Origin of the sequence: Variovorax sp. J22G73 (genome assembly GCF_030317035.1) — a bacterium.
Lineage (GTDB): Bacteria > Pseudomonadota > Gammaproteobacteria > Burkholderiales > Burkholderiaceae_C > Variovorax.
Window position 1 is genome coordinate 1 of sequence record NZ_JASZYK010000012.1, and the last position, 115343, is coordinate 115343.

Annotated in this window: 89 protein-coding genes, 3 tRNA genes and 1 pseudogene (1 of these 93 running past the window's edge); 28 read left to right on the forward strand and 65 right to left on the reverse strand. The window is 69.1% G+C overall.

Translation table 11 applies throughout. The features are described from left to right. From QTI51_RS30740 to trpE, 12 genes are all read right to left on the reverse strand, one after another. Nucleotides 1-106, reverse strand: a 106-nt coding sequence (locus QTI51_RS30740; protein ID WP_007829589.1) for a GTP-binding protein, incomplete at its 3' end; no start/stop codon positions are given. 73 nt (nucleotides 107-179) lie between these two features. Then, nucleotides 180-254 (reverse strand) — tRNA-Thr (locus QTI51_RS30745). Nucleotides 255-305: 51 nt separating this feature from the next. After that, a tRNA-Gly gene (locus QTI51_RS30750) sits at nucleotides 306-379 on the reverse strand. Between the two features lie 65 nt (nucleotides 380-444). Further along, nucleotides 445-530 (reverse strand) — tRNA-Tyr (locus QTI51_RS30755). Between the two features lie 107 nt (nucleotides 531-637). After that, on the reverse strand, nucleotides 638-1345 hold the full coding sequence (locus tag QTI51_RS30760; RefSeq protein ID WP_286517242.1) for a uracil-DNA glycosylase: 708 nt from the start codon (nucleotides 1343-1345) through the stop codon (nucleotides 638-640). Continuing rightward, nucleotides 1342-2142: an indole-3-glycerol phosphate synthase TrpC gene (gene trpC, locus QTI51_RS30765; protein ID WP_286517241.1), complete on the reverse strand. Its 801-nt coding sequence runs from the start codon at nucleotides 2140-2142 to the stop codon at nucleotides 1342-1344. Before trpC ends, QTI51_RS30760 begins: the two co-directional genes overlap by 4 nt. A 26-nt stretch (nucleotides 2143-2168) precedes the next feature. Continuing rightward, nucleotides 2169-3191, reverse strand: coding sequence for an anthranilate phosphoribosyltransferase (gene trpD, locus QTI51_RS30770; protein ID WP_286517240.1), 1023 nt, complete (start codon nucleotides 3189-3191; stop codon nucleotides 2169-2171). A gap of 23 nt (nucleotides 3192-3214) precedes the next feature. After that, nucleotides 3215-3874, reverse strand: coding sequence for a LysE family translocator (locus QTI51_RS30775; RefSeq protein WP_116913994.1), 660 nt, complete (start codon nucleotides 3872-3874; stop codon nucleotides 3215-3217). A gap of 16 nt (nucleotides 3875-3890) precedes the next feature. Then, nucleotides 3891-4949 carry a low-specificity L-threonine aldolase gene (gene ltaE / locus QTI51_RS30780; protein ID WP_286517239.1) on the reverse strand — a complete coding sequence of 353 codons (1059 nt, stop codon included), beginning with the start codon at nucleotides 4947-4949 and terminating at the stop codon, nucleotides 3891-3893. A gap of 6 nt (nucleotides 4950-4955) precedes the next feature. Further along, complete coding sequence (locus QTI51_RS30785; protein WP_286517238.1) at nucleotides 4956-5540, reverse strand: aminodeoxychorismate/anthranilate synthase component II; 585 nt, start codon at nucleotides 5538-5540, stop codon at nucleotides 4956-4958. Continuing rightward, nucleotides 5537-5929 carry a GxxExxY protein gene (locus QTI51_RS30790; protein ID WP_116913991.1) on the reverse strand — a complete coding sequence of 131 codons (393 nt, stop codon included), beginning with the start codon at nucleotides 5927-5929 and terminating at the stop codon, nucleotides 5537-5539. Before QTI51_RS30790 ends, QTI51_RS30785 begins: the two co-directional genes overlap by 4 nt. 2 nt (nucleotides 5930-5931) lie before the next feature. Further along, on the reverse strand, nucleotides 5932-7434 hold the full coding sequence (gene trpE, locus QTI51_RS30795) for an anthranilate synthase component I (RefSeq protein ID WP_116913990.1): 1503 nt from the start codon (nucleotides 7432-7434) through the stop codon (nucleotides 5932-5934). 340 nt (nucleotides 7435-7774) lie between these two features. On the opposite strand from trpE, the gene QTI51_RS30800 reads away from it, so the two are divergent. Continuing rightward, nucleotides 7775-8386 (forward strand): chalcone isomerase family protein, encoded by a 612-nt coding sequence (locus tag QTI51_RS30800; protein WP_503011556.1) that lies wholly within the window; start codon nucleotides 7775-7777, stop codon nucleotides 8384-8386. 43 nt (nucleotides 8387-8429) lie between these two features. Here the strand turns inward: QTI51_RS30800 and gph are convergent, their stop codons facing one another. After that, a complete protein-coding gene (gene gph, locus QTI51_RS30805; RefSeq protein WP_286517237.1) occupies nucleotides 8430-9137 on the reverse strand; it encodes a phosphoglycolate phosphatase in 708 nt (235 codons plus the stop codon). 197 nt (nucleotides 9138-9334) lie between these two features. Between gph and QTI51_RS30810 the strand changes: the two genes are divergently transcribed. Both QTI51_RS30810 and QTI51_RS30815 read left to right on the forward strand, forming a co-directional pair. Further along, nucleotides 9335-9874, forward strand: a complete 540-nt coding sequence (locus QTI51_RS30810) for an Rrf2 family transcriptional regulator (RefSeq protein WP_116913987.1) — start codon at nucleotides 9335-9337, stop codon at nucleotides 9872-9874. A gap of 13 nt (nucleotides 9875-9887) precedes the next feature. Next, a complete protein-coding gene (locus QTI51_RS30815) occupies nucleotides 9888-10055 on the forward strand; it encodes a hypothetical protein (protein ID WP_165840545.1) in 168 nt (55 codons plus the stop codon). A 31-nt stretch (nucleotides 10056-10086) separates the two neighbouring features. Here the strand turns inward: QTI51_RS30815 and QTI51_RS30820 are convergent, their stop codons facing one another. Beyond that, entirely contained in the window at nucleotides 10087-11478 is a 1392-nt protein-coding gene (locus QTI51_RS30820; protein ID WP_116913986.1) for an aminotransferase-like domain-containing protein, read from the reverse strand. 410 nt (nucleotides 11479-11888) lie between these two features. On the opposite strand from QTI51_RS30820, the gene QTI51_RS30825 reads away from it, so the two are divergent. From QTI51_RS30825 to QTI51_RS30855, 7 genes are read left to right on the forward strand one after another with little or no spacing between them, the layout of a single operon-like run. Further along, on the forward strand, nucleotides 11889-12371 hold the full coding sequence (locus tag QTI51_RS30825; protein ID WP_093126909.1) for an MSMEG_0572/Sll0783 family nitrogen starvation response protein: 483 nt from the start codon (nucleotides 11889-11891) through the stop codon (nucleotides 12369-12371). 13 nt (nucleotides 12372-12384) lie between these two features. Further along, nucleotides 12385-13458 carry a Nit6803 family nitrilase gene (locus QTI51_RS30830; protein WP_286517236.1) on the forward strand — a complete coding sequence of 358 codons (1074 nt, stop codon included), beginning with the start codon at nucleotides 12385-12387 and terminating at the stop codon, nucleotides 13456-13458. Next, nucleotides 13421-14503, forward strand: a complete 1083-nt coding sequence (locus tag QTI51_RS30835; RefSeq protein WP_286517246.1) for an MSMEG_0568 family radical SAM protein — start codon at nucleotides 13421-13423, stop codon at nucleotides 14501-14503. The genes QTI51_RS30830 and QTI51_RS30835 overlap by 38 nt, the downstream gene beginning before the upstream one ends. A gap of 2 nt (nucleotides 14504-14505) precedes the next feature. Further along, nucleotides 14506-15066 carry an MSMEG_0567/Sll0786 family nitrogen starvation N-acetyltransferase gene (locus QTI51_RS30840; RefSeq protein WP_286517235.1) on the forward strand — a complete coding sequence of 187 codons (561 nt, stop codon included), beginning with the start codon at nucleotides 14506-14508 and terminating at the stop codon, nucleotides 15064-15066. Continuing rightward, on the forward strand, nucleotides 15063-16076 hold the full coding sequence (locus QTI51_RS30845) for a sll0787 family AIR synthase-like protein (protein WP_116913982.1): 1014 nt from the start codon (nucleotides 15063-15065) through the stop codon (nucleotides 16074-16076). The genes QTI51_RS30840 and QTI51_RS30845 overlap by 4 nt, the downstream gene beginning before the upstream one ends. Beyond that, nucleotides 16067-16351 (forward strand): MSMEG_0570 family nitrogen starvation response protein, encoded by a 285-nt coding sequence (locus tag QTI51_RS30850; protein ID WP_286517234.1) that lies wholly within the window; start codon nucleotides 16067-16069, stop codon nucleotides 16349-16351. Before QTI51_RS30845 ends, QTI51_RS30850 begins: the two co-directional genes overlap by 10 nt. 30 nt (nucleotides 16352-16381) lie before the next feature. Next, entirely contained in the window at nucleotides 16382-17713 is a 1332-nt protein-coding gene (locus tag QTI51_RS30855) for an MSMEG_0569 family flavin-dependent oxidoreductase (protein ID WP_286517233.1), read from the forward strand. A 90-nt stretch (nucleotides 17714-17803) separates the two neighbouring features. On the opposite strand, the gene QTI51_RS30860 is transcribed toward QTI51_RS30855, so the two are convergent. After that, entirely contained in the window at nucleotides 17804-18508 is a 705-nt protein-coding gene (locus tag QTI51_RS30860) for a response regulator transcription factor (RefSeq protein ID WP_116913979.1), read from the reverse strand. A gap of 242 nt (nucleotides 18509-18750) precedes the next feature. Here QTI51_RS30860 and QTI51_RS30865 point away from each other — a divergent pair, with 242 nt between their 5' ends. After that, nucleotides 18751-20079 (forward strand): DotU family type IV/VI secretion system protein, encoded by a 1329-nt coding sequence (locus tag QTI51_RS30865; protein ID WP_286517232.1) that lies wholly within the window; start codon nucleotides 18751-18753, stop codon nucleotides 20077-20079. A gap of 38 nt (nucleotides 20080-20117) precedes the next feature. Beyond that, entirely contained in the window at nucleotides 20118-21311 is a 1194-nt protein-coding gene (locus QTI51_RS30870) for a type VI secretion system protein (protein WP_286517231.1), read from the forward strand. A gap of 59 nt (nucleotides 21312-21370) precedes the next feature. Here the strand turns inward: QTI51_RS30870 and tssJ are convergent, their stop codons facing one another. Next, nucleotides 21371-21883, reverse strand: coding sequence for a type VI secretion system lipoprotein TssJ (gene tssJ / locus QTI51_RS30875; protein ID WP_116913976.1), 513 nt, complete (start codon nucleotides 21881-21883; stop codon nucleotides 21371-21373). Nucleotides 21884-21954: 71 nt separating this feature from the next. Here tssJ and tssA point away from each other — a divergent pair, with 71 nt between their 5' ends. From tssA to QTI51_RS30905, 6 genes are all read left to right on the forward strand, one after another. Beyond that, entirely contained in the window at nucleotides 21955-23001 is a 1047-nt protein-coding gene (tssA, locus tag QTI51_RS30880; RefSeq protein ID WP_286517230.1) for a type VI secretion system protein TssA, read from the forward strand. A gap of 88 nt (nucleotides 23002-23089) precedes the next feature. After that, entirely contained in the window at nucleotides 23090-23605 is a 516-nt protein-coding gene (gene tssB / locus QTI51_RS30885) for a type VI secretion system contractile sheath small subunit (RefSeq protein ID WP_116913974.1), read from the forward strand. A 43-nt stretch (nucleotides 23606-23648) separates the two neighbouring features. Then, entirely contained in the window at nucleotides 23649-25142 is a 1494-nt protein-coding gene (gene tssC, locus QTI51_RS30890; protein ID WP_116913973.1) for a type VI secretion system contractile sheath large subunit, read from the forward strand. A 179-nt stretch (nucleotides 25143-25321) separates the two neighbouring features. Then, complete coding sequence (locus QTI51_RS30895; RefSeq protein ID WP_116913972.1) at nucleotides 25322-25795, forward strand: Hcp family type VI secretion system effector; 474 nt, start codon at nucleotides 25322-25324, stop codon at nucleotides 25793-25795. Between the two features lie 170 nt (nucleotides 25796-25965). After that, nucleotides 25966-27120 carry a peptidoglycan-binding domain-containing protein gene (locus tag QTI51_RS30900; protein WP_286517229.1) on the forward strand — a complete coding sequence of 385 codons (1155 nt, stop codon included), beginning with the start codon at nucleotides 25966-25968 and terminating at the stop codon, nucleotides 27118-27120. Nucleotides 27121-27161: 41 nt separating this feature from the next. Further along, nucleotides 27162-28022, forward strand: a complete 861-nt coding sequence (locus QTI51_RS30905) for a hypothetical protein (RefSeq protein WP_286517228.1) — start codon at nucleotides 27162-27164, stop codon at nucleotides 28020-28022. 87 nt (nucleotides 28023-28109) lie between these two features. Here QTI51_RS30905 and QTI51_RS30910 read toward each other — a convergent pair whose 3' ends face one another. The 40 genes and pseudogenes from QTI51_RS30910 to phnD all read right to left on the reverse strand — a co-directional run bounded on the left by QTI51_RS30910 (nucleotide 28110) and on the right by phnD (nucleotide 81087). Continuing rightward, a complete protein-coding gene (locus QTI51_RS30910; RefSeq protein WP_286517227.1) occupies nucleotides 28110-28985 on the reverse strand; it encodes a PP2C family protein-serine/threonine phosphatase in 876 nt (291 codons plus the stop codon). A 14-nt stretch (nucleotides 28986-28999) separates the two neighbouring features. After that, nucleotides 29000-30778: a type VI secretion system-associated FHA domain protein TagH gene (gene tagH, locus QTI51_RS30915; protein ID WP_286517226.1), complete on the reverse strand. Its 1779-nt coding sequence runs from the start codon at nucleotides 30776-30778 to the stop codon at nucleotides 29000-29002. An 89-nt stretch (nucleotides 30779-30867) separates the two neighbouring features. Further along, nucleotides 30868-31035, reverse strand: a complete 168-nt coding sequence (locus QTI51_RS30920; protein ID WP_286517225.1) for a hypothetical protein — start codon at nucleotides 31033-31035, stop codon at nucleotides 30868-30870. 13 nt (nucleotides 31036-31048) lie between these two features. After that, complete coding sequence (locus QTI51_RS30925) at nucleotides 31049-32338, reverse strand: TIGR02270 family protein (protein WP_286517224.1); 1290 nt, start codon at nucleotides 32336-32338, stop codon at nucleotides 31049-31051. A gap of 16 nt (nucleotides 32339-32354) precedes the next feature. Then, on the reverse strand, nucleotides 32355-33236 hold the full coding sequence (locus QTI51_RS30930) for a beta propeller repeat protein (protein ID WP_286517223.1): 882 nt from the start codon (nucleotides 33234-33236) through the stop codon (nucleotides 32355-32357). 19 nt (nucleotides 33237-33255) lie between these two features. After that, nucleotides 33256-34392 carry a PAAR-like domain-containing protein gene (locus QTI51_RS30935; protein WP_286517222.1) on the reverse strand — a complete coding sequence of 379 codons (1137 nt, stop codon included), beginning with the start codon at nucleotides 34390-34392 and terminating at the stop codon, nucleotides 33256-33258. Nucleotides 34393-34397: 5 nt separating this feature from the next. After that, nucleotides 34398-35456 carry a hypothetical protein gene (locus QTI51_RS30940; RefSeq protein WP_286517221.1) on the reverse strand — a complete coding sequence of 353 codons (1059 nt, stop codon included), beginning with the start codon at nucleotides 35454-35456 and terminating at the stop codon, nucleotides 34398-34400. After that, a complete protein-coding gene (locus QTI51_RS30945; RefSeq protein ID WP_286517220.1) occupies nucleotides 35453-36577 on the reverse strand; it encodes a DUF2169 family type VI secretion system accessory protein in 1125 nt (374 codons plus the stop codon). The genes QTI51_RS30940 and QTI51_RS30945 overlap by 4 nt, the downstream gene beginning before the upstream one ends. Nucleotides 36578-36618: 41 nt before the next feature. After that, the gene (locus tag QTI51_RS30950; protein WP_286517219.1) at nucleotides 36619-37119 is read right to left on the reverse strand and encodes a DUF6484 domain-containing protein; all 501 of its coding nucleotides are present in this window, start codon (nucleotides 37117-37119) and stop codon (nucleotides 36619-36621) included. 19 nt (nucleotides 37120-37138) lie between these two features. Beyond that, a complete protein-coding gene (locus tag QTI51_RS30955; protein WP_286517218.1) occupies nucleotides 37139-39523 on the reverse strand; it encodes a type VI secretion system Vgr family protein in 2385 nt (794 codons plus the stop codon). Between the two features lie 27 nt (nucleotides 39524-39550). Continuing rightward, a complete protein-coding gene (locus tag QTI51_RS30960) occupies nucleotides 39551-39946 on the reverse strand; it encodes a DUF4150 domain-containing protein (RefSeq protein WP_286517217.1) in 396 nt (131 codons plus the stop codon). A gap of 30 nt (nucleotides 39947-39976) precedes the next feature. Continuing rightward, a complete protein-coding gene (locus tag QTI51_RS30965) occupies nucleotides 39977-40636 on the reverse strand; it encodes a DUF3540 domain-containing protein (protein ID WP_286517216.1) in 660 nt (219 codons plus the stop codon). 31 nt (nucleotides 40637-40667) lie between these two features. Beyond that, nucleotides 40668-41744 carry a pentapeptide repeat-containing protein gene (locus QTI51_RS30970; RefSeq protein ID WP_286517215.1) on the reverse strand — a complete coding sequence of 359 codons (1077 nt, stop codon included), beginning with the start codon at nucleotides 41742-41744 and terminating at the stop codon, nucleotides 40668-40670. After that, complete coding sequence (locus QTI51_RS30975) at nucleotides 41741-44335, reverse strand: DUF2169 family type VI secretion system accessory protein (protein ID WP_286517214.1); 2595 nt, start codon at nucleotides 44333-44335, stop codon at nucleotides 41741-41743. The genes QTI51_RS30970 and QTI51_RS30975 overlap by 4 nt, the downstream gene beginning before the upstream one ends. An 18-nt stretch (nucleotides 44336-44353) precedes the next feature. Continuing rightward, nucleotides 44354-47293: a type VI secretion system Vgr family protein gene (locus tag QTI51_RS30980; protein WP_286517213.1), complete on the reverse strand. Its 2940-nt coding sequence runs from the start codon at nucleotides 47291-47293 to the stop codon at nucleotides 44354-44356. A gap of 75 nt (nucleotides 47294-47368) precedes the next feature. Next, entirely contained in the window at nucleotides 47369-50098 is a 2730-nt protein-coding gene (gene tssH / locus QTI51_RS30985; RefSeq protein WP_286517212.1) for a type VI secretion system ATPase TssH, read from the reverse strand. 61 nt (nucleotides 50099-50159) lie between these two features. After that, a complete protein-coding gene (gene tssG, locus QTI51_RS30990; protein WP_286517211.1) occupies nucleotides 50160-51272 on the reverse strand; it encodes a type VI secretion system baseplate subunit TssG in 1113 nt (370 codons plus the stop codon). After that, nucleotides 51269-53164 (reverse strand): type VI secretion system baseplate subunit TssF, encoded by a 1896-nt coding sequence (gene tssF, locus QTI51_RS30995; protein ID WP_286517210.1) that lies wholly within the window; start codon nucleotides 53162-53164, stop codon nucleotides 51269-51271. Before tssF ends, tssG begins: the two co-directional genes overlap by 4 nt. 10 nt (nucleotides 53165-53174) lie before the next feature. Further along, nucleotides 53175-53690 (reverse strand): type VI secretion system baseplate subunit TssE, encoded by a 516-nt coding sequence (tssE, locus tag QTI51_RS31000; RefSeq protein ID WP_116913954.1) that lies wholly within the window; start codon nucleotides 53688-53690, stop codon nucleotides 53175-53177. Continuing rightward, nucleotides 53683-54519 carry a type VI secretion system accessory protein TagJ gene (locus QTI51_RS31005; RefSeq protein ID WP_286517209.1) on the reverse strand — a complete coding sequence of 279 codons (837 nt, stop codon included), beginning with the start codon at nucleotides 54517-54519 and terminating at the stop codon, nucleotides 53683-53685. The genes tssE and QTI51_RS31005 overlap by 8 nt, the downstream gene beginning before the upstream one ends. A 70-nt stretch (nucleotides 54520-54589) precedes the next feature. Continuing rightward, nucleotides 54590-55147, reverse strand: a complete 558-nt coding sequence (locus QTI51_RS31010) for a type VI secretion system tube protein Hcp (RefSeq protein ID WP_116913952.1) — start codon at nucleotides 55145-55147, stop codon at nucleotides 54590-54592. A 51-nt stretch (nucleotides 55148-55198) separates the two neighbouring features. Further along, nucleotides 55199-57232 (reverse strand): caspase family protein, encoded by a 2034-nt coding sequence (locus QTI51_RS31015; RefSeq protein ID WP_286517208.1) that lies wholly within the window; start codon nucleotides 57230-57232, stop codon nucleotides 55199-55201. A gap of 254 nt (nucleotides 57233-57486) precedes the next feature. Next, nucleotides 57487-58668, reverse strand: coding sequence for a hypothetical protein (locus QTI51_RS31020; RefSeq protein WP_286517207.1), 1182 nt, complete (start codon nucleotides 58666-58668; stop codon nucleotides 57487-57489). Between the two features lie 27 nt (nucleotides 58669-58695). Further along, nucleotides 58696-59478 carry a hypothetical protein gene (locus tag QTI51_RS31025; RefSeq protein ID WP_116913949.1) on the reverse strand — a complete coding sequence of 261 codons (783 nt, stop codon included), beginning with the start codon at nucleotides 59476-59478 and terminating at the stop codon, nucleotides 58696-58698. A 25-nt stretch (nucleotides 59479-59503) separates the two neighbouring features. Next, entirely contained in the window at nucleotides 59504-61099 is a 1596-nt protein-coding gene (mltA, locus tag QTI51_RS31030; protein WP_286517206.1) for a murein transglycosylase A, read from the reverse strand. 55 nt (nucleotides 61100-61154) lie between these two features. Beyond that, nucleotides 61155-63152 carry a serine/threonine-protein kinase gene (locus tag QTI51_RS31035; RefSeq protein ID WP_286517205.1) on the reverse strand — a complete coding sequence of 666 codons (1998 nt, stop codon included), beginning with the start codon at nucleotides 63150-63152 and terminating at the stop codon, nucleotides 61155-61157. A gap of 703 nt (nucleotides 63153-63855) precedes the next feature. After that, nucleotides 63856-64494 (reverse strand): type VI secretion system-associated protein TagF, encoded by a 639-nt coding sequence (gene tagF / locus QTI51_RS31040; protein WP_286517204.1) that lies wholly within the window; start codon nucleotides 64492-64494, stop codon nucleotides 63856-63858. Then, nucleotides 64491-68102: a type VI secretion system membrane subunit TssM gene (gene tssM / locus QTI51_RS31045; protein ID WP_286517203.1), complete on the reverse strand. Its 3612-nt coding sequence runs from the start codon at nucleotides 68100-68102 to the stop codon at nucleotides 64491-64493. The genes tagF and tssM overlap by 4 nt, the downstream gene beginning before the upstream one ends. Then, complete coding sequence (locus QTI51_RS31050; protein ID WP_286517202.1) at nucleotides 68099-69481, reverse strand: DotU family type VI secretion system protein; 1383 nt, start codon at nucleotides 69479-69481, stop codon at nucleotides 68099-68101. The genes tssM and QTI51_RS31050 overlap by 4 nt, the downstream gene beginning before the upstream one ends. Before the next feature lie 31 nt (nucleotides 69482-69512). Beyond that, nucleotides 69513-70844 carry a type VI secretion system baseplate subunit TssK gene (gene tssK / locus QTI51_RS31055; protein ID WP_116913942.1) on the reverse strand — a complete coding sequence of 444 codons (1332 nt, stop codon included), beginning with the start codon at nucleotides 70842-70844 and terminating at the stop codon, nucleotides 69513-69515. A 186-nt stretch (nucleotides 70845-71030) separates the two neighbouring features. Further along, a complete protein-coding gene (locus QTI51_RS31060; RefSeq protein ID WP_286517201.1) occupies nucleotides 71031-71474 on the reverse strand; it encodes a DUF2628 domain-containing protein in 444 nt (147 codons plus the stop codon). A gap of 132 nt (nucleotides 71475-71606) precedes the next feature. Continuing rightward, nucleotides 71607-72203 (reverse strand): DUF6708 domain-containing protein, encoded by a 597-nt coding sequence (locus QTI51_RS31065; protein ID WP_286517200.1) that lies wholly within the window; start codon nucleotides 72201-72203, stop codon nucleotides 71607-71609. Between the two features lie 3 nt (nucleotides 72204-72206). Then, the gene (locus QTI51_RS31070; protein ID WP_286517199.1) at nucleotides 72207-72611 is read right to left on the reverse strand and encodes a hypothetical protein; all 405 of its coding nucleotides are present in this window, start codon (nucleotides 72609-72611) and stop codon (nucleotides 72207-72209) included. A gap of 100 nt (nucleotides 72612-72711) precedes the next feature. Then, nucleotides 72712-73713 (reverse strand): DUF6708 domain-containing protein, encoded by a 1002-nt coding sequence (locus QTI51_RS31075; protein ID WP_286517198.1) that lies wholly within the window; start codon nucleotides 73711-73713, stop codon nucleotides 72712-72714. A gap of 4 nt (nucleotides 73714-73717) precedes the next feature. Beyond that, nucleotides 73718-74917: a hypothetical protein gene (locus QTI51_RS31080; protein ID WP_286517197.1), complete on the reverse strand. Its 1200-nt coding sequence runs from the start codon at nucleotides 74915-74917 to the stop codon at nucleotides 73718-73720. A 28-nt stretch (nucleotides 74918-74945) separates the two neighbouring features. After that, nucleotides 74946-75311, reverse strand: a pseudogene (locus QTI51_RS38990) (toxin VasX); the annotation flags it as partial. Nucleotides 75312-75357: 46 nt separating this feature from the next. Continuing rightward, on the reverse strand, nucleotides 75358-76287 hold the full coding sequence (locus tag QTI51_RS31085; protein ID WP_286517196.1) for a hypothetical protein: 930 nt from the start codon (nucleotides 76285-76287) through the stop codon (nucleotides 75358-75360). Then, nucleotides 76288-78753, reverse strand: coding sequence for a type VI secretion system Vgr family protein (locus QTI51_RS31090; RefSeq protein ID WP_286517195.1), 2466 nt, complete (start codon nucleotides 78751-78753; stop codon nucleotides 76288-76290). Between the two features lie 154 nt (nucleotides 78754-78907). Then, complete coding sequence (locus QTI51_RS31095) at nucleotides 78908-79903, reverse strand: phosphate/phosphite/phosphonate ABC transporter substrate-binding protein (protein WP_503011559.1); 996 nt, start codon at nucleotides 79901-79903, stop codon at nucleotides 78908-78910. 104 nt (nucleotides 79904-80007) lie between these two features. Further along, complete coding sequence (gene phnD / locus QTI51_RS31100; protein WP_286517193.1) at nucleotides 80008-81087, reverse strand: phosphate/phosphite/phosphonate ABC transporter substrate-binding protein; 1080 nt, start codon at nucleotides 81085-81087, stop codon at nucleotides 80008-80010. Between the two features lie 206 nt (nucleotides 81088-81293). Between phnD and QTI51_RS31105 the strand changes: the two genes are divergently transcribed. The 4 genes from QTI51_RS31105 to QTI51_RS31120 all read left to right on the forward strand — a co-directional run bounded on the left by QTI51_RS31105 (nucleotide 81294) and on the right by QTI51_RS31120 (nucleotide 87433). Further along, nucleotides 81294-83183: an ATP-binding response regulator gene (locus QTI51_RS31105; protein WP_286517192.1), complete on the forward strand. Its 1890-nt coding sequence runs from the start codon at nucleotides 81294-81296 to the stop codon at nucleotides 83181-83183. 227 nt (nucleotides 83184-83410) lie between these two features. Beyond that, on the forward strand, nucleotides 83411-84559 hold the full coding sequence (locus QTI51_RS31110) for an ABC transporter substrate binding protein (RefSeq protein WP_503011557.1): 1149 nt from the start codon (nucleotides 83411-83413) through the stop codon (nucleotides 84557-84559). Further along, the gene (locus QTI51_RS31115) at nucleotides 84556-86517 is read left to right on the forward strand and encodes a hybrid sensor histidine kinase/response regulator (RefSeq protein WP_286517190.1); all 1962 of its coding nucleotides are present in this window, start codon (nucleotides 84556-84558) and stop codon (nucleotides 86515-86517) included. The genes QTI51_RS31110 and QTI51_RS31115 overlap by 4 nt, the downstream gene beginning before the upstream one ends. A gap of 73 nt (nucleotides 86518-86590) precedes the next feature. Continuing rightward, entirely contained in the window at nucleotides 86591-87433 is an 843-nt protein-coding gene (locus QTI51_RS31120; RefSeq protein ID WP_286517189.1) for a hypothetical protein, read from the forward strand. On the opposite strand, the gene QTI51_RS31125 is transcribed toward QTI51_RS31120, so the two are convergent. Continuing rightward, a complete protein-coding gene (locus tag QTI51_RS31125) occupies nucleotides 87322-89214 on the reverse strand; it encodes a glycosyltransferase family 2 protein (RefSeq protein WP_286517188.1) in 1893 nt (630 codons plus the stop codon). The genes QTI51_RS31120 and QTI51_RS31125 overlap by 112 nt on opposite strands. Nucleotides 89215-89312: 98 nt before the next feature. Here QTI51_RS31125 and QTI51_RS31130 point away from each other — a divergent pair, with 98 nt between their 5' ends. Beyond that, complete coding sequence (locus QTI51_RS31130) at nucleotides 89313-90215, forward strand: glycosyltransferase family 25 protein (protein WP_286517187.1); 903 nt, start codon at nucleotides 89313-89315, stop codon at nucleotides 90213-90215. 10 nt (nucleotides 90216-90225) lie between these two features. Here QTI51_RS31130 and QTI51_RS31135 read toward each other — a convergent pair whose 3' ends face one another. The 3 genes from QTI51_RS31135 to QTI51_RS31145 all read right to left on the reverse strand — a co-directional run bounded on the left by QTI51_RS31135 (nucleotide 90226) and on the right by QTI51_RS31145 (nucleotide 99821). Then, entirely contained in the window at nucleotides 90226-95805 is a 5580-nt protein-coding gene (locus QTI51_RS31135; RefSeq protein WP_286517186.1) for a two-partner secretion domain-containing protein, read from the reverse strand. A 2-nt stretch (nucleotides 95806-95807) separates the two neighbouring features. Then, a complete protein-coding gene (locus QTI51_RS31140) occupies nucleotides 95808-97529 on the reverse strand; it encodes a ShlB/FhaC/HecB family hemolysin secretion/activation protein (protein ID WP_286517185.1) in 1722 nt (573 codons plus the stop codon). A 123-nt stretch (nucleotides 97530-97652) separates the two neighbouring features. Next, nucleotides 97653-99821: a CHAT domain-containing protein gene (locus QTI51_RS31145; protein ID WP_116912366.1), complete on the reverse strand. Its 2169-nt coding sequence runs from the start codon at nucleotides 99819-99821 to the stop codon at nucleotides 97653-97655. 258 nt (nucleotides 99822-100079) lie between these two features. Here QTI51_RS31145 and QTI51_RS31150 point away from each other — a divergent pair, with 258 nt between their 5' ends. The 3 genes from QTI51_RS31150 to QTI51_RS31160 are packed head-to-tail and all read left to right on the forward strand — an operon-like array spanning nucleotide 100080 to nucleotide 106635. Continuing rightward, nucleotides 100080-102929, forward strand: a complete 2850-nt coding sequence (locus QTI51_RS31150) for a type VI secretion system Vgr family protein (protein ID WP_286517184.1) — start codon at nucleotides 100080-100082, stop codon at nucleotides 102927-102929. Then, the gene (locus tag QTI51_RS31155) at nucleotides 102926-104977 is read left to right on the forward strand and encodes a phospholipase D-like domain-containing protein (protein ID WP_286517183.1); all 2052 of its coding nucleotides are present in this window, start codon (nucleotides 102926-102928) and stop codon (nucleotides 104975-104977) included. Before QTI51_RS31150 ends, QTI51_RS31155 begins: the two co-directional genes overlap by 4 nt. Nucleotides 104978-104982: 5 nt before the next feature. Then, entirely contained in the window at nucleotides 104983-106635 is a 1653-nt protein-coding gene (locus QTI51_RS31160; protein ID WP_286517182.1) for a tetratricopeptide repeat protein, read from the forward strand. A gap of 42 nt (nucleotides 106636-106677) precedes the next feature. On the opposite strand, the gene katE is transcribed toward QTI51_RS31160, so the two are convergent. Further along, nucleotides 106678-108873 carry a catalase HPII gene (gene katE / locus QTI51_RS31165; RefSeq protein ID WP_286517245.1) on the reverse strand — a complete coding sequence of 732 codons (2196 nt, stop codon included), beginning with the start codon at nucleotides 108871-108873 and terminating at the stop codon, nucleotides 106678-106680. A 32-nt stretch (nucleotides 108874-108905) separates the two neighbouring features. Next, a complete protein-coding gene (locus QTI51_RS31170) occupies nucleotides 108906-109055 on the reverse strand; it encodes a hypothetical protein (protein ID WP_165840442.1) in 150 nt (49 codons plus the stop codon). 389 nt (nucleotides 109056-109444) lie between these two features. Between QTI51_RS31170 and QTI51_RS31175 the strand changes: the two genes are divergently transcribed. Then, a complete protein-coding gene (locus QTI51_RS31175; protein ID WP_286517181.1) occupies nucleotides 109445-110260 on the forward strand; it encodes a transglutaminase-like domain-containing protein in 816 nt (271 codons plus the stop codon). A gap of 138 nt (nucleotides 110261-110398) precedes the next feature. Here the strand turns inward: QTI51_RS31175 and ligD are convergent, their stop codons facing one another. The 3 genes from ligD to QTI51_RS31190 all read right to left on the reverse strand — a co-directional run bounded on the left by ligD (nucleotide 110399) and on the right by QTI51_RS31190 (nucleotide 115136). Continuing rightward, a complete protein-coding gene (gene ligD / locus QTI51_RS31180; RefSeq protein WP_286517180.1) occupies nucleotides 110399-113020 on the reverse strand; it encodes a DNA ligase D in 2622 nt (873 codons plus the stop codon). Between the two features lie 15 nt (nucleotides 113021-113035). Then, entirely contained in the window at nucleotides 113036-114028 is a 993-nt protein-coding gene (gene ku / locus QTI51_RS31185) for a non-homologous end joining protein Ku (RefSeq protein ID WP_286517179.1), read from the reverse strand. A 73-nt stretch (nucleotides 114029-114101) separates the two neighbouring features. Continuing rightward, complete coding sequence (locus QTI51_RS31190; protein WP_286517178.1) at nucleotides 114102-115136, reverse strand: succinylglutamate desuccinylase/aspartoacylase family protein; 1035 nt, start codon at nucleotides 115134-115136, stop codon at nucleotides 114102-114104. Between the two features lie 177 nt (nucleotides 115137-115313). Between QTI51_RS31190 and QTI51_RS31195 the strand changes: the two genes are divergently transcribed. Then, nucleotides 115314-115343: the 5' end (the start) of a hypothetical protein gene (locus tag QTI51_RS31195; RefSeq protein ID WP_286517177.1), read on the forward strand. It continues 234 nt past the right edge of the window; the window shows 30 of its 264 coding nt (coding positions 1-30); its start codon is at nucleotides 115314-115316; its stop codon lies beyond the right edge, outside the window.

Sequence of the window (115343 nt, forward strand, 5' to 3'; positions counted from 1 at the left end):
GCACCGTGGCGATCGCAGCCGTCAGCGTGGTCTTGCCGTGGTCGACGTGACCGATCGTGCCCACGTTCACGTGCGGCTTGGTGCGGGTGAATTTACCTTTTGCCATTTTTCGACTCCGAAAAAAACGTTTCCAACGTATGCAGATGGGTTGCAACGCTGCATTTGCAACCCCCAAAAACTGGTGCCCTTTGCGGGAATCGGACCCGCGACCTCTCCCTTACCAAGGGAGTGCTCTACCACTGAGCCAAAAGGGCTTTTGTAACAAAGTTACGAATTCACATCGCCTCAACAACAAACCGAGTCTCTGGAGCGGGAGACGGGAATCGAACCCGCGTCATCAGCTTGGAAGGCTGGGGTTCTACCATTGAACTACTCCCGCATCGGGGGCACTCCAAGGCACCCAAAGCGCTAGATCCAATCGCTCTTAGAAACCAAATTCATCGCTGGTGGAGAGGGCTGGATTCGAACCAGCGTACTCGTAAGAGGGCAGATTTACAGTCTGCTGCCATTAACCACTCGGCCACCTCTCCGGCGAACCTCGAAATATAGCACGTTTTTGTGACTACTCAGAAATCCCTGCATCTCAGCGATGCGGAAGAACTGCTCGAGGAGCGAATCCTCCGATTATTAACCAAGTTCAGCCCTCGATCCGTTGAGCCTCACGCCAAGCACGCGCTTCTCCGAAATGTCCGCATCCGATGAACGGAACCGGCGGACGCATCGCAGAAAGCGGCGACGGATGATTCGACATCAGCACCTTATGGCGCTCAACATCGATCAACGCACGCTTACTTTGGGCGTGCGCACCCCATAGCATAAAAACAACAGGCTTCGCGCCAGCCGAAACGTGTCGAATGACGGCGTCCGTCAGCACCTCCCAGCCCTTGCCGGCGTGGCTGGCCGGCTGGGCCTCTTCCACCGTCAGGCAGGTGTTGAGCAGCAGCACGCCATGGGTCGCCCATTTCACGAGGCTGCCACCCGGATCGGGGAATGGCGGCGGCGGTGTGCCGAAGTCGCGCTGCAGTTCCTTGAAGATGTTGCGCAGCGACGGCGGCAATGCCACGCCGGGTGCCACCGAGAAGGCCAAGCCCTCGGCCTGGCCACGCCCGTGGTACGGGTCCTGCCCCAGGATCACCACGCGCACATCGTCGGGCGGCGTCAGTTCGAGCGCCCTCAACGGCTGCGGCGGAAAGATCACCGCGCCCGCATCCAGGCGCTCGCGCAAAAAGCCCTGCAGCTTCTGTCCCACCGCGCCGGCGAAGAACCCGTCGACCAGCGCCTGCCAACCCGGCGCCACCGGCCAGTCGGCAGCGTTGCTGCTCGACAGCTGATCGGGCCGGCTCATTGGAACAACGCAGCGAGGGCCTCGCCGGGTTCCTTGGCGCGCATGAAGGCCTCGCCGACCAGGAAGGCGTTGACGCCCGCCGCACGCAGCGTGGCCACGTCTTCCCGCGTGCCGATGCCCGACTCCGTCACCGGCAGGCGGTCCGCGGGCAGCCTCGGCAGCAGGTCGATGGTCGCCTGGATGGAGACTTCGAAGTTGCGCAGGTTGCGGTTGTTGACGCCGATCAGCGCCGTCTTCAGCTTGAGCGCGCGGTCGAGCTCGGCCGCGTCGTGCACCTCCACCAGCACCGCCATGCCAAGGCCGCGCGCAATGGCTTCGTAGTCCTTCATCTGCGCATCGTCGAGGCACGCGGCAATCAGCAGGATGGCGTCGGCGCCCATCGCGCGCGACTCGTACACCTGGTACGCGTCGATGATGAAGTCCTTGCGCAGCACCGGCAGGTCGCAGGAGGCACGCGCCTGCTTGAGGTAGTCGACACCGCCCTGGAAGAACTGCTTGTCGGTCAGCACCGAGAGGCAGGCGGCGCTCACCGTGCCGTCGCCCTCCGCATAGCTCTGCGCAATATCGGCCGGAATGAAGTCTTCGCGCAGCACGCCCTTGCTCGGGCTCGCCTTCTTCACTTCGGCGATCACGGCGGCGTGGCCGGCGGCGATCTTGGCGCGCAGCGCGGCTTCGAAGTCGCGCGTGAGCACGCGGCTTTCGGCGTCGAAGCGCACCGCTTCGAGCGGCGCGCGCCTCAGGGCAGCGGCCACTTCCTGGCGCTTGACGGCAACGATCTTGTCGAGGATGTCGGACATGGGTTCGGGTTCTCTCTGGTGGGGTCTCAGACGGTCGTGGAAGCCTTGACCAGTTCGGCCAGCTTGGCCTTCGCGGCGCCCGAGGCGATGGCGCCGCGCGAGCGCTCCACGCCCGCGGCAATGGAGTCGACCACGTTCGCCGCATACAGGGCCGCACCGGCGTTCAGCAGCACGATGTCCAGCGCGGGGCCGGCCTGATTGTCGAGCACCCCCCGCAGCATCGCCATCGACTGTTCGGGCGTTTCCACGCGCAGCGCGCGGTTGCTCGACATCTGGAAGCCGAAGTCCTCGGGGTGCAGTTCGTACTCGCGGATCTCGCCGTCTTTCAACTCGCCCACCATGGTGGCGGCGCCGAGCGAAATCTCGTCCATGCCGTCGCGCCCGTAGACCACCACCGCGTGCTCGGCGCCGAGCCGCTGCAGCGCGCGCACCTGGATGCCCACGAGGTCGGGGTGGAACACGCCCATCAGGATGTTCGGCGCACCCGCCGGGTTGGTCAGCGGCCCGAGGATGTTGAAGATGGTCTTGATGCCCAGCTCCTTGCGCACCGGCGCCACGTTCTTCATGGCCGGATGGTGGTTGGGCGCGAACATGAAGCCAATGCCGCACTCCTCGATGGAACGCGCGATCTGCTCGGGCTTCAGGTTGATGTTCACGCCCAGCGCTTCCAGCACGTCGGCGCTGCCCGACTTGCTCGACACGCTGCGCCCGCCGTGCTTGCTCACCTTGGCGCCCGCCGCGGCCGCGACGAACATCGAGCAGGTCGAGATGTTGAAGGTGTGCGAGCCGTCGCCGCCGGTGCCCACGATGTCCACCAGGTGCGCGGTGTCCTTCACGGGCACCTTGGTCGACACCTCGCGCATCACCTGCGCGGCGGCGGTGATCTCGCCGATGGTTTCCTTCTTCACGCGCAGGCCGGTGATCAGCGCGGCCATCATCACGGGCGAGCACTCGCCGCTCATGATGAGGCGCACGATGTGCAGCATCTCGTCGTGGAAGACCTCGCGGTGCTCGATGGTGCGCTGCAGCGCTTCCTGGGGGGTAATCATGATGGGGTCTCCTCGAGAGTGAATCAGCGGCCGATGCGAACGGCCGGCGCGTCGGTGAACGCGAGCTTGAGGCCGAAGCCGATGAAAAGAACGCCGGCGGCGCGGTCCAGCCAGTGCATGCCCTTGCGCACCGCGCCGCGCCGCGCCATCCAGCCCGCTGCCAGAGCCCATCCGATGTTGACGGGCACGGCGTTGAGGTTGAACAGCACGCCGAGCAGCACGAAGTACAGTGCCTTGTCGTCGGCGCCCGGCGCGATGAACTGCGGCACGAACGCCAGGAAGAACAGCGCCACCTTCGGGTTGAGCACGTTGGTCCAGAAGCCGCCCATGAAGACGGCCTTGAGGCCGCGCTCCCCGCCGACAGCCACCACCTGTTCGATGTCGGCCGGCGGGGCCGGGCGCGAAAGCACCATGCGCACGCCCAGGTACAGCAGGTAGGCCGCGCCGATGTACTTGAGCACCGTGAAGGCCGCGGCCGATGTCGCCATCAGCGTGCCCACGCCGACCGCTGCTGCGAAGATGTGGACGAAGCAGCCCGCCGTGATGCCCAGCCCCGCCACGATGCCGGCACGCACGCCGGAACGCAGCGAGTTCGTCACCACGTACAGCACGTCGGGCCCCGGCGTGAGGTTCAGCAGCCAGCCGGCGGCGATGAAAGCGAGCAGATGGGGAAGATCAGGCATCGCGTCCTCGCGGGGCTCAGGCGTTGAAGAAGCCGCGGATCGCGGCGACGGCCCGGTCGACGCCGGCGGCATCGACGTCGAGGTGCGTCACGAAGCGCAGGCGGTAGAGCCCCGTCGCCAGGATGCCCTGCTGGTTGAGGCTGGCGATCAGTTCCGACGAGCGCGCCTGCGCGGCGCCGGCGAGGTCGGCGAACACGATGTTCGTGTGCGGCGCCTCGACCGTCAGGCCCTCGATGCCTTCGAGCCCCTGCGCAAGCCGCTGCGCCAGTGCGTGGTCGTCGGCCAGCCGGTCGACGTGGTGGTCGAGCGCATGCGACGCGGCCGCGGCCAGCAGGCCCGCCTGGCGCATGCCGCCGCCGGCCATCTTGCGGATGCGGTGCGCACGCGCGATGAACTCGCGCGAGCCCACCAGCGCCGAGCCGATGGGCGCGCCCAGGCCTTTGCTGAAGCAGACCGACACGCTGTCGAAGCACTGCGCGATGCGGCGTGCTTCCGCGCGGATGTCGCTGCGACCGTTCTGCGCAGCCTGCGCGGTGGCGGCATTGAAGAGCCGCGCGCCGTCCAGGTGCCGCTGCAGCCCCTTGCGCTTCGCCAGGTCGGTCGCGGCCTGCACGTAGTCGAAGGGCAGCAGCTTGCCGCCCAGCGTGTTCTCCAGCGCCAGCAGCCGCGTGCGCGCGAAGTGCGCGTCGTCGGGCTTGATGGCCGCTTCGATCTGCGCGAGCGGCAGCGTGCCGTCTCCCGCATGGTCCAGCGGCTGCGGCTGCACGCTGCCGAACACCGCCGCGCCGCCGCCCTCCCAGCGATAGCAATGCGCCTGCTGGCCGACGATGTACTCGTCGCCGCGGCCGCAATGCGAGAGGATGGCGCACAGGTTGCTCTGCGTGCCGGTGGGCACGAACATCGCCGCCTCGAAGCCCAGCAGCGCCGCGATCTTTTCCTGCAGCGCATTCACGCTCGGGTCGGTGCCGAAGACGTCGTCGCCCAGCGGCGCGGCCATCATGGCCTCGCGCATCGCGGGCGTGGGTTGGGTGACGGTGTCGCTGCGCAGGTCGACGAGGGAGGTGCTGTCGGTCATGGTGGGTCAGTCCAGGAAGTTCTTGAGCATGGCGTGGCCGTGCTCGGTGAGGATCGATTCAGGATGGAACTGCACGCCTTCGATGCGCACGTCGTGCGCGTACCCGGTGTGCCGCACGCCCATGATCTCGCCGTCGTCGGTCCAGGCAGTGACAGCCAGCGCCTTGGGGCAGCTCTCGCGCTCGATCGACAGCGAGTGATAGCGGTTGACGACGAACTTCTGCGGCAGCCCCGCGAACACGCCCTCTTGCGTGGTCGTGATCTCGCTGGTCTTGCCGTGCATGAGCTGCTGCGCGCGAACGATCTTGCCGCCGAAGGCCGCGCCGATGGCCTGGTGGCCCAGGCACACGCCCAGGATCGGGAGCTTGCCCGCGAAGGCCTCGATGGCCGCCACCGACACGCCCGCTTCCGCCGGCGAGCAGGGCCCCGGCGACACCACCAGCCGCGTCACGCCGGAAGCGATGAGCTCGCCGATCTGCGCCACCGTGATCTCGTCGTTACGGTGCACCTGCACGTCCGCGCCCAGTTCGCCGAAGTACTGGACGATGTTGTAGGTGAAGCTGTCGTAGTTGTCGATCATCAGCAGTTTCATGGCTTGCTCGCAATCCGGTGCACGCCCTTCACCACGGGGAACACGTTGAAGTTGATGAGAAGGCCCAGCTTCAGGCCCGAAAGCCGCAGCGCGGCCAGCACCTGCGCGCGGTGCAGGTCGGTGAGCACGTCGACCGCCTTGAGCTCCACGATGACCGACTGCTCGATCACGAAGCCCGCGCGGTACACCTCGCCCAGCGAGCGGCCCTTGTAGGTGGCCGCGAGCGCCACGTCGCGCGTGAAGCCGATCTCGCGTTCGGCCAGCTCGATGGCCAGCGCCGCGGCGTAGGCGCCCTCGTCGAGCCCCGTGCCGAGCACGCGCTGCACTTCGACCGCCGCGCCGATGATCTCGTGCGAAAAGTCGTTCTGAATATCGGGTGCGTTGCTCATGCTTATTCCAGGCCTTCCTCGACCAGTTCGGCGGCACGCAGGAGTGCGCGCGCCTTGGCTTCCGTTTCTTTCCACTCCAGCTCGGGCACCGAATCGGCCACCACGCCGGCCGCGGCCTGCACGTGCAGCATCTGGTCCTTCACGATGCCGGTGCGAATCGCAATGGCCACGTCCATGTCGCCCGCGTAGCTGATGTAGCCGCACGCGCCGCCGTACAGGCCGCGCTTGGTGGGCTCCAGCTGGTCGATGAGCTCCATCGCGTGCACCTTGGGCGCGCCGGTCAGCGTGCCGGCCGGGAAGGTGGCCTTCAGCACGTCGATGGCGGTCATGCCGTCCTTCAGCGTGCCTTCGACGTTGCTCACGATGTGCATCACGTGGCTGTAGCGCTCCACCGCGAAGGCCTCGGTCACCTTCACGGTGCCGGTCTTGGCGATGCGCCCGATGTCGTTGCGCGCCAGGTCGATCAGCATCACGTGCTCGGCGCGTTCCTTCGGGTCGTTGATGAGTTCCACCTCGGCGGCCTTGTCGAGCTCCAGCGACGCGCCGCGCGGGCGCGTGCCGGCCAGCGGGCGGATGGTGATCTTCTGCTCGCCGTCGCCGGTGTTCTCCTGGCGCACCAGGATCTCGGGCGACGCGCCCACCACGTGGAAGTCGCCCAGGTGGTAGTAGTACATGTAGGGCGAGGGGTTCAGCGAACGCAGCGCGCGGTACAGCGACAGCGGCGACTCGGTGTAGCGCTTGCTGATGCGCTGGCCCACCTGCACCTGCATGAAGTCGCCCGCGGCGATCATTTCCTTGGCGCGCTCCACGGCCGCGAGGTAGTCCGCCTTGGCGAAGCTGCGCTCCGGCGGATGCGGCTGCGTGGGCTTTACCACGGGCGCGCTCACCGAGTACTTGAGCTTGTCCTTCAGCTCGCGCAGGCGGCGCTTGGCCACGGCGTAGGCCTCGGGCTGCTTGGGGTCGGCGTAGACGATGAGGTACAGCTTGCCCGACAGGTTGTCGATGACCGCGAGCTCCTCGCACTGCAGCAGCAGGATGTCGGGGCAGCCCAGCGTGTCGGGCGGGCAGCTTTTTTCGAGCTTGCGCTCGATGTGGCGCACGGTGTCGTAGCCGAAGTAGCCGGCCAGGCCGCCGCAAAAGCGCGGCAGCCCCGGGCGCAGCGCCACCTTGAAGCGCTGCTGGTACGCGGCCACGAAGTCGAGCGGGTTGCCCCGGGCGGTCTCCACGACCTGGCCGTCGGTCACCACTTCGGTGACGGCCTCGTCGCCGAAGCCGGAGGCGCGCAGCAGCGTCTTCGCGGGCAGTCCGATGAAGCTGTAGCGCCCGAAGCGCTCGCCGCCCACCACCGATTCGAGCAGGAAGCTGTGCTTGCCGCCGCCTTGCGAATGGGCCAGCTTGAGGTAGAGGGACAGGGGGGTTTCGAGGTCGGCAAAGGCCTCGGCCATCAGCGGAATACGGTTGTAGCCCTGGGCGCTGAGGCTCTTGAATTCAAGTTCGGTGATCACGGATTCGTTCTCCAGTTGCCGCTCGGCGCTCTCTGGCCGGGGGCAAGGTCATTCACTGGTGGTCCGGAGCGGGTGTGCAGATCCGGAACCGCGGGCGCACGGCGTGCGCCGTGCAATCAAACAGTCAGCGAAGTATGGCTACGCCAGGGCCAGGCTCCCCGGCCTTGACCTGTCTGAATGATGTGATGAACGAACATGAGGCGCGGAGTTTAGCCCACGAAAACGCCGAACGCGTGCAATACGGCTGTCAACGGCCTTCTTCAGGGTTCCCCCGGAGCCTTGTGCGTAAAACGAAAAGATACATTCGCACGACCGTTCGCAAAATTCCAAGGAGACTCCCGTGCCCGTTCCATCGCTCTCGTCCGTGTGCGTCCGCCTTGCGCTGCTGGCGTCTTTCGCCGCCGCTCTGGGCGCCTCTTTCGGCGCCGGCGCCGCGCAGGTCGACGTGGCCGGCGTCAAGCTGGAAGACCGCATGGACCTGCGCGGCACCGCCTTGCAACTGAACGGCGCGGGCGTGCGCTACAAGGCCATCTTCAAGGTCTACACGGCGGGCCTGTACGTCGGCCAGAAGGTGTCCACGCCCGAAGAGGCGCTGGCCGCGCCCGGCCCCAAGCGCGTGGCCATCACGATGCTGCGCGACATCGACGCCAACGAACTCGGCAAGCTCTTCACCAAGGGCGTGGAAGACAACTCGCCCAAGAGCGAGATGCTCAACCTCATTCCGGGCCTGCTGCGCATGGGCCAGATGTTTGCCGACCAGAAGCAGCTGAAGACCGGCGACACCTTCACCATCGACTGGCTGCCCGGCACCGGCACGCTCATCACCGTGCGCGGCGTGCCGCAGCCCGACCCGGTGAAGGAGCCGGCGTTCTTCAATGCGCTGTTGCGCATCTGGCTCGGGCCGAGCCCGGCCGACTGGAAGCTGAAGAACGCGATGCTCGGCAAGCAGTAGCCGGCGCGGCCAGAGCAGAACGAACCAGGCAGGCGCCCCGCGTTCAGCCCGCCGCCGGCACCAACTCGGCCAGCGAATCCACGAAGCCGTCCGCGTCCACGCCGCGCACCGGCTCGCCATGGTTGTAGCCGTAGCTCACCAGCACCACTTGGCAGCCGGCGGCACGCGCGGCCTGCGCGTCGTTGCTCGAGTCGCCGATCATCAGCGTGCGCGCGGGCACGGTCGCCAGCGCCTCGCAGGTCTTCAGCAGCGGCAGCGGGTCGGGCTTCTTGCGTTCGAAGGCGTCGCCGCCGAACACCAGTTCGAAGAAGCCGTCCAGCCCCTTCGCCGCCAGCAGCGGCACGGCGAACGAGCCCGGCTTGTTCGTGAGGCACGCCAGCCGCACGCCCCGCGCACGCAGCGCCGTCAGCCCCTCGACGACACCGCCATACACCGCCGAATGCTGCCCGTTGATGGCCAGGTAGTGGTGCTGGTAGCGCTCCCAGGCCGCGTCGAACAGCGCGCGCGCCTTGGCCTGCGCGCCCTCGGGGTCGGTCGGCTTCAGCACGTGCACGAGCGCGGAATGAATCAGGTGCTCCGAGCCCTTGCCCACCATCCGCTCGATGGCGGCGGGCGCCACGGGCGGCAGCGACAGGTCGCGCAGCATGCGGTTCAGGGCCTCGGCAAAGTCGCCGAGCGTGTCGACCATGGTGCCGTCGAGGTCGACGATGGCGGCGTCGAAGCGGGTGAAATCGAAGCGAAAGGGGTTCAAGGCAGGCAGCGAAAGTAGGAGCCGCAGGAGTTTATGCGGCCCGGCTTTGTCGAAAACCCGCCAGAAACCCGCCGAAAGCCGCGCCGGAAACTTTTTGCGGCTTTCGCACACCTACAGGGCGTACCCGTCCCGCGCGTCCAGCGCCGGACATCCCTTCACCGCCTTGCCCCGCAAGGCCCATCCACGAGGAATACTCCATGCGTCTGACGACGAAGGGCGGCTTCGCCCTGACGGCCATGATCGATGTCGCGCTGCGCGAGAGGGACGGCCCCGTGCCATTGGCGTCGATCAGCCGGCGGCAGCACATCGCCCGCTCCTCGCTCGAACTGCTGTTCAGCAAACTGCGCCGGCATGCGCTGATCAAGGCCACCCGCGGCCCCGGCGGCGGCTACACGCTCACGCGCCGCGCCTGCGAAATCACCGTGGCCGACATCCTGGCGTCGGTCGACGCCCAGGTGCCCACCGAGGCAGAAGCCCCGGCCGACAAGAACGGCGCCGCCGAAGTCGGCTGCTATTCAACCGAAGCCCTCTGGGCCTCCGCCAAGCACCACGTGATGGAGTTCCTGGGCTCCGTCACCCTGCAGAGCCTGGTCGACGACCAGCTCGCCAAGGGCCTGCGCGTGGACGACGAACCGGTGCGCAAGAAGGCGCCGCCCCCGCGCAACGAACCCAGCCTGCGGCACGTGAACGCGCCGAACTCGGTGTTCGCCTGGAACGGCGTGTTCGCCAAGCGTTGAAGAAAAAACTGCCATGAACGAAATTTCCCTCGCTCTTTTCGGTTTCAGCGCGCTGCTGCTGTACCTGGCCTGGCGCGAGCGTGCCGGCGCGAACCACCGCGACGCCGGGCTGCTGGCCGGCAGCGCAGGCACCGCGGGCCTGGCGGGCGCGGTGGCCGCCATCGCTGGCGTTTTCGACTGAAGTCGGGCGCCCGGCACCGGGGCGTGCCGGCTCAACGCAGCGTGGCGTGCGGATGCAGCGGATGCGCCAGCGTGTCCGCGATGAGCCGCAGCGCCTGGTCGCACTGCTCGCGCGTCATCGGCCCGCCCAGGCAGATGCGCACCGCGTCGGGCGGGTCGCCGTCGGTGGAAAAGGCGGCGCTCGCCACAACGCCCACGTTCTGCGTGCGCAGGTAGGAGGCGAACTCCACCGGGCTCCAGCCCGGGGTGAGCGGCAGCCACGCATGAAAACCCTCGGGGTGCGCCTGCAGGCCGCTGTCACCCAGGTAGCGCAGGGCCAGCAGCTGGCGCGCGACCGATTCGGCGCGCACCGCCTGCAGCATCTCCTCGGTGGTGCCGTCTTCCACCCACAGCGTGGTCAGTGCATTGGTGATCGGCGAGGCCATCACGGTGGTCGCGCGCATGGCGCCGGCCAGCCGCTGCGACTGCACCACGGTGGGCGAACACACATAAGCGCTGCGCAGCCCGGCGCCGAAGCATTTCGAAAAACCGCTCACGTAGTAGGTGAGCCCCGGCGCCAGCGTGGCCAATGACGCGGGCGTCTGGCGCGGCAGCATGCCGTAGGCGTCGTCCTCGATGATGGGCACGGCGTAGCGCAGCGCCACGTCGGCCAGCGCCTCGCGCCGCGCGCGCGACACCGTGGCCGCGGTCGGGTTCAGCAGCGTGGGGTTGCAGTACAGCGCCTTGGGCTTGAGCGTCTTGCAGGCGTGCTCGAAGGCGTCGGCGATGGGGCCGTCGTCGTCCATCTGCAGTGCGTGCAGCTGCACGCCCAGTTGCGCCGCGATGGCCTTCACGCCCGGGTACGTGAGCGACTCCACGCACACCAGCTCCCCGGGGCGCGCCAGCTGCGAGAACAGCGCGGTCAGCACCGCGTGGATGCCCGGGCACACCAGGATGCGGTCCACGCTCGCGTGCGGCACGAAGGGCCGCAGCCAGCGCATGGCCACCTCGCGGTCGTGCGCGGTGCCGCCGAAGTCCTGGTAGCGCAGCAGGTCGTGGAAGTCGATTTCCGCGAAGGCGCGGCTGGCGCTGTCGTGCAGGCGCGCCATCAGGTGGGCGTCGTCGGGCTCGGGCGGCATGTTCATCGTCATCTCGGCGCCGCTGCCGCCGCGCAGCCGCAGGCTCGGGCTGCCCGAGCGAATGAAGGTGCCCGTGCCTGCGCGCGAATCGATCAGCCCGCGCTTGCGCGCCTCGGCATAGCCGCGCGCCACCGTCGTGTAGTTCAGTTCCAGGTCGCTCGCCAGCTCGCGCAGCGTGGGCAGGCGGTCGCGCACGCCCAGCCGGCCTGTCTTGATGTCGTCGGCGATCAGGTCGGCCAGCAGCAGGTAGGCCGGCTTGGCGGCGGTGCGCAGCTGCCTGCGCCAGTGGGCGGTGATGGTGGTCATCGGCGGGTGTCCTGGCGAAGTTGATTGCATCCATTGATTGCATCGAGCCACCGATCAACACGCAGGAATCGCGCCCGCGTCCCGCCCGCCTCCCGCCTGCTCAGGCCCGCAGCCGCCGTGGCGAATGCTTCGATCAGGTGCGATCAACCCCATTGATCGGGTGCATTGATTGCATCGGATGTGCGTCGTCCCGGTGCGAAACGCAAAGCAGAGGAGCGCCCCGGCCGGCCGTCAACGGGTCTTTGGCGGCCACGCAAAAAAACTTTCGGCCGCGCGGCCCGCATCGCAGCGCATTGATCGCGAGTTGATCGCACGGCCGCCGCCGCGCGCTGGCACATCGCCTGCGAAGAGAAAGGCACGCAAGACCTGCGTAGTGCCCTCGTAGCCATCCACCTAACCCGGAGTACCCCATGCCCAAAGTCACCCGCCCCCGCAACGAAAAAGGCGAGTTCCTTGTCGACTACGAAGAGAAGGTGTTCGAAGACGTCAAGGCCGAGCCCGGCGAGAAGGCGCTCGTCACCTTCCACACGGTGGCCTTCGAAGGCTCCATCGGTTTCGTCAACCTGCTGCAGGCCACGCGGCTGCGCCGCAAGGGCTACGAGACCTCGGTGCTGCTGTACGGCCCCGGCGTGACGCTGGGCGTGCAACGCGGCTTTCCCACGCTGGGCGACGAGGCCTTCCCCGGCCACCAGAACTTCAACAAGCAGATCGTCAAGTTCATGGAAGAAGGCGGCAAGGTGTACGCCTGCCGCTTCGCGCTGCAGGCGCTGTACGGCCACGGCGAAGGCGCGCTCATCGAAGGCATCAAGCCGATCAACCCGCTCGACGTGCTGGACATCGTGCTGCTGCACAAGAAGGCCGGCGCCGTCATCCTCGACACCTGGACCCTGTAAGGCAGCGCGAGCGATGGCTTCCCCACCCCGCACCGTGCGCGCCGCCGCGATCCAGATCGCGCCCGATTTCGAGCGCCCCGACGGCACGCTCGAGCGGGTGTGCGCCGCCATCGACGAGGCCGCCGCCCAGGGCGTGCAGCTGGCGGTCTTTCCCGAGACCTTCGTGCCCTACTACCCCTACTTCAGCTTCGTGCTGCCGCCGGTGCTGCAGGGCGCGCCGCACCTGCGGCTGGCGGAGCGCGCGGTGGTGGTGCCCGGCCCGGTGACGCAGGCCGTGGCCGAGCGCGCCCGCGCACGCCGCATGGTGGTGGTGCTCGGCGTGAACGAGCGCGACCACGGCAGCCTCTACAACACGCAGCTGGTGTTCGACGCCGACGGCACCCTGGCGCTCAAGCGCCGCAAGATCACGCCCACGTACCACGAGCGCATGGTCTGGGGCATGGGCGACGCCGCAGGCCTGAAGGTGGTCGACACCGCCGTGGGCCGCGTCGGCGCGCTGGCCTGCTGGGAGCACTACAACCCGCTCGCGCGCTACGCGCTGATGGCGCAGCACGAGGAGATCCACTGCGCGCAGTTCCCCGGCTCGCTGGTCGGCCCGATCTTCGCGGAGCAGATGGAAGTGACCATCCGCCACCACGCGCTGGAGTCGGGCTGCTTCGTGGTCAACGCCACCGGCTGGCTCACCGACGAGCAGATCCGCGCGGTCACGCCCGACGCGCAGCTGCAGAAGGCGCTGCGCGGCGGCTGCCACACGGCCATCGTCTCGCCAGAGGGCAAGCACCTGGCGCCGCCCCTCACTGAAGGCGAAGGCATGGTGGTGGCCGACCTCGACATGGCGCTGATCGCAAAGCGCAAGCGAATGATGGATTCGGTGGGCCACTACGCACGGCCCGAGCTGCTGTCGCTCGCCATCAACGACCGCCCGGCACAGACGACGGTGCCGATGCACGCGACGCGCTCGACGCACTCGACGCACCCCACGCAACCCTTCGCCTCCAGGAGCCCCGAACATGAACACCACCACGACACAGCCCCACAGCCGGCAACTGATGACCGAGCTGCAGTCCTTCGGGTTGCGGCTGGTTGACCCTTCGGCCGGTGTCGCCAGCCGCCGCGGCGGCGCGGGCCCCTCGGACCACAAGGCCGTGACGGTCGACGGCCACACGATCATGGTGCCGGTGCACACCTCCACCGCCTGGCACTCGCCCTTCACGGCCGAGGCGCCCGACGCGCAGGGCATGAGCCGCGTGATGCGCGGCAACATTCCCATCGCGAGCATCAGCTTTCCGAAGCAGCCGCGCTTCTACGCCATGCAGACCTTCGACGGCGTGCCCTACTCGCACATTGCCACGCTGCACGGCGCGGACGTGCTGGCCACCACCGTGCTGCAGACCTGCATCCGCTACGAGAGCCGCAAGAAGAGCTGCAAGTTCTGCGCAATCGGCCAGTCGCTCGCGGCCGGGCGCACCGTGGCGCGCAAGACGCCCGAGCAACTGGCAGAGGTGGCCCGCGCCGCCGTGCTGCTCGACGGCGTGAAGCACATGGTGATGACCACCGGCACGCCCAACGCCACCGACCGCGGCGCGGCCATCCTCTGCGAGAGCGCCTTCGCCATCAAGGCGGCGGTCGACATTCCCATCCAGGGCCAGTGCGAGCCGCCCGACGACGACCAGTGGTTCCACCGCATGAAGGCCGCGGGCATCGACACGCTCGGCATGCACCTGGAGGTGGTCACGCCCGAGGTGCGCGAACGCATCATGCCGGGCAAGGCCGGCGTGCCGGTGTCGCGCTACATGAGCGCCTTCGAGGCGGCCGTGGGCGTGTTCGGCCGCGGGCAGGTCAGCACCTACATCCTGGCCGGGCTGGGCGACACGCGCGAGGCCATCCTCGACACCTGCGACCAGCTCCTCGCACGCGGCGTGTATCCCTTCGTGGTGCCCTTCGTGCCGATCAGCGGCACGCCGCTGGAAGACCACCCGGCCCCCTCGCCCGAGTTCATGAAGTCGCTGCTCGCGCCGCTGGGCGAGCGCGTGGTGGCGGCGGGCCTGCGCTCGGCCGACATCAAGGCCGGCTGCGGCAAGTGCGGCGCCTGCTCGTCGCTGTCGATCTACGAAAAAGAAAGCGAAGGCTGACCATGCTGTGCATCGACGACCTCTGCGAAATGGCGGACCACTACGCGCCCGTCGAATACCTGGTGCGCGAAGCCGCGCAGCAGTGGGAGCACGACCAGGCCATGGCGCTGCGCCGGGCGGTGTTCTGCATCGAGCAGGGCATCTTCGCGCGCGACGACCGCGACGCCATCGACGACCATGCGCGGCTGCTGGTGGCCATGTCGTGCAACGGCGGCATGCCCGAACAGGTGGTGGGCACGGTGCGCATCCACCGCGGTGACAGCACCGGCGAATGGTGGGGTTCCCGCCTGGCCGTGCACCCGGCATTCCGCAGCCAGGGCCACCTGGGTGCCACGCTGATCCGCCTGGCCGTGTCGCGCGCCCATGCGCTGGGCTGCACCACCTTCCTGGCGCAGGTGCAGATGCAGAACGTGCCGCTGTTCAAGAAGCTGGGCTGGCAACTGCGCGAGGAAACCAGCGTGCACGGCCGGCCGCATGCGCGCATGCAGGCCGACCTGGGCTGGTACCCGCCGTGCCACGACCCGGTCAGCGGCTTCGTCACGCGCGCGAAGGTGGCCGCATGACCGAGCCCATCGATGTGCGGGCGGTGGCCGAGGCGCTGCGCGCCACGCGCGGCTTCGCCCACAAGCGCGACATCAGCGACGTGGTGGCCGCGTTGGGCCGCTCGCTGCCCGGCGGCCATGCCGCGCTGGCGCAGGCGGTGCCCATCGGCGACGACTGCGCGGCCATTCCCGACGGCCACGGCGGCTACCTGCTGTTCGCCATCGAGGGGCTGGTGGAAGACTTCATCGTGCGCATGCCGTGGTTCGCCGGCTACTGCGGCGTGATGGTGAACGTGAGCGACATCTACGCCATGGGCGGGCGCCCCACCGCCGTGGTCGATGCGCTGTGGAGCACGGGCATGAACCCGGCGGACGATGTGCTGCGCGGGCTCGCGGAGGCCGCCGTGCGCTACGGCGTGCCCATCGTCGGCGGCCACAGCAACAACCGCAGCGAGCGGCCGCAACTCGCGGTCGCGATCCTCGGCCACGCGCGCAAGCTGCTCACCAGCTTCGACGCCAGGCCGGGCGACCTGCTGGTGATGGCCGCCGACCTGCGCGGCGAATACCAGGAGCCCTTTCCGTACTGGAACGCATCGACCAGCGCGCCCGCCGCGCGCCTGCGCGCCGACCTCGAAGTGCTGCCCCTGCTGGCCGAAGACGGCCTGTGCCGCGCGGGCAAGGACATCAGCATGGCCGGCGCCGTGGGCACGGCCATGATGCTGCTCGAATGCTCGGGCGTGGGCGCGCGCATCGACCTCGACGCCCTGCCGCGGCCCGACGGCGTGCCGCTGCTGCGCTGGCTCTCGTCTTTCCCTAGCTACGGCTTCGTGCTGAGCGTGGCGCCCGCGCAGGTGGCCGGCGTGCTGGCGCGCTTTGCCGCGCGCGACATCGCCTGCGGCGTTGTCGGCGAGGTCGATGCGTCGCGCCAGGTCCGGTTGCGCGCCCACGGCGAAGAAGCCCTGCTGTGGGACTTCGGCAGCGACGCCTTCATCCAGCCGCCCGCCCTGGCCGAGGCCGTGCCATGCCCGTGACGCACTTCCACGTGCGCTGGCCCGACGGCAGCGAAACCCGCTGCTATTCGCCCTCCAGCGTGGTGCGAGAGCACCTGGTGCCCGGCCAGCGCTACGCCCTGGGCGACTTCCTGCACCGCACGCGCGAGGCGCTCGGCATCGCCTCGGAGCGCGTGCGCGCCAAGTACGGCTTCGCCTGTTCGCAGGCGATGGACCAGCTCGGCGACATCGAGCACATCGCGCTGCGCTTCAGCGACACGGCCGGCGCCGAGGTGACCGTGCTCGCGTTCGACTGACGCCCCCCATTCAAGAGAAAGAAGCACCCCATGTCCCACCCCACCCACCCATCCTTTCCCCATGGCGGGCGCAGCCACTACAGCGTCGTCATCGTCGGCGGCGGCCAGGCCGGCCTCTCGCTCAGCCACTGCCTGCAGCAGCGCGGCATCGACCACCTCGTCATCGAGAAGCGCAGCCTCGTGCACACCTGGCGCACGCAACGCTGGGATTCGTTCTGCCTCGTCACCCCCAACTGGCAGTGCCAGCTGCCCGGCTGGGGCTACACCGGCGCCGATCCGCACGGCTTCATGGTCAAGGAGCAGATCAACGACTGGCTCGCCGGCTTCGTCGACCACGTGAAGGCCCCGGCCATCGAGGGCGTGACCGTCGAGCGCGTGTTCCGCATGCCGGCCAGCGGGGAACGTGACCGCTTCAGCGTGCAGACCGACGCCGGCACCTACACCGCCGACCAGGTGGTGGTGGCCTCGGGCGGCTACCATCGCCCCATCGTGCCGCGCCTGGCCGAGAAGCTGCCCGCGCACGTGGCGCAGTTCCACTCCGCGCAGTACCGCAACGCCGCGCAACTGCCCGAGGGCGCGGTGCTGGTCGTGGGCTGCGGCCAGTCGGGCGCGCAGATTGCCGAAGACCTGCATCTGGCCGGCCGCAAGGTGCACCTGGCCACCGGCCACGCACCGCGCTGCGCGCGCTTCTACCGCGGCCGCGAGGTGGTCGACTGGCTGGCCGACATGAAGTACTACGACATGCCCGTGACCGAGCACCCGCTGCGCGAGGGCGTGCGCGACAACACCAACCACTACGTGACCGGGCGCGACGGCGGCCGCGACATCGACCTGCGGCGCTTCGCCCTCGAGGGCATGCAGCTTTACGGCCTGCTGAGCGGCTTCGACGGCGGCAACTTCGAGTTGCAGCCCAACCTGCGCGACAACCTGGACAGCGCCGACGACACCTACAACCGCATCAACGCCTCCATCGACAAGTTCATCGCCGCGCAGGGCATCGACGCGCCCCCGCCTTCGGTCTACTCACCCGTGTGGGAACCTGCTGAAGAGCGCACCCGGCTCGACCTTGCGGCCGCCGGCATCACCAGCGTGGTGTGGTGCATCGGCTTCTCGCCGGACTTCGCCTGGGTCGATGCCCCGGTGTTCAACGGCCGCGGCGCGCCGGTGCACCTGCGCGGCGTGACGAACGAGCCCGGCCTGTACTTCCTGGGCCTGCCATGGCTGCACACCTGGGGGTCGGGCCGCTTCTCGGGCGTGGCGCGCGATGCGGAATTTCTGGCCGAGGCCATCGAGGAACGAAAGACGGGCTTGAGTGAAAGCGCAACGCAGGCGCCGCCAGCTCCAACGCTCAAAGCAGCCTAGGCACAAGCCAGCGCGCCCGCATCAGCCACGTGCGAGCCGCGTGCCCTGTGCACCCGCCTTGAAAAACGAAACCCTGGAAGCAGCAGCCCCTCAGGCCTGCTGCGCCTCGGTCAAAGCCTGCGCCGCCACCACCGCCTCGGTGCGGTTGCGCACGTTCAGCGCGCGGAAGATCGCGGCCAGGTGGATCTTCACGGTGCCTTCGCTGATGCCCAGGCTGCGCCCGATCAGCTTGTTGGGCTTGCCCTGCGACAGCAGCTGCAGCACCTCGACCTGGCGCTCGGTGAGCACATTGCGCAGGTGCTCCAGCGTCTGCGTGCCGCCGCCGTTGCCGCCCGTGCTGCCGCCCCGCGCCAGCGCCTCCGTGCCCGCCTGCGGCGCCATGCCCGCCACGATGCCCGGCGGCAGCGCCGTCAGCATCATCGGCGGCACGTACACCCCGCCGGCCAGCACCAGCCGCACCGCCGACAGCATCACCTCGGGTGAGTAGGCCTTCGGAATGAAGCCCAGCACGCCGCGCTCCAGCGCCGCACGCATGATGGCCGGGTCTTCGTAGCCCGACAGCACGATCACCGGCACCGCGGGATGGCGGCGGCGAATGTCGTCGATGTGGGCCTGCCCGTCGGCACCGGGCATGTTGAGATCGATCAGGGCCAGGTCGAGGTCGTCGGTGGCTCCGGCAAGCAATTCGTCGACGCTCATCGCCAGGACGAATTCGATGCCGGGTTCCAGCTCCGACAACTTGGCTTTGACCGCCTCGATGACGAGCCTGTGGTCGTCGGCGATCAGGATTTTCATGGCGTTTCCCCGTGTCCCAGCGTTCAGTGCACTTGCAGCCGCCGAAGATACCGGCGAATGCCCCGCACCACAAGGGCGGCGGCCCCACCAACGGCATAGACCCCAAGCGGTATGGCGCACGCGGCGCCCCCCTTGAAAGAATGGCCCCCTACTCGAAGGAACCGGGGACATGGGCATGTGCCAACTGAGCAGACGCCGGTGCAAGGCATCCTTCGCAACCCTCGACTGAGCGGGCAGCGCCCATGGCTCGCCTGTACGACTGCTTCTCCGCCCTCATCTCGTTCGGCCTGGCGCTGGACGCGTCGATCGCGGCCGGCGCGCCCGCCCTGCCCCATGCCGAGGCCCAACGCGAAGCCCGCCGCCTGCTGGAGGCCGCGCGCTGCGACGCCGACGCCGCCGGCACCCCCGCCGCGCAGGTCGAGCTGGCCGCCTTCGCCATGGTCGCGTGGATCGACGAGATTCTGGCGCGCCACCCTGGCGCCAACGGCACCGCGCCGCTGCAGGCGCAGCTCTTCAACTCCACCAACGCGCACAGCGAGTTCTTTCACCACCTGTCGGCCCTGGGCCCCGACGACGACGCGGTGCGCGAGGTGTACTGGCATGCGATGGCGCTGGGCTTCAAGGGCCAGTACTACTTCGAGGAAGGCGACCAGGGCGAGCTCGGCAAGCTCAAGGACCTGCACGGCCGCCAGCTGAACCTGCAGCCGCCCGGTGACGACCTGGCGACCTTGGCCCAGGAACACATCACGCCGCAGCCCTACGGCGTGGCCGACCCGCGCGGCCCCAACGACACCCGGCGGCGCGATCGCACCCTGCTGCGCAGCGCCGCCGCGCTGGCGCTGATGCTGCCGCTGCTCTACCTGCTGTGGCTATGGTCCACCGGCCCGCCGGCGGCCGCCACCGGCCTGGGCCAACGCATCGAGCAGCACCTGCAGGGCTTTGCCTGCGCCGACCTCTCGGCCACGGTGGACCCCGAAGGCGGCACCCATGTGCGCGGCTTCGTCTCCCTGCCCGAGGACGTGCCCCGCGTGGAGCGCGAGGTCGCGGCCATGCCCGGCGTGAAGTCGCCGCAGTTCGACATCGGCCTGCGCGTGTGGCCGCACTGCGAGGTGTTCTCCATCCTGAAGCCCTACCAGGTGCGCAACATCGAGAAGGCCTACGGCCTCGACGTGGAGGCGCCCTCCGCGCACGACGGCAAGCTGCGCGAAGGCGACAACGTGCGCGTGCAGGTGGTGGCGCCGCGCCACGACAGCTACATCTGGGTCGACTACTACACCGTCGACGGCTCGGTGATGCACCTGAACGCCGGGCAGGCGCCCGTGCTGCTGCACGCCGGACAGACGCTGGACTTCGGGCGCGACATTCCGTCGAGCTGGCTGGTGAGCCCGCCCTTCGGCAGCGTGCTGGTCACGGTGCTGTCCGCGCCGATGCCGTTCGCCGAGACCTCCGACCGTCCGCCCTTCGAGCTGGCCTCGGCCTACCTGCTGCGCGTGCGCGAGGCGCTGGCGGCCAGCAAGAACAGCGAGCGGCTCATCGCCGACTTCGTGTTCCTGCAGACCGTGCCCCGCTGACACCGCATGACCACCATGACCGCCACGAGACCGCACCCATGCTGACGCCCGCCCTGCGCTTCTGGCTGCTGCTGTCGCTATGCCTGCTGGGCTTCGGCCTGCTGTACGCGGTGGTGCACGACGCGGGCTGCGGCGCGCGCCGACGCGCGGTGCAGCGTCGCATCGCGGCGCTCGGCGCGCCGCTCGATGCCGCCGACGAGGTGGCGGTCGAATCGCTGCGCGACGCGATGGCGCAAGCGCAGCAGGCGCTGCGGCGCACGGCCAGCGTGGCCAGTACAAAGAGGGCCGCAAAGCGCGCAGCGCCCGTGCCCTGGTTCCTCTGCTTCGGCGATGCGGCCGCCAACCTGCCCGGCCTGCTGGCCACCGCGCGCGGCCAGCGCGTGCCCCCGGCCGAACCGGTCGTGAGCGTGCCGTTCACCGACACGTGGTGGCACTGGTGGCTGACCGGTGCCACCGTGGCCATCGAGCTGCATCCCGCCGCGGTCGGCGACACCGCGGGCACGCCGCCGGTGCGCGCGCTGTGGCTGCAGTCCTTGCTGGCCCTGGCGGTACGCCGCGACCGCTTTCCGCTGAACGGCCTGGTGGTCGGCGTGGCGGCCAACGAGCTGCTGCAGGCCGACGGCACCGAGCTGAAGGCCCTGGCCGCGCGCATGCGCCACCTGCTCGACGAAACCGGCGACACGCTGCGCCTGCAGCTGCCCACGTACCTCGTGGTGACCGGCCTGGAGCGGCTCGATGGCTATGCCACGGTGCGCCGCGCGCTGCCGCCCGAGGTGCTGTCGCAGGTGCTGGGGCACCGGCTGACGAACCCATCCGCCTTCATCGAGACACCGGCGGGCGAGCGCTTCGATGCGGTGTTCGAGCCGCTCGCGCAGCACCTGCATGCGTTGCGCGCGGCCCTGCTGCGCACGCAGCACGAGGCCACGGGCCGGCTCGCGGTGCATGAGTTCGTGGAAGCGCTGCGCGCCCTGCAGCCCGGCCTGCGCCAGTTCGCGCAGGTGCTGTTCGAGCCCCATGGCAAGGGCGTGCGCGCGCCGCGCTGGCGCGGCCTGTACCTCACGGCCAATGCATCGCCGGTGGGCGACGGCGCGTTCGTGAACGACCTGTTCGAACGCTTCCTGCCCGCCGACCAGCCGCTGGTGCGGCCGGGGCGCCCGTCGTCGAACACGGGCCACGCATCGCGTGCGGAGAGTTTGGAGCACACGTCCACCACCATGATGGGCACGCTTTGAACGCGACGGCGCAGCGCGTTCCCTTGCCCCTGCTGCTGCCCTGGCCCTCGGCCTTGTCCTTACTTGGCGTCCACGCGCATCTGGCGCGCGCCGAAGGTCACGTCCAGCGACTGCGCCTTGCCCGTGGTCACCGGGCGCACCTCGCGCCAGCGCGCGCGGTCGAGGTCGCGGTACGCGGCCATCACGCCGATGGACTTCGCATCGGCCGGCAGGTTGAAGTCGAGCTTGCGGCTCTCGCCGGGCCGCAGCAGCACCTCTTCGCGCTGCACCAGCTCGGCGCCGAGCGTGGCCTGGTCTTTCTCGAACAGCGAGAAGAAGTCGGCGCCTTCGAAGGGCCCCGGCGACTTCATGGCATAGACGCGCACCGTGAGCGGCGATGCGCGCCCGCGCGCGTCGGGGTTGGCATCGGTGCCCGCCGTGAGTGTGACGGCCACCGTGGTGACCACCGGCTTGGCCGCGCACCCCGCCATCAGAAGAGCCGCTCCAGCAAGGCCGAGAACGGCGATGCGGCGTCGCATCGGGGCGGCAATGAAGCCTTCATAGGACGAATGGTGTGTACCCAGCGTGCGCATGCTATTCCCTTCGTTGCATTGACCGGTTCAGGTGCTTCTTTGATTATCACCAGCCAACTCGAACAGGCAACATGCTGACTCCAGAACTTGCAGACACGCTGCTCGCGCCCATCGGCGAAGCAGCGCCGTGCGGCGACGATCTCGAATACGACGCGGACTTCATGGCCCTCGTGGCCGCCGCGCAAGGCAAGGCGGAGCAACAGTTCGGCGACACCGTGATTCCCGCGGTCGAGCCCGAGTGGCGCGACGTGGGCGAGCGCGCCGAAAGCGTCCTGCGCCGCAGCAAGGACGTGCGCGTGGCGGTGCTGCTGCTGCGTGCCTCCGCGCGCATGCAGGGCGTGCGCGGCTTCGTGGCCGGCATGCAGTTGCTCGACCGCCTGCTCGACTCTTTCTGGGACGGCATACATCCAAAGCTCGATGCCGACGACGACAACGACCCGACGATGCGCCTGAACGCACTCGCGCCGCTGACCGACGAAGCCATGGGCCTGCGCGACCTGTACGAAGCGCAGGTCGGCATCGCGCGCGGCGTGGGGCCGATCCGCGTGCGCGACATTGCCATTGCGCACAACGCGCTCACCGCCGTGGGCGGCGAGGCCACCTACTCGACCGCACAGGTGCAGGGCGGGCTCGAGGCCATCCAGGCCGAGCAGCCCGAGGCGATCCAGGCGGCCGTGGGCCTGCTGGCGCTGGTCGACCGGCTGCAGGCGCTGGTGGTCGAGCGCACCGGCCGGGCCGACGTGGTCGACCTCGATGCGCTGCGCACCATCGCGCGCGTGCTGCACAAGGCCGGCGCCGCCGCCAGCGGCGCGCCGGCCGATGCGGCGCAGGACCCTGCTGCGGCAGACGGCGACGCGGACGCACAGGCAGCCGGAAGCGGCAACGCATCGCGCCCCGCCGCCGCGCGCGGCGAGATCCAGAACCGCCAGGACGCAGTGCAGATGCTCGACCGCGTGATCCGCTACCTCGAGCAGGCCGAGCCCGGCAACCCCGCGCCGCTGCTGATCGAGCGCGCCAAGAAGCTCATCGGCGTGAGCTTCCTCGAGATCATGGCCAACCTCGCGCCGAACGCGATGGACACCATCGAGACCGTGACCGGACGGCGTCCGTCCGATTGATTCACCGCTTTCCTCGTTCTCTCTTTTTCTCTTTCCGTTCTTCCCGTCTTCAGACACCGCCCCATTCACCCCCGCAAGGAGCATCTCCATGGCCAAGAGCAGTCAGAAATTCATCGCCCGCAACCGGGCGCCCCGGGTCCAGATCGAGTACGACGTGGAGCTCTACGGCGCCGAGAAGAAGGTGCAGCTGCCCTTCGTGATGGGCGTGCTGGCCGACCTGTCGGGCAAGCCGGCCGACCCGCTCGCGCCGGTGGCCGACCGCAAGTTCCTGGAGATCGACGTCGACAACTTCGACTCGCGCATGAAGGCCATGAAGCCGCGCGCCGCCTTCGCGGTGGAGAACTCGCTCACCGGCGAGGGCGACCTGAAAGTGGAGCTCACCTTCGAGAACATGGAAGACTTTTCGCCCGCCGCAGTCGCCCGCAAGGTGGGCGCGCTGAACAAGCTGCTCGAGGCGCGCACCCAGCTGTCGAACCTGGTCACCTACATGGACGGCAAGGGCGGCGCCGAAGACCTGCTGGCCAAGGTGCTCGAAGACCCGGCCCTGCTGCAGACGCTGGCCGCCAGCAAGAAGCCCGAAGACGGCAGCGCACCCGCCGCCTGAACCCCATCGTCAGAACACCGGTTAACCGAGGAGTAGAACCACCATGGCCGAAGCACTCGAACAGGGCGCGCTGAAAGACGTCGCCTACGCGGGCAGCGACTTTTCATCGCTGCTGCAAAAGGAATTCAAGCCGCGCAGCGACGAAGCCAAGAGCGCCGTCGAAGCCGCCGTGCTCACGCTGGCGCAGCAGGCGCTGGCCAACAGCACCGTCATCGGCAAGGACGTGACCAAGTCGATCCAGGCCATGATCGCCGCGATCGACGCCAAGCTCACCGACCAGGTGAACAAGATCATTCACCACCCCGACTACCAGAAGCTCGAGAGTGCATGGCGCGGCTTGCACTACATGGTGAACAACACCGAGACCGACGAGCACCTGAAGATCCGCGTGATGGACATCTCCAAGGTCGAGCTGGCCAAGAACCTGAAGAAGTTCAAGGGCGCGGCTTGGGACCAGAGCCCGATGTTCAAGAAGATCTACGAGCAGGAGTACGGCCAGTTCGGCGGCGAGCCCTTCGGCGCGCTGGTGGGCGACTACCACTTCGACCAGAGCCCGCCCGACGTGGAGCTGCTCGGCGAGATGGCCAAGATAGCGGCCTCAGCGCATGCGCCCTTCATCACCGGCGCCAGCCCCAACCTGATGCAGATGGAGTCGTGGCAGGAGCTGGCGAACCCGCGCGACCTGACCAAGATCTTTCTCACGCCCGAGTACGCCGGCTGGCGCTCGCTGCGCGAATCGGACGACGCCAAGTACCTGGGCCTGTGCATGCCGCGCTTCCTGGCGCGCACGCCCTACGGCGCCAACACCAACCCGGTGGAGGAGTTCGACTTCGAGGAAGACACCGCCGGCGCCGACCACGGCAAGTACGCCTGGGCCAACGCGGCCTATGCCATGGCCACCAACATCAACCGCTCGTACAAGCTGTACGGCTGGGGCTCGCGCATTCGCGGCATCGAGTCGGGCGGCGCGGTGGAAAACCTGCCGCTGCACACCTTTCCCAGCGACGACGGCGGCGTCGACCAGAAGTGCCCCACCGAGATCGCCATCAGCGACCGGCGCGAGGCCGAGCTGTCGAAGGCCGGTCTGCTCTCGCTCATTCACCGCAAGAACTCCGACTTCGCGGCCTTCATCGGCGCGCAGTCGCTGCACAAGCCGGCCGAGTACGACGACCCCGACGCCACCGCCAACGCCAACCTGGCCGCGCGCCTTCCGTACCTGTTCGCCTGCAACCGCTTTGCGCACTACCTGAAGTGCATCGTGCGCGACAAGATCGGCAGCTTCAAGGAGCGCGAGGAAATGCAGCGCTGGCTGAACAAATGGATCATGAACTACGTGGACGGCGACCCCGTCAACTCGTCGGAAACCACCAAGGCGCAAAAGCCGCTGGCGGCCGCCGAGGTGGTGGTGGAAGAGGTCGAGGGCAACCCCGGCTACTACACCTCCAAGTTCTTCCTGCGCCCGCACTACCAGCTCGAAGGCCTCACCGTGTCGCTGCGGCTGGTGTCGAAGCTGCCGTCGGCCAAGGGTGGCAAGTAAGGCATTTGATTTTTTAAGGGGACCGCGTCTTCGTGTTTGAAACGCGCGCTCCTTCTTCGTTCTAGATACAGCCGGCGACAAGGCGTCGCGCGGCACCCACCGCCAAGGGTTCGAGGCGTCGCCTCGAAGCGATTTTTCAACCATCCGGCCGCAACGCAAGGCCAACCAGGAGAACCAACATGATCGATTGCCACTTCAAGATCGACGGCGTCAAGGGCGAAGCCGTGCACAAGGACCACAAGGACGAGATCGAGCTGCAGAGCTGGAGCTGGAACGTGCACAACGCCACTTGCACCGTCGGCGGCGGCTCCTCGGTGGGCAAGGGTTCGCCCGGCATGGTCACCCTGAGCAAGAAGTTCGACAGCTCTTCGCCCACGCTGGCCAAGGCCTGCGCCAACGGCAAGCATTTCGACAAGGCCACGCTGGTGATGGCCAAGTCGGGCGAAGGCCAGCAGACCTTCATGACGGTCACCTTCAAGGAAGTGCGCATCGCCGACTTCAACGTGAGCGCCGCACAGGGCGGCGAAGTGCACGAGAGCGTGGCCGTGTCGTACGGCGACATCGAGATCGCCTACAAGCCGCAGAAGGCCGACGGCACGATGGGCGGCGACATCAAGTTCGGCTGGGACACGCGCACCACCGAAACGCGCTGATCCGCGCGCGCGCTCCGCACCGCTGGCCGGACAAGGCCGGCGTCCGCACCGCCGGCCGGACAAGGCCGGCGATGCCCTTGCCCCGCGCGTGCGCTTGTCCGGCTGGCTGGCCGTCCCGGCCGGCCGGTTGGTTGGCTGGTGACGCGGCCGCTCTGGCCGACGAGGTTGAAATGGCTACGACACCCCCCATCAAGACACGCCTGGAGTCGCCCGAACTGACGACCCGGCAAACGCCCGCCGTGCAGCAGCGCCTGAGCCTCTGCCTGGCATCGGACGCGCACAACATCCGGCCGCGTACCAGCGGCGACCACGTCAAGGCGATCCAGGACGCGATGGAGGCGATCCGCAAGCGCCTGCCCGGCGTCGGCCTGGAAGAAATCACCGATCCGGGCGGCACCTTCGGGCCGTCCACCGAGAAGGCGGTCGGCAAGTACAAGGCGCACTTCGGCATCGTGCGGCCCGGCCAGCCGCTGGACACCATCGTGGGCCGCGGCACCCTCACCCAGATGGACGAGCACCTGAAGTCGCCCGCGCCGCAGCCGGCACCCGCCGCGGTGAAGTTCGTGTGCGGACCCGATGTGACCGACCAGGTCGCCCTGACCTGGATGAAGATCCAGAGCGACTTCCGCGCCATGAGCCGCGACCAGAAGGTCAAGGCCTGCAACACCATCCTGATCCCGGTGCAGATGCCGACCAACCCTTTCGAGGGTGGTGTTCCGCTCGACCTGGAAGCGCTCAAGCAGAAAGCCCAGATGTTCGCCGACATCAACGGCTGGGACACGCTGCCGCTGTTCCAGGGCGCGTCCGCCTGGCTGCGTTCGCCGCCCGTGTACGACCCGGCGCTGAAGGGGCCATGCGCCACGCCGTCGTCCGACACGCTGCCCGGCGCCGACCAGGCCAACCCCTTCGACCCACTGCACGAAAGCCCCGAGGTCTGCTCGAACACGGTACAGGTCGCGGGCAAGTGCTGGCTCAACGGCACGGTCAACTACGGCACCTTCGGTGTCATGGTGCGCTTGTGCAGCGACTTCGCCGGCAGCGACCTGCGGCTGCGCTTCAACCCCGTGGTGCGCGCCGTGTATTCGCTGAGCTGGGCCGTGATGCTGATCCGCGCCTACAAGCGCTTCGGCCACGACCCCGAGGCCGCCGCGCTGCCGGTGGCCTGGACCGAGGCCACCTTTCACGGCGGCCCGCGCGCCACGCCCTCGTCGGCCGCACCCAATCGCCCGAAGTGCGAGTGCTCTTGCACCTGCAGCGGCAACACCGTGCCCTGGGACTACGTCTGGGAGCCGGTGCACAACAGCCGCAAGGGCGCCGCGCACTGAGCGCCAACCACAGTTTCCGCAAGGACAAGGAGGATTCCGACATGGCCGATATTTCGCCTGCCGTCGCCACGCTGATGACGGTGCTGAAAGACGAGTTTCCGGGCGTCAAGCTCGACGCCGGCAACAACATCCAGCCGGGAACGCGGCACACCTCAGGCATTGCGCTGGACATCATGCTGAATTACAAGAACCCGTCCGACGCCGCCATCGGGCGACGCATCATGGCCGGGCTGGTGAAGAACTTCGAGGCCATGCAGTGGTCGGCGTTCATCTTCACGGTGCGCAACCCGAGCTCCAGCGCGCCGGTGCACTTCTGGGTGCGCGGCGCCGACGGCACCGGCTACGGCGGGCACAAGCTCGAGGCCGGCAACTACACGGCCGACACCCGCCACGAAGACCACATCCACATCGACTGGGTGAACTTCAGCATGAAGAACACCGGCGCCACCTACGCCACCAACCCGTACAAGCAGCCACCATCGGCGCAGCGAACGGGCTTCGACGCGGCACTGAAGATCTTCCTGAAAACGGCGAGCGACGAGGAGGTCGACGCCATCCTCGACACCATGTTCGCCAAGCTGCCGACAAGCACGCCGAAGTTGCCGACGCCCGATTGGGCGCGTGGCTGGTGGAAGGTTCAGCAGGAGGGCCAGACCTACTACTACCTGATCGACGCGAAGAGCGGTGCGGGCTGGACCTACGACCGCCCCGCGTCGCAGGCCACCTCCATGAGCAACAAGCAGAACAGCGGCGCCTGCACCTTCGGCGCCGGTGGCGCAATGAAGATCAGCTGGACCCCGCTTACGTCGAACGTGAGCACCGTGGAAACCTTCAAGGGCCAGGGCAGCAGCCTGACCGGGAGCTCCAACCGCGGAGGCCCGCTGAGCGCCGAAAAGATCTGACCCGCGGGGGCTGCCAGAGCCGCAAGGGCCGCAAGAGCCGCGCGGGCTGAGAGCGCCGCGCCGGCTGCGCGCCGCGGCGGCGCCGTTTCAACGCGGGCCGGGCTCCGCGGGCACGGTCTTCTCGCCTTCGTCCTCGCCGGGCCGCCTGTGGTCGCCAACGCTTGCGGCCTCGTCCGGCGACGGCTCGTTCTCCATCATTGGCATCAACCGCGTCGCGTCCGCGTCCTCGTCGATCACCCACAGCGTGAGCGCCGTGTAGTTGTCGTAGCCGGGCTTGGCGTTGGCCTTGACCTGCGCGTCGAGCAGCGCGGTCCACTGGCTGGGGGTGCGCGAGGCGTGAAGCGTGTCGACCAGGCGCTCGTCGCCCAGCGGCTCCCACACGCCGTCGCTGCACAGCAGCAGCACGTCGCCGGGCAGCAGGCGCATGCGGTCGGACACCGCGATGTCGGGCGCCTCGTCGACCGAGCCGAGCGCCGACAGCAGCATGTTGCGCTGCGGGTGCAGGCGCGCGCCCTCTTCGTCGAGCATGCCGCCGGCCACCATCTGCTGCACCAGGCTGTGGTCGGTGGTGCGCGCCACGATGGCGCCGCCGCGAAACAGGTAGGCCCGGCTGTCGCCGCTGTGCACCCAGGCCAGCGCCTGGCTCTCCAGGTCGATGGCCGCGAACACGATGGTCGAGCGCATGCCCGCCAGCGTGCCGCCTTCGGCCTGGCGCGTCACCACGTCGAGGTTGGCCTGCGCCACCAGGCCGCGCAGCGTGGGCTCGTCCAGCCCCGGCGCCGCGGCAAAGCCCGCCAGCACGCTGGCGCGCGCGGTGGCCGCCGCCACGTCGCCGCCGCCATGGCCGCCGGCGCCGTCGGCCACCAGGCAGGCGACGTAGCGCTCGTCGTGCCAGTGGCCGTGCACGTCTTCGTTGTAGGTGCGGCCACCCTGTCGGGAGAGCGTGACGATTTCGATTTCCAAGCGGGTGCCTCGCTTCAGCTGGGGGGGTTGGCGTCGCCGTGGTTCTTCAGGCGCGCCATCTGCTCTTCATAGGCCTGCAGGAAGGCCTTGCCGAAGAGCGTGTGAAAGTCGTCCTCGGCCTCGCTCGCGATGCCGCCGTACAGCGACACGAACTGGTCCCAGAGCTTGGCCTTGCGGTTGGCGCTGAAAAGCGCGTCCAGCGCCGTCTTGGCGCTGATCTTCTTTTCCAGCTCCGCCGGCTCGAAGCGCGCGATGACATGGGCCAGCGCCGCGCGCAGCCCCACCATCACGCCGAACTGGTGGGCGCGCAGGTCGTCGAAGGCGTCGCGCATCGCGGCCTCCGGCGGCATGAAGCCACGCACGCCCGGGCCCAGCAGGTGCGCGAGCGCCACCTCGACCGTGGGCGAGAACTTCAACGGGTTGTTGGCCTGCGCCGCAATCATCGTGACCTCGGCGCGCACCTCGCGCTTGAACTCCTGGCGCGTGAGCAGCAGCTGCAGCGTGCCTTCGGTGGCGCTGCGCAGCATGGAGCCGACACGCTCCATGAGCCCCGGCGTGAGCATCGTGGGAGGCTGGTGCGTGCTGGCCAGGCCGCGCAGGAAGGCGGCGAGCAGCTCGTCGTCGCTGGCGGTGCGCTCGGCGGCCGGCGCCACGGCGCGCGGGGCCGGCGACGCGACGTACACGGGCGGTGGTGGCGGGGGCGGCGGTGACGCAGGCAACGGCTCGAAGGCCTTGCCCGAACTGTCGGGGCCGACGATGCGGATCGGCTGGCCCGTCATGTCGTCGAACTGCGCAAGGGACTGGACCGGTGGAGCGGGTGGAGCCGAAGGAGCAGGCCCCGACGGCACCACCGCCTTCGGCGGATTGAAGCCGAACTGGTCGATGGGCAGGTGGTCGCCGCGCGGGCTCGGCGTGGCGGGCGCGGCGCGCTGCAGGGCGGCGAGCGGATCGGCGTCGGACGCGGTGTTGGGCTGCAGCAGCGGATCGGCCAGCGGCGACAGCGCGAGTGGATCGCCACCGATGCCGCCGCCCGCGCCCATGCCGCCGAACAGGTCGTCGATGCCGGCGGCTTTGCCGTGCGCGGGCGGTGCGCCGAGGTCAGAGAAATCGGAGAAGGCGGAGAAGGCATCGGGCGCGCCGACGCCGCTACCAGCGCCACTGCCGGGGCCGAGCAGGTTCGCGAACGGATCGACCTTGTCGGCCTGCGCATTGCGCGAGCCGCTGGCCATCGGGTCGGGGAACAGCAGCGAATCGGCCGGCGCGGCGGATGGCCGGGGCGCGGGTGCCGCGGCGGGTGCCGGTGGCGGCGAGAGCCCCGCGAGCAGGTCCGCGAAGGGGTCGTCGCTCGAAGGCGTGCCGGCCTGTGCACTCATCGGCGCATTCATCGGCGCATTCATCGGCGCATTCATCGGCGCGCCGAGCATCGTGTCCGGAATGATGGGCGCGCCCGCCGGCGCCCCACGCGCAACCATCGCGGGCGCCGCCTGGACGCGAACCGTGAGCTCGAAACTGCCGATCACCAGCCGCGCGCCGTCGGCCAGCGCGGCCTCCTTGCCCGAGCCCAGCGACACGCCGTTGCATTGCATCGGGTTGCTGCCGCGGTCGATCACGAAGTAGCGGCCGTCGCGGCACAGCACCTGCGCGTGCACGCGCGAGACGGTGCGGTCGGGGTCGTCGAGCACCAGGGTGTTGGTGTCGGCGCGGCCGATGGTGCCGCCGTCGGGCCCGAAGTCCGCGGCAATGGACTGCCCCGCCGGAGCGCCTTGCCGGGTGATGACAGCGATATGGATCATGAATGGGCCCCCGAAGGCTCCGTGGCTGAATGCGCCCGAACGAGCTCGCAAGGAGTATTCATTCCGAGGTGCATGTTGGCAATCTCGCCTTAAGAGGTATGCCATTGCAGCCAGGCTGCGACGGCGGTGAAGATGAGGGCGATGAGGAGCCAGGTGCGCACCGCCGGGTCTCTCGCGCCACGCCCGCGCACGTACCGCCCGCCCGCAGCCGCGAGAAAGGCCAGCGCGAGCGCGGCAAGAACGTACTTCGCGGACATCGGTGGGCCTGCTTCATTCCTCGGGCATCTGCGCCAGCCAGCGCTCCTGGCGCCATGCGGGCGCGCCTGTAGGAAAGAGCTGCGTGCCCGGCCGCAGCAGGCACAGGTACGCCGCCGCCGCCGCGCGTTGGCGTTGGCAGCCCAGGCGCAGCACCCGCAGGCAGTGCGGCCAGGAAGGCGGCTGTCCCATGAAGCAGCGCTCGCCGGCAGCGGGGTAGCGCGAGGCGTTGGCCTCCCACCAGTGCAGCAGCCGTTCGGGGTCGGGCCATGGCAGGCCTTCGTCTTCGTCCATGGCGACGTCCGCGGCCTCGGGGTCGTCCGCGTCGGCCGCGAGCATCTGCTGCGATGGCTTGCGTTCCAGGTCGTTCCACGCCAGGTCGACCCCGGTGAGGGTCGTGAAGGCCTCGCCCGCCAGCCGCGCGAGCGCGGGCTCCGCCATCTGCTCGACGAGCCACGGCACGGCCTGCACGTCGCCGACGGCGCCCACCGCGCGGATCGCGTCACGCAAGCCGTCCGGCTGCGCGACCAGCGTGCGCAACAGCGGCGCGGCGCGCGCGGCATCTGCAAGTTGCAACAGCAGTTCCAGTGCCTGCGTTCGAAAGAGCCCGCCAGGCACGCGCACCACCTCCAGCAGCGCAGGCACGGGTTTCTGGCGCTCCCCCAGCAGCACCGCCGACCGCGCGGCCCAGAAGCGGCACGCCGCGTCTTCGTCCCCGAGCGCGGCGATGCAGCGCGCCACCAGGTCCTGCCGGCCGCAGTCGCCTGCGGCCTGCAAGGCTTGCGCGCGCAACAGCGCACTGGCGTCGGACATCGCTTCGGCGAGCATGCCGCCAGGATCGACGCGATGGAAGTCGCAGGCGGCAATGCCGATGGCACGGCGCAGCGGCTGGGGCGACACCAGCAGTTCACCGACGATGCCGCGCAGCGACTGGGCAGAGGCCCAGCCGACCGCCAACGCCGACGCTTCGCGCACGTCGGCGACGGTCTCGGCCAGCGCCAGCATGTGCGCGATGCGCCGGTCGTCGCGATTGTCCAGCGCCAATGCGAACGAGGCGAACACTTCGCCGGGCCCCAGGTTGGCAAGCGCCTCGTCGGTGGCCCGGCTACCGGCTTCGCCCGCCACGCCGAGGCCGTCGAGGTGTGCCGCCAGCCGGTCGTCGAGCCTGCGCAGATGGTGCAGCCTCACGTGCCCCGCGCGCACGAGGAAGAAGCGCTGGGTGCAGAGCAGGGCCGCTTCCTCGGCGTGGCGTGCCACGACGGTCGGGTTGGACGCGGAAACGAACGTGCCGGCCACGGTGTTCATGAGGTCCCCGCGCAGCTCAGTCGAAGGTGCGCCATGCGGCACCGTCGAACGACGCCACGTGCGCGCGCCCCACCGACCAAAGCACGCCTTCGGCGACGGACAGGCTGTAGCAGGTCGCCGGACCGGTGCCACCGAAATCGACGGGCACCAGCACGTCCCGGTCCAGCGTGTAGAGCGCCGACATGGTCGCCACGTAGAGTCGGTCCTGGAACCAGCACAGGTCCCACAGGTCGGTGGAAACTTCGTCCTGCCATGGCACCAGGGACCATGCGTCGTGGCGACCGCGCAGCATCACGCCGCCCTGCCCCGCCGCATAGACGACGCCGTCGCCCGCGCAGCACACCGCAGTGAGGATCACGTTGGTGGGGCTGGCGCGCTGCACCCACGCCGCGGCGTCGTACTGCCAGACCTCGCCGCCCCATCCCACGGCATAGATCTCGTCCCTGGCGAAGCCGTCGATGGCCTCGAAGCCGTACTTCTCGGTGTCGCCGGCGCGCGGGGCGCTGCGGTCTACCCATTGGCCGTCGAGCCGCTGAAACACCTGCCGCTTCATGCCGCAGGCGTACACGCGCCCGCCGATGTCGCGCGCGTTGCGGATCATCACGGGCGGCGGCACGATCGCCTCCTCGCTCGAGTTGCCGCCCGCGTAGGTCACCACATCTCCATCCTCGCCGATGAGCACCACGCACTCCTCGGGGCCGCGCGCGATGGCGATGGCGCTCGCGTCCCAGTCGGCGTCGACGGCGTCGCTCCACAGCCCCTGGTCGACCGCGACCAGGCTGGTGTGCGCAATTTCCTGCGCCACCAGCGAATGGCTCTTGCTGATGACGTAGACCAGGTCGTGAAAGCGCGCGGCGCCGCGCACGAATTCGCGCGCATCGGAAGCTCGGGTGGCCATACAAAATTCCTTTCCGTTGTCAGCGCGCCGCCCGGCCGAACTTGGCCAGCGCGGCGGCAATGGTCTTTTTCAATTCGGCGAACCTCGACATCTCGTTCTTGCCCGTGGGCGAGTACTTCACCGCCTTGCGCTGGTCGCCCATGCCCTTGTGCCCCTGGCGGAGCTGCGCCTCGATGCATTCCTTGCTGCATTGCGGCGCGACCTCCTTGGCCCCCGCGGCGCAGTGCGCGACCTCCGCGTTGAAAGAGCGGTGATCGCCGGGGGACACGCCGGGCCCCGCCGTCGTCTTGTGGTGCGCATGCCGCAGCCCGTGCGTTCCGGAGCAGCTGCCACCCTCGGTGCACATGCAGGGCGCCTTGCCGATGTCGTACTTCTCCCAGCCGGGCATCTTTGTGCCGTTCTTCACCGAGCTCACGAAGAACGAACTCTTGGGCACGATGTGGTCGCCGGTCTGCGCGGGGCAGCACCCGGAGATGCCGTCCCTGGGCTCGGCGTCGTACGAGGTGAGGCGGCAGCGTCGCGCGGCCGAGCACGGGTTCTCGCTGGCATTGCGCGCACGCGTGGTGGTCGCGCCCTTGCTGCGCGTGAACGCGCTGCCGAGCCCGGCCTCCTCGCACACGTCCTTTCCGGGACCTCCCGCCTTCTTCTTGTAGCCCTGGCAGGCGGTCTTCTCCTGTTCGCGGTCCTTGTCGCACAGGGCCTTGATCTCGGCGTCGGCCATCGAGTCGACGAAGGGCCACGGGATCGACTCGTTGGCAATCGGGCTGCCGTGGTTGTTGGTGGTCTTGTCGAGATGCCGCACCGCGTTCTCGCCCTCGAACTTGACGTTCATCGACCAGTCGATGAAATAGACCTTGCCCTTGTTCTTGCTCGACACCACGCCCTTCTTCGCGGCGCAGCCGGCCTCGTCGCCGGTCGAGGTCTTGAAGTACGACTTGTTCTTCAGCATGACCTCCTGCCCCGATATCTGCACCGTGCGGCTGCCGTCGGTGGTGTCCGAGGCGAGGCCGGTGTTCGGGTAGGGCACGGGCACGCCGGGCGGCGTCGCCGGGTTTTCGGGCGGCGTCATGCAGACGTCGGGCGTCGCGCAGATGGTCTTGCCCGCGCCGGCCTTGCAGGCGACCTCCCGGCCGTTGGCGAAAACCTGGTTGGCCATGCCGCTCAGCCTCCGTCGCCCGCTTGCCAGGAGAACACCATGGCCGCGCGCCTGCCGTCGTCGTTGCCCAGGTGCAGCAGCGCGTTGGCGCCGCGCGCATAGGCTTTCTCGCTGGCCGCCTTCAGCACGGCGATCATCACCGCGCCGATGGGCGCGCCCACCTCGCCGATGCAGTCGGCCGGGTGCCACACGTCGAACTCGCTGCGTTTCGTGCGGTCCAGGCGGCCGAACGCGAGCGTGGCCTCCTTGAATGCGTACTGCCCGCCCGAGGCGTCGATGATCTTGAAATCGAGAATGCCTTCACCGCAGTCCGCGTCGCGCAGCGACTGCCGGATGGCTTCGGTAAGGCCGTCCGCGCGCAGCGGCTCCTCTGAATCGATATGGGCGTGCTCCAGCCCGAAGCCCAGGCCCCGGCATAGCAGCTGCGGTCCCGCCTGCGCATCCACCGGTTGCACGAGCAGCGCCGCGGCACCCTCGCCGGGAATGAAGCCATCGGAGTTCTCGCTCGTCAGCAGCCGGTCGCGCGCCTCGCAGTCGGCCAGCGTGGCGCCGGACAGCATGCTGTCGGCGGCAACGACCAGCACGCGCGGCATGCGCAAGCCGGCGATCAGCTGGCGGGCCTGCAGCAGCGCGACGGCCACCGACACATGGCCCTGCGCCACGAGCGCCGAGCGTTCATGAAAGCGCAGGCCGAGCTCGTCTTCCAGTGCCGCGAAGAAGCGCGCATCGTCCGGCACCAGCCGGCCGGGGCGTTCGGTCTCGGGCAGGCACAGCAGCAGCGGCATGGTCTCGCAGACCACCCGGTCCAGCCCGGCCAGGCACTGCGAGACGGCCAGCGCGGCCATCTTCAGCAGCTTCTTCTCGCCACGCCAGGCCGCAGGCAGCGCAACCTCGCAGCCCATGAGCCACTCGCCGGCCGTGTCCCTGAAGCCGGTCTGCTGGAAGTTGTCGATGGCACCGCGAATGGCGGCGCAGGTGGACGCCGCGTCGAGCCCCACGCCCGTGACCAGGCCCGCGCGTGCGATGGCGATGGGCACCGCGCCCACCGGCCCGTCGGCGCTCATGCCTCGTCCTCCATTGCTTCGCGCCGGGCACGCACCAGGTCGGCGAGCGACGGATGCCATTCCTTTCCCAGCTCGCGCGCACGCCACCAGCCGCTCGACATGCGCCCGGCGAGGATGTTCGACACCTCGAAGATGCTTTTCTTCAGCGGCAGCGTGGCACGCCATGCCAGCGTGAGAAAGCCCTGCTCGGCATCGATCGCGACCGTGTCGAGCGTGGCCATGATTTCCTCGTGGCCGCCCTTGCGCTGGAAGAAGGTCACCGGGACTTCGCGGCGCGGCAGGCGGAAGCGGGTCTGCCCCTCGGGCCTGAGGTTCATCAGCACGACTTCTTCACCGCCGAGCGGGAATCCGATCTGCTGGTCGGCCGGAGCGGCCTGGTAGTAGGCCTCGTCGAAGTCGGCCGGCAGGAACGGAAACGCATGGTCGAGCCACGCCTGGTCGTAGGTGCCCGCATGCGGCAGCCGCTCCGCCCAGTGGCGCCCGACCGGGCCGAACGCCATGGGCGCGAACGCGCCGTCGGGCGCGTCCACGGGACGGTCGATTTCTTCGGTATGGGGCAGCGGCGCACCATCGACGTAGCGGGCCTGCAGATGCCGATGCCAGCCACGCCCCACGGGATTGCGCATGTAGGCGCCATGCTGCGCGGGGTCTTCATGGCGCGCGTCGACGCCGCCGAAAGCCACGTCGTAGGAAATGCGCCGCGTGACGAAAGGCTCGGGCGCCGAGGCCCGGGCGCCCGACAGGCCGCAGAGCCACTGCCGGTCGCCCGTCACCGCGAAGGCCTTGCGCCAGTGGCCGATCCGCACGCCGACCAGCACGCGCCCGGCAGGCTCGCCGTGCGGTGCGTGCGCAACGCCGGAAACGAGCACGTCGCAGCGGTGCTTGCGCGGCGCGAAGTCCACCTCCTCGGCCGGCGCCGAATAACCGGGCTCGCCCGTGAAGGTGTCCGCCACGATCAACGGCCGCTGCACTAGGTGCGGTTGCGCCGGTGCATCGGCATCGTCGAACGGACCGGGAATGGCGAAGGTGCCTTTCACCACCACGACCAGCAGTTCGCGCCCCGAAGGCTCGACGCCCTGCGTGTAGCCGACGGTCATGCCCGTTGCGTTGACAACTTCCATGGTGTTCGCGCTCGGTCGGTTGGCTCGGTCGGTCGGCCCGGTCAGTTGATCTGCACCGCGCCGCCCTTGAGCCGGTTGATGCCCGTCGAACGGCTGAGCACATAGCTGCCCTGGATCAGCACCTTGCCCGCGCGCGTCAGCGTGATGCTGGCCTTGCCGCAGCGCAGCACCATCTGCGTCCGCGCGCTGACGAGGAGCCGTTCGCCGTCGGCATCGACCTCCACCTGCGCGGGCGCGGGCACCTCCGGCCGGGGCCAACCCGTGGCGTCGCGCAGCACGCCCATCACGATGGGCCTGGCCGGATCGGCCCGCTCGAACATCAGCACCACGGCGCGTCCGATGTGCGCGCCGTGCAGGTCGATCACGCTGTGCGCGCGCAGCGCCGCCGTGCCGGGCTGCCCCGCGAACACGACCAGGGGGGTGCTTCCTTCGTCGGCGATGGCCACCAGTTCGCCGATGACAGCGGCCTGCCATGGGCCCGCGACCGCCTCCTGCGTGGCGTTCGCCGCCAGTTGCGTCTCGATCAGGTCTCTGCCGCTCATGGTCGATCTCCCAAGTGAATCAGTTCTGCAGAATCTTCGAACCCTTCATCACGATGTCGCTGCTCGCCTTGACGTTGATCTTTCCCGAGCCCTCGATCGTGATGTCCTTGCCCTTGATGACGATGGTTCCATCCTTCTTCATCGTGATGCTCGCGCTGCCCGTGGTGATGGAAATGGAATCGCCCGCGGTGATGACCAGGTTCTTGCCCACGGAGAGCGAATCGTCCTTGCCCACGCTGGCCGTGCGCGCCTCGCTCACGCTGCGCGTCTCGTTCTTGCCCACGTTGGTCGACAGGTTCGCCCCCACGTCCACCGAGCGGTTCGCGCCGATGCTGCTCGACTGGCTGGCGCCCACGCTGATGGTCTGGCTCGCGCCCACGGTCACCGCCTGCATCGCACCCACGGTGATCTCCTGCGCCGCGCCCACGGTGATGGTCTCGTTCACGCCCACGGTGTGCGTGCGCTGCAGCGCCACGGTGGCCGCTTCGCTCGCGCCTACGGTGATGGTGCGGTTCTGGCCGATGGAAATCGTCTCGTTCAAATCCACCGTTTCGGTGCGGTTCTGGTGGATGGTGATGGTCTCGTTCTTGTCGACCGTTTCCGTGCGCTGGCCGTGCACGGTGATGGTCTCGTTGTTGTCCACCGTCTCGGTGCGGTCGTGCTTCACGTGCACGGTCTCGTCGTGGTCGATGGTCTTGGTGCGGTCGTGGCCGACCCAGTGCGTCTCGTCGTTCTCGACCTCGATGTCCTGGTTCTTCTCGGCATGCAGGTACACCTGCTCCGAGCCCTTCTTGTCCTCGAAGCGCAGCTCGTTGCAGTTGGCCGCGCTGCCCTTGGGCGTGGAGCGCGTGCGAAAGCCGCTCTGCGTGTGGGTTCCGAAAGGAATGGGCTGGTCGTCGTTGTACACGCGCCCGGTGATCAGCGGCCGGTCGGGGTCGCCGTTCAGAAAGTCGACGATCACCTCCTGCCCGATGCGCGGGCAGAAGTAGCCGCCCCAGCCCTTGCCGGCCCAGGGCTGCGACACGCGCACCCAGCAGGTCGATTTCTCGTTGCTCTTGTCGTAGCGGTCCCAGTGAAAGTGCACCTTCACGCGGCCGAAGTCGTCGGCGTGGATTTCCTCGCCCGCCGGCCCCACCACGATGGCCGACTGCGGCCCCGGCATGACCACGCGCGGCGTGAGGCGCGGCGGGCGAAACGGCACGTTCACCGGGAACACGGTGAGCAGGAAAGTGCTGGCGCCCGGCAGGCCCGCCTGCAGCGACGGCGTGCGCGCCACCACGGCCTCGAACGCGGCGCGGGTGTCGGCCAGCACGGCGTCGTCCGCGAGCGCCTCGCGCAGCACGTCGTTCACGCTCATGCTCACGTGCTGCGCCTCGACGTCGGCGCCCTCGTAGCCGGGGTGGCTGGCGACGAAGGTGCAGGCCGCGATCACGTAGTCGCTGTCGCGCGTGCCGTCGGGGTCGTCCTTGAAAGTGAAGCTGCGCCCGGCGGCCACGTCGGGCCAGGGCGTGAGCGCCCAGTGGCGCTCGCGGCGTGCGCCGAGTTCTTCGCCGCGCAGCTTGCCCTTGTCGTCGGCGTCGCCACCGCTGAAGTAGCCGCCCGCGAACTCGAAGGCCTCGAACTCGGCCAGCTCGTGCTTGTCGGGCGTGCCGCCGGCGGCCTCCAGCTTTTTCTTGATGGCCTTGAAGTCGCTGTCGGTGGAGGCGTACTTTCCGGTGTCGAACTGGCGCTCGCCCACCCAGCGCGACACCTCGTTGAAGCGCGCCTCGGCCGCATCGCCCGGCACGTAGCGCAGCGTGTCGGCCACGGGCAGCTTGTCGTGCGCCATGTCGCTGGCGTCCGACAGGTGCATGGTGCCCGGCGCGTCGTGCGCATCGAACCAGTAGTAGATGCCCTCGTCTTCCAGCAACCGCGATGCGAAGTGGTAGTCGCTCTCCTGGTGCTGCACGCAGTAGCGGCGCGGCTTGTGGGTGCCGATGACGTTGTCGCTGCGCGTCTTCTTGAAGCGCTTGATGGGGCTGTCCTCGAACACCGCGTCGAGCACCTCGAGCACCGGCTTGTCCTGCAGGATGCGCGAGTTGATGCGCCGGCTGAGCAGCCCGAACCACGAGCGCAGCGTGAACCGGTATTCGAAGAAACGCCCCACATGGCCCGCGCGCACGAAGCGCACGGCGTGGCCCTGGCAGTGCCGCTCGTGCCGGCCGCCGTCGGCGTCCTCGAAGCCGATGACGATGTCGAACGCGCGCCCGAGGATGTCCCTGGCGTCGATGGCCTTGTTTTCCGACAGCACCGTGAGCTCGTAGGTCGAGGGGCGCGCCAGGGCCTCGTGGCCCACCACGCGCCAGAACATCAGCTCGCCGTTGGCGGGCGAATCGCTCTCGATGCGGAACTCGTGGTCGGCCATGGCCCTGCTCCTTGGCGGCGCGCCGCGCTACGGCGCCAGCAGCAGCACCAGCGTCTGGCTGGGTACGGTGCGCACGCCGGGGCAGTTGGTGCTGTTCTGCAGCGACACGCTGGTCAGGCGCGTGGCGGGCATGCCGTTCCACAGCACGGTGAAGGCGCCCGTGAGATGGCGGCTGGGCCCCATCACCGTGCCCGAGGCCACACCCAGCAGCACGCCGGCGTTGTCGCCGTTGGTCATCGGAATGGTGGTGCCCAGGTTGTGGGCCGGTGCGCCCATGACCAGGATCGTGGGGCAGTTGGGAATGGCCATCGGCCCCATCGCGATGTTGGGGTACGGCACCGGAATGGGCGACGGCGCGGCGGGCGTGATGCAGACATCGGGAAAGCCCATGTCGGTGCCCATCAGCTGGCAGTTGGCGAACATTTTCTGGTGGCTCCGGTTGGCGTGGCCGCTTCAGCCGAAGTGAATCTGCGCGCCCCGCGCCTTGATGAGCTCGCGGCCGTTCACCAGCGTGTGCTCGCCTTCGAGCCGCAGCACCTGGCTGGCCTCGCACTCCACGTGCGTGGCGGCCACGCGGTCGATGCCGTCGGTGGTGCGCAGGTAGTGCTTGCTGAAGTGCTGCACGCGGTCCATCACCGAGGACAGCACCGAGCCGACCAGCTTGAGGGTCGTGCCCACCAGGTGCAGTTCGCGGCCCACCACCTCGGCGCTGTCGGTGACCACGCGGGTCTTCTGGGTGGCGACATCGAGTGCCCCGGCCTTCAGGCCGACGCGCGCGGCCTCCAGCTCGAGCACGCCGCCGTCCACGGCAATGCGCAGGTTGCCGGGGCAGTCGAGCACGTTGGGGGTGCCCTCCTCGCGTTGCAGCACGGCCATGATCCAGACCTCGTCGGGCGCGATGCGCAGGCAGGCCACGCTGTCGCCGTCTGCGGGCGCCAGCAGGCAGCTGGCGGCGCGTTGCGCGCGCAGCCGCAGCCCGCCGCTGGCGACGACCCGCGCGCCGCTGGCGTCGGTTCCCAGGATGCCCACGCACCATTCGCCGGCAATGGCCTGGGGGACAGGCTGGCGACGGCGGCTGGCGGGCCTGGATGTGGCGGGATTGGTGTAGCTCATGGCATGTTCCTCTGTGTCTGTGTTCGTGCGCTCAGGCCACCAGCGGCTGCCAGCGCTCGGACTGCGCCAGCTCGGGGTCGGTTTCCAGCGCGCGCGCACGGTCGGTCGCCTGCGCGTCGTCGGTGGTGGCGCCGTGCAGCACGGTGCGCAGCAAGCTCGCGCGGCGCAGGTCGGCGCCGCCGAGGTCGGCATGGCGCAAGTCGGCATAGGTGAGCTCGGCGCCGGTGAAGTTGGCGCCGCGCAGCATGGCGCCCGCGAAGTGCGCCTGGTAGAGGTCGCAGGCGCTGAAGTCGGCCTGCGGGAGCACGGCACCGGTGAACATCGCTTGCCGCAGGCGCGCGCCCGCGAAGTCGACCCCCTTGCCCGTGGCCGCGCAGAAGATGGCCTGGGGCGCGGTGGCGCCGGCGAACTTCGCGCCGTCGAGGCTGGCGCCCTGGAAGTTGCATTGCGCAAGCGCCACGCCGCTGAAGTCGGCGCCGCCCAGGTCGGTCGATGAAAACTGGCAGCCCTCGAGCGTCAGGCCCGCGAACGACTTGCCCCGCAGCGAGGTCTTGAAGAACACGTTGCGCAGCATGCGCGCGCCGCTCCAGCTCAGGTGGGCAAGGTCGCACTCGGTGACGGTGGTGTAGTGCCAGCGGGTGTCGTCGGCGCACACGTCGAGCAGCACCGATTGGCTGATCACCGCCGAGTCGAGCAGCACGCCGCGCAGCACCGCGTGGTCGAGCCTGCAGCGCGACAGCGTGGCCATCGTCATGACCGATTGCGCCATCTGCGCATGCGCCATGTCGCACTCGGTGAACACCGCGCCGTGCAGGTTGGCATCGCGCAGGTCGACGTGGTCGAGCGTGCAGCGGTTGAACACGGCCTTGCGCAGGTTGGCGCCCGAGGCCAGGGCACCGCGCAGGTCGCACTGGTCGAACACGGTTTCGCGCAGGTCGGCGCCGCGGAAGTCCGTGCCGGCGAAATCGATCCGCGAGAAGATCCCGCCGCCCAGCGACAGGCCGGCATAGGCGCCCTTCTTCAGGTCGAGCCCTTCCAGGGTCTCGCCGAGGCCGACGGCCATCGTCAGCAGCTCGGGGCTCATCGCTGTACGCGGCGCCGCGCTCATGGCGCCGCCTGCTGTTCGGGGGTGAGCCGCGGCCACGTGCGCGCCCGCTTGAGCAAGGCGCCGTCGAAGCTCGTCGAGCCGTCCAGGCGCACGCGACCGAGGTCGGCGCCGAAGAGGTTGCTGCGCCGCAGGTCGGCCCCGCGCAGGTCCGCCGACTGGAAGATCGCGTCGCTGAAGTTCACGCCCGACAACAGCGCGCGGGTGCAGACAGCCTTTCGCAACAGCGCGCCCTTGGCGCTGGCGAGCCGAAGGTCGGCTTCTTCCAGCAGAGCCTCGCAGAGATTGGCGCCGTCCAGCAGCGCGCGGACCAGCTTGGCGCCGCGCAGGTCGCCCGCGCCGAAATTGAAGTTGCGCAGGTCGGCCTGGCTCAGGTCCGCGCCCGCCAGGCTGCAGCCCTTGACCGCCACCGCGCTCTTGCAGCGCGCCGCCGTCATCCGGGCGCCGTCGAGCTTGCTGGTGACGAAGGTCGCGTTCTCCAGCGTCGCCAGGTGCATGTCGACGCCCGAAAGATCCGACTCGATGAAGCTGCACGCCGACAGGTTCGCCTCCGGCCAGCGCATGCCCTTCAGGTCGAGCTTGTGGAACACCTGCTCGCCCAGGTCGGCGCCCGACCAGTCGGCGTCGCCCCACGTGGTCTCCAGCAGGTTGGCCCGGGCGAAACGGGCGCGCCGCATCTGCGTGCCGGCAAAGGCGCAATGCATCAGCATCGCGCCCGAAAAATCCGATTCATCGAAGACGCCCCCCGCCAGCACGGCCTTGCCGAGGTTGGCCTTGGCGAACCGCGTGCCGATGGCGATCACGCCTTCGAGGTTGGCATGGGCCAGCACCGCGCCCGAGAAGTCGGCGCCCGAGAGGTTGCTGTTGCGCAGGTTGGCGCTCTCCAGCCAGGCGCCCACGAAGTTCACATTCCGCAGGTCGAGCCCGGAAAAATCCGCGCCGGTGAAGTCGATGCCCGCGAACAACCGGATGCCCGCCGCCACCGCGCGCGCCATCTCGTCGCGCAGCGCGGCGGCCTGCTCGTGCGGCATGGCAAAGGCCGGCGGCTGCATGTGCGCGCCGTGCAGGTAGCCCGTGCGGTGCGCGTCCTCGGCGTGGCACAGCCCGGGAAAGAGCGGCGTCGGGTCGAAGGGTGGCGTTCCGGCACCGGCCTGCACGCGCAGTTGCGCCATCTGGTGGTCCGCGTTCCAGGTCGGCGGACCCCGGTGCTGTACCTTGGCCAGGTCGATGTTCAGCGCCTGCGACATGGCCATCGCCCGCTCGATGGCGCCGACCGCTTCCTCGACCGCCGCCCACTGCAGGGCCTCGGCCTCCTTCAGCTGCTTTTCCAGGTAGGGCGGCAGCGCGTCGCCCACCGGCACGCTCTCGCGCGGCGGCATGCGGATGCCCAGCGCGTCCGGGTCCTTGCCCATGGCCACGGCCTTGTCGCACGCCAGCGTCACTTCCATCTCGGCGCGGCGGCGCTGGGCTTCGCCTTGCAGGCCTTCGGCGGCGAACGGTTCCTTGGCGGCCTCCACGTCGGGGTCGAGGGTGCTCACGCCCTGCGGCAGCAGGTCGCTGTCGACAAGGGCGTGGATCGGGCCCATCTTCGGGTCGGCGCGCTTTGCTGCAGCGTCGAGGTAGTGCGCGTCGGAGCGCGCCTCGCCGATGCGCTCGATGGCGCCCATGAGGCTGACCACGTCGCTGCCGTCGTCGGTGCCGACTTCCGCCAGCCCCTGGAAGATGGCGATGCAGCGCTCGGCATGCGGAAAGAACCACACCGTCGTCAGCCGCAACGGCACCTCGCGCACCTTGGGCTCGCCGGCCGCCATCCTGTAGCCGGCGAACACACGCGCGCGCAGGCCCGGCAGGCGGCCTTCGACCAGGCGCTTTTGCGGGTGCATGTTCTCGAACGAGAACGCCTCGTCGCCCGCGAGCGCGCCGTCCATCCATTGGTCGGGCGGCGCCAGGTTGAAGTAGCGCCAGTCGGTGTCCGGCGCGAAACCCGGCGCGTGCTGCTTCAGGTAGTCGGCGTCGTAGGTGCCGCGGTATTGCACGCGCTGCGGGTGCATCGGGTCCAGCGCGCCCAGGCCGGCGGGCGCTATGGCCTGGTCGGGGCGCAGCAGGCGGTCGTGCGGCAGTTCGATGTTGGGCAGCCACACCGCGCCGCCCGCCTGATCCCGGCCGCGGCCGCCGGTGTTGGCGGGAAAGTCCGGCCCGCCGTAGGCCCTGGACCAGTCCAGCGGCATTTCCTCGAAGGGCCGGGCCTCGCTCGGGTTGGCGCCGTTCCAGTAGCGGTCTCCCAGCACCAGCAGCGTTTTCTCCCGCGTGCCGAAGCGGGCGCGCACCGCGCAACCGGAGGGCCGGTCCGGCGGGGTGAATGCCTTGCCGTGCACCAGGAACTCCGGCGTGAGCTTGGCCACGCCTTCGTCGATCAGCGGCTGGGCCATCTCCTTGGCCAGGAACGACCACATCGATTGCTCGGCCCACAGCGTGCCGTGCTCGCCCTGCGCGAACGGCAGGTGCAGGCAGGCGCTGATGCTCAGGCCGAAGCGCTTGCGAAACTCGATGGGGCGCGTCGACAGGCCGAGCGACTGGGGCTTGAGGATCTGCATCGCGGCGTGTCCTTGCGGCTACAACCCACCACCGCCCGAGCCACCGCCCGAGCCGCCACCCGAACCCCCGCCCGATCCGCCACCGGACCCCGCAGGCGGCGCCCACGGCGCGGCCGAGCCGCTGTCGTCTTTCGAGGCGGTGCGCGAGCCGTCGGCGTTGGCGGGCACGTTGCCGGCCAGGTCGCTCGCACCCGCGTCGTCCGTGGCACTGGTGGCCGCCGCGGCCGCCCCCATGGCCATGAAGAGGGGCAGTGCCGGCGGCATGAAGATGCCGGCCGCGGCCGTGCCCGCCGCCATCAGGCCTTGTTCGCGCCGCTTGCGCGTGATGCCGGCCAGCGAGGACAACCGGCCGGCGAGCCCGGGCAGCCCCGCGGCCGTCGCCTCCGCGGACGCCCGGTCCAGCGCTTCGGCCGCATCGGCGTACTGCTGCAGCGTGGCCGCGATCCCCATGACCGCGGTGGCCGCGCCGGACACCGCGCCGATCACGCCGGCCACCGCGCCCGCGGTGGCGGCGCCACCGCCGCCGCCCGGGCTGATGACCTTCAGCGGCGTCAGGTTCACGTCCGCGGTGGAAATCGACTTGATCTCCGGCGCCGCGCAGTTGATGAGCTTCACGGCCAGCGTGTTCTCGATGGCCACGCCCACGAAGTTGCTCATCGCCAGCGACACCGAGTTCTCGATGCTCATGCCCATGAAGGTGGAGCTGGTGATGCCCAGGTTGGCCTCGGAGTTGTTGCCGATGTAGCCGCTGGTGTTGGGCCCGAGGATGGTGGTGTTGGAGCCCACGGCCGTCTGGTCGATGTTGCCCGCGGCCATCATCTCGATGCCGGTGTTGCTCATCAGCTTGATCTTGTTGGCCATCAGGTGCAGCGGCCCGGTCGGCACGGTGATGTACTTGGAGCTCGAGCCCGTCACCAGCCAGTCGATATGGCCGGCCTCGAAGCTCATCTTCGCGGCCTTGTAGGTGAGGTTGCCGCTGACGGTGATGCTCTGGTTGCCGATGACGTTGCGGGTTTCTCCGGCGCGCGAGGTGTCGGTGCGCGCACCTGTCACGTCGCTCAGGCTGGTGCCCGTGACCATCGTCTTGTCGTCGCTGTCGACGAAGCTGGTGCGGTTGCCCACCACCTGGTTGTTCTGGTTGCCCTTGACGGTGTTCTTCTGGTCGACCACCACCATGTTGGTGTCGTTGCGCGTCACGGTGCTCTTGCGGTCACGGTCCACGTGGCTGGTCTGGTCCCGCTTGACAGTGATGCTCTGGTCCCGGTCCACCGAGGTCGAGTCGTCCAGCTCCACGCTGCGGCTCATGTTGCGCTCGGCGTGGATGTTGATGTTCTCCTCGCCCTTCTTGTCCTCGAACATGATCTCGTTGTAGTTCGCGGGACCGCCGCCGGGCGTGGAGCGGGTCTTGAAGCCGCTCTGCGTGGGCGACTTGTACGGAATGGGCTGGTCGTCGTTGTAGACGCGGCCCACGATGATGGGGCGGTCGGGGTCGCCGTTCAGAAAGTCGACGATCACCTCCTGCCCGATGCGCGGAATGAAGTACCCGCCCCAGCCCTTGCCGCCCCAGGGTTGCGACACGCGCACCCAGCAGGTCGACTTCTCGTTGCTCTCGTCGTAGCGGTCCCAGTGAAAGTGCACCTTCACGCGGCCGTGGTCGTCCACGTGCAGCTCGTCGCCCTTGGGGCCGACCACGATGGCGGTCTGCGGGCCGGGCATGGTCACGCGCGGCGTGAGGCGCGGCGCGCGGTACAGGCGCTCGGCCGGCATGGCGGTCACGAGGAACACGCTGGCGCCGGTCTGCGCCGCGGCCAGCGCGGGGGTGGCGGCCATCAGCTCTTCGAGCACGGGCAGCGTGTCGGCGTTGACGGCGTCGTCGCGCAGTACCTCGGCCAGCGCGTCGCGCACGGGCCGCGCCGCAACGGAGGCGCTGGCGCTCACGCCTTCGTAGCCGCGGTGGCTGGCCACGAAGGTGCAGGCCGCGACGATGTAGTCGCCGTTGCGCGTGCCGTCGGGGTCGCCCTCGAACTTGAAGCCGCGCCCTGCAGCCACGTCGGGCCAGGGCGTGACGGCCCAGTGGCGGTCGCGGCGTGCGTTGAGCTCGTCGCCGCGCAGCTTGGCGCGCGCCTCGCCGTCGTCGCCGCTGAAGTAGCCGCCGGGAAACTCGAACATCTCCAGGTTGGCCAGCTCGTGGTCGTCCGACGAATCGATGTCGGCACCGAGCTTTTTCTTGATGGCCTTGAAGTCGCTGTCGCGCGACGAATGCTTGCCGGTGTCGAACTGGCGCGCGCTGACCCAGCGCGAAATCTCGTTGAAGCGCGGCTCGGCGGCGTTGGTGGCCATGTGGCGCAGCGTGGCGGCGGCGGGCAGCTTGTCGTGCGCGATATCGCTGGCGTCCGACAGGTGCATGGTGCCGGGTGCGTCGTGCGCGTCGAACCAGTAGTAGATGCCTTCGTCCTCGAGCAGGCGCGACAGGAACTGGTAGTCGCTTTCCTGGTGCTGCACGCAGTACCGTCGCGGCTTGTGGGTGCCGATGACGTTGTCGGCCTTGGTCTTCTTGAAACGCTTGATGGGGCTGTCCTCGAACACGGCGTCGAGCACTTCGAGCACTTTCTTGTCCTGCACGATGCGGGAGTTGGTGCGTTTGCCGAGCAGCCAGAACCACGAGCGCAGGGTGATCCGGTATTCGTGGTGCCGGCCCATGTGCCCCGCGCGCACGAAGCGCACGGCGTGGCCCTGGCAGTGCCGCTCGTGCGTGCCGCCGTCTTCGTCCTTGAACACGATGACGACATCGAAGGCATGGCCGAGGATGTCCTTGGCGTCCAGCGCCTTGTTCGTCGACAACACCGTGAGCTCGTAGGCCGACGGACGCGCCAGCGCCTCGTGCCCCACGATGCGCCAGAACATCAGGTCGTCCTTGGCAGGGGAATCGCTTTCTATGCGGAACTCGTTGTCGGCCATTTTTTTTATTGCGCTGGTGGTGTTGTTGTTCGGGGCGTGTGAACAGGCCGCCTCAAAGACAAACAGCAGTCCATCTCAGTCGAACGCGTAGGTGAATTCCGCGTCCTTCACATCGAGCGCGACACGGCGAATCTCGCCGCCGGAGGCCAGCCGCTGCAGGTACTCGACGGAGATGGTCGGCAACACGGTGTTGGTGAGGATGGCGTCGATCACGCGCCCGCCCGACTCCGGGTCCTGGCACCGCGCGACCACCTGGTCGACCACCGCGTCGCTGTAGTCGAACGGCACGCCGTGGTTGGCCTCCACCCGCTTCTTGATGCGGCCCAGCTGCAGCCGCACGATCTTCTTCATCATGTCCGGCGACAACGGGTAGTAGGGAATGGTGACGATGCGGCCCAGCAGCGCGGGCGGAAACACCTTCATCAGCGGCGCCTTCAACGCGTCGGCCAGGCTGTTGGGCTCAGGCAGCAGCTCGGGGTCGCGGCACATGCTCATCACCAGCTCGCTGCCCGCGTTGGTCGTCAGCAAGATGATGGTGTTCTTGAAGTCGATCATGCGGCCCTCGCCGTCTTCCATCCAGCCCTTGTCGAACACCTGGAAGAAGATCTCGTGCACGTCGGGGTGGGCCTTCTCGACCTCGTCGAGCAGCACCACGCTGTACGGGCGGCGGCGCACGGCCTCGGTCAGGATGCCGCCCTCTCCGTAACCCACGTAGCCCGGGGGCGCGCCCTTGAGCGTGGAGACGGTGTGCGCCTCCTGGAACTCGCTCATGTTGATGGTGATGATGTTCTGCTCGCCGCCGTACAGGGCCTCGGCGAGTGCCAGCGCCGTCTCGGTCTTGCCCACGCCCGAGGTGCCGCACAGCATGAACACGCCGATGGGTTTCTGCGGGTTGTCCAGCCGGGCGCGCGAGGTCTGGATGCGCCGCGCGATCATCTCCAGCCCGTGCTTCTGGCCGATGACGCGCTGGTTGAGCGTGTCGGCCAGCTTCAGCACCGCCTCGACTTCGTTCTTCACCATGCGGCCCACCGGAATGCCCGTCCAGTCCGCGACCACCGAGGCCACGGCCTGCTCGTCGACCGACGGAAGAATCAGCGGGCTCTCGCCCTGCACCGCGTGGATCTTCGCTTGCAACTCGTGCAGTTCCGCCAACAAGGCGGCGCGGTCTTCGCTCCCTCCCCCGCTGGGAGAGGGCTGGGGTGGGGGCACGTCGGCCTTCGCATCGCTCGCGGCGCCGGGCGCATCCACCGGCTTGCTCCCCGCCCGCAGCTTCGCGCGCAACTCCAGCAGCCGGTCGACCAGCCCCTTCTCTTCCTTCCACCGCACGTTCAGCCCGTCGAGCTGCACCTTCGACTCGGCCAGCAGCGTGCTCACCTGCGCCGCGCGCTTGGTCACGTCGATGCCGATGGCTTCTTCGCGCCCGATGATTTCCTGCTCGACCGTGAGCCCCTCGATGCGGCGCATGCAGTCTTCCACCTCGGGCGGCGTGGCGTGCTGGCTCACGGCCACGCGCGCGCAGGCCGTGTCCAGCAGGCTCACCGCCTTGTCGGGCAGCTGGCGCGCGGGAATGTAGCGGTGGCTGAGCTTCACCGCGGCCTCGATGGCTTCGTCGAGCAGTTGCACGCGGTGGTGCTTCTCCAGCACGCTGGCCACGCCGCGCAGCATCAATATCGCCTTCACCTCGTCGGGCTCGGGCACCTGCACCACCTGGAAGCGGCGGGTGAGCGCCGGGTCTTTCTCGATGTATTTCTTGTACTCGGCCCAGGTGGTCGCGCCGATGGTGCGCAGGTTGCCGCGTGCCAGCGCGGGCTTCAGCAGGTTGGCCGCGTCGCCGGTGCCGGCCGCGCCGCCCGCGCCCACCAGCGTGTGGATCTCGTCGATGAACAGGATGATGGGCGTGGGCGAGCTCTGCACCTCGTCGATCACCTGGCGCAGCCGCTGCTCGAACTCGCCCTTCATGCTCGCGCCGGCCTGCAGCAGGCCGATGTCCAGCGTGAGCAGCTTCACGTCCTTCAGCTGCGGCGGCACGTCGCCGCGCGCCAGTCGCTGCGCGAAGCCTTCCACCACCGCGGTCTTGCCGACGCCGGCCTCGCCGGTGAGCAGCGGGTTGTTCTGGCGCCGGCGCATGAGGATGTCGACGATCTGGCGGATTTCCTCGTCCCGCCCGGTCACCGGGTCCATCTCTCCCTTCTTCGCTTTTTCCGTGAGGTCGACAGCAAATTTCTTCAGCGCATCGCCCTTGCCCATGGCGGCCGGCGCCATGGCGCCCGTGTCTTCGCCCGGGGCGCCGCTGCCCATGCCGGTGCCGTCCTGCGCGCGCATCTGCGCCTCGGGAGAGGCATCGCACACCTTGGCGAAGTTGTCGGCCAGGTCTTCGACCTTCACCTTCTCGAACTGCTTCGACAGGTTGAACAGCGGGTTGCGCAGGCTCTGCGTCTTCAGCATGCCCACCAGCAGGTAGCCGGTGCGCACCTGCGCCTCGCCGAACTGCAGGGTGGCGTAGGTCCACGCACGCTCGATGGCGTTCTCGATGTGTGGCGAGAAGTCGCTGATGGCGGTGGCGCCGCGCGGCAGGCGGTCGAGCGCGGCGGTCATGTCCTTGGCGATGACGGACACGTCCAGCCCGTAGTGCTGGATCACGCGGTGCAGGTCGGAGTCCTGCGCCTGCAGCAGCTGGGCGAACCAGTGCTCCAGCTCCACGTACGGATTGCCCCGCATCTTGCAGAACACCGTCGCGCCTTCGATGGCCTTGTAGGCCAGCGCGTTGAGTTTTCCGAACAGGGCGGTGCGGCTGATTTCGCTCATGGGAGGACTCCGTATCTCTTCTAGACGAATGAAGCTGTGACGATTGAAAGGCCCGCGCGCATCAATGCGCACCGGCCGGTTGACTGCCGATGCGCACGTCGGCCGCATCGCGCTGGCGCGGCCGCTCGCCGAGCCACGAGACCCAGCCCAGGCGCGGCGCGTTGCCCCTGGCGCTGCCCAGCCGCGTGGGGGGCACCTGGGCTTTTTCGAGCATCAGCTCGGCGTCCCACTCGAGCTCGTCGCCCAGCAGCTGCTGCATCCAGCGCTGCAGCACGGGGCGCGCGTTGCCCACCTCGGCCGTCGGCAGGAACATGCGGTACTGCGCGAGCGTGAGCGGCCCCAGGTGCAGGCGCACGCGGTGCTGGCGGTCCCACGCGCGCGTGCCCAGCATCGCGCCCATGCCCATGGAGCGCGAGCTGTCGCCCTGCCCCAGCCGCGTGAGCTCGTCGGCGGGCAGGCGCATCCAGTGGCCGACCCAGCGCTCCAGCGTCACGGGCACGCCGAAGTAGCTGCACAGCACGCGCTCCACGCTCTCCACGTTGTGCACGCGGCGCGCGAGCCAGCCCGAGAAGTGCAGCCGCGCATCGTCGTGGATCTCGTCGCGCTGCGTGCGCCCCGGCGTGCCGATGCCCACCAGCGCGCCCACCTGCAGCCTGAAGCGGTCCTCGCCCGGACGGTCCAGCGCCACGGCCGGGCGCGACTGCGCCCACGCGCGGTAGAAGTGCAGCGAGAAGCGGTGCGAAAAGCTGTCGAGAAACGCGAGCCACGTCGGGTCGCCGAAGTTCAGGCTGCGCTCGCGAATGAAGTCGCTCAGGTGCACCGGCAGCGGCCCGTTGGGGCCGATGTAGCCGAAGAACTGCTGGCGCAGCCGCGGCGGCGAATGCGCGGTGGCGGGCTCGAAGCGGCTGAAGCTCGCGGGCGCGAACGACAGCGAAGGCTCCTGCCCCACGCGCACCGGCTCGGCGCCGGGCAGCAGCGCCCGGCCCCAGCGCGGCGTGGTGCGCGCGACCGATTCCAGCCGGCGCATCACCGCGAAGTAGTCGTACGCCCACGGCTGCGCCGACCACGCCTGCAGCGCCGCGTCGACGCGGGTGCGTACCGTCTCCCCCGGGGCTTCGTTCCCCCCCTCGCGGACGCGGGGGCGATCGCCTTCGGGCGGCCGAGGGGTGCTCACAGGATCTGCCGCGTTCCGCACAGCGGCCTCCAGCGCATGGTCTCGCCCTTGCCCGCCACGCGCAGCACGGTCTCGACGAAATGGTTCACCTCGACATGGCGCGACAGGAAGCGCGCGAGCACGGCACCGAACAGGAATGCGCTATGGCCGTGGAAGGCGTCCTTGTCGACCTCCAGCGTCACCTCCAGCCCGCGGCCGAAGGCGATGGGGCCCTTCAGCGGCAGGCGCCGCGCCACCGGCTTGCTCTTGACCGACAGCAGGCCGCGCACCTGGCCCTGGCGCATTTCGTCGGCATGCACGGCGTAGAGCATCAGCGTTTCGCGCAGCGCGGCGGCGCCCTGCTCGGGCGTGCTGTCCGACAGCGACAGGTAGTTGAGCGCCAGGTGGTCGACCACGCGCCAGCCCAGCCCCTGGCTCACCACCGGCGACACCGGCCGCGAAGGGCCGCGCACCATGCGCACGCGCTGCACGGGAAAGGAGTCGACGCAGTCGAAGTCGTTCTCGCGGCCCAGCGGCATCAGCAGCGGGAGGTCGCGGTTGGTGCACAGCGCGGTCACCGCCAGCTGGCGCAGCGTGGCCGCGTAGGGCGCCTGCTGCGGATCGACGATCTGCATGTAGACCTCGGAGCCGATGTGGCTGCTGCGGTGGCCCTCCGCGCGCTGGCGCACCGACAGCATGCGCGGCTCGCGCGTGGTCGTGAAGTAGGCGGGGTGGCTGCTGCGGCTGCCGTGAAAGGCCGAGTAGAAGGGCAGGAAGGGCTGCTCCGCCGCCGTCGCGGCATCGGGGCCCGGCACGCCATGGCCGATGACCTCGGTCACGGTGTGCACCTCGAAGTCCTGCGGCCGCGTGCGGTCGGGCACCAGGTGGAACTGGCTCACGCCCTCGCTCATGGGCACGCGGTCCAGCCGCTTGGTGAACAGGTTGATGGCGGGCACGCAGTGCAGCTGCACGTTGTCGGCGCTCACCAGCTTCTCGAGCGCCGCGTCGCCGCGCGAGAACAGCAGCACGATCTCGACCTCGTTCACCGGCATGGCCGCGAGCAGCGTCTTCAGCCCACCGACCCGCACGAACTGGAAGCGCTGCGGAAACGCGAAGTACTCCTGCAGCAGCCTGAAGCCAGAGAAGCCCGTGGCCGTGGTGGGCAGCAGTGCCTCGTCTTCCTCGAAGCCGACCGCGCCGATGGCGCTGGCCGGCAGGCTCTGCGCCGTGCCCTGCAAGGCACCGCCGGGACCGATCGGACGAACCAGCACGCCGATGGGCTGGCCCAGCGCGCATTCATGCAGCTGCCAGGCCACGTCTTCGGCGCCGCCGAAGTGCAGCACCAGCTCGTCGAGCGCGATCTGGCTGAAGTCCAGCCCCGCCGTGGCGCGCAATGCGATGCGCAGGCCGCCGCGGATGGCGCGCGACTGCGGGTGCGTGTTCAGCGGAAGATCAGGTGCGTAGGTGAAGTACTGCGCGCGCTGCACCTCGACAGGCCAGATGCGCAATGCGCTGGCGGTGCGGAACTCGCAGTGCGTGTTCTGCCCCACCGCCTGCCGCGCGCGCAGGCCGCTGCCGCGTGGCAGCAAAGGGCCGGTCGCGAGGTTGGCGTCTTCAGGGTCGGGCACGAAGTTGACGACCACCATCGCCGGCGTGGGCGCGAGGAAGTGCGGGTAGACGATGTCGAGCAGGTGGCCCGTGAAGCGCGGGTACTCCGCATCGAGCTTCAGGCCCACGCGCGCCGAAAGAAATGCGGTCGCCTCGATGAGCCGCTCCACATACGGGTCGGCCACTTCCTGGCCCTCGATGCCCAGGCGGTGCGCGATCTTCGGGAACGCGCGCGCGAACTCGGCGGAGCTTTCGCGGAAGTAGCGCAGTTCCTGCTCGTAGAGACTCAGCAGCCGAGGGTCCATGGCGGACTACTCACCTTGGGTTTTGCGCCATGTCCACGATCTCGATGCGTCCCTCTTCGAGGTCTACGCGGCTTCGCATCAGGAACTCGAGCGGTACCGGCTGCGCCCACAGCATGCCGCGTATCTGCAGGCCGATGCTGTTGTGGGAGTCCAGTGCCGGGCCTTCCATGACGAGTTCAACTTCGAGGGTGCGGGACAAAATGCGCGGCTCGAACTGCAGGATTGCGTTCTTCAAAGCCTGTTCCATGCTGACACGCTGCACCGACGAGGTGAACTGGCCAGACAGCATAGGCAATCCGTAGTTGATGACCGAGCGTGCCGCGTTGGGGTACTGCTTGTCGTCCATCGACAGGCCATGGCCCGTGGCGTTGAAGAGCCAGCCCAGGTCGCGCAGCACGGCCTGCCGCAGCGCCTGCTTGGTCAGCGTGCGCTTCTCGTCGCCCTCGCGCTGCTCGTCGGGCGCGTGGTCGACGAGGCGGTCGAGCAGCGAGGGCTGCAGCCGCTCCTGCGCGGTGAGTTCAGGCATCGCGCGTGCCCTCGCTCTCGCTCTCGCTTTCGTTCTCGGCTTGGGTGAACAAGATCTCGCGCACGTCCATCAGCGCGTACTCGCCGGCATCGCTGCCCAGCACACGCTGGCCGTGGCCGGCCCACACCTCGGGGCGCAGCTCGCGCCATTCGGTCTTGCGCGCAAGGCGCAGCTCGCCGTCTTCGCACTTCTCGGTGCCTTCGTAGCGCGTGGGAATCAGCGCCAGCGTTTCACCGCCGTTCTCGAACTGCAGGTGCGCGGGCATCCACACGCAGTCGCGCAGGTCCTCGGGCGGTTCGATCTTGATGTGCGCGAGCCGCGCGTAGGGAATCCAGTAGTACTTGCCGTTGACGAAGGCCTCCAGCACCGGGCCCAGGCGCATGTCGGCATCGGCGAGCCATTCGAAGGGCACACCATCGATGGTGCCCGCGATGGCGGGCGCACCGTCGAAGGCGCGCTGGCGCAGGTCTTCGGCCAGCGCGCTTTCACCGCGGCCCTGGCGCAGCAGCGACTCGATGAGCAGCGCCAGCCATTCGTCGGGCTGGCCGAAGATCATCGGCGTGCGCGTGCCCGCGAACACCTCGGCGCGCAGGCCTTCGCAGCGCACGGCCTCGCCGTACACCTGCTTCATGGGCACGGCCAGCGCATCGAGTTCTGCCGCCACGGTGAGCTGGTTGAGCGCGCGCTCCCACTGCCCCAGCACGCACAGCAACTGCGCCATGAATACGCGGTGCTTGCTGTCGGCGGGCTTGGCGCGCACGTCGTCGCTCAGGGCCTTCAGGGCGGCCACCGGGTCGGCGGCCTTGAGGAATTCGGCGGCGGTCGTCATGGGGTGTGCTCCTTGAATGGGTGCATGGGGTGCGGCTGCATCGCGTGCGGGGTCATCACGTGCGGTTTCTTCATGCGCGGGTGAACTGGCATTCGCGCACCGCGCCGCGCGCGCCGGTCGATTTCTGCGGCGCCGACTTGAGCTTCAGCGTGCGGTAGCTGATGGAGATGAGCTCCGACGGCACGCCCCAGTTGCCGCCGGAGTTGAGCACCAGGCGGCACACGCGCGCGTTCTCCAGCACCATCTCGAAGATGGGCTGCGCCTCGGTGGAGCGCTGGTCGCCGCCGGCCTTGAAGGCACTGACGATGACCTTCAGGTCTTTCTCCTGCGCGCGCAGCAGGCTGGCGATGGTGGCGGTGGCCGCGTCGCTGCGGCGCGCGACGATCAGGTTGTTGGGCACCACCTGGTTCTGCGCCGACGACTCGGGCACCTGCACCGACCAGTAGTAGCCGCCGATGCTCAGGCGCGCCTTGCCGTCTTCGAAAGACCGCTCGAGCTCGCCTTCGACGGGCGCGCCTTTGTTCTCGATCATCATGACCAGGTCGACCTCGGCCGAGCCGGTGCCCACCAGGTCGTAGAAGCGCCGCGCGTCTTCGGGGCTCCAGGAGCCGTCGTCTAGAAATGCCATATCACCTCCGGTGTTCGAAAAGAAACTGAATCGGGAACGGGTGCGCCAGCCTCATGGCCGCGCTCCGCCGTCGGGCGCGGTGGCTCGGCGCAGCAGCGCGGCGAACACCTGGCGCTCGCTGCGTTCGGCCGGCGGCTGGCCGCCGCGCACGCGCACCTGCGCCACCTCGGCCTGCACGCCTTCGGCCTGCGCGGACGCCATGCCGAACAGGCGCGGCGCGCTGTAGGGCGTGGCGGGCACGGCCATGACCAGCAGGCGCGCCTCGCCGCCCGCGTCGAGCCACGGCAGGTCGAAGCGCTTGACCGCGGGCTGCTCGGGCGTGCCGCGCTTGAAGCGGTTGCTCTCGCCGGGCTCGTCGGGGTACACCGACTGCAGCGCGCCGCGCGCGTCGATGCCGGCCACGACCAGGTCCAGCGAGCGGCCGCTGGTGTTGCGCACGTTCAGGCGCAGGCGCTCGCCGGTCGCGAGCCCGGGCAGCGCTGGCAACGCGCCGGCGGCTTGCGCGACCGGCGTGCTGCGCAGCAGGCGATCGGCGTTCCAGACCTCCAGCGCGGCGTCGAAGCCGTCGAGCTGGCCCTCCTTGGCATAGGCCTGCAACTGCGCGAGCCACTTGAGCTGCGCCAGCGCCTGCAACCGGCGGCGCAGCGCGGCGGTGTCGGGCACGACCACGGCGGACACCGTGGTGCCGAACATCGGCGCGAGCAGCTCGATGCGGTGGCCCGCAGCGCCCAGGTCGGTCCAGCGCACGTCGGCGTTCGCTGCGTCGTCGGCCGTGCGGATGGCGGCCGGGTAGTCCAGGCTCAGGCCGGCGGGCAAGGGCTTGTCGGCCCTCACGCGCAAGGCGATGGCGGCGGGCTCGGCGAGCGGCGTGACGCTCCAGAAGGCGCTGCCGGCCACGTCCTTCAACGCGGCCGGCACCGCAAGCCCCGCGGCGCCCAGCCTGGCCTGCGCGACCGTGGCCGGCGCGCTGCGCACCGTGCCGTCGTCGAGCGTGGCCAGCACGCGAACCGGCAACTGCGGCGCAAGCCCGTCGAGCAGGCCCGCGCCGATGGCCAGGCTGTCGCCGCTGCGCTGCGCGCGCCACACCGGGCGTGTGGACGCGGGCGCGCCGCTGTTGGCGAACAGCGGCGCATCGAGGTTGCCCTCGGCCACCGGCGAAGGCAGCTCGCGCGTGGGAAAGCGCTGCGCGAGCTCGTCGATGACCGGCGGGTACAGCGCGAGCACGCCGTCGAACAGGTCGCGCCAGGTGGCGGGCCGGCGCGACAGCGCCTCGACCACGGCCCAGGTCAGCAGGCCTTGCGCGCGGGCATTGCGCGCCTTGCGCGGCAGGCGCAGCTCGGGCGTGATCTGGTGGCTCTCGGAGGCGAAGAAGGCGACGTAGCGGGCGCGCGGCACGGACTCGGCCGGCAGGGGCAACACCGGCACTGGCGCCGGCGTCGTGCGAGCGGACGACGGAGCATTGCCGCCGGTGAGCTGCATCGAACGCAGGCCGCGCCAGCGCACCTCGTCGTCGCCCGCGCCTTCGACGGTGGCCGGCGCGTCGACGCTGCCGCGCGTCATGGAGTTGGCGGAGCAGGTGTCGAACACCGAGGCGACGAACACGTTCTTCGCGAGAAAGGCCTGGATCCATGCGTCGAAGTCGGCGTCGCGCAGGTCGCCGCTGAGCACGGTGTCGGCGCCGAGCGTGCCGCGCACGTCGCGCGCGAGAAAGTTCTCGGACAGGCCGTCGGGCTCCTGGTAGCGCTTGGCCACGTCGCGCAGGCGCGTGCCGTGGCCGGAGAAATACAGCAGCACGAAGTCGCCGCTCTTCGATTGCGCGAGCAGGCGCGCAAGCGCTTCGTGGATGGCCTGGGCCTCGGGCAACGCGGCGCCGGGCACGCCGTCGGCAAGCGTGGCGATGTCGGGCGCGGCGAAGCCTTGCCTGAGCAGGGTTTCGCGCATGAGCATCACGTCGTTGCGGGGTGCTTGCAGCCACAGGGCCTGCGGCTGGTTGACGAGTTCGGAGACGCCGACGAGCAAGGCGCGCGGGGTGGCGAAGGCGAGGCTGCCGCAAGCGAGCAGCCAGAGCACGAGCAGCGCCTGCAAGATGCGCTGCTGTCTTGCTCCTTCCCCCTTTGGGCGAAGGCTGGGATGGGGGCACGCAGAGCGCTCGGTGGATACGCCGCTTGCCCCCACCCCTGCCCTCCCCCGGGAGGGGAGGGAGAAAGGCATGGCTCCTTCCCCCTCTGGGGGAAGGCTGGGATGGGGGCAGGCAGAGCGCTCAGTGGACACGCCGCCTGCCCCCACCCCTGCCCTCCCCCAGAGGGGGAGGGAGAAACGCAGGAGCAGGGCGGCGCGCGTCATTGCCGCTCCGACGCCGGCCCCGCCGACTCGACCAGCGGCGATGCCGCCAGCACCGCCAGCGCATCCACCGGCTCCGGCACGCGCAGCAGCCACGCCCCATTGCCGCCGGGCCCCCCCACCACGTCCGCTGAGATCGATTGCAGCAGCCGGTCGGCCTCGTCCATGCGCACGCCTTCTTTCCAGCGCATCACGAGATCGGCCCTGACGGTTGCAGCCGCAGGCGCGGCCGGCACGTCGCGAAAGCGCACCTCGTCTTCGTCCGACGCGTCGCGCCCGCCCAGCAGCCCGATGTTCTGCACCAGCACGCACAGCGCCAGCACCGCGAAGGCCGGGCGGGCCCAGCCCTCGGCGCCGAACCAGCGGCGGATGCTGCCCCACCAGCCGCCCTCAGGCCTGGGCTGCGGCTTCGCACGCGCAGGAGCGGCCTCCTCCCCTGCATCGACCTGCGGCTGCACCAGCACCCTGCCCAGCTGCAGCCCCGCGTTGCGGTACAGCCCCTGGTAATCGACCCGCGGGTCGTGCGGGCCCAGCGGCGTGCCCGACAGCACCGAAAACGCCCCGCCCACCTCGCGCAGCGCGATGCACCCCGGCTCGGGCGCGATGTCCGGCGCGGCATGCGCGGCCCATTCGTCGTGCACCGCGCGCATCGCCGCGAGCCGCGTGGCCGAGAGCTCGCCCAGCACGCGCGCGCGCAGCTGCGGGCCGGGTTGCAGCGTGACCACGTTCCAGGTCTGCACCACGCCGAACATTGGCTCGAAAGGCTCGTCGTCGGGTTCCAGCAGCACGTCGAAGGCGCCGGCCCAGTCGGCCTCGCCGGCGGCCATCCAGCCCTGCCAGCGCTCGCCGTCGGTCTCGATGCAACGGTCGAGCAGCACGCCGAGCAGCCGCCCCTCGTGCACCACGCTCACCAGCCGCCCCGGCGCCCAGCGCGCGGGAAAGGCACGGCGTGCGACGGCCTCGCGGCGCCGCGCCAGTTCGGCCAACGGCATCAGCAGGTCGATGGCGCCGGCCGTGCCCGCGGGTCCGGCGCCTGGAACGGACGTCGAACCCGTGGGCATGGCGACCACGGCCAAGCCGGGCACACCAGGCACGTCGTCGGCTTCTGCTTCGGGCACGGCCGCGCCGGTCTCCAGCGCGTTGCGAATCACGCTGAGCGGGGGCCAGAGGTCGGTGGTCATGGCGTCTGTTCCTGAATGGCTATGTCTTCAGGCATAAGACGCTTCAGCCCCCAGGATTTTGAAAACCTGCAGGATCGCGGCCATGTTCTCGGGCGCCAGCGCGATGCCCAGCGTCTGCTGCAGCCAGCCGCCGAGCCGGGTCTTGCCGTAATCGGCGGTGAGCCCCTCGCGCTTGTGCACGAGCCCCAGGCGCCCCGCGCGGTAGTGGTACGAGGCAATGGCGTGGCGCGACGCAATGCCCGACAGCCCGCCCTCGGCCTCCTGGCCGAAGCCCTCGCACAGCAGCAGGCGCTCGGGCTCGGGCAGCCCGGCGATGAAGGCGCGCGCGGCCAGCTGCACGGCCTGCGCGCTCAGGCCGTGCTCGGCCAGGCAGCCGTCGAGGTCGTCGCCCGCGCCGAGCGCGTCTTCGAGCTGCGCCTCGCTGACCTGGTCGCCGATGGAGAGCTTGCGCCGGAACGAGCTGGCGCGCGTGCAGTCGATGAGGTAGCGGCGAAAGTACGCGCACAGCGCGAAGGCCGTCGACGGCGCGCTGTGGGCCGCGCGGTCTTCGGCTTCATCGCCTTTTTCTGCTTCGGCTGCGTTGGGGTCGGCGGCGTCGATGTTCAGCCGCAGCACCTTCACGTAGATGAACTGCGCCACCAGCTCCTGCCGCCCTTCGCCCAGCACCTGCAGCTCGGGCGGGTTGCAGGCCCGCAGCGCGTCGCCCACGATGCGGTACATCGCGCCCATGTCGTTCGGCGACAGCGCCTGCCGGCGCCGCCAGAGGCGCACGAGCTCGCTGCTTTGCGCGGACGAGAGCGTTTCCTGCATGAGGGGTCGAAGCCGCGCGGCCCGCTCAGTCGTCGACGCAGCTGCCTTCCGACGGCACCAGGCACTGCGGCAGGTCGGCGCCCACTGCGGCGCCGCGCGTGCGAATGGTGGAAGACACCGCGGCCTGCGCCACGGCCAGGCCGCGCGGCAGAAGAATCCACAGCTGGCCGCGCTCCTTCATGCGGCGCGCGTTGGTCGCGGCCTGCTGGCCGTTGCCGAAGAAATAGTCGGCCCGCACCGCGCCGCGAATGGCGCCGCCGGTGTCCTGCGCGATGGTCAGGCGCTGCATCGGCGCGCCGCTGCCGGGCGTGCGCGTGGACACGAACACCGGGTAGCCCAGCGGCGTGCTGCGCGGGTCCACCGCAATCGAGCGCCCCGCCGACAGCGGCACGCCGAACGCGCCCACCGGCCCGCCGACCGGCGAGGTGGCCTCCTTGAAGAACACGTAGCTCGGGTCCTTGATGCCCGAGCCCGCCACCGCGCCCGCGGCACGGCGCCCCGGCACGACGACCGGCCCGCTGGCCACCGGCCGCGCGAGCGTGAAGCCGCGCGTGCGAATGGCGCCGCTGTCCACGGCGCCAGCAGCCCCCGAAGCGCCCGCATCGTCGTCATCGCCGTCGTCGAGCTGCAGCTCGATGGACGAGCCGCGCACCTTCACCGGGCTGCGCGGCTTGCCGTTGGCAGCCTGCGCCAGCACCGGGCGGAAGGGCTGGCCGTTCTGCTCGGCGTAGGCCACGCGCACGATGTCGCCGTTGGCCATCTTGATGCGGCCCGAGCCCTGGATCTGCATCTCGTACAGCGCGGTGGCGCTGCTCACGAAGGCCAGCACCTTGGCGTTGGGCGCGCCCTTGGTCTCGATTTCTTCGCGCGTGTAGTACGGCAGCAGCTGCTTGCCCTCGATGCGCAGGCGCACCTTGCGGTCGAGCGTGTCGCGCGCGATGCCCGACAGGTCGAGCACGTACAGGCCCGGCGCGCCCATGTCGCGCGTGCTCAGGCCGGTCTGCACCAGCACGTTGCGGCCTTCCACGCGCGCGGCCACGGTGGTGTTGCCCGCGGGCAGCTTGCGCGCGTCGGCGAACAGCATGTCTTCCGGCTGGCCGTACACGGGGTAGATGAAGGGCGCGCCGTACTGGCGCGCGCCCGCGATCTCGGGCTCGAAGTAGCCGGTGACCACGCCGTCGGGGCGGCGGTCGTCGTCGCGGATCTGGTATGCCGAGAACTCGCTTTCGAAGAAGCCCCGGATGGCGTTGGTGCTCTTGCCGTCGACCCGCAGGGCGCGCGCGCACACGTCCTTCCACTCCGCGCCGCGGCCGGTGAGCACCTTGCAGCTGCCGAGAAAGGCGGGCCAGCTCTCGGAGAAGTCGTCGCGCGACCAGCCCGGCACGGCGTCGAAGCTCACCGAGGTGTAGGTGGCCAGCTGCGTGGAAAAGGTGCGCGCCTGGCCCGCCACGCTCGCACCCGCGGGCGGCGAGGGACGCGGGCTCGCGGTGTCGGGCGGCGCGGCGGTGGTGCTGGTGGTGGCGGCCGGCGGCGGCGCGGCGCAACCGGCCAGGGACGCCAGCGCGGCGGCCGCGGCCCAGCGAAATGCGCAAGAGACGAGCGGATGCTGCGGGGTGTTCATGAAAGCCTCCTTGGTCCGTAGATGGGCGGCCCGGAGGCCGACGCCCTACAGACGATTACTTCTCGACGATTTTGAAATTCGCGACGCCGTAGACGTCGTTGCATGGGGCGCTGCCCGAACCGGCCGGGCACACCGGCTTGCCCAGCAGCGGCGAAGGCCCGCTGCCGCGCGTGGCCTCCAGCGCGGCCAGCACCGGCAGCGGAAACACGGGGAACACGCCGTCGTTCTGCACGCCGGCGGCGCTGAAGTCGCGCTCGCGCTCGCTCACGAGCACCGCGAACTGGTCGGTGCCGGCCGGGCCGCCCGCGTCCATCGGCCACGAGGCGCGCGGCAGCGACAGCGTGCCGCCCGCGGTGATCTTGTTGTACTTGTCCAGCAGGTTGGGGAACAGCAGGAACATCTCGCCGCCGCTGGACAGCAGGAACACGTAGACGAAGCCCTCGCGCTTGCTGCGCACCTCGAAGGCCAGGCGGTCCTTGCCGATCGTGACCTCGGGCTTCCTGGGCGCGGCCGTCACGTCGAAGCCGGCGGCGGCGCCGGCCGCGAGCGACAGCAGCGACTCGGTGGGCGTGCGCGGAGCCGGGGGTGGCGCCGGGGCAGGCGGTGGCGGCGGCGGTGGAGGGGCTTCTGCGACCTTGGTGTCGGTTTGCTGCTGCTGGGGCGGCGGCGCTGCGGCCACGGACGGCTTCGTGCCGTCGCCGGCACCGGAACGCCCCTGCAGCCACCACCAGCCACCGCCGGCCGCGACCGCGAGGACGGCGAGCGATGCGAGAACGGCGACGGTCTTGTTGCCCTTCGTGCCGGCGCTACCCGCGCTGCCCGCGGGGGAAGAGGCCGGTGACGGGGCTGGTGCCGGTGGCTTGCCACCCGACTTGTTGATGGCCTTGTTGCCGCTGGCGATGACGGTGGCCGCGTCGGCATTGGCCGCACCGGTGCCAGTGCCCGTGCCTGCGCTGCGCGGCGGTTGCGTGCGCGGCATCTGCGCGATGGTGTGCCCCGCATCGAGGTCGAGCGCCTCGCGCAGTTTGGCCATCGACTGCGGGCGTTGCTCGGGCCGTACGCCCAGGCCCGCGTCGATGGCCTCCAGCAGCCGCGGGCTGTAGCGCTGGCGCAGGATGTCGTTGCCCGCCAGCGGCACGTAGCTGTCGGACAGCAGGCGCGCCACCGACGGCGGCGGCGCGCGCCCGCACACCGCCACGTGCATCACCGCCGCCAGGGCGTACACGTCGGTCCATGCGCCTTGCGACATGTCGGGCATTTCGGCGTACTGCTCGATGGGCGCGTAGCCGGGCTTGAGGATGACGGTGATGGCCTGCGTCTTGTCGGTGATCACGCGGCGCGCGGCGCCGAAGTCGAGCACCACGGGCCGGCCCGAGCCTTCGAGCAGGATGATGTTGTCGGGCGCGATGTCGCGGTGGTAGCAGTTGGCGCCGTGCATCACCGCCAGCGCCTGCGTGACGCCGTCCATGATGCGCAGCAGCCAGCCCTCGTCCACGCCCGCGGGAATGGCCACCAGCGCCTCGCGCAGCGTGTCGCCGCGGTAGAAGGGCATGACCATGTAGGTGGTGCCCTTCTCTTGCCAGAAGCGGTAGACCTTCAGCAGCGAGGGGTGGTCGAACTGCGCGAGCAGGCGGGCTTCGTTGATGAAGCTGCGCATGCCGAGGTCGAAGGTTTCGCGGTGTCTTTCCGACAGGGGGACCACGGTGCCGTCGTGCTGTCTCGTGGACAGGGAGGTCGGCAGGTATTCCTTGATGGCGACGACGCGCTCCAGCGTGTGGTCCCAAGCCTCGTAGACGACGCCGAAGCCGCCCTGGCCTATGACGCGGGTGACTTCGAATTCTGCGAGGCGGCTGCCTACGGGGAGGAGGCCGGCTTCGTGAGGGGCTGATGCTGCAGATGCTGCAGATGCTGCAGAGGCGCCGGGGGCTGGCTGGCTGGTGGTTGCGGCGCCGGCTGTGATGACTGTGGCGGATGTGTCGGCTGTTGCCGTTGTCGGCTGCGGCTGCTTGGGTACAACGCGGGTGCGGTCGTCTTCCTGGCTGGAGTCGGTCATTGACGGGCTCCTTTTTGGGCTGTGTCTTGAGGTTGCTTTCCGGGGCCGGGTCTCGCCCCGGCAGGCGATCTACTTTCTTTTGCTTCGCCAAAAGAAAGTAGACAAAGAAAAGGCGACCCCACTGGATGCGTCCCTCCGCTGCGCTGCGGGCAACCTGCGGTGCTCACGTTTCGCGGGGTCTCGCCCAAACTCGCTGCGCTCAAACAAGGGCGAGCCCTGATCCGCGAAACGCTCCGCTCCTCGGCGCAGCCAGAGGGGTGGGGAACCGACGGGCCATTGCTTCGCTCGGCCACCAAGCCGCTGCAGGCGCTTCGCGCCTGCAGCGGTTGGTACGACGCCTGGCGGCTGTGGCTACGGCGGCTGTGGCTGTGGCTTCGGCTGTTGCTTTCCCCCCGGCCGAGCGCAGCGACGGCCCGCCGGGTTCCGAAGGCCGAGCGCAGCGATGGCCTGTTGGCTTTTGCCCCTCTGGCTACGCCGAGGAGCGGAGTGTTTCGCGGATCAGGGCTCGCAGCTGTTTGAGCGAAGCGAGTTCTGCGAGACCCCGCGAAACGCGAGCACCGCAGGTTGCCCGCAGCGAAGCGGAGGGACGCAGACAGTGGGGTCGCCTTTTCTTTGGCAACTTTCTTTTGGCGAAGCAAAAGAAAGTGGCTCGCCCGCCGGGGCGAGACCCGGCCCCGGAAAGCAAAAGAAAGAGCGGCCTTCATCACCCCTCCTCCGCAAAGCCGAGGAACAACGCATCGAACTGATCATCCCGAGGCAGCCCGGAGCTGAGCATCCGAATCCCTTCGGCAACAGAAGGATCCCCCAACCAAACAGAAGCCCCCGCCGCAGGCAAGCCAACCGACTCCACAACATGCGCCCCTTCAGCACCAGAAGAACCAGCAAACAACCGCTCCAGCACAGCATCGAAGCGCAACGCATCCAGATCCCCATCGAGCCCTTCCAGCGCGGCCTGCGTCGCCAACGCCCACCACCGCAACGCAGCAGCCAGCGCCTCCCCCCGCAACGCGTCCCCCACCGCCTCATCGAGCTCCACGCAAAGCGTGAAAGGAAAGTACCGCCCCACTCCATCCACCGAAGGCATCAACACCCCGATCCACCCCCGCGCCCCAGCCACCCGGGGCCCCAGCGCAAAACACCAGATCGGCGCTTCCAGATACCGCTCGGTCCAGTCGGCATGCCGGTCGCGCAGCCCCGCCAACCCGCGCTGCAGCCACGCGTCCCACACCGAGCGAAACGACTCCGGCAGCCGCCGATGCGCAAAGTCACCCATGCCCGGCAACTTGCCGAACCACCCGGGCAGCGCGGTGGAAGCAAAGGGCGACGAAGCGGCCAGCGTCACAGCCCCTCCGGACAAGAAAACTCCCGCAGCTCGCGCAGGCGGATCGGGTGCTGCACGCTGTTCGTCGTCACCTCGAAGCGCGTCTTGCGCGCCCCGACCTGGAAGGTGATGAAGAACTTCTCCGGCGCATCGCCCGCCTCGAGCTGCCCGTCGTCCAGCGCGCGGAACAGCGCCCAGGGCCCGTTCACGGCCGCGCCCGAGCTGCCGGTGGTCGACGGCGGGCTCACCTGGATGCGCACCTGGTTGCTGCCCTTCGGGCCGGGCCACTGCACCGCCATCGGCACCACCGGGCCATGCGCGTACTTCACGAGCTGGCCGTCGACGTCGAGGATGAACTGGGTGATGCCCGCGTCCATCTCCACCGGCTTGAAGTCCAGCCGCATCGACGGGCCGCGCCCGCCGCCGCGGAAAAAAATCTCCTTGATGCGCGCGGCGCGCTCGAACTGGGCCAGCGCCTGGGTGGTGACGGCGCCGCGTTCGGCCACGGGCTTGTAGCGCCAGGGCTTGGTGCTGGTGTCGACCAGCGCGGCCAGGCGCTTCTGGAAGAAGTCGTCCATCAGGCCGCCGGGGCCGAACATCTGGCCGAAGTCCTCGGGCAGCACGTCGCGCTTGCTGGCCTGCACGAAGGGGTAGCGCCCGGCAATGGCGCGCGCGCAGAACTCGGCCACGGGGCGCAGGTCCTGGCTGAGGTTGCCGCGCTCGGCCACCTGCGCCTGCGTGGCGCCGGCCTGGCTCAGGTTCTCGACCATCGAGCGCACGGGCTCGGGCAGCCGGCCGGCGTCGGACTTGAGCTTGCCGGCCACGTCGCCCGGCGGCGGCGAGGTGCGGCCCTTCACGGCCGTGTCGACCGCGTTGAGGTACACGTACACCTCGTTGAAGAGCTTGAGCGCGTCGTCGATGGGCGCGGGCTGGTTGGGGCCGCCGGCGGTGACGAGGCGGCGAAGCGACTCGAAGCGGTCGTCCACGATGCTCTCGATGCGCTTGCCCGGCGCCACCTGGCGGCCGGGGTCGCCGCCGAACAGGTCTTCCAGGCCCTTGCGGGTGTTGCGCACGGTTTCGGTGGCCTTGCTGACCACGTCCTTGCCGGCGTCGGCCGCGGGAATGAGCGTGGTCTGCCTGACCACCGCGCGCAGGAAGTTGGCGAGCGGCGAATCGACGCCCGAGAGAATGCGCGCGGTCTCGATGTTCTTGTCGAGCCCGCTCACGCGAATCAGCCGCACGTCGGCCAGCAGGGCCTCCCACTGCTTCACGTACTCCTCGAGGTACAGGCGGCGCACGCGGTCGGTGAGCGCGCCCAGCGCGGCCACGTCGCGCAGGCGGTCGGCGGCGTTGCGGTCCTGCCCCAGCACCCACGGGTCTTCGTTGGCCAGCAGGCCGGTGAGCACGGTGACCTCGTTCTGGAAGCGCTTGTGATACCCGTCGTAGGTGAACATGCCCGGCACGCCCTCGGTCAGCGGCTTGCCGCTGATGCGCTCGAACACCAGCGGGCCCGAGGGGCCGGTGGCCTGGGCCACGCTGAAGGCGGGAATGTCCTTGGTGGCGCGCTGGCGCTTCAGGCGGCTGAACACGCGCTGCTCCAGCGGGTAGCTCGCGAGCACGGCGCGCACGCTGCGCACCAGGTTCTCGTCCATCTTCAGCGGCGAGCGCGGCGGGCCCTGGGCGATGAGCACGTCGAGCTGGTCTTCGAGCTGCCTGCGCTGGTCTTCGGGAATGCCGCGGTCGAGGTTGCGCGACCAGTCGAGCGTGATCCAGGCCTTCAGCGCCTCGGGGTCGAAGTGCTCGGGCTGGTAGAGCATCAGGTAGCTCTTCAGGGCCTCGTAGGTGAACTCGAGGTTGTCCTTCTGCGCGGTGCGCAGCTGGTCTTCGATGCGCTTGGCAATCTGCGGCAGGAAGGCGTCGTTCAGCGCGCGCTGGTGCGTCAGCATGGCGGCGGCGTCGAGCTTGTCGCCCTGGTACAGGCCCAGCGTCATCGACAGCGGCTCGTCGCCCTGGCGGTTGTCGGGCGTCTTCCAGATGTCGCGCAGGCTCTGCAGCACGGGTGCGACCTCGACCAGGTTCTGCACGCGCGCGGGCAGCGCGGCCAGGTTCTGCCTGGCGGGCTCGACGCGGGCCTCGACCGACTTCAGGTAGTTGAGGTTCTGCAGCGTGCTGTAGCCCCAGGCCGCGAGCAGGCCGACGGTGACCAGCGTCATGGCGGTGACGCCGATCACGCGCAGCGTGTGGCGACGGCGCTCCAGCTTCACGTCGGCGCCGGCCAGGCGCTGCTCGGGGAACACCACCTCGCGCAGCAGCGCGGTGAGGAAGTAGCTGCGCCCGCTGCTCTTCTGCGGCGGCAGCATCGCGCGCTCGATGCCGAAGCTGCGCGCAAGGCTGCCCATCACGCGGTCGATGGGGCTGCCCTCTTGCGTGCCGCTGGTGAAGTACACGCCGCGCACCCACGGCGGCTGCGCGAAGCGCGAGCCGGTGAACACCTGCTCGAGCAGGTCGGACAGCAGCGAGCCGATGGAGCCGAACTGCGCCGGAAAACCGAAGATGGCCGCGCGCCGCGTGCCATCGGTCTCGCGCTGCATGCGCGCGATGAGGCCGTCGTTCACACGGTTGTGCAGCAGCGCGAACTCGCGGTGGAAGGCGGTGGACAGGCCCTTTTCTTCGGTCTGCACGTTCTCGTCGGCCGGCAGCGTGAAGCCGAAGACCTGCGCGCGCTGCTCCTTGCCGAGGTCGTCGAAGTAGTCGGTGAAGCCGTAGAGCAGGTCGCTCTTGGTGACCAGCACATACACGGGCAGCCGGGTGGTGAGCTTGCTGTCGAGCTCCAGCAGCCGCGCTCGAATCGAGGCCGCGAGCTGCGTGCGCGCCTCGGGGCCCTGGCTCAGCAGGTCGGCCACGCTCACGGTGAGGAACACACCGTTCAGCGGCCGGCGCGGGCGGGCCTTTTTCAGCAGGCCCAGGAAGCCTTCCCACGCGCTCTTGTCCTCGGCCTGGTGGCTGTCCTGCGTGGTGTAGCGCCCGGCGGTGTCGATGAGCACGGCCTCGTCGGTGAACCACCAGTCGCAGTTGCGCGTGCCGCCCACGCCGCGGATGGCGCCGGGGCCGAACTTCTCGGCCAGCGGAAACGACAGGCCCGAGTTGACGAGCGCCGTGGTCTTGCCCGCGCCCGGCGCGCCGATGAACACGTACCACGGCAGGTCGTACAGGTAGCTGCCGCCCGAGATCGACATCCAGTCGCGCCAGCCGGGCTTCTTGCCGGCGGCGTGCAGGCGCATCTGCTTGAGCGTGGCGACGGCCTCGCTGAAGCGGGTGTCGAGAATCTGCTGTTCGCCGCCCACGGGTCCACCCGATGCGCCCGCTCTGGCGGCGGGCGCTTTCATCAGCCCGTCGGTCAGGTGGCGGCTCGCACGCCGCGCGCGCCAGCGGCGGTACAGCGCGCGCAGCAGCACGACGAGCACGATCACGCCGATGACGACGGCGCGCACGGTTTCGCTTTCCAGCGGCGCGAGCGAGCCGATCTTCACCAGCGGGCCGATCCACCACACCAGCACAGCGACCACGAGCAGGGCCAGCAGCGTGAGCAGCAGCGGGCTGAACAGGAAGCCGAAAATTTTCTTGATCATTTGCCGGCTCCTGGGACGGGAGCGCCTGCCACCGCAGGCGCGGCCGGCGCGGCCGAAGCTGCCGCGAGGCGGTCGGGCTCGGTCAGCAGCACGATGTCGACGCGGCGGTTCCTCGCGCGGTTGGCGGGGCTGTCGTTGGCGGCCACCGGCTCGGCGTCGGCCTTGCCATCGGAGCGCATGCGCGCGGGGTCGACCAGCGTGGTGAGCGCGCCCTTCACCGCGTCGGCGCGCGCGGCCGACAGGTGCCAGTTCGACGGATAGCGCAGCGAGCGGATCGGCTGGTTGTCGGAGTGGCCGGTGATCAGCACGTCGCCCTTCACCTCGGCCAGCGCCTGCCCGATGCGGCGCAGCACCGGCAGCGACTGCGCCATGGGCTCCGCGCTGCCGGAGCCGAAGAACGAGTCGCCGCGCAGGCGCACCGTGCTGCGGTCGGCTTCATCGGTCACGGTGACAAGGCCCTGCTTGATCTCGGGTTCGAGAAAGCGCGCGAGGCGCGGCGTTTTCGCGGGCAAGGCGGGCGGCGCGATCTGCAGGTTGGGCGCGCGCAGGCTGGACACCGCGGCGTACGTGGTGTCGGAGCGGTAGTTGAGCGTAAGGCGCAGCGCGAACCACGCGAGCGCCAGCAGCAGCGCGAAGCCGGCCGCGAACACCCACAGCGGCAGCGACTCGCGCAGCCGCACCGTGCCCGCGCCCTGCCCGCGCCAGTGCGGCGACAGCTCGGGCTCGACGGCGGGGCGGTCCTTGGCGATCAGGTCGGCCAGGCGCTGGCGCACCGAGTCGAGCTGCGCGCGGCCGTTGTCGACCACGCGGTAGCGGCCTTCGAAGCCGAGCGCGAGCACGCTGTAGATCAGCTCCAGCAGCGGGCGGTGCGCGGGCACGTCCTGCGCGAGCTTGGCCAGCAGCTGGAACACTTTTTCGCCGCCCCAGGTCTCGTTGTGGAACTGCACCAGCAGGCTCTGCTTGTTCCAGCCGGCCTGCACGCCCCAGGGCGTGTTGGCCACGGCCTCGTCGAGCGCGGTGCACAGCACGTAGCGCGCGGCCAGCACCGACTCGTTGCTGACGCCCGCGCGGCGCGCGTTGGCGTCGAACTGGTTGACGGCGTCGGCGGTAGAGGCGCGCAGCGCCGGCACGTTGGGCGGCTGCACCAGGTTGCGCAGCTTGCCGATCAGCACCAGCAGCTTGCCCGCGGCGGAGACCAGCGGGTTCAGCAGGCCGAGCTCGCCGACGTCGGCGGCGGGCGTCGGGTCGGCGCCGCCGAAGAAAGGTGCGGGTGAGGCGGACGAAGCCGCCGGCGACATGCCGCCGGGCGTGCGCGGCTTGGGCTTGATGACCGTGCGCTCGGACTCGAAGGCCGCGAAGGGATCGGGAGGTGTGCTCATGATGGTGGTCCGCGTCCTTCAGCCGTCGCGGCTAGGAACGAATGGCCCAGAACGCCAGGTCCAGGCCGGGGAAGTCGCCCGCGATGTGCATCGCGATGCCGCCCGACTGCTCCAGCTGGCGCCACAGGTCGCTGTTGCGCGTGTCGAGCTCGAAGTAGTTGGCGCCCGTGTGAAACGGAATCTGCCGCGGCGCCACCGGCATCGGCGTGAGCGTGACGCCGGGCAGCGCGAGGTTGACGAGGTCGCGGATGCGCTCGACCGGGCCGATCTTCACCTGCGTGGGAAAGCGCGCGCGCAGCGCCTCGCTCGGCATGTTCGCGTTCACCGCGAGCACGAAGGTGGCCTTGCGCTGCAGCTCCACGTCGGTCACCACCGCCACGCGCACGCCGTGCTTGCGGTCGTGCAGGTCGATGCGGATGGCCGACTGCTCCAGCACCATCGACAGGCTGCGCCGCAGGTCGTCCATCACCGGGCGAAAGCTCAGCGCCAGGTCGTCGTGCACGTACGGGCCGAAGCGCGCCACGCGGCGCGAATCGCGAAAGCTCGCCAGGTCGCCGGCCAAACCCAGCGCGTGCTCGAAGAAGTGCTGCGGGTGCAGCATCGCGCTCTTTGCCAGGTGCGCGAACACGGCCTCGTTGCGGTTCACGGCCTGCAGCAGCATGAAGTCGGCAATCTCGGCCACGCCGCCCGTGCCGCCCTGCGTCATGCGCCCGGCCAGTGCTTCGCCGCGCTGGCGCAGCAGGCCCAGCAGCTCGTCGAGCCAGGCGCGAATGACCGCATGGCCCGCCACGTCCAGCAGCGGCGGCAGCATCGCGCGGTCGAGCTGCACCTGGTTGTCGACCCGGCGCTCGACCACGCGCACCACGCCCAGCGTGGTCCAGGCGTCGGTCGCTTCGCTGGCGCGCATCAGGCGCGTGTGGAGCTGGCCGAGCTGCAGCATCGCCGTGCGCTCGCCGGCGGTGTTCGAGTCGGGCACTTCAGATTCGAGCACCCGGTGGCGCACCAGCTCTTCGTAGGCCTCGGCATCGGCCTCGCGCGCGCCAGCGCGGCGCAGCGGCAGCGCCAGCACGACGGCCTCGTCGCGCAGCGATGCGGGAATGTCCACGGGTTCGGGCAGCGGATCGACCGCCGGCATGTCGAACACCGTGCCGTCGGCGAACATGCCCACCGCGCGCACCAGCGCCAGCTTGCCCAGCGTGAGCGCGGCGGTGTCGATCTCGAGCTCGGCGAAGCCCCAGGCGTAGGGGGTGGTCGAGCGCAACAGCACGTGCCGCGCATGGTCGCCATGACGCTCGCTTTGCTGCAGGTGCTGAGGCTGCAACAGCATCCCCTCGCTCCAGACCACTTTTGTTCGCCAACTCATCCGCGCTCCGTCAACGGCAAGGGTGCCGGGAAGAAAGAAACACGAAGTTTCAGCCGCGGGGGGGCGCAGGCAAATCCGCCTTAAGGCCTATCCAATGGCCTAGGTGGGGCGGATTGGAGGTACGGCGAAGGGAGTAGATGGAGGGGAAGGCCCGTCGCCGGGTCTGGCGCGGCGACGGGCTTCGGATCAACCGGCGAGCGTGCCGGCTTGGGCGGCTTTGGTCGCTTCGGTCGCTTGGGTCGCTTGGGTCGCTTGGGTCGCTTCAGGTTCGGGGCTTTCGACGCGCATCCACAGTGCCTCCTGCGCGTTCGCGGCCTGGACCACGTCCACGCATGCGTAGCCCTTGCCGACTTGCCAGCTGGCGCGCAGCGAATTCCCGATGCTGCCGAGCACGATGCTGTTCACGATGCCGAAGAGCGACGCAATGACAAGCGTGGTGGCATTGCTTGCGCCCAACCCAGGCGCACCGAACCCGATCAGCATGCCAAATGCGAGGACGCCGAGGGCCAGGGGCCACACACCGTGGCACAACGCCCATATCCAGCCGAAGAGAAAAGCCGTCCAGCTCCAACCCTCCCTGATGGCCTCCCTGTGCCCTGACGGGTGCTCGAATACCTTGTAGATCTTCATTTTTTTAACTCACGTTTCCCTGTTTTTTTAGTGGCGGCGTTTGGCCGCCTGCACGACGTCGGCGCCTTCGGCCTGACGAGGTCCTCCTTCTTTTTTCTCTCCCGGTTTGGTGACCGGCCTGACAAGGCCGGGCTACAGCTCGGGCGGTGGACCGGGACGCAGGCTGCGATGGGTGTAGGTGCGCAGCTCGAGCTCGTTGATCAATAGGCCGATGGCGCGCTTGATCTCTTGCGGCCATTCGACCTTTTGCGCGGTCCAGACGGTCAGCCGGTTGAAGAACAGCCAGTTCAAGTACAGCGGCACGGTGACAGGCATGGCGATATATTTGTAGAGCGTCTTCCAGGGCTGTTCCTTCCAACGCCTGGCGGGTTGGTCGAGGAAAGGGACGACGGCGCCGAAATCGCTCCAGGGGACGTAGGCGCCTATGTTCGAGACCGGCGGTAGCTCACCTTCGATAAGTGGTGCAGAACCTTCTTCCATGTAGCGGCGGATGTACTCCCACAGCGCGGGTACGAAATCGACGTCGGCGAAGATGATGTGGTCCACGATGGTGGGGTCGTCTTCGCTCCTGCGCACCAGGAAGACCAGATGATGCAGGCGACGGGCTGAGGCGGTGCTGGCTTGCAGCGTGGTCTGGTGTTCGGCGTCTACCAAGTCCCAGTCATAGGCGACGAGCCTGGACTTGCGGGGGCCGAAAATTGCCCAGCGACGGGCGCCGGATTGCAGCACCTTCTAGACCTTGCGATGCTTACGGTCGAAGTAGATGGGGCTGTCGGCGGGCGCGAAGAGTTCGAGGTAGGTGAAGAATGCGAAGAACATCCAGGAGCCAGCATATGCAAAGCACACCACGCCATAGACTTCATTTCGCAGCGCTCCTTCCAATGCGAAGACCGTGAACAAGCATGTTCCGATCAGCCCCATGACAAAGCACTCGGCCAGATAGTGCCCGCCAGCACCTGTCACGTGGGCCCGACGAAATTCGATGGTGTCGGGATACACACCTGTCAGACGCCCACCATGGCCGCTCATGCCGCCCGCGCGCTTCCGTTTGCTGAAACGCTCTATCAGCCCCAAGACTTTTCCTTCGCTGCGGTCGCGATCGGTGCTGCGACCGCCCACATCGAGGCCACCGATCATCGGACCCAATCCTTGCGAGCATCCATCGCATATGCAAAACGAGAGGCCTGCGCTCGACACCACGCGAAGCGGCGTCTGCTTGTTTGGTCGACCGGTCGCATCAAATCACCGGCGGTGGACCGGGCCGCAGTCTGCGATGGGTGTCGGTGCGCAGGTCCTGTTCCGTGACTAACGGTCCGATGGCGTCGACGATCTGCCTTGGCCATTCCACCTGCTGCGCGGTCCAGACCGTCAGGCGATTGAAGAACAGCCACAGCACATACAGCGGCACGGTGACGGGAATGGCAAGACACTGGAACAAGGTCTTCCACGGCTTTTCACGCCAGCGTCTTATGGGTTGGTCCAGGAACGGCACCACGCCGCCGAAATCGCTCCACGGCTTGTACACGCCCATCGTCGACTGCGGCGGAAACTCGCCCGCCGTCAGCGGAGCTTGGTTCTCTTCCATGTAGCGCCGGATGTACTCCCACAGTGCCGAGACGATCTCGACATTCGTGAACTCGAAGTGATCGACGATCGTGGGGTCGCTGCTGCTTTTGCGCACGAGCAATACCAGGTGATGGTTTCGCTGTGCAGTCGCAGCCGATACCTGCACGGTGGCGTGATGCTCGGCGTCGACCAGGCTCCAGTTATAGGCTTTCAGGATGGCGTTTCGCGGGCCGATGCGACCCCAGCGCCGGGGACCGACGGAGACTACTTTGTAGACCTTGCGGTTCTTGCGGTCGAAGTAGATGGGGCTGTCGGCAGGCGAGAAAAGCTCGAGGTACGCGAACAGCATGAAGAGAAGCCATGGGACGGTCTGCCAGAAAACGATGGACGCGTAGGCCCGGAGTTCGAGAAAACCAGGAACGACGAGTCCCTGCAAGAAAAGTGTGCCCAGCACGCCCGCCACAAATCCGTATGTCATCCAAAAGCCACCACCTCCCAGGAACGGCATGCGTTGAAACTCGATGGCGTTCGCATACACACCGGTCAGGCGCCCCCAATGGTCAACAGGCCCGGCGACCGCAGTTTTCCTTTTGTAGCGTTGAAGCAGCCCGACCACGGTGGCTGGCGACCTGTCCTTGTCTGTGCTACGGCTCTTGACGTTGAGACTGGCCATCGCATCAGCCCCACGTGCCGGGTGCGTCAAGAGACGGTGGCGGCGGTGCGTTCCCGGACGCGTCAATCCGGTTTAGCTTGCGCTTCGTCTCGTTCGCCTCCATCGCCTCGAAGTCGATGTCCATCGTGTCGTACTCCCACATTTCAGAGGCGCAACTCTTGTAGGCCAGTAGACGATCCTTGCCAAAATAGCTGCGATTGGCCCACCGCTGAAGTCTGTTGCGCTCAGACGCAGTACCAACTACCGTAGACAGCACCCCGATAACAAGCAGACCCCATCCCACGGGGGCGACGACGCCAAGCACTGCGATGCCCAGAGCTCTTGCGCCCATGCCAACAATCGCAACGAGCAAGCCACGCTCAACCCCGCGTTTGACGATCAGTTGGGCGACTCTTTGGGCACCGGCGCCGATTGCGCGGCTGGAAGCCCCACTGCTGACGGCGTCTGCAGCGACAGCGGCATTGAAAAGGCTCTGCATCCCGAATGCGGCTTGAGAAGTGAGATGGGCCATGTATGCCGCCTCATCCCCTTCCGCCTTCGCTTTCACCGCCCTGCGATACGACATGTACCCATCGATAGCCCCCGTGGCCAACCCCGCCACCGCGAGCCCGATGCGGATGTTGGCAAGCTTTGTCGTGATCGCTGCGCGGTTCGCACGATCGGTTGCATCGACCACATTGGGTGTCTTGGACAGCATCGACCTGTAAGCCACTGCGCGAAGTTCTACCAGGGAGGCCGTGAAGCTCACCATGCCACTGAAAAGATTCAGTGACTGATCGAAGCGCTCTAGCCGGTCGGGTTTTGCGAACGATTTCCAGAAATCCCGCATTGCCCAGACCAAACCCGCTGCCTGAACTACCGCCACGCCGTAGCCGAGCCGTCGATCTGCGTGGATCTCGGCTTTGACGTTTCCTCCTTCCGCTGCAAGATGGTCTTGAACATTGCGCCGGGTCTGCGGAGACAGCGTTTGCAGATTCACGCTTTTCACGTACTCCTCGAATCTGGCCAGTGCTACTCCACCTGTGCTGTGCGTCGACCTGCCGGGCGCATGTGCGCGTTCGCTCGGGATCGCGTGGAGCGCGCCATCGTGAGCACCTATGAGCCACAAGCGCTTCACCGCCACCGTGCCGTTCACTTTCCGATTCTTCAGCAACGCCTGTCGATCTGCATCGGAGTAATAACCTCGATAGTCGCGCGACCGCATATGGGCATCGACATCCGTCGGCGATGCACAGGGTGCGCGCGTCGTGGGGGTGCGTCATCTTCTTGTCGCACGCGAAGCTGCTGTCCTCGAAGACGAATTCGCCCTGCGGAATCAGCGCTCCCTTGTCATGCACCCTGTAGGCCAGCCATCCACCGATCTGGCCTTTGGGCTTCTCATTCGGGAAGAAGACGTAGACGTACCCCTCCCGCCGCAGCAGGCGCAAGGCGTACTTCGACTGCGCCTCGAGCTTCGGCAAGCCGAACGCCTCGACGGTTGCGGCGTGGGTGTCGAGCGCGGCCACGCCCTGGGGCGCGATGTCGGGGTCCGTCGCCACGGCCGTGGGCCGCACGAGCAGGATCGAGAGGCCGCTCTTTTCGCATTTCTTGCAGGTCATGGTGTTCGGTGGAGGCTGAAGTCGGGCAACGGGCGAGCGTCCTGAGTCAAGACCAATGGCTGCGAAGTGCTCGCAGGCGGTCGGCCAACGGCTGCCGGGTCTGAAGGTTTCGGTCGATGCGGCCTTGCAGTTCGGGAAATTGCTCGAACGCGGGAAAGCGCAGCGCCTCGACCACGTAGGCCGCCAGGTCCTCGGGTTCGCGCAGTCCCCGAAAGCGGGCGCGCTCCAGGGCCTTGGCCACCTGGTTCAACGCGTCGTCCGGCAACGGATGGCGTAGCCCCTGCCACGCCATCAGGCTGCGATTGATGGCCTCGGCATCGGCCACGAGCCGCCAGTGCGCCACGGTCAATCGCAAGGCGTTTGTGGCAGCCGGTCCGGGTCGGCCGTGCAGCGCCTGCAGCTTGAAGTTGGTGTCCAGGTAGATCCAGTGCGCCATGCCTGCCAGTTGCTGCGTCCAGTCGATGACCGCGGTTTCGACCGACAGTGCAGGCGGGTTCAGCAGCGCCAGCACGCGGCGGTCGGCCAGCCTCAGGCACTGGCCGGTGCGTGATCGGTCGCCCGCCGCCAGCAATGCGCCGACTTGCCGCGCCAGGGCCGGTCCATCGTTCTCGGCATGCGGTTGCAGCCAGCCGCCGATGCGGTAGGCGCCGCTGCCATTGACGCAGGCGTGCAGGTGCTCGCGGGCCGCCCACACGATGCTCTGCACCAGCAAGGGATCGTGGATGTCCCCGATCTCGATCAGGTACGGCCATTGCGCGTCGGACACCGGCATGTGGTCCTTGGGGATGGCGTGGCGCTTGTGCATGTCGATTCGCGGTTCCACATCGCCCAGGAATGGGTCGATCAGCAGGTACACGGGGCCTTCGTGCAGCCGTTGCCTGAGCGACGTCGCGAGTGCATCGACGAGGGTTTGCGGCAGCTCGCTCCACGGCCATTGCGTCGCGAGTTCGTTGGGGGTCGTTGGAATGGCGGTCATTCAGATCACCCCTGCGCCGCCGGCCACTGCCTTGCTGTCGGATGCCGAGCAGCCTTTGTACGTTTGCGGCGTCAGCGGAGCGCTGGCCGGCCCCGCCTTGACGTGGCTCGCCGCATGCTCCACCCACCCTCCCGAGGTGCCGTGCAGGATGCCCCCGTCGCTCCACTCGGTGAAACTGCCGCCGCCATTGACGACGACCTTGACCGGCGCGCTGATGCGAATTTCGCTCGTCGTGCTGGTGATGCGCACGGCCTTCCTCGCGGTCAGGTCGATCTTGTCGCGGTGCGCCTCGATCTGCACCTTGCCGTTGCCCGCGATCCAGTTCATGCCGCTCTTGAGCGCGAACAGGCGAATGCCGTCTTTGGCGCTCACAAGCAGGCGCTTGCCGGCACTGATGCTTGCATGGCCCTCGCTCGACACGGCGATGTGTTCGCCCGCCTGGAGATGCAGGCTGCCCGATGTGGTGGCGGCCACGCCCGCGGCGCTGGCGAGCACGAGCTGCGGTTTTTCGAGTTCGGGGAAACGGCTTCGCGAGGTCTCGGTGTCGCTGCCCTTGATGGCGCCTGCTTGCGACCCGAGTGCCTTGGCGACGGCGGCCTGGTCCTCGTCATGCGCCTGTGCCGTGGCGGTTGCGGCGGCATCGGCCAGTCCTTTTTGCAGCGCAGACGCGGCGTTCAATCGCGCGATGGTCTCGCCCATGTCCTTGGCATGGCGAGCCGCATCCGGCCGCGCTTCCGTGGTGATGAGCAGCCCGTCTTGCGCACGCAGCACGCCGTGCCCGTCCGTGCGCAGTTCGAAGCCCTCGCCTCTCGCCTCCTTTCTCCCCGCGTTGTCTTCCACCCGGGTGATGCTTCCCAGGCTCAGGCTCGAACTCTGGTGGTCGCTTTTCAGTTGCGCCTGGATGCGGCCCTCGGTGTCGTCCATCAGCAGGTGGTTCGATCTGCCCGCCGCGCCGTTGCCGCCACCGTCCTTCGTCAGCTCCCGGCTCCTGAAGCCGCTCAGCGCGCTCTGCCCCGGCAGCGCCCATGGCGGCAGGTTCGCCTGGTTGTGCACCCGGCCCGTGCAGATCGGCAGGTCCGGGTCGCCCGAGATGAAGTCGACGATCACCTCCTGGCCGATCCGCGGAATGTGGATGCCGCCCAGCTGGTTGCCCGCCCACGGCGAGCTCACGCGCAGCCAGCAGCTGCTGTGCGCGTCGTTCCCGCCGAGGCGGTCCCAGGGGAACTGCACCTTGATGCGGCCCAGCGCATCGGTCCAGATGTTCTCTCCCGCTGGCCCGACCACCACGGCCACCTGGCAGCCCCCCGCGCGGGGTTTGGGCTGGGTGAGCGCCGGACGCAGGGGTTCGGTGACGGGGTGCGAAGTGAAGTCGACGCTGACGCGCCATTGCTGCTTTTCCTCAGCGTTTTCCTTGCCCTGGCTCTCTTGCGCGACGTTCTCGATCAGGAACCGCGTGGCCAGGACCAGGTATTCGGCGTTGGCGGACTCCCTGGGATGCTTCTGCAGCCTGAAGGTGCGCCCGGCCACCATGCCCCGGAGGTTGCCGCTGGCCTGTGCCCTGGCGCCGTGGGTGCGCAGGGCCTGCATGCGCAGCATCGCCAGCAGGTCGCCTTCCGCCTTCGGGTCGTTGTTGCCGGCGCTGCCGGCATCGGGCTGGACGAAATGAGAGCCGCCAGTCTCCGCATGCCACTGGTAGACCTCGCCATCGGCGTGCCCCGTGGGCCTCGGGTCCTTGCGGCTTGAGCTCAGGTCGGCCCGTGGCCGGATGTAGTCGTAATCCCGTGCCGCATACCGCCCGCTGGTGAGTTGATGCGCCGGCACGAAGCTGTGGACGTACTCCGCATCCAGCTTCCAGCCCGGGGCGTGGTATTCGACCTCGCTGTACGCGGCACCGTCGGCGGGCATGAAGGCGCCCATGGCGTCCGACAGCACCAGCCGGTGCCTGCCCTGCGAATGCTCGAAGTGGTAGCTGATGCCCCATTCCTGGCACAGGCGGCTGAAGAACTGGAAGTCGCTCTCGTTGAACTGGGTCTGGTAGTCCCGCAGCGGGTAGCTCTCGGCCAGCCTCTTGTCGACAGGAAACCCGTAGTTCGCCAGCAGCGCGTCGAGGATCTGCACGACCGTCTGGTTCTGGAAGATCCGGCAATCGGTGCGCAAGGTGGCCAGGTGCAGCCAGGGACGCAGTTTGAGCTTGTATTGCACGTGGCGCCCCTGCTCGCCCCACAGCGCCGCATCGGTGATGAGCGCATTGATCTGGCGAGGCGCAGCACCGTCGAGTTCGATCTCGCAACAGATCTCCCGCCCCACGAAGTCATCGAGTTCCAGCTCCGCCGCCCCCGACAGCCAAAGCTCATAGGCAAACAACCCATCGACGCCTTCTTCGCCGCAAAGCCGCACAGGCTCCAGCACCGGGCGACCAAAAACAACAGGAATGGCGGAACAAGAAACAGACAGCGTGCGCGACATCGACGACCTTCCATCACGGACATGAGGTCGCGGCAGTTTGCGGGGGCATTCCCGCAGGCACTGCAAACAATGGTCACGCCAGCAGGCGCGTGGCTACAAAGGCGCTGAAAGCAGGAGATATGTCATGGATGCCATCGATGACATGGCCGCCCCGTCATCGGCCGCCACGCAGCAGCTCGACCTGCTCCGCATAGGTCTTCTCGATGCGCTGCAGCCGCTGCGCGCGCGCCGCCTCGTTGACCCACGCCGCCGCCATGGCCCGCTGCTTGCCGAGCCGGTACTCCAGCAGGGCTTCTGGCAGCAGCGCGCTGTCGTCGACGGCCACGTAGCCATACGCGGCGCGCAAAGACTTCAGCACCTCGCGCTCGGCGTTGGCGCGTGCACCCTTGCCCTTGCCGTACCCAGTCAAAAAGCTCTGCAGCCGCGCCTGGAACTCGGGCGGGTAGTCGCGCCGCACGACCATGGGCGCGCCGGGCGGCGGCTCCGACTGCCAGATGACCTGCAGCCGCTCGGCCTCCACCGGAAACTGCTGGCGAAAGCGCTCGAAGTCGGTGGTGTTGTTGGTGGCCACGTCGGCGTCGCCGTTGGCCACGGCCAGCGCGGTGGCCTGGTGCGTGCCGACGAACTCGCTGCGAAAGCGCGTCTCCATCTCGATGTGGTTCGGCAGGAAGAGCTGGCTCTGCGGCACGATGAAGCCGGTGACCGAGCGGCTGTCGCCGCGCGCGAGCCGCCATTGCTCCGGCCTGGCGAGCATGCCTTCGAGCGTGTTGAGCGGCCCGCTCTTGCGCGCCAGCAGCACGGCGCGGTGCTCGGGCACGTCGGGGTGCCGCGCAATCTGCGCGACCACCTTCATGCGCCGCTGCATCACGGCGTCCAGCGCCATCTTGGCCGAGAGGAAGGCCATGTCGATCTCGTCGCGGCCGATGGCGCGGTCGAGCTCCTCGTACGAAGGCACCGAATAGGCGCTCACCGGAATGCCGAGCGCGCGGCTCATGTCGGCCATGAGCGGCGTCCACAGCGCGCGCGATTCCACGGTGCCCCCCAGCGGCAGCACGCCGAAGCGGATCATCGCGAGCGACGGCGCGGCCTTTGCCCCGGCCGGTGCCGCGGGCGACGCCGGCACCGCGCCGGGCGCCACCCCGTGCGTCATGACTTGCGCCACGACTTGCGCCACGACTTGCGCCATCACCGGCCCGGCCCCCCCCAGCAGCCCGGCACAAGCCAGCAGCCCGGCGGCCAGGCGCGATGCGAACGTCAAGGCGACACGTCCTTCAGCACGCTGACCTGCTCCGCATAGCCGCTCTCGATGCGCTGCAGGCGTGCCTCGCGCGCGGCCTCGTTCACCCACTGCGCGGTCATCGCGGTCTGCCTGGCCAGCTGGTAGGCCAGCTTGGCCGCGGGCTGCAGCGAGCTGTTGTCGGCGGGCAGGAAACCCGCCAGGTCGTGCAGCGACTTGAGCACCACGCGCTCGGCGTCGCCGCGCGGCCCCTTGGCGCGGCCGTAGGCCGTCAGAAAGGTTTGCACGCGCTTGCGCAGCTCGGGCGGGTAGCCGCTGCGCACCACGATCTGCGCGTGCGGAATCAGCTCCGACTCCCACAGCACCTGCAGCCGCTCGGCCTCGGCCGGAAAGCGCAGCCTGAAGCGCTCGAAGTCGGCGGTGTTGTTGGTGGCCACGTCGGCCTCGCTGTTGGCCACGGCCAGCGCGGTGGCCTGGTGGGTGCCGACGATCTCGCTCTGGAAGCGGGTCTCCATGGCGATGTGGTTCGGCAAGAACAGCTGCAGCTGCGGCACGATGAAGCCCGACACCGACTGCCGCTCCCCGCGCGCCAGCCGCCAGCGTTCGGGCTGCTCCAGCAGCCCCTTGAGCGTGTTCAGCGGCGGCGTCTTGCGCGCCAGCAGCAGCGCGCGGTAGCCCGGCAGGCCGTCGTGGCGCACCACCTGGGCCACCACCTTCATGCGGCGTTGCGTCACGGCGTCGAGCGCCATCTTTCCGGACAGGAAGGCCATGTCGACCTCGTCGCGCTGGATGGCCTGCTCCAGCGCCTCGTACGAGTTGACCGACAGCACGCTCACCGGCCGGCCGATGGCCCGGCTGAGCTCGGCCAGCAGCGGGTCCCAGTCGCTGCGCGACTCGAAGGCACCGCCCAGCGGCAGGATGCCGAAGCGCACCGGAGACTCCACGGTGCCCACCACGCCCACCACGCCCACCGTACCGCCACTGCCGACCTGGGCCGCGACCCACGGCGGCAGGCCCAGCAGCAAGGCCAGCGCCGTTGCACGAACGGCGCCCGGAACGTGGACAAGGCGAACAAGGCGGCGCAGGAAAGTCAGCATTTTTGAACCGAAAGACATAGAGCCGTTGCGCGTCGATGGGCCTAACATGGCGGCGCGGACGCCATTACATATCAATTGCTAACAATCTTCGTGATGTTTTTCCGGTCTTCCCAGTTCTGCAACGGGCACCCCCGCCGGGCCTCCATGCTCTTGGTAGCTTCGGTGGCTTCGGTGCCTTCGGTGGCCTCGGTGCCCCTGACGGCCCCATGAACTGGAACTTTCGCGTCCTGCGCGGCCTGGCCCGCCTCACCTTCGCCCAGCAGCTGATCCTGCTGGCGCTGGTGCCGGCCACGCTGGCCACGCTCACGGCCATTGCCGTGCTCACGCGCCAGCACCTGGGCAACCTCACCGAGCTGATGCGCGCCAATGCGCAGACGGTGGCGCTGCAGGTGGCCACCGTGGCGCAAGCGCCGCTGGCGCGCATGGACCGCCGCGCGCTGCAGCGCACCGCGCAGTCGGGCACCTTCCAGCCCAACGTGCAGCAGGTGCAGATCTGGACAGAAGACGGCGAGATCGTCGCCAACTCCGAGACCATGGACCGCGCCCGCAGCGAAGGCCTGCAGGTGGTGGTGCCCATCGTGAGCGACGACGGGCGCCACAGCGGCAAGGTGATGGTCGACATGAGCCTGGCCGCCGTGCAGGGCGCGCGGCGCTCGGTGTGGCTCAACGTGGGGCTGGTGCTGGCCGTCAGCCTGCTGTGCGTGGCGCTGGCCGGCTGGTGGGCGGCGCGGCGCATCAGCGAGCCGATCCGCGCGCTGGGCAAGGCGGTCGACCGCCTGGGCGCGGGCGAGAACGCCAGCGTGGCCATCGAGGGCACGTCGGAGGTGCGCCACCTGCAGCACGGCTTCAACCAGGCCGCGCGCGCGCTGGCGGAAAGCCACCGGCTGCTGCAAAGCCGCATCAACGAGGCCACGGCCGAGCTGGCGCGCAAGAACGGCCAGCTCGAGGTGGCCAGCCAGGCCAAGACCCGCCTGCTGGCCGCCGCCAGCCACGACCTGCGCCAGCCCCTGCATGCGCTCACGCTGTTCTCCGACGGCCTGGCCAACGGCGAGACCGACCCGGTGAAGCTGCAGCGCATCGGCCACATCCGTGAATGCGTCGACTCGCTCGACCGGCTGTTCTCCGAGCTGCTGAACCTGTCGCAGCTCGACGCCGGCGTGCTGCAGCCGCAGTGGATCGACTTTCCGCTGGACCGCCTGTTCGACGAAATCAGCCGCAACTTTCGCCCGGTGGCCGAGCAGCAGGGCCTGCGGCTGGTGGTGCGCAAGACCGAGCTGTGGGTGCGCTGCGACTACGTGATGCTCTCGCGCATCCTGAACAACCTGGTGTCCAACTCGCTGCGCCACACCATCGACGGCGGCGTGCTCATCGGCGCGCGGCGCCGCGGCAAGGGCGTGCGCATCGACGTGGTCGACACCGGCGTGGGCATCGCCAGGCAGCACCAGGCGCGGGTGTTCGAAGAGTTCTACCAGGTGGAGCCCACCGGCCGCCAGGCGGCGCGCGGCGCGCGCGGCATGGGCCTGGGCCTGGCCACGGTGCGGCGGCTGGCCGACCTGCTGAACACGCGCGTGGAGCTCAGCTCCCGGCCCGGCAAGGGCACCTGCGTGCGGGCGATGGTGCGCTCGGCGCAGGCGATGCTGCCCTCGCCCGTGCTGGCGCCCGCGCTGGCGGCCATCGAGGAGGAAGAGAGCCTGGCGAACGTGCGCATCCTGGTCATCGACGACGAGCGCACCATCCTCGAAGGCCTGAGCGTGGTGCTCGCCAACTGGGGCGCCGAGGTGCTGGCCGCGCAGACCCGCGCCGAGGCGCTGGCGCTGGCCGACGGCTGGGAGCAGCCGCCCGACGTGGTCATCAGCGACCTGCTGCTGCAGGGCGGCGACAACGGGCTGGACGTGATCGCCGCGCTGGAGCGGCATCCGCGCGGCATCGGCGCGGGCACGGCGCGGCTGCTGGTCACGGGCGAGACCAAGCCCGACCGGCTGCGCGAGGTGGCCAGCGCGGGCATCACGGTGCTCTACAAGCCGGTGTCGCCGCGGGTGCTGCGCCAGGCCATCCAGGCGCAGCGCGTGGTGGCGGCGCAACTGGTGGGCGCGTAGGCCGGCATGCGGGTGCCACCGATCCACAGATCGGCGTAGGCGCGGCGCCGGGTAAGGCCCTGGGTAGTCCATCTGAGATAGGCCGAGCGGCTGCCGCGATGAGCATTTCGTCACGTGCAGCGGCCCTTGCGGGCGCGGGCATAGGCTGACATAAGCCCTCCGCCTTATCGCGCGAAGCCGGGCCCGTCCTTACATTGGACCATCGCCCCTTGCTGCGAAAGCAGTCCATGCCCGTTGCCGTGAAACCCGTTCTCCCGCCGCTTTGCGCAAGGCTGCTCACCGCCGCCCGCAAGGGCGCGGGCGCGTCGGCCGTGCTGGTGGGCCTCGCGCTGGCCCTGGGCGTGGCGGTGGCCGACGCCGCGGCCCCGGCCACCAACCTCACGGTGCTGATGGGCGACGACGCGGCGGCGTCCTCGGAGTTCGTGCAGCAGCTGCGCGCCGACCAGGGCGCGGGCGGCAAGTTCGAGCTGGTGCGGCTTCCGTCCTCACCGTCCTCACCGTCCTCACCGTCCTCACCTTCATCGCCTTCATCCACCGCTGTGGCCGGCGCCGACCCGCAGGCCGCCGAGAACACCGACACCGAGCGCGCGGCCAACGCCGGCGTGCGAACGCGCAGCCTGCGCACCGCCGAGACGCCATTGACCATGGCCGTGGGCCCCGCCGCCGCGCGCGCCGCCGTCGAGCGCCCGGGCCAGGAGCCGCTGGTGCTGGCGATGCTGAGCCGGCTCGACTACGAAGCCCTGAAGGCCAGCAGCCCCGCCCTCAAGCGCGGCGACCGCCGCGTGGGCGTGCTGCTGCGCGACCCGGCCATGGCCGACCAGCTGGCGCTGATCAACGCGGTGCTGCCGCAGAAGCGCCGCATCGGCGTGGTGGCCACGCCCGAATCGGAGCCGCTGGTGCGCGAGCTGCAGCGCGCCGCGCAGGGCGCCAACCCGGCCTGGGACGTGCACGTGGAATACGCGCCCGACCCCACCTCGCTGGCCAACGCGCTGCGCCAGGTGGTGCCGCAAAGCGACGCGCTCATGGTGCTGCCCGACCTGATCGGCGACAGCCAGGCGGCCACGCTGTCGGTGCTGCGCGCGGGCGCCACCGCGGGCCTGCCGGTGTTCGGCGCCAGCGAGGGGCTGGTGCGCTCGGGCGGGCTGGCGGCGGCGGTGTCCACGCCGTCGCAGCTGGCGCAGCAGGCGCGCCTGCTCGGCGTGAAGGTGGCCAGCGCGGCAAGTTCGGCAAGCGGCACGGCAGGCAACACCGCCTCGCCGCTGGTGGAAGCGGCCACGCCCGCCACCGTGCGCGTCAACGCCACCGTGGCACGCGGACTCGGCCTGCGCCTGCCGGAGGAACGGGAACTGACCGAACGGCTTGCGGTTCCGCGATGAGCGCCCCCCTGCCCCCCGACGGCTCGGCAAGCGCCGCGGCAGCCGGCGCCCACACCCTGGTGCTGCGCGGCAACCTGCAGCGTGACCTGTTCCGCCTGGGCGTGGTGCCGTGCGCGGCGGTGGCGCTGGCGCTCACCGGCTGGTTCACGCACAACCGGCTGCAGACACTGGAGGCCGCCTTCGACGCCGAAGGCCAGGCCGTGGCGCGCCAGGTGGCGGCCATGTCCGACCTGAGCCTGTACGCGGGCGACCTGCCGGCGCTGCAGAACGTGGCCAACGCCGCGTTGCGCGGCGGCCAGGTGGCGCGGGTCGAAATCAGCAACAGCGCGGGCGTGTACGTCACGGCCGGGCCCAAGACCACCTCGCTGGCGCAGTTGCGCATGTTCACCTCGCCGGTCACGCTGCGCGAGGCCTCGCGCGCCAGCGCCTTCGCGCCCGCGGGCTCCACCGCGGCGGGCGAGACGCCCATCGGCCTGGTGCAGACGTTTCGCGACACCACCGCCTACACGCGCGAGCGCAGCCGCTCGCTGTTCGCGGGCGTGGGCATCGCGCTGGTCGCGCTGCTGGCGGCCTGGGCCTCGGTGCGGCACATGGCGCGCAACGTGGCGCGGCCGCTGCGGCGCGTGTCGCGCACCGTCGCCGCGCTGGAGGCCGGCCACTTCGAGGTGCGCTGCGGCGTGGTCGAGGACGGCACCCCCAACGCGTCCCGCACGCACGAGCTGGCGGTGCTCGCGCACGACATCGACCGCCTGGCCGAGCGCCTGCAGAGCAACCGCGAGATCAGTGAGGAGCGCGTGCGCGAGGCCACCGCCGTCGCGCTGCAGCGCATGGCCGAGGCCGAGCAGGCGGCGCTGTCGCGCGCGCGCTTCCTGGCCGCCGCCAGCCACGACCTGCGCCAGCCGCTGCACGCCATGGGCCTGTTCATCGACGGCCTGCTGCCGGGCGCATCGCCCGCGCAGCGCCCGGCCGTGCTGCGGCTGCAGGAAAGCACCGAGTTCATGGGCGTGCTGCTGGACGACCTGCTCGAAATCTCGCGGCTCGATGCGCAGGTGCTCACCCCCTCGATCACCAACGTGTCGCTGGCCGCCCTGTTCGACCAGCTCGACGCCCAGCACGCCGCCACCGCCGCCGAGGCCCGCGTGCGGCTGCGCTGGAGCGACCGGGGCCTGGTGGTGCGCACCGACGCGGCCATGCTGCAGCGCATCGCCGGCAACCTGGTGGCCAACGCGCTGCGCCATGCGCCCGAAGGCGGCACGGTGCTGGTGGCCGCGCGGCGCGGCATGGCGGGAGGTGTGGCGCAGGTGCGCATCGAGGTGCGCGACAACGGCGTGGGCATCGCGCCCATCCACCAGGGCCGCATCTTCGAGGAGTTCTACCAGGTGGCCAACACCGAGCGCGACCGGCGCCGCGGCTTCGGCCTGGGGCTGGCCATCTGCGCGCGCATCGCGGCGCTGCTGGGCACGCGCATCACCGTGCGCTCGGCGCTGCAGGCCGGCAGCACCTTCGCCTTCACGCTGCCCGCGGCGCGCGCCGCCGACGTGACGCCGCCCGCGCCGCCGGCGCTGGCCGTGGCCCCGCTGGCCGGCCTGCGCTGCCTGGTGGTGGACGACGACCCGGCCATCCTCGACGGCAGCCGCACGCTGCTGGAGCAATGGGGCTGCCAGGCCGAATGCGTGACCACCGGCGCCGAGGCCATCGCACGCATGGGCACCGGCGACGTCGCTTTCGACGCCGTGCTATGCGACCTGCAGCTGGCCGGCGAGGGCGACGGCGTGGACGTGATCGACGCCGCCAAGCGCCTGCAGCCCGACGCGCTGGCGGTGCTGGTGTCGGGCGCCACCGGGCCCGAGGTGCTGCAGCGCCTGCGCCACGGCGGCGTGATGCTGTTGACCAAGCCGGTGGCACCGGCCAAGCTGCGCGCGTTGCTCACCACGCGCCGGCATGCGCACGCGGCCTGAGAGCGACAGCCGACCATTGCCCATTGCCCATTGCCTATCGACTCGCGCGACACAGAGACACCCCCAACCGCCCATGCTCCCTCTCGACGCCCTGCAGCACATCCGCCCCTTCATCGCCACGCCCAGCTACACCGGCCAGCTCACCAGCGACTACGTGCGCAGCCTGCTCGGGCTGGTCAACCTGGCGTGGCGCCACGGCTTCGCGATGCAGACGCGCTTCCTCGACGGCGACAGCCTGATCCCGCGCGCGCGCAACCGGCTGGTGGCGGAGTTCATGGCAGACGAGCGCTGGACGCACCTGTTCTGGATCGACGCCGACATCGGCTTCGAGCCCGAGGCCGCATTGCGCCTGCTGCTGGCCGGCCGGCCGGTGGTGGCCGGCGTGTACCCGCACAAGAGCGACGGCTGGCCGCGCGAGGGCCTGGCGCAGGCGCTGCCCGCGGGCAGCACGCGCGAGGACTTCGAGGCGCGCCACGCGGTGTTCCCGGTGAACCTGAAGGCTCCCCGCGTGGACGCCGACGGATTCGCCGAAGTGCTCGACGCGCCCACCGGCTTCATGCTGATCGAGCGCGGCGTGTTCACCCGGCTCGCGCAGGCCATGCCCGAGCTGCGCTACACGCCCGACCACATGGACGATGCGGCCGCCGCCGCGCAGGCGCACTACCGCTTCTTCGACGTGTGGGCCGAGCCCGGCAACGGCCGCTACCTGAGCGAAGACTTCGCCTTCTGCCGGCGCTGGCAGTCCGTCGGCGGGCAGGTGTTCGTCGACACCCGCTCGCGCCTGACCCACACCGGCACGCGCACCTACCGCGGCGACTTCGCGCGGTCGCTGGTGGCGTCCGCGGGGCCCTCTGTTGGGCCATCCACGGGCTCGGCCACCGAGGCTGTCGCGGGGCCTTCCACGGGGTCGCCCTGAAGCAGCGCCGCCAGCTCCCGCGGCAGGCTCTCCAGCGCGTAGCCGCGCCCCGGCGCCACCGCCGCGAGCCGCAGCGCCGGCCCTTCCTCGGCCAGGTAGTCGTAGCCCATGGGCTGGAGGCGGCCCTCGGGGTCCAGCCGCCGGTACAGGTCGCGCCGCGCGACGCGGTCTTCGCGCCGGATCATCTTCAGGTGGTACAGCCGGTAGTAGCTGCGGTACATCACGCCGTGGCGCGCCACCGCGTCGGGGTACCACGGCCCATGCAGCGCGGGCGCGTTCGCGAAGCCAATTTCCTGCGGCAGCCGGAACAGGCAGGCGCGCGACTTGTGCTCCCACGGGCCGTCGACGCGGAAACGGTCGGGCGCGTCCCACAGCTCGCGCATCGCGAGCGACAGGCAAGACAGCTGCGCCTCGGACAGCGAATCGACGATGTGCTGCAGGTTGTGCAGAAAGAGCGTCTCGTAGCGCTCGTCCGCATCGCACGACAGCACCCAGCCGGCACCGTGCGCGCGGGCGCTTTCGAGCACGCGGCGGCGGTTCTCGCGCTCGTTCCATGCATGCGGCTGCACCGGCGGGTTCGACAGCAGCTCCAGCAGCTTGGGCTCGCGCCGCGCGATCTGCGCGGTGTCGTCGCTCGAGCCGTCGTCGAGCAGCACGAAGCCGTCGACGTAGGGGCGCAGGTGCGACAGGCAGCCCTCGAGCAACTGCGCCTCGTTGCGCAGCTGCATCACGCAGACGATGCGCGGCCGCGCGGTCAGGCGCTGCGGCGCGGGCTTGCTGCAGCGCGGGCAATGGAAATGCGGCACCGGCTCATGGTGGACCATGCGCGCGCAGATCTCGCACTGCAGGCGCGAGCCCATCGCGAACACAGTTGCGGGGCGCAGCCAGGGCGGTGCGGAACGAGATGCGCCGTGGGGTGCATCGTGAACCACCTCGTGGAATGTGGGCTGCGGCAACGCCGTGTCCTTGCGGGCGATGCGCGTGAAGTCGAAGCCCCACGCGCGGCCGGTCTGTCCAATTTTTTCACTGCCCGCTTCATTGGCCCGCGCGCTCGCCGGCGTGCAACGCGCCCAGTCGTTGTCCGGGTCGAACTGCTCGCTGCCGTCTCGCGCCTCGAAGGACAGGTGCAGCAGCTTCAGCTCGGCGCAGGCCTGCAGCTGCCAGCCGGCCATCTCCAGGCGCACGCGAAAGTTGTCGTCGTCCCCGCCCCACTGCGCCAGAGACTCGTCGTAGCCGCCGACCGCGTCGAAGGCTTCGCGCGCGCAGCACAGGGAGCCGTAGAAGGTGCGCAGGTACAGGGCGTCGGGCACCGCTTGCGCGAACAGGGCGGCCAGCGCGGCGTCCGATGCGTGCTGCGGTGCCGCCTGCAGCGCATCGAACCGCGCGAAGCCGACGCGGCCGACCGCCACGCCGCGCTCGCCCTGCATGGCCGCATGCAGCGCGAGGGCCGGCGCGTCGTCCACATAGGCCGACTCGGGCGAGTGCACGAACACGAAGCGCCCCGCGCTGTGGCGAACGCCCGCGTTGATCGCGCAGCTCGGCGGGCGCCATGCGTGCGCGCGGTCGTTGACCAGCAGCGTCCAGCACACCGCGGGAAAGCGCGCGAGCAGGCGCTGCAGGTCGGGCTCGTCGGCCGCGTCGTCGAGCGCGATCACCACCTCGATGCCGGGGCGCGACCAGTACGGCGCGTTGAGCACCACGACGCGCTCGAACTCCGCGAGCTTGCGATAGAACGGCATCACGACGCTGAGCCACGGCCCCGCGGTGTCGTTCGCCGTCATGCGTCACCCCGCAGCGAGCAAACGGGGCCATCGGCGCGTGAGAATGCCTCGCTCACCTGTGTTCCCACCTGTGCTTCCACCTGAGTCATTCCGCCATCATGAACGGTCGCTTCATCAACCTGCAAGCCAGCACCGAACGCCGCGAGGCCATGGAAGTGCAGCTGCGCGCGCTCGGCCTGCAACACATTGGCCGCCTGGAGGCGACCGACACGCACAGCCTGCCCACCCACGCGGCCTCGCCCAACGCGCCGGTGAGCCCGCGCGAGCACGCCTGCTTCCTGTCGCACGCGCGGGCCATCGACAGCGCGCCGCCCGGTGACTTTTTCCTGGTGCTGGAAGACGACGCGCTGCTGAGCCGCGCGCTGCCGCCGCTGCTGGGCCAGCCCGACGCGCTCGCGCAGCTCGAAGGCTTCGACCTGGTGTTCCTCGAATGCATGCCCAGCATCGCGGCACCCGGCCTGCTGGCGCTCTGGCAGGGGCTGCGCAAGCACCTGCCGCACGACGCGGGCGCGCCGCGCGATGCCATCGGCGGCATCGAAATTCTCGACGCGCGCGGCCTCTACAACTGGGGCGCGGTGGCCTACCTGGTCACGCCCCGGGGCCAGCGCACGCTGCCCCCGCTGCTGCGCGAGGCACTGGCCGAGGGCCCGGCGCTGGCCTTCGACATGACGCTCGGCGCGCTGCTGCACGGCGAGCGCATCCGCGCGGCGGTGCTTGCGCCCTTCCTGGCCACGCCCACGCTCCGCAGCCACGCGCAGAGCACCATCGACGACCGCCCCCGCGCGGCCGAGAACGACGCGCTGGCCGGCGCGCTGCGGCGGCTGTTCTTCGCCGGCCCGCTCGACGGGCCCGCGCATGACGAGCCCGGGCATGGCGAGCCCGGGGTTGACGCCCATCTGGGTGCCTACCGCCATGCACCGCTCACGCAAGACCCGCAACTGCAGCTGCTGGCCGACCTGATGGCGCAGCTGTTCGTCATCGCGGCGCGGCCGGCGCGCTGAGCCCGCGGGCTCAGAAGTCCGCGCAGCCGTTGCGCCGCTCGGTGTTCACGCAGCTCAGCAGGTTGGGCCGCGAACGCACGCGCGACCATTCGCGCGCCAGCACGTCGCCGGCCTGCGAAGCGCGGTCGCCGTCCAGCGGACCGGTCGCCAGGCAGATCGGTGCCTGGCCGATGTTGCGGTCGTAGAGGTACGTCGAAGGCAGCTCGCGCACCACGTCCACCGAAGGCAGGTCCGACGGCCGGAACAGCGGCACGGCCGGGCCCGGGTCCACCCGCAGCACGCCCGGCACCACCTTCACCGCGTAGCCCGCGGCCGAGGCGAAGGCGCCGTCGATGGGGTAGCTGCCCGGCGGGCTGCCGAAGTTGGCGGTGGTGCCCGGCGCGCCGCTGAAGCTGGCGGCGTTGTCGCCCAATATCAGCCCGCTCACGCTGTACGTGAAGAACGGGTTCGGCGCGCCCTGGGGCCGCGCGGCGTTGTCGATGGTCACGGTGGCGGTCGGCTGCTGCGCGTAGATGAAGTGGTTGCCGCCCGCGGGCACCGTCACCGTGCACAGGCCCAGGTAGGCGCAGTGGTACAGGTTGGGCAGCGTGCCGGTGCCGGCAAGGCCGCCGCGCGTCTCGCCCACCCAGGTGTCGGCCCAGATGCGCCACGCGCCGCCGTTGATGGCGAAGCTGCCCGGGTTCTGGAAGCGCGCCGCAGCCACCAGGTCGGTGCCCGTGCCGCCAGCCACCGTCGTGCCCAGCGTGAGGTCGTCGGCCAGCGTGCGCACGAACACCGTGTTGGCCGCCATCGACCCCACGCCGGTGGGTGCCGCCTGGTTGGTGGCGGCGTCGAAGCCGTTGACGCTCAGCGCGCCGATGGTCACCGCGTTGGCGTCCACATAGCCGAAGCCGCCCGCGGCGCCACCGCCCACGGTGGCCACGTTGTTCGCCGGGTTGCGCAGGTCGACGTCGCCCTTCAGCGAGCGCGCCAGCAGGCTGCCGGCGGTGATGGCGCCCGCCGTCGATTGCGCGATATTGCCGGCCGACAGCAGCCCCACCTGCGACGCGTTGATGGCGCCGTTGACCGCGATGTTGCCGCCCGCGTCGTTCTGCAGCGTCAGCGCGCCGGGCGTGGCCAGCGCGCCGGCCACGGTGATGTCCGCCGCATGCGTGCTGCTGCCCGCCACGATGGTGGGCGCGCTGAGCCGCGCGAACTCGGCACCCGACACCGAGAACCCGCCCGTGCCCGCGCCGCCGAGCACCACGGGCGTGGTGGTCGCGTCGGAGGCCGCGAAGCTGGCGTCCATGCCGCCCGGGCGCAGGTCGATCACGCCCGCCGCGCTCACCGGCGCGCCGATGACGATGGCGTCGGTGCTGCCGTCGTTCACCGCGCGCAGCACGACGTTGCCGCTGCCCTGCACCACCGGCAGCGCGCCCGGCGCGGTCGGCGAGCCGCCGGCCTCGATGGCCACGCCCGCGCCGCTGTTGGCCGAGCGGCCCGTGATCTCGATGCCGCCGCCGCCCGTGGTGACGATGCGCGCGCCGTTCTCCAGCCGCACGCCGCTGTCGCCGCCTGTTCCCGGTGCGGTGGGCGCCGTGGCGTCGTTGTTGAAGTTGTAGCCGCGCAGCGCGATGGTGCCGCTGCCGCTGGTGATGCTGCTGCCGCCGTTCACCAGCACGCCGTGCGAGCCGGCGAAGGTCGACGAGGCCTGGCGCCGCGCCACGCCCTGCACCGTCACGTTGCCGCTGGTGGTCGACAGCGCCGAGGCCGCGCGGCCGTCGGTGATGACCACGCCGCTGTTCCAGTCCGCCGAGCTGCCGCGGATGTCGATGGCGCCGCTCGAGCTTGCAATCTGCACGCCCGCCAGCCGGACGTTGCCGCCCGCGATCTGCACCGCGCCGCCCGCGCCGGCGTCGCTCTGGCCCGTGCGCGTGTCGATCTGCGAATCGACCAGCGTGACATAGCCCGTGGGCGCGCCCGCCTGGCCGCTGTAGAGCGTGACGGCGCCGCCGCCGGTCTGCACGCGCGCGCCGTTCATGTTGATCAGGCCGCTGGTGGGCGTGCCGTTGCCGCGCGCGGTCATGGCGACGCTGCCGCCGCGCGTGTCGATGCTGCCGTTGTAGGTGATGTTGCCGGTCGACGCCGAGGGCGTGCCGTCGGGGTTGAAGCCCGCGTTGAACACCACGCTGAGCGGCCCGCCCGCGCCCGAGGAACGGATGGTGGTGCCCACGCCGTTGGCCTGGATGCTGTTGCCCGAGACCAGCTCGAATCTCAGCGGGCCGGCGGCCGCGGTGTAGTCGATGAGCACGTCGTTGGCCAGCGTGATGCTGCCCGAGCCCACGCCGCCCGTGCCGGTGGTGATCTTCACGCTGGAGCCGCCGTTGAGCGCGGCGTTGATGTCACCGTCCTGGATGGTCGAGTTCGCCAGCGCGTCGAAGGGGTTGGTCGGCAGCGTGCCGCCGCCGGTGCCGTTCACGATGGCCACCGAGAAGGGATCGACCAGCCAGCTTCCGGCAGTGCCCGCCGGCGCGCCCGCGTTCACGCGGATGCCGGTCAGGTCCACGTTGGCGCCCGAGGTCTCGATGAAGCCGCCGTTGCCGCCCGCCGTGCCGCCGCGCGCCGACAGCGTGCCGTGCGCGCGCAGGCTGTTGTCCGCCAGCAGGCGGATGTTGCCGCCGTTGCCGGTGGCACCGGCGCTGTCCGCCAGCACCGACAGCCCCGTTCCCACCGCCAGCATGCCGCCGGTGTTGTCGCTGGTGCGCGTGGAGGCCTGCAGGCGCACGTCGCCGGCCGTGCCCACGCCGCTCGCGTCGGCCAGCGTGCCGGTCGCGCCGGCCAGCCCGCCGGCGTAGATGTTGCGCCCGGTGACCGTGATGGCGCCGCCGGCGCCGCTGTCGCTCGCGGTGCTCAGCAAGGCATCGTCCTGCGCGCCGCGCTGCAGCAGCACGTCGCCGGTGCCGCCGGTCACCGCGATCTGCCCGCCCTCGGCCCGCAGGCCCTGGTCGGCGCCGCTCGCGCGGATCCACACCGCCGCGGGCGTGAGACCTTCGTCGATGGTGCCCGACGGCGGCAGCGGATCGCCGTTGAAGTCGTACACCACGCCGGCGCTGCCGGTGGTGCCCACGATGTCGATGCGGCGGCCCTGCCCCGCCACGACGCTCGAATCGCCCACGATCACGCCCCGCGAGGCCACGATGCTGGACGACGCCGAGAGCTTGCGGAACGCGTCGTTGGCCAGCAGCGCGCCCAGGTCGGCGCCCTTGCCTTCGATGCGCACGTTGCCGCCGGTAGTGATGTCGGTGCCGTTCACCGCCACGCCGACCGGTGCCGCCCGCGACGACCAGTCGGCGACCGGGTCGGCGTCGGTCCATCCGCGGGTGGCGCCGCGCACGGTGATGTCGCCGCTGGCCGATGCGATGCGGCTGCGCGCGCCCGGACCGCCTTCGTCCGACGTCTGCCCCGTCGCCACGCCCGTGCCGCCCAGGCCGCCGACGCCGTCGAGGGTGATGCCGCCGCTGCCGCTCAGGATTTCCGCGCTCGAGATCAGCACGCCGGTGCTGCCCGAAAAGGTCGAGCTCGACACCACGGTGCCGCCCTGCCCGCGCAGGCTGATGGTGCCGCCCAGCGCGCAGCTGGCCGCGCCCGGCGCGCAGGTCGAGATGCGCCCGCCCGTCACCTGCACGCCAGCGCTTTCGTACGGCACGTTGAAGTAGGTGTCGTCGGTGTAGCCGATGGCGCGGCCGTTCTGCGCGTCGCCCTGGCCGTAGAAACGCACGTTGCCACCGTTGGTGTCGATGGTTGCGTCGGTCATCACGATGGGGGCGGTGCGCAGGCCGGACGTGTTGGCGATCGGCATGTCGCCGGCCGGCAGCGGCGCACCGAAGGCGTCGGCGTTGAAGTCGACGTTCAACGCGCCCGTCTTCGACTGGATGGCCGAGCGCTCGGACATGCCGATGCCGGTGGCCGAGTCGACGCGCAGCGACGCGCTGCCGCCCGCGTTCTTCACCACCTGGGCCGACGTGTCGAACACCACGCCCAGCGCCTCCTGCCCGCCTTCGGCGTTGCGCGCGTTGCTGCTGAGCACCACGTCGGTCGAACGGCCGAGCGCGCCGCCGAGGGCCGTGTCGCTCACCTGGCTGGTGGCCGCGCCGCCTGCGCTCGGGTAGGCGCCGGCGTCGTATGTCGGCGCTGCGGGTGTGACGAGAATCTGCTTTTCGGACTGCAAGGTCCACTGCCCGTTGGCACCACCATTCGCGCCGCCTGCCGCGGAGACGGAAAGGTCGCTGCCGACCTCGACCGCGTTCGCGCTGGTGACGATGGTCCCGCCCTTGCCGCTGCCCGAGCCCTGGGCCGACAACGCGCCCGACAGGTGCAGGCCCAGCACGGTGGCCGGGGGCGCTTCGTTGCCCACGCCGGGCAGCGCCGCGTAGCTGGCCGCTTCGATGCGGATCTCGCCGCCAGCGGCATTGCCGGCGCTGCCGTTCGCGCGCAGCGTGGCGCTGGGCGCCACCGACAGGCCGTTCAGCGCCGCCAGCTGCACCGTGCCGCCGCCGGCCTCGCCGCTGGCGTCGAGCGTGGCGTTTTCCACGCGCACGTTGCCCGCGCTCACCGCGATGCGGCCGCCGGCCACGGTGCCGGTCGACGTGGCCTGCAGCGTGCCGCCGACGCGCACTTCATTGACGCTGCCCGCGCTGAGCACGATTTCGCCGTTCTTCATGCCCAGCGAATTGGCGCGCACGGTGCCGCTCTGGTTCACCACCAGGTCGCCGGCCGTGGTCGACTGGCCCACCAGCACCACGCGCCCGCCGTTGGCCTGCAGCGTGCCGCTGTTGGCGACCGCGGCCTTGGTGGCCATGGAGTCCGGCAGGATGTTCAGGCTGGTGAGGCCGTCGCCCCCGATGTCCAGCGTGATCTTTCGCCCCGAGGCCAGCGCCACGGCCTGGCCGTCGGCGGTGATGGTGCCGGTGGCTTCGTTGCTCACGCCGGCGCCCATCAGCACCACCGGCCCGCCGGTGGCGGTGATGTCGCCCAGGTTGCGCACGGTGGTGGTGTCGGTGTTGACGCGCTCGAAGGTGAGGCTGGTCCTGCCGTCGAGAAAGTTCGCGTCGCTGGTGGTCATGCCCAGCGTGGAGGCCAGCAGGCCGCCCACGTTCACGCTCGCGCCCTGGCTGAACAGCACGCCGTTCGGGTTGATGAGGAACACGCGGCCGTTGGCGGTGAGCTGGCCGGCGATGGTCGAGAGCTCGTTGCCGGTCACGCGGTTCAGCAGGATGCTGGAGGCGCCCAGGCTCTGCTGGATGTTCACCGCGTCCTTGGCGCCGATGGAGAAGCTGTTCCAGTCGATGATCGCGCGCAGCGAGCCTTGCGTGATGCCCAGCGCCTGGCCGCCGCGCGGCGCGAGCGTGGTCATGGGGTTGACCGTGACCATGCCCTGCGTGGCGAACATGCCCGGCTGGAAGCTCGGCAGGATGACCTGCGCCAGCGCGGGCGCCATGCCCATGCACGCGAGCGAGAGGGCCAGCGGCCGCAGCGGAAGCTGCAGCGGGTGGCGCAGCTGAGTGCGCAGCGGGTGGCGCAACGATGGGGTTTGGAGTTTGCGTGGCTTCATGGTCAGAACGCCTTTTGAAGCTGGACGTACAGCCGCGGGCCGCGCTCGGCGCCGTCCGTCAGGGGCCGGGGCGTGCCGTCGCGCCATGCCAGCGTCGCGTTGATCGAGAAATTGCCCGGCCGCGACCAGCTCAGCCCCAGGCCGTAGCCGCGCAGGCTGTGCGAGTTCTCGCCGTCGAACGGCGAGGGGTGGCGCGCCAGCCGGCCGCGCGCCGCGTCGTAGAACAGGAAGGGCGTGAGCTCTTCGTTCACCGACCAGCGCCACTCGACAGTGCCGATCACGCCCTGGTCCGCCAGCAGCTCGCCCGAGGGGTAGGCGCGCACCGCGCGCGCGCCGCCGAGCGCGAGCTTTTCGGACGCATCGAGGTTCTTGCTGGCCCACTGGCCGCCGATGGACAGGTACAGCGAGTGCCGCGGCACGATGGCCTGCAGCCGCGACAGCTGGAAGCTCAGCTTGCTGAAGCCGCCTTCGGTGTGGCGCCCGCCCAAGGCCTGGTCGTCGGCCAGGCTCTGCGGATCGCGGATGGACAGCGAGCCGTGGTACAGCGTGCCCGAGCTGGCCCAGTAGCCGCCGCCCAGCACGTCGTCGCGCCGCTCCCAGGTCCAGCCCACGCCGAAGCCGTGCACGCGCTTCTTGGAGTCGAACTCGAACGCGCGGATCTCGTCGTTCAGGTCCTTGCTGTCGGCGCTCAGGCGCAGGAACAGGTTCTGCTGGCGCTGCCGAATGAGCGGGTAGTTGAGCGACACGTCGAACACGTTGGCGCGGCCCTGCGCCTCGAGGTCGGAAAACTGCCCGCCCAGGTCGTAGCTGACGCGCGACAGCCCCACGCCCGCGCGCAGCCCGCTGGTGCCGATGGGCGCCTCGTACGACACGCGGCCGAACTGCAGCGCGCTGTTGTTGGAGACCATGACACGCGCGTCGAGGTTGTCGCCGATGCCGAAGGGGCTGAGCCAGCGCGCGGTGCCGCCCACCCGAAAGCGCCCCGATTCCTTGGTGCCGTGGTTGTCGGCCTCGCCGGTGAAGGCCCAGCGCGGCGCGGCCGTGACCTCGACCGACAGGTCGGTGGTGCCGGTCTGCCCGCCCTCTTGCAAGCCCGAGGACACCTTGACGCCGGGCTGGTCCGACAGCAGCAGCATGGCGCGCTCGTAGGCGGGCGCGTTGACGGCCTCGCCGGGTTGCAGCGGCGCCAGGAAGCCGCGCACGCGCGCCTCGCTGAGGGGCGCGTCGGGCGCGACGACCACGTCGACCTTGCCGAGGCGGCCTTCGATGACGCTGATCTCGACGACGCCGTCGCGCACGGTCTGCACGGGCACCACGGCCTGCGCGAGAAAGTAGCCGCGCTCCTTGTAGCGCGCGGTGATGGCCCTGGCCAGTTCCTCGAGGTCGCCGAGCGTGACGTCGCGGCCGATGTAGGGGGCGGTGATGGACTGCAGTTCTTCGTTGCTCAGCGCCTTCACGCCGTTGAGCCGCAGGTCGGTGAGCTTGAACGCGATGCCGGCGGGGCGCGGCGGCGTGGGAAGCGTCTGCGGCGCGGCGGCATCGGTGGTCTGGGCCTGTGCAAGCGGCCGGCTGCAAGTGCCGCAGGGGTCTTGCGTGGGAAGCAGGGTGTGGGGGTCCGCGTCCGCCGCGTGGGTGCGTTGGGTGGCCACCAGCAAGGCGGCACTCACCAGTGCGGTGACTGCGAAGGCAATCGGCGTGGGTCGTTGGCTGGCACGTGTCCTCATCTCGATGCTCCACCCTGCTCTTTTGCTGCTGTTGTGTTGACCGCGTCGGCGTGAGCCCGCCCTGAACAGCGAACCTCGAACCCGACACGGGGACCGGGTGTTCCAAAGGGAAAGAACGACATGTCAGCCCCCCACCGTCAGGCGCCAGTTGCCGATCAGGTTGAACGGCGCCCAGAAGAAGGGGTGGGACATCTTGGGGTCCTTCAACACCGCGAGCTGGCCGGCCTGCATCGCCTTCTGGATGTCGCGGCCCTTGGCGAGCTCGCCGTAGAGCGTGCCCATGAGCACCGCGGTGGCATCGTCGGAGACGGGCCACAACGAAGCGATCAGGCTGGAGCTACCGGCCGAGAGGAACGAGCGCGTGAAGCCCAGCACCTCGTCGCCCTGCGCGATGCGCCCGAGCCCCGACTCGCAGGCCGACAGGGTGACCAGCGCGGTGCCCTGCATCGGCAGGTCGAGGATCTCGTGGGCCTCCAGGAAATTCTGCTTGCCGCCCTCGTTGGCCAGCAGGATGCGCGAGTACAGCGGGTCGACCGCGTCGGCCTCCGCGTGCGCCGCCACGTGCATCAGCGGCGAGCGCGAGGCCACGTCGCGGAACTGGGTCTTGGTGGCGGCCGCGCCCATGTACAGCGTGTTGCGCGGGAACAGCTGCGCGAGCTGCTTCACCTCGGTCTCGGCGCCGGGCAGGTCGTACTTGTCCTCGATGCGCGGGTTGCCGAAGGCCACCAGCGAGGCGTTCACACGCGGCGTGCGCTGCGCGAGCTGCACCGCGATGCTGATCGACGGCGCCACCGCCACCGGATGCGTCTCGATGATGTAGCGGCCGTCCAGCCGCAGCGCCTGGAACGGCAGGTAGTGCAGCGGGCCGTGGGGCACCACGACCAGACGCTGCCCCGGTGCGAGGCCGAGCGGGCCCAGCAATGCGGCGCCCAGCTTGTCGGCGTTGGCGATGGCCGTGCGCCGGCCGCGCACGATGGAGTTGCGAAAGGTCTCGACCAGCTCGGTCAGGTCGTCGCGCTTCACCGCCACCGTCTTCTCGGCGATGTCGGTGGGGCTCACGATCCACACCACCAGGCGGTCGGGCAGCGAGTGGAACTGCACCACGCGCTCGTCGGGCGCCAGCGTGCGCTGCAGCGCGGCCAGGTCGATGGTGGTGGCGGCCTGCTCGTTGATCTTCGCGCGGCCGCGCACCGCGTCGAGCAGCGCGCGCGAGCGGCTGTGCTCGCTCACCTCGAAGGCCTGGCGCGCGTCGCCCGCGTCGCTGTACACGGCCACGCCGCGCTCGAACACCGATTGCAGGTCGGAGAACAGGCCCATCTTGAATTCTTCGCTGCGAAAGCGCGCGCGCACCTTGTCCACGTCGCCCAGCGCGCGGCCCACGGCCTCGGCCGCGGCCTGCTTCTGGCCCAGCGCGAGCTCGCTGCGGGCCACGCCGTCCCACGCCCACAGGCGGTAGTACTCGGTGTCGGTGCCGACCTGGCGCGCGGTGAGCGCGCGGTACATGTCGCGCGCCTCGGCCGGCTTGTTCTCGGCCAGCAGCAGGCGCGCGCGGGTGCGGTCGAGCAAGGCGGTGAGCGGTGCGTCTTTCGGCGGCGCCATGGTGCCCAGCACCTGGCGCGCGCGCGCCGCGTCGCCCGACTCGATCAGCGCGTTCACCAGCGAGGCCTGCACCAGCGGCGCATAACGCGGCGAGCTGTTGGCCAGCGCCTCGTCGTAGCTGAGCACCGCGCCCGAGAAATCGCCGCGGCGCGTGCGCACGTCGCCGATCACTTTCTGCGCGGGGCCGACCACCAGCTTGGGGTCGCGCGCCGGATGGCGCAGCGCCTCGCGTGCGAACTCCTCGGCCTTGTCGAGCTGGCCCGAGTAGCTGTAGACGATGGCCAGGTCCCGGTTGGCCATGGCCAGGAGGTTGGGGTCGTTGGTGGCGTTGGCCAGGTGCAGCGCCTTGCTGGCGGCGCGCACGCTCTGGCGGAACTCGCCGGCTTCGGCCAGTGCCACGGCCTGGCTGCAGTACTGGTAGCCCGAGAGCTTGACCGCGTCTTCGCCGTAGAGCACGGCGCCCTGGCTGGTGAGCGCCAGCAGGGTGTCGCCGTCGTCGAGCCGGGACTGCTCCATGCGGCTGCCCGCCGCCTCGGCGTTGGCCACCGCTTGCGCGGTGGGCTGCTGCGCCGATGCCGCGGGCGCCAGGCCCGCAAGCAGCGCGCCCGTGACGCCCGCCAGCGCGACGGCCCCTGCCGCACGCGCACGAAGGCGCGCAGGGCGCTTCCATCCCCATCTCGAAAACCAAGCCATTGGACCCCCACGCATGGCCCTTCGAGCCCGCCGGAGGCGGGCCGTCGGCGTCGCAGAAGTGCGCGCCGTTCAGGCCTCGTGGGGAAAGTCTAGGAGCGGGGGGGTACCGCGGCTATTCGCAATAAGGTCTAGCGCGAACGGACTACGGCGCCGTAAAGGCGCGAGCTTTTGAAGGCTTCCCGGGTGACCATTGTTTGCAGTGCGATGCCGGTTGCCTCGGCAAACTGCCGCGAGTTTCTCCATTCGAAAAGGTCGCCGATGACACGCACGCTGTCCGTTCAATCCCCTGCGATCCCTCTTGTTCTTGGACAGCCCGCGTTGGAGCCCGTGCGACTGTCAGGCCGCGAGGGCGTCAACAACCTGTTCGCCTACGAGCTTCGCCTCAAGACCCCCGATGCCCTGAACCTCGGTGCCAGCGGTGCAGCCGACTTCGAACTCGACGCCTTCATCGGACGCGAAATATCGTGCGTCCTGCAACTCGACGGCGCGGGGCAGTTCGTGCCGGGTGCCGTGGGTGCGTCGGTCGATCAAGTCGGTGCCGGTACGCGCCAGATCAACGCACTGATCACCGACGCGGCGATGTGGGGCGAGGAAGGTCGCCACGTTCAGTACGTGCTCACGCTGCGCCCGTGGCTCCATCTCGCAACACTCACGACCGACTGCAGGATCTACCAGAACAAGACCGTCGTCCAGATCTTCGATGAACTGCTGGGCGGCTACGACTTTGCCGTGGAGAAGCGCCTGGTCGAAAGCTACCCCAGCCGCGACTACCAGACCCAGTACAACGAGAGCGACTTCGATTTTTTCAGTCGCCTGTGCCAGGAGTGGGGAATCAGCTACTTCTTCGAGCACAGCGGCGACAGGCATCGCCTCGTGCTCATCGACAACATGGGCGCGTACAGAAAAAGCGACAGCGCCGCATACCAAGAGATCGACTACCGCGCCCCCGGCTGGAAAGGCGATGCCGAATGCATCCACAGCTTCGCTTCTCACAATCACCTGACGAGCGGCAGGTACGCCAGCCGAGACTACGACTACACGCGCCCCCGGGCCGACCTGGGCACGGCGCGCAGCGATCCGCGTGCGACCGGGCAGGCCGATGGCGAGGTCTATCAATGGCATGCAGACCGAGCAGGCAGTCACTACGCACAACCCAGGGCTGGCGGCGCAAATGCCGCAAATGCCGACGATGCCAACGACGCGCATGGCGAGGGTCGCCAGCTGGCACTGTTGCGCATGCAGGCCCTGCGCACGCACGGTGCGCGCGCTGAGGCCAGCGGCAACCTGCGCGGCATGGTGCCCGGCTGCAGCTTCATGCTGCGCAATCACCCACGCCAGAAAGCCAACACCGAATACCTGATCCTGGACACGCGGCTTCTCGTCGAAGACGTTGCGCAGGACAGCCAGATCGGCGATGCCGCCGCCGGACGAAAGCAGCGCTGGAAGGTGGAGGTTGACTTCACCGCGCACCCGATGACGGAACCGCTGCGCCCGGTGTCCACGCAAGCCAAGCCTTTCACGCATGGCCCTCAGTGCGCCCTCGTGGTCGGCCCCGCAGGGCAGAACATCTGGACCGACGAACTGGGCCGCATCAAGGTGCAGTTTCCGTGGGACCGAATCGGGCAGAAGGACCAGCACAGCACCTGCTGGATTCGCGTGTGCAGCCCGTGGGCTGGCAACCAGCTCGGTGGCGTGCAGGTCCCGCGCATCGGGCAAGAGGTGATCGTCGATTTTCTGGGGGGCGACCCCGATCTGCCGATCTGCACGGGGCGCGCCTACAACCAGGCGAACCTGCCGCCGTGGGCGTTGCCGGGGCAGTCGGCGCTCTCGGGTTTCAGAAGCCGGGAGCTAAGCGAAGACGGCGGCAATAGCGCGGCAGGACGCTCGAACCACCTCACGCTCGACGACACCGCCGGACAGATCCAGGTCCAGCTCAAGAGCGACCACCAGCACAGCCAGCTGAGCCTGGGGCACATCACGCGCATCGAGGACAACGCCGGACGCAAGGACTCGCGGGGCGAAGGCTTCGAGTTGCGCACCGATGGGCACGGCGTGCTGCGCGCGCAGGACGGCATGCTCATCACCACCGAGGCGCGCGGGAAGGCATTCGGGCATGCCAAGGACATGGGCGAGACGGTGGTCCGGTTGACCATCGGTCGCGACCAGCATGAGCGCCTGTCCGGGGCGGCACAGCAGGCCGAAGCGCATTCCACGGGCGACCAGGACGAGGTTGCCCGAGCGCTCAAGATCCAGAACGACGCCGTCAAGGGCTCGGGCTCGCCCGGCGACGGCCGTTTTTCCGAACTGGCCGAGCCGCACCTCGTGCTGGCCAGTCCGGCGGGCATCGAAACCAGCACGGGGCAATCCACCCACATTGCCAGCGCCGAGCACAACGCCCTCACCAGCGGAGGACACACCAGCATTTCCGCAGCCAGGAGCTTGCTGGTAAGCGTTGGACAGGCGATCCGGCTCTTCGCCTACCAAACAGGGATTCGGCTGTTCGCGTTCGGGGGAGACATCGACATCAAGGCGCTCAAGCAGAGCATCAACATCCTGGCGAAGCTGAACATCGTTCAGGTCGCCAACAAGATCACCATCACCGCCAAGGAAGAGCTTTTGCTCAATGGCGGTGGCAGCACGCTCCGCCTCAATGCCGCGGGGATCGAAGAGGCAACGTCGGGTCGGCACATCGTGTACGCCGTCGTTCACAGCATGGTCGGCCCGAAGAATGCGCCCACCCGCTCGGTGAGCGGTGCGTCAAGCCTCGAACTCAAGAACGAGAAAGCGCTGAGCTTCGTGCTGCTGTCGCACGCCCTGGACGGACGGGCGCTCGGCTTCGAGCCCTATGTTTTGTACAAGGACGGAGCGAAGGTGGCCGACGGCGTGACCGATGCGCAGGGCCGGGTGGTCATTGAGACGCATGAGGACGACACGACGTCGTACAAGGTCAAGCTCACCAACGGCAATGAATACGAGTTGCCCGTCAAGGCGCAGCTGCAAAGCGCCGACGACAAGCTCGCCGCCACCGGGTATCGCGCGGCGCACAGCGAGACGAACAACCGCATGCAGCACTACCTCCAACGCCGTGACGACGAAAGCAATCCATGAGCGACCTGCGCCCCATGCACGACACCCAGCACAAATCGGTCGTCCCTTTGTGCGCAGCCACGGGCACCGCCATCGGCAGCGCGCAATGGCTTCTGGAGAAGAAGGGCGACGACGAGAAATCGCCGGTCCTGCATCACAACAATCTGCGCCTCTACCTATGCGGCGAAGAAACGTTCGAGCAGATAGCAGTCGACATTCGAAACGCAAAGCACAGTATCGATCTCGTCTGCTGGGGCTTCGATCCTGCGATGGAACTCACACGCAACACTGCCGAACAATGGCCACGTGGCGACACCTGGGGTGACCTGCTGCTGGGCGCTGCGCAGGGAAGATTCAACAACGCAAAGCCGGTCACGGTACGTCTTCTGGTGTGGTACGACTTCATTGGCAGCGCCGCGGTGAACAACATGCCGGGCTACAGGACCGAGGCGCCGTATGAACGCAACAAACGGGGTCTGTTGTTTCCCCCATCTCCCTCCGTGCGTGATCGGCGAGAGATCTTCAATTCGCGTTGGTACAAAGATGTCGTGGCGGGAAACCATCAGGCCCTGTCGCTTCGCACCCGCGGCGGCGTTCATGGCGACGTGATGGCCAGCCTGGAAAGCGAAGCAAGCGCCAAGGGACTGGGTCGCGTCGAGCGGCTCGGCTTTGAATATCTCGCGACCCATCACCAGAAGACTATCGTCATCGACTACGAGGGCGACAAACCCTGCGGCTATGTGCTCGGCCTGAATTCGGTCACCGACTACTGGGACACCACGGTACACAAGTTCGACGACCCGAGGCGCGGCCAGAGCTGGGAAGGTGCGAATGACGCGGAGCCCGGCCTCAAGCCGTATCAGGACTACGGTTGCCGCATCGAAGGACAGGCACTGGCGGCCGTCTGCAAGAACTTCACCGAGGCCTGGAACAAAGCCGACGCGAACGGCAAGGGTGCGGGCGGCAATGTCAGCCGGGAGTTCGATCTCAAGGCCACGCCCGCGAACCTGACCCGCAACCTTGTCGCCCCGCGCCAGAGCGCGCAGATCTTGCGCACGCTGCCTTCCGCCGATGGCAGCGAGAAGTCGATCCACCGCCTCTATGACCATGCGATCAGCTTCGCGCGTCACTATTTGTACGTGGAGAACCAGTACTTCCAGCACGCGGCCTGGGTCAAGCAACTGAAGCACCTGCGTGCGGAACATCTTAAGGGTTGCGAAAAAGCAAAGCTGGCCATGACCGATGTGCCCAAGCTGCATGTGATGGTCGTGACCCCCACGCCGGAGCGCCAGCAGATGGTGCCGCGAACGCACGACACGGTAACGGAGCTGGGACATGGCTCGTCCATGCCGAACCAGGCCAAGATGGTGGAGGAAGAAATTGCGCGCTACGACGCCGTGCAGGAAGCCCGAAGGCGCGCCCAGGATCCGCTGATGATCCCGCCGCCGGCGCCCCTGTCCGCCATCGCCCAGGCCTACAAGGACGCGGGCGGCGGCAAGAGCGACGACGCAGCCCGCAAGGAGCTGGAGGGCCAGTTCGCCATGCGCTCGTTGGTGGCCAGCCTTTGGACCTTCGATACGAACTGGCAGACCACGCAGAAGAAAGAGCTGGACAGACTCAGGGAATGGACGGACACGTCGACCTACGACAAGAGCGGGAAGGACAGCAGCCGAAACAGTCAGCACATCAAAAGCATGAGCGACAAGCTGTACAAGGCGCGCTACCGCGAAATCTACATCCACAGCAAGCTGATGATCATCGACGACAGCATGTTCACGCTGGGCAGCGCCAATCTCAACCTGCGCAGCTTCGCGGTGGACAGCGAGATCAACATCGCAAGCGACGATGCGGCCACGGCCAAGAATCTGCGCGAGCGGGTATGGGGGCAGCACACCGACGGGAAGTTCGCGGGTGGGGTGGCGACGGATCAGAAGGTGATGTACGACACGTTTCAGAAATGGCAAAAAGAGGCCGGCAACAACCTGACAAGGCAAAAAAGCGGCCTCCAGCCGTCCTGCTTCCTTGTTGCATTTCACGACGACCGTACTAGCAAGCTTCGGTTGAGCTGATCACCTTGAATCTCTTCCATCTTTCCAGTATCTCCAGACTAGGCACAGCAACGGCCGTGCTGCTGGTTTTCTTCGCCCTGACAGCCTGCTCTATGAATGAACTGCCTCGCAACATGAACCTGAAGGCCTTCACCCCGCACAGGCCAGACTTCACCTGCACGTATGAAGCGACCAAGTTGCCGCAGATCACGAACGAATCGGAAACGCTGTTCCAGCAAGGCATGGTGGCAACCAGCAATGAGCTCTGGCCCAACCAGCGCGACTACAAGGAGGCGGCGCAACTGTGGGAGAAGGCAGCAGCCTTGGGCCATTGGAAAGCGGCGATAAACCTTGCCGGCCTTTACGAAAGTGGGCTGGGCGTACAGCGCGATACCGAGCGCGCCGTGCTGGTTGTCGAAGAGCTGATGAAGCAGAACGTACCTGCCGCGTTCGACAAGATGGGCACGTACCACCAGAGCGGCATCGGGGTCAAACCGGATATCAACCGGGCCTATGGTTTCTGGCAACTGGCTGCAGACATGGGCAGCCCTGCAGCGCAGACTTATCTCGGGGTCAAACTAGACGCTGCCTACAACGATACGAGGCTCGGCGTGTGGAGCAACCGTGCTGTGGGCCTCCAGATGATGGAGTGCGCGTTTGCGCAAGGGTATGGAGAAGCTGCGTACAGGCTGGGGCAAACATTGGACGTTGTTGATCAACGCTATGTTCGCGCGCTTGTCGTGCTGCATGAAGGCGTGAAGTTTGGAAGCGGGGACGCTGCAAGCTATCTGTTCGCCTCTTTCGACGAAGTCGACCCGCTTACCGGCAATCTGATTGATCGCGCTCGTGCTGAGCGCTACAGCACTCTCGCGGCAGCTCTCGAACTCAATCCCGATCTTCGCTTCCCCAATCTCGACAAGGTCTTGCCTCTCCCGCCCGCCCCGCTGCCTTTTTGGGACGGCAAACGCGAAACCTTGATCAACGCGGCCAAGGCAGTGGTCGTCAAGCAGCCTGCGCCGGTCACGCCGGGAGCCGACCGCACCGGCCGCGCCCATATCCCGCAGGGCTATGTACTGACAGGCAACTTCACGCCGCCACTGGGCGAGAGCGTTCACGACAACGAGGGCAGGCCATGGGGTCTCAAAGCCAGGCAGCAAGCCCACTTTACCGGATACTGGCTCCCGCGGATCGATGTCGTCCGTGGCGACTGGCAGGTCGACTGGAACGCGGCACAGGTGCCTTGGCACTTCAAGCGCGGCGAGCCGCTGCCGACTCTTGCCGATCAAATCCCGCCCGGCTACGGTGATGTGTTCTGGTACTACAAGGGCGAACCGGTGCGGCAGGCAGTGCAAATCCATCCGGACGTTGCACAGGGAATTGCGCGTTATGTACCAACGCCGGAGTTCGCCACCAGCTGCAACGGAACCGCGCCCTGCCCAGAGACCGGCATCTGGTCAGCACGCCTGAACAAGACGCATGAGAACTACAAAGTGTTCCGCGACCGCTGGCAGCAAGCGTATGTCGAGCGAGGTCAGCCCTTCCCCGTGCCAACCGCATTGCACCAAGTTGGCGGGATCACCGCAGGAGCGAGGGACGTCCGATGGCATTGGATTGGCGATGCCAACCAGCCGGATGCCTCGGGGCACGTGCATGTGACTTTGACACCGCTAGCCAGTTAACGCAGTCGCTTCTCGCTCCCGCATCACTCGCCTTCGCCACACTCAAGCCGGCACTGCGTCCACGTTCGCCCGGTCCCAATGCCGGTGCTTCGCGATCGCCGCGATGAAGTCGCTCGCCACCTGCGCGGCCGCCGATGCATCGCCCATGTTGGTGACCGGCGTTGCCGCCACCACCACGCCGGCGGGCGCGTCGGCCTGTTGCGTGTCGGCCGCGATGCCCAGCGTCGACAGCAGCTGCACGCCCTCGCCCACCGTGCAGATGGCCTTGCAGTGCTTGTAGGCCTCCAGCACGAAGTGCACCGCGTCGCCGATGCCGGCCATGGCGGCCGCGGCTTCGCTGCCCGCGGGCACCAGCACGGCGTCGAACATCACCGACGGCGTGTTGGCGAAGGTCATGTCCACGTCGATCTGGCGCTTCGATGCGCTGGCCACGGTGCCCAGGCGCGGGCCCACCACCTTGCACTGCGCGCCGGCCTGTTCGAGCGCGTCGCGAATGGGCTTGAGCGAAGCCGAATCGACACCGTCGGCCACCAGGATGGCGATCTTGCGCGTGCGGATGGAGCCGTCGCCGGTGTCGGCCATGCTGAGCGCGGGCGACTCGTCGATGGGCAGCGACATGCGGTGGTCGCGGAACCCCGCGCGCCCTGCGGCGGCCTTGGCATCGGGCTCGCCGATGCCCAGCGGCTCGGCCACGCGGCGTGCGAGCTTCTCGTCCACGTGCGCCAGGTTGTCGACCATGCGCTGGCGAATGGCCGGCACCTCGAGTTTCGACAGCTCGAAGCGGAAGGCCGCGATGATGTGTTCCTTCTCGGGCGCGCTCTGGCTGTTGAAGAACAGCCGCGCCTGCGTGAAGTGGTCGTCGAACGAGGGGCTGCGCCGGCGCACCTTGGGCGGGTCGATTTCCTCGGGGAACGACTGGAAGCCGTTGCTGCCGCCGTCCACGCGGAATTCGGTGCCGCTGCCCAGCGTGTTGGGCTCGTAGGCCACCTGGCCGCGCGCGATGGTCTGGCGGTGCATGCCGTCGCGCTGCATGTTGTGGAACGGGCACACGGCCTTGTTGATGGGCAGCTCGTGGAAGTTGGCGCCGCCCAGGCGCGAGATCTGCGTGTCGGTGTACGAGAACAGCCGGCCCTGCAGCAGCGGGTCGTTGCTGAAGTCGATGCCCGGCACCACGTGGCCCGGGTGGAAGGCCACCTGCTCGGTCTCGGCGAAGAAGTTGTCGGGGTTGCGGTTGAGCACCAGCCGGCCGATCTTCTGCACGGGCACCAGCTCTTCGGGAATGAGCTTGGTGGGGTCGAGCAGGTCGAAGCCCAGCGAATGTTCCTTGTCGGCCGGAATCATCTGCACGCCGAGCTCCCATTCGGGGAAGTCGCCGTTCTCGATGGCCTCCCACAGGTCGCGGCGGTGGAAGTCGGCGTCCTTGCCGGCGATCTTCTGTGCCTCGTCCCACACCAGGCCGTGGATGCCGAGCTTGGGCTTCCAGTGGAACTTCACGAAGTGGCTCTCGCCACGGGCGTTGATGAAGCGGAAGGTGTGCACCCCAAAGCCTTCCATCATGCGAAGGCTGCGCGGAATGGCGCGGTCGCTCATGGCCCACATCAGCATGTGGGTGCTCTCGGGCATGAGCGAGGCAAAGTCCCAGAAGGTGTCGTGCGCGCTCGCGGCCTGCGGCATCTCGTGGTGCGGCTCGGGCTTGACGGCGTGGATGAGGTCGGGGAACTTCATCGCGTCCTGGATGAAGAACACCGGAATGTTGTTGCCCACGAGGTCGTAGTTGCCTTCGCGGGTATAGAACTTGACGGCGAAGCCGCGCACGTCGCGCACGGTGTCGGCCGAGCCGCGCGAGCCGGCCACGGTCGAGAAGCGCACGAAAACGGGCGTCTTGGCGTCCGGGTCCTGCAGGAAGTCGGCGCAGGTGAACTGCGACATCGACTTGTAGACCTGGAAGTAGCCGTGTGCCGCAGAACCGCGCGCATGCACGGCACGCTCGGGAATGCGCTCGTGGTCGAAGTGCGTGATCTTCTCGCGCAGGATGAAGTCTTCGAGCAGCGTGGGGCCGCGCACGCCGGCCTTCAGCGAGTTGTGGTTGTCCGGTATCTGCAGGCCCTGGTTGGTGGTCAGGGTCGACGGATGCTCGACGGTGAAGCCTTCGAGCTGCTGCTGCTTGGCGTTGGCGCCATCGCTGGCCTTCGAGGCGCTGGTGCGGCGGCCGGCGGCGGCCTTGTTCTGTGGCGTCATCGTGGACCTGGAGTCTTTCATGGGGAGGGCGCTCAGCCCATTTCGTTGTTGTCGAGGAACATGTCGAGCACGTTGACCACGGCGATCAGGCAGATGCAGCCCGCCACGGCGGCGACGGCCCACACGAGGATTTCGTCGCCCCAGGTGGTGGTGAGCGTGTCGAAAAGCGAAGAAAACTCCATGATTCCCTCCAAGGAAGCAGACAGATCGGGGCCGGGACCGGCGGCAGTTAACGGGTTCGGTGCTTCGCCCGCGGGGTCCGCAGATGCCATCCACGGATGCAGTGCGGGTGTGGGCTGCAAGCGAATTGCAAGGTTATGTTTCGCCCTGCCCCGGAGCCGTAGTGGCGCCCCTCCCCCCTTTGTGGGAGAAGGCGGGCGCACGCAGTAGGAGCGCACCGACAGCGCCGGAGCGGCAACCTACGCGGGGTCGGGCTTCATGGCCGTGGGGCGTGCGCGCCTTCGTCGCATAGCATGGGCGTGGACACTGCAGGCGGCATCAATCGTGCTTGTCGTTCCATGCTTCGCGCACCGGCCGCACCGCCCGGATCACCCAGGGAAGAAAGACACCCATGCAGATCAGGATCGGTTTCGACATCGAACTCGGCGTGACCGCCCCCACCGCATTGATCTACATGCTGCAGGTGCACCCGTCGCGCGCGGCGGACCTGCAAGGCGGGGAGAACATCACCATCAGCCCGCCGCTGGTCACCGACCACTACCGCGACAGCTTCGACAACCACTGCGCGCGCGTGCACATTCCGTACGGCACGAGCAGCGTGCGGCTGCGCAACCACGCCGTGGTGTACGACACCGGCTGGCCCGACCCGGTGGACTACGGCGCCATCGAGCACGGGGCGGCCGACCTTCCCGTGTCCACGCTGCCCTTCGTGCTGCCCAGCCGCTACTGCGAGGTCGACAGCGAGCTGCTGCAGTTCGCCTGGGCCAACTTCCTGAACGTGACGCCGGGCTGGTCGCGGGTGCAGGCCATCTGCGACTTCGTGCACCGGCACCTGCGCTTCGACTACCAGAACGCACGCGCCACGCGCACCGCATTGGAGGGTTTTCGCGAGGGAACGGGCGTGTGCCGCGACTTCGCGCACCTGGCGATCACGCTGTGCCGCTGCATGAACATTCCGGCGCGCTACGTGACGGGCTACCTGGGCGACATCGGCATTCCGCCGGTGCGCTACCCGATGGACTTCAGCGCGTGGTTCGAGGTGTACCTGGGCAACCGCTGGCACACCTTCGACGCGCGCCACAACACGCCGCGCATCGGCCGCATCGTGATCGCGCGCGGACGGGACGCGGCGGACGTGCCGATCACGATGATGTTCGGGGCGAACACGCTGCAGCGGTTCGATGTGACGACGGAAGAAGTGCTGTAGCAGCGGTATTGCTCCTTCCCCCGTTGGGGGAAGGCGGGGATGGGGGCAGGCCTTCTATGAGGCGCTGCGTGATCCTGGAGGCCGTCGTGCCCCCACCCCGACCCTCGCCCAAAGGGGGAGGGAGAAAGGCACAAGTCGCTACTTGTAGCCCAGCAGCTTCATCGCCGCGGCCAGCCCCTTGCGGCTGCCCTCCATCGCATCCCACGGCGTGTTTCCTATGTCGAACCGCTCCGCCGCGTTCGCCACCGTCCACTGCGACGCGCTCGTCAGCTCCGGCAACTCCTCCCACGCCACCGGCACCGACACCCCCAGCCCCGGCCGCGACCGCGCCGACCACGCGGCCACCGTCGTCGCGCCGAACCCGTTGCGCAGGTAGTCCACGAACACCTTGCCCACCCGGTTGCGCGGGCCGCTCTTGGCGACGAAGCGTTGCGGAATGGTCTGCGCAAGATGCACCACCACCGCCTGCGAAAAGCCCTTGACGGTGTCCCAGTCGTATTGCCTGCGCACCGGCACCACCACGTGCAGGCCCTTGCCGCCGCTGGTCTTCAGGAACGACGGCAGGCCCATCTCGTCGAGCAGCGTGCGCACCAGCATCGCGGCCTCCTGGATCTGCGGCCACGCCACACCCTCGCCCGGGTCCAGGTCGAAGGTCATGCGGTCGGGCTTGCCGATGGCGCGCGAGGTGGCGTTCCAGGTGTGCAGTTCGATGACGTTCATCTGCGCCGCGCCGATCAGCCCCGTCTTCGTGTCGATCTGCAGCAGCGGCTCGTGGCCCGGGTCGAGCGCGGGGTCGAGCAGCTTCACGCCGGGAATCTCGCGGTTCTGGATGTGCTTCTGGAAGAACAGCTCGCCGCCCACGCCCTCGGGCGCGCGCACAAGCGACACCGGCCGCCCGCGCAGGTGCGGCAGCATGAGCATGGCCACGCGGTCGTAGTAGGCGGCGAGCTCGCCCTTGGTGGTGCCGCTTTGCTTGTCGATCACGCGCTCGGCGTGGCTGATCTTGAGTGCCATGGGTGGGGTCGCTCCCTTGTCCTTGTCCCTGTGCTCGCCCTTGCGCTTTGGCGCAGCGTCGGCGCCTTCGGCCGGCTGCGCCCGTTCGCGGCGGATGTCGCGCGCGGGCTTGTCGGCGCGCAGGCCCTGGAACACCGAATGGCGCACGCGGTCTTCGCGCGTCCATTCGCCGAACGAAACCTCCGCCACCAGCGTGGGCTTGACCCACTGCGCCTTCACGCCTGCCGGCCGGGGCGCGAACGGGCAGTCGTCGGTGGCCAGCTTGTCGAGGCGGGCCTTGATGTCGGCCAGCCGGTTCGCGTCGAAGCCGGTGCCCACGTTGCCGCAATAACGAAGCTTGCGCAGATTGCCCGCGCCTTCTTCGTACACGCCCAGCAACAAGGCGCCGAACCCCGCGCGCGAGCCCTTGGGCGCGGTATAGCCGCCGATCACGAACTCCTGGCGCTGCTGGTTCTTCAGCTTGATCCAGTCGGGCGAGCGGCGCGACACATAGGCCGAGCCCTTGCGCTTGCCGACGATGCCCTCGAAGCCGATGCGCGCGGACGACAACAGCAGGTCGCGCGGCGAAGCCTCGAAGGCTTCGCTCAGGCGCAGCGGCGCGGGCGGCTTCCTGCCGAGCAGCTTCGCCAGCCGCGCGCGGCGCTCCTCGACGGGCAGCGCACGCAGGTCTTCACCGTCGAGAAAGGGCGCGTCGAACAGCCAGTAGGCGATGCGCGACGTGGCGCCGCTGTCGAAGGCGTTCTGCAGCGCCTGGAAATCGGGTGCGCCGTTGTCGCCGTCGACCGTGATCTCGCCGTCGAGCCAGGCCGCGTCGGTGCGCAGCTTGGCCAGGGCCTTGGCCAGCGCGGGCAGCTTCGCGGTCCAGTCGTGGCCGTTGCGGGTGAAGCACTGCACCTGGCCCTTGTCGATGCGCGCGAGCAGGCGGTAGCCGTCGAACTTCAGCTCGTACAGCCATTCGTCGGGCGATGCAGGCGGCGCCGCCGCGAGGGTGGCGAGCTGGGGCTGGAGGGTGGCGGGCAACGCGACCTTGCTTGCGACCTTCCTTGCTGCCTTGGTGGACGCCTTGGCGGGGGCTTTCGCAGGCGCGGCCTTGGCAGCGGCGGCCTTCTTCGCAGGCGCCTTGGCACTCGCCACCTTCTTCGGCGGCTGGCCCACCTCGTCCACGCCCAGCCCGGTGATCACGCTCGCGGGTTGTTCGGCGAGCACGTCGTACTCGCCGAGCGCGCGCGCCTCGCCGTCGCGCTCCTTGATGAGCAGCCAGGGCTCGTGCGACTCGTCGCCCTTGCCATGCATGCGCACCAGCGTCCAGTGGCCGTGCAGCTTCTCGCCCCGCAGCTCGAACTTGAGCTTGCCGGCCGCCAGCGCCTTGCGCGCATCGCTGGCGTCGCCTTGCGGGAGCCAGTCGCCACGGTCCCAGACGATGACGCGGCCCGCGCCGTACTGCTTGGGCGGAATGGTGCCTTCGAAGTCCGCGTACGAAATCGGGTGGTCCTCCACATGCACGGCCATGCGCTTGACCGTCGGGTCGAGGCAGGGGCCCTTCGGCACGGCCCAGCTCTTCAGCGTGCCGTCGAGCTCCAGGCGAAAGTCGTAGTGCAGGTGGCTCGCGTGGTGCTTCTGGATGACGAAGGACAGCGTGCCCTTCGTTGTCTTGCCGCCCGTCTTGGGTTCGGGCGTGCGCGTGAAGTCGCGCTTGTCGTGGTAACGCGCCAGCGCCTGGCGCGCGGTCGATGCGGTGGTGCCCATGCCCGGGGTCCGGCGTCAGGCGGCGCGCCGGCTGCGGGCCGTGGGGGTGGCCTTGCGCGCGGGCTTGGCCGCGGGCTTCCGAGGCTTCGACGTGGCCTTGGGTGGAGGCTCATCGTCCTGGTCTTCCGCGTCTTCTTCAGCGTCGTCGGCCTTCGCCCTCGGCTTGCCGCCGCCCTTGCGCAGGCTGCGCTGCAGCAGCTCGGTCAGGTCGATGATCTTGGCGCCGCGGCCTTCGCCGGCGCTGCTTTCCTCGGGCTCGGGCTGGGTCACCGTCTCGGTCTGGCCGGCCTTCACCTTCTTGTCGACCAGCCGCAGGATCTCGTCCTTGAACTCGTCCTTGAATTCGTCGGGGTCCCAGTCGGTGCTCATGTCGTCGACCAGCTGGCTGGCCATCTTCAGCTCGCGCTCGCTCAGGCCGGCCTTCTTCACGTCTTCGGAGGGCAGCGGCAGGTCGGCCCAGGGCCGGATGTCCGCGCCCCAGCGCAGCAGGTTCAGCACCAGCCCCGGCCCGGTGGGCACCAGCACCGCCAGGTGCTGCTTGGTCTGGATGACGACGCGCGCCACGCCCACGCGGCCGCTGCGGTGCAGGGTTTCGCGCAGCAGCGCGTACACCTTGGCGCCGCGGTTGATCGGCGCCACGTAGTAGGGCCGCTCCAGGTACACGAAGGGAATGCCGTCGGCGGGCACGAAGGTTTCTATCTCGATGGTCTGCGTGCTCTTGGGGTAGGCCGCCGAAATCTCGTCGTCGCTGAGCACCACGTACTCGCCGTCTTCGTAGGCGATGCCCTTCACTATGTGCTCGCGCGCGATTTCCTTGCCGGTCTTCTTGTTGATGCGCTTGTAGCCCACCGGGTCCATGGTGCGCTTGTCGAGCCAGTCGAAGTCGATGCCGTGGTCGGAGGTGGCGGAGTAGAGCGCGACCGGAATGTGGACCAGACCGAAGCTGATCGCGCCCTTCCACAGGACGCGCGGCGTGGTGGCTTTCTTGGTGATCGGCGTGGTGGACATGGGCGCACTCCTTCAGGCTTCGAATGTGCGCCGCCCATGGCCGGGCGGTGTAGGAGCGCGGCGCCAGCCGTGGTCAGGCGGGGCCGAGGGTGCCTTGAGCCTTCGGCAGTGGCCCGAGTTCGCGCTCGCTCGGGTGCGCGAAGTAGAACCACTCGGTGCCGGGCAGCGCCACGGCGTTCGGGAACACGATGAAGCCGTCGCCCGGCGCGCTCACCAGCGTGCCGTCGTGGCGCATGCCGATGGGCTCGCCGCGCTGCACGGCGTCGAAGGTGGCCCAGTCGCGCACGAAGCTGTCTTCTTCGTGCAGGCGGTCGGTCACGCTGGCCAGGCGCAGCAGCGTGGGCTGCGCCGACGCGGCAGGCAGGCCGTCGGGCAGCGCCGCCATGCCCAGCAGCGCGAGCGTGCGCCGAATGGCGCGCCATGCCACCTCGGGCGCCTGCGGGTCCAGGTGCTGGCCGCATTCGAGCGTGACGCCGTAGCCGCCCTGGCTGCGGATGTATTCGTTGGTGCCGCGGCCGAAATCGAGCGCGGCCTCGTCGGCCGGCGCGCCGCCCGCGCGCTGCGCGAGGCCGGCGGCGTAGATGTCGAGCCAGCCTTCCACCACGATGGGCGTGCCGATGTGCAGCGCCAGCTGGCCCTCTTCGAACGAGCGGGCGAAGGGCTCCAGCGTGCCGCTGTTGTCGCGCGGGCCGATCATGGAAAACGCCTCGCCCTCGCTCTGGAAGGAATGCAGGTCGAGCAGCACGTCGTGGCGCGCGATGAGCGGCGCCAGCACGTTGGTGATGCGGGCCTCGTAGTCGGCGGGCTGCTCGCTGGGGCGAAACAGCCGGTTGAGGTTGCGCTCGCCTTCCCGCCGCAGGCGCCGTCGCGCGAGCGGGTTGGCCACGGGCACCAGGGTGAGTTCGCCGCGCCGCAGCTCAAGCGCGCCGGCCTCGAGCTCGGCCACGATGCGCTCGATGCCCAGCGTGCCAGAGACCTCGTCGCCATGCACCCCGCCCAGCACGAGCAGCCGCGGGCCGGGGGTGAGCGAGGCGAAGGTGTAGATGCGCAGGCTGTCGGTGGCCAAGCCAGCGAGACCGGCGAGACTGGCGTGGGGATCGGTGGACATGCGGAGGATTATTGCGGAGGCACCTTGCCGGAAGCAAAGATGGCAGCATGGCCGCTACGCAATCGATAGCGGTCAATCACATGCCTATTCGCATGCCTACAGGGGCAGGCTTGCCTGTCCTACCGGCCTGGCGCCGCGGGCGCGGCACGCTTGCAGCCACTACAAGGAGCAGCCGCCATGAACACGAAGACGAACACGAAAACCCAG

Excerpts from the sequence above, each read along its gene's own strand:
- QTI51_RS30760 (WP_286517242.1), bottom strand. The coding sequence starts at position 1,345 with ATGAGCCGGCCCGATCAGCTGTCGAGCAGCAACGCTGCCGACTGGCCG.
- trpC (WP_286517241.1), bottom strand. The coding sequence starts at position 2,142 with ATGTCCGACATCCTCGACAAGATCGTTGCCGTCAAGCGCCAGGAAGTG.
- trpD (WP_286517240.1), bottom strand. The coding sequence starts at position 3,191 with ATGATTACCCCCCAGGAAGCGCTGCAGCGCACCATCGAGCACCGCGAG.
- QTI51_RS30775 (WP_116913994.1), bottom strand. The coding sequence starts at position 3,874 with ATGCCTGATCTTCCCCATCTGCTCGCTTTCATCGCCGCCGGCTGGCTG.
- ltaE (WP_286517239.1), bottom strand. The coding sequence starts at position 4,949 with ATGACCGACAGCACCTCCCTCGTCGACCTGCGCAGCGACACCGTCACC.
- QTI51_RS30785 (WP_286517238.1), bottom strand. The coding sequence starts at position 5,540 with ATGAAACTGCTGATGATCGACAACTACGACAGCTTCACCTACAACATC.
- QTI51_RS30790 (WP_116913991.1), bottom strand. The coding sequence starts at position 5,929 with ATGAGCAACGCACCCGATATTCAGAACGACTTTTCGCACGAGATCATC.
- QTI51_RS30810 (WP_116913987.1), top strand. The coding sequence starts at position 9,335 with ATGCGTCTGACGACGAAGGGCGGCTTCGCCCTGACGGCCATGATCGAT.
- QTI51_RS30815 (WP_165840545.1), top strand. The coding sequence starts at position 9,888 with ATGAACGAAATTTCCCTCGCTCTTTTCGGTTTCAGCGCGCTGCTGCTG.
- QTI51_RS30820 (WP_116913986.1), bottom strand. The coding sequence starts at position 11,478 with ATGACCACCATCACCGCCCACTGGCGCAGGCAGCTGCGCACCGCCGCC.
- QTI51_RS30825 (WP_093126909.1), top strand. The coding sequence starts at position 11,889 with ATGCCCAAAGTCACCCGCCCCCGCAACGAAAAAGGCGAGTTCCTTGTC.
- QTI51_RS30830 (WP_286517236.1), top strand. The coding sequence starts at position 12,385 with ATGGCTTCCCCACCCCGCACCGTGCGCGCCGCCGCGATCCAGATCGCG.
- QTI51_RS30835 (WP_286517246.1), top strand. The coding sequence starts at position 13,421 with ATGACCGAGCTGCAGTCCTTCGGGTTGCGGCTGGTTGACCCTTCGGCC.
- QTI51_RS30840 (WP_286517235.1), top strand. The coding sequence starts at position 14,506 with ATGCTGTGCATCGACGACCTCTGCGAAATGGCGGACCACTACGCGCCC.
- QTI51_RS30845 (WP_116913982.1), top strand. The coding sequence starts at position 15,063 with ATGACCGAGCCCATCGATGTGCGGGCGGTGGCCGAGGCGCTGCGCGCC.
- QTI51_RS30850 (WP_286517234.1), top strand. The coding sequence starts at position 16,067 with ATGCCCGTGACGCACTTCCACGTGCGCTGGCCCGACGGCAGCGAAACC.
- QTI51_RS30855 (WP_286517233.1), top strand. The coding sequence starts at position 16,382 with ATGTCCCACCCCACCCACCCATCCTTTCCCCATGGCGGGCGCAGCCAC.
- QTI51_RS30860 (WP_116913979.1), bottom strand. The coding sequence starts at position 18,508 with ATGAAAATCCTGATCGCCGACGACCACAGGCTCGTCATCGAGGCGGTC.
- QTI51_RS30865 (WP_286517232.1), top strand. The coding sequence starts at position 18,751 with ATGGCTCGCCTGTACGACTGCTTCTCCGCCCTCATCTCGTTCGGCCTG.
- QTI51_RS30870 (WP_286517231.1), top strand. The coding sequence starts at position 20,118 with ATGCTGACGCCCGCCCTGCGCTTCTGGCTGCTGCTGTCGCTATGCCTG.
- tssJ (WP_116913976.1), bottom strand. The coding sequence starts at position 21,883 with ATGCGCACGCTGGGTACACACCATTCGTCCTATGAAGGCTTCATTGCC.
- tssA (WP_286517230.1), top strand. The coding sequence starts at position 21,955 with ATGCTGACTCCAGAACTTGCAGACACGCTGCTCGCGCCCATCGGCGAA.
- tssB (WP_116913974.1), top strand. The coding sequence starts at position 23,090 with ATGGCCAAGAGCAGTCAGAAATTCATCGCCCGCAACCGGGCGCCCCGG.
- tssC (WP_116913973.1), top strand. The coding sequence starts at position 23,649 with ATGGCCGAAGCACTCGAACAGGGCGCGCTGAAAGACGTCGCCTACGCG.
- QTI51_RS30895 (WP_116913972.1), top strand. The coding sequence starts at position 25,322 with ATGATCGATTGCCACTTCAAGATCGACGGCGTCAAGGGCGAAGCCGTG.
- QTI51_RS30900 (WP_286517229.1), top strand. The coding sequence starts at position 25,966 with ATGGCTACGACACCCCCCATCAAGACACGCCTGGAGTCGCCCGAACTG.
- QTI51_RS30905 (WP_286517228.1), top strand. The coding sequence starts at position 27,162 with ATGGCCGATATTTCGCCTGCCGTCGCCACGCTGATGACGGTGCTGAAA.
- tagH (WP_286517226.1), bottom strand. The coding sequence starts at position 30,778 with ATGATCCATATCGCTGTCATCACCCGGCAAGGCGCTCCGGCGGGGCAG.
- QTI51_RS30920 (WP_286517225.1), bottom strand. The coding sequence starts at position 31,035 with ATGTCCGCGAAGTACGTTCTTGCCGCGCTCGCGCTGGCCTTTCTCGCG.
- QTI51_RS30925 (WP_286517224.1), bottom strand. The coding sequence starts at position 32,338 with ATGAACACCGTGGCCGGCACGTTCGTTTCCGCGTCCAACCCGACCGTC.
- QTI51_RS30930 (WP_286517223.1), bottom strand. The coding sequence starts at position 33,236 with ATGGCCACCCGAGCTTCCGATGCGCGCGAATTCGTGCGCGGCGCCGCG.
- QTI51_RS30935 (WP_286517222.1), bottom strand. The coding sequence starts at position 34,392 with ATGGCCAACCAGGTTTTCGCCAACGGCCGGGAGGTCGCCTGCAAGGCC.
- QTI51_RS30940 (WP_286517221.1), bottom strand. The coding sequence starts at position 35,456 with ATGAGCGCCGACGGGCCGGTGGGCGCGGTGCCCATCGCCATCGCACGC.
- QTI51_RS30945 (WP_286517220.1), bottom strand. The coding sequence starts at position 36,577 with ATGGAAGTTGTCAACGCAACGGGCATGACCGTCGGCTACACGCAGGGC.
- QTI51_RS30950 (WP_286517219.1), bottom strand. The coding sequence starts at position 37,119 with ATGAGCGGCAGAGACCTGATCGAGACGCAACTGGCGGCGAACGCCACG.
- QTI51_RS30955 (WP_286517218.1), bottom strand. The coding sequence starts at position 39,523 with ATGGCCGACCACGAGTTCCGCATCGAGAGCGATTCGCCCGCCAACGGC.
- QTI51_RS30960 (WP_286517217.1), bottom strand. The coding sequence starts at position 39,946 with ATGTTCGCCAACTGCCAGCTGATGGGCACCGACATGGGCTTTCCCGAT.
- QTI51_RS30965 (WP_286517216.1), bottom strand. The coding sequence starts at position 40,636 with ATGAGCTACACCAATCCCGCCACATCCAGGCCCGCCAGCCGCCGTCGC.
- QTI51_RS30970 (WP_286517215.1), bottom strand. The coding sequence starts at position 41,744 with ATGAGCGCGGCGCCGCGTACAGCGATGAGCCCCGAGCTGCTGACGATG.
- QTI51_RS30975 (WP_286517214.1), bottom strand. The coding sequence starts at position 44,335 with ATGCAGATCCTCAAGCCCCAGTCGCTCGGCCTGTCGACGCGCCCCATC.
- QTI51_RS30980 (WP_286517213.1), bottom strand. The coding sequence starts at position 47,293 with ATGGCCGACAACGAGTTCCGCATAGAAAGCGATTCCCCTGCCAAGGAC.
- tssH (WP_286517212.1), bottom strand. The coding sequence starts at position 50,098 with ATGAGCGAAATCAGCCGCACCGCCCTGTTCGGAAAACTCAACGCGCTG.
- tssF (WP_286517210.1), bottom strand. The coding sequence starts at position 53,164 with ATGGACCCTCGGCTGCTGAGTCTCTACGAGCAGGAACTGCGCTACTTC.
- tssE (WP_116913954.1), bottom strand. The coding sequence starts at position 53,690 with ATGCCTGAACTCACCGCGCAGGAGCGGCTGCAGCCCTCGCTGCTCGAC.
- QTI51_RS31005 (WP_286517209.1), bottom strand. The coding sequence starts at position 54,519 with ATGACGACCGCCGCCGAATTCCTCAAGGCCGCCGACCCGGTGGCCGCC.
- QTI51_RS31010 (WP_116913952.1), bottom strand. The coding sequence starts at position 55,147 with ATGGCATTTCTAGACGACGGCTCCTGGAGCCCCGAAGACGCGCGGCGC.
- QTI51_RS31020 (WP_286517207.1), bottom strand. The coding sequence starts at position 58,668 with ATGACCACCGACCTCTGGCCCCCGCTCAGCGTGATTCGCAACGCGCTG.
- QTI51_RS31025 (WP_116913949.1), bottom strand. The coding sequence starts at position 59,478 with ATGCAGGAAACGCTCTCGTCCGCGCAAAGCAGCGAGCTCGTGCGCCTC.
- mltA (WP_286517206.1), bottom strand. The coding sequence starts at position 61,099 with ATGAACACCCCGCAGCATCCGCTCGTCTCTTGCGCATTTCGCTGGGCC.
- QTI51_RS31035 (WP_286517205.1), bottom strand. The coding sequence starts at position 63,152 with ATGACCGACTCCAGCCAGGAAGACGACCGCACCCGCGTTGTACCCAAG.
- tssM (WP_286517203.1), bottom strand. The coding sequence starts at position 68,102 with ATGATCAAGAAAATTTTCGGCTTCCTGTTCAGCCCGCTGCTGCTCACG.
- QTI51_RS31050 (WP_286517202.1), bottom strand. The coding sequence starts at position 69,481 with ATGAGCACACCTCCCGATCCCTTCGCGGCCTTCGAGTCCGAGCGCACG.
- tssK (WP_116913942.1), bottom strand. The coding sequence starts at position 70,844 with ATGAGTTGGCGAACAAAAGTGGTCTGGAGCGAGGGGATGCTGTTGCAG.
- QTI51_RS31060 (WP_286517201.1), bottom strand. The coding sequence starts at position 71,474 with ATGAAGATCTACAAGGTATTCGAGCACCCGTCAGGGCACAGGGAGGCC.
- QTI51_RS31070 (WP_286517199.1), bottom strand. The coding sequence starts at position 72,611 with ATGATCGGTGGCCTCGATGTGGGCGGTCGCAGCACCGATCGCGACCGC.
- QTI51_RS31075 (WP_286517198.1), bottom strand. The coding sequence starts at position 73,713 with ATGGCCAGTCTCAACGTCAAGAGCCGTAGCACAGACAAGGACAGGTCG.
- QTI51_RS31080 (WP_286517197.1), bottom strand. The coding sequence starts at position 74,917 with ATGCGGTCGCGCGACTATCGAGGTTATTACTCCGATGCAGATCGACAG.
- QTI51_RS31085 (WP_286517196.1), bottom strand. The coding sequence starts at position 76,287 with ATGACCGCCATTCCAACGACCCCCAACGAACTCGCGACGCAATGGCCG.
- QTI51_RS31090 (WP_286517195.1), bottom strand. The coding sequence starts at position 78,753 with ATGTCGCGCACGCTGTCTGTTTCTTGTTCCGCCATTCCTGTTGTTTTT.
- QTI51_RS31095 (WP_503011559.1), bottom strand. The coding sequence starts at position 79,903 with ATGACGCACGGGGTGGCGCCCGGCGCGGTGCCGGCGTCGCCCGCGGCA.
- phnD (WP_286517193.1), bottom strand. The coding sequence starts at position 81,087 with ATGCTGACTTTCCTGCGCCGCCTTGTTCGCCTTGTCCACGTTCCGGGC.
- QTI51_RS31105 (WP_286517192.1), top strand. The coding sequence starts at position 81,294 with ATGAACTGGAACTTTCGCGTCCTGCGCGGCCTGGCCCGCCTCACCTTC.
- QTI51_RS31110 (WP_503011557.1), top strand. The coding sequence starts at position 83,411 with ATGCCCGTTGCCGTGAAACCCGTTCTCCCGCCGCTTTGCGCAAGGCTG.
- QTI51_RS31115 (WP_286517190.1), top strand. The coding sequence starts at position 84,556 with ATGAGCGCCCCCCTGCCCCCCGACGGCTCGGCAAGCGCCGCGGCAGCC.
- QTI51_RS31120 (WP_286517189.1), top strand. The coding sequence starts at position 86,591 with ATGCTCCCTCTCGACGCCCTGCAGCACATCCGCCCCTTCATCGCCACG.
- QTI51_RS31125 (WP_286517188.1), bottom strand. The coding sequence starts at position 89,214 with ATGACGGCGAACGACACCGCGGGGCCGTGGCTCAGCGTCGTGATGCCG.
- QTI51_RS31130 (WP_286517187.1), top strand. The coding sequence starts at position 89,313 with ATGAACGGTCGCTTCATCAACCTGCAAGCCAGCACCGAACGCCGCGAG.
- QTI51_RS31135 (WP_286517186.1), bottom strand. The coding sequence starts at position 95,805 with ATGAAGCCACGCAAACTCCAAACCCCATCGTTGCGCCACCCGCTGCGC.
- QTI51_RS31140 (WP_286517185.1), bottom strand. The coding sequence starts at position 97,529 with ATGAGGACACGTGCCAGCCAACGACCCACGCCGATTGCCTTCGCAGTC.
- QTI51_RS31145 (WP_116912366.1), bottom strand. The coding sequence starts at position 99,821 with ATGGCTTGGTTTTCGAGATGGGGATGGAAGCGCCCTGCGCGCCTTCGT.
- QTI51_RS31150 (WP_286517184.1), top strand. The coding sequence starts at position 100,080 with ATGACACGCACGCTGTCCGTTCAATCCCCTGCGATCCCTCTTGTTCTT.
- QTI51_RS31155 (WP_286517183.1), top strand. The coding sequence starts at position 102,926 with ATGAGCGACCTGCGCCCCATGCACGACACCCAGCACAAATCGGTCGTC.
- katE (WP_286517245.1), bottom strand. The coding sequence starts at position 108,873 with ATGACGCCACAGAACAAGGCCGCCGCCGGCCGCCGCACCAGCGCCTCG.
- QTI51_RS31170 (WP_165840442.1), bottom strand. The coding sequence starts at position 109,055 with ATGGAGTTTTCTTCGCTTTTCGACACGCTCACCACCACCTGGGGCGAC.
- QTI51_RS31175 (WP_286517181.1), top strand. The coding sequence starts at position 109,445 with ATGCAGATCAGGATCGGTTTCGACATCGAACTCGGCGTGACCGCCCCC.
- ligD (WP_286517180.1), bottom strand. The coding sequence starts at position 113,020 with ATGGGCACCACCGCATCGACCGCGCGCCAGGCGCTGGCGCGTTACCAC.
- ku (WP_286517179.1), bottom strand. The coding sequence starts at position 114,028 with ATGTCCACCACGCCGATCACCAAGAAAGCCACCACGCCGCGCGTCCTG.
- QTI51_RS31190 (WP_286517178.1), bottom strand. The coding sequence starts at position 115,136 with ATGTCCACCGATCCCCACGCCAGTCTCGCCGGTCTCGCTGGCTTGGCC.